Origin of the sequence: Desulfomicrobium baculatum DSM 4028 (genome assembly GCF_000023225.1) — a bacterium.
Lineage (GTDB): Bacteria > Desulfobacterota > Desulfovibrionia > Desulfovibrionales > Desulfomicrobiaceae > Desulfomicrobium > Desulfomicrobium baculatum.
The window spans coordinates 1,220,053-1,335,395 of record NC_013173.1; the positions used below are offsets into that span (position 1 = coordinate 1,220,053).

General features: G+C 54.8%; 101 protein-coding genes. 62 read left to right on the forward strand and 39 right to left on the reverse strand.

The genetic code is table 11. The features are described from left to right. Positions 1-47: 47 nt before the first annotated feature. The 3 genes from DBAC_RS05640 (at position 48) to DBAC_RS05650 (ending at position 1,927) form a co-directional block, all read left to right on the forward strand. Positions 48-587 (forward strand): hypothetical protein, encoded by a 540-nt coding sequence (locus DBAC_RS05640; RefSeq protein WP_015773310.1) that lies wholly within the window; start codon positions 48-50, stop codon positions 585-587. Between the two features lie 140 nt (positions 588-727). Continuing rightward, positions 728-1,456 carry a TVP38/TMEM64 family protein gene (locus DBAC_RS05645; protein WP_015773311.1) on the forward strand — a complete coding sequence of 243 codons (729 nt, stop codon included), beginning with the start codon at positions 728-730 and terminating at the stop codon, positions 1,454-1,456. A gap of 117 nt (positions 1,457-1,573) precedes the next feature. After that, complete coding sequence (locus DBAC_RS05650) at positions 1,574-1,927, forward strand: response regulator (RefSeq protein ID WP_015773312.1); 354 nt, start codon at positions 1,574-1,576, stop codon at positions 1,925-1,927. 28 nt (positions 1,928-1,955) lie between these two features. On the opposite strand, the gene DBAC_RS17705 is transcribed toward DBAC_RS05650, so the two are convergent. The 14 genes from DBAC_RS17705 to bioB all read right to left on the reverse strand — a co-directional run bounded on the left by DBAC_RS17705 (position 1,956) and on the right by bioB (position 12,428). Next, complete coding sequence (locus tag DBAC_RS17705) at positions 1,956-2,921, reverse strand: phosphotransferase enzyme family protein (RefSeq protein WP_015773313.1); 966 nt, start codon at positions 2,919-2,921, stop codon at positions 1,956-1,958. Beyond that, a complete protein-coding gene (locus DBAC_RS19210) occupies positions 2,915-3,088 on the reverse strand; it encodes a hypothetical protein (RefSeq protein WP_015773314.1) in 174 nt (57 codons plus the stop codon). The genes DBAC_RS17705 and DBAC_RS19210 overlap by 7 nt, the downstream gene beginning before the upstream one ends. Next, a complete protein-coding gene (locus DBAC_RS20025) occupies positions 3,085-3,462 on the reverse strand; it encodes a type II toxin-antitoxin system RelE/ParE family toxin (RefSeq protein WP_015773315.1) in 378 nt (125 codons plus the stop codon). Before DBAC_RS20025 ends, DBAC_RS19210 begins: the two co-directional genes overlap by 4 nt. After that, entirely contained in the window at positions 3,459-3,689 is a 231-nt protein-coding gene (locus DBAC_RS05660; protein WP_015773316.1) for an addiction module protein, read from the reverse strand. The genes DBAC_RS20025 and DBAC_RS05660 overlap by 4 nt, the downstream gene beginning before the upstream one ends. A 246-nt stretch (positions 3,690-3,935) precedes the next feature. Then, on the reverse strand, positions 3,936-5,237 hold the full coding sequence (gene uraA / locus DBAC_RS05665) for a uracil permease (protein WP_015773317.1): 1,302 nt from the start codon (positions 5,235-5,237) through the stop codon (positions 3,936-3,938). Positions 5,238-5,531: 294 nt separating this feature from the next. Then, entirely contained in the window at positions 5,532-6,617 is a 1,086-nt protein-coding gene (locus DBAC_RS05670) for a glycosyltransferase family 2 protein (RefSeq protein ID WP_015773318.1), read from the reverse strand. 53 nt (positions 6,618-6,670) lie between these two features. After that, positions 6,671-7,369, reverse strand: coding sequence for a dethiobiotin synthase (gene bioD / locus DBAC_RS05675; RefSeq protein WP_015773319.1), 699 nt, complete (start codon positions 7,367-7,369; stop codon positions 6,671-6,673). Further along, positions 7,366-8,520 (reverse strand): aminotransferase class I/II-fold pyridoxal phosphate-dependent enzyme, encoded by a 1,155-nt coding sequence (locus DBAC_RS05680; RefSeq protein ID WP_015773320.1) that lies wholly within the window; start codon positions 8,518-8,520, stop codon positions 7,366-7,368. The genes bioD and DBAC_RS05680 overlap by 4 nt, the downstream gene beginning before the upstream one ends. Beyond that, positions 8,490-8,897, reverse strand: a complete 408-nt coding sequence (locus DBAC_RS05685; protein WP_015773321.1) for a hypothetical protein — start codon at positions 8,895-8,897, stop codon at positions 8,490-8,492. The genes DBAC_RS05680 and DBAC_RS05685 overlap by 31 nt, the downstream gene beginning before the upstream one ends. Then, positions 8,888-10,051, reverse strand: a complete 1,164-nt coding sequence (locus DBAC_RS05690) for a beta-ketoacyl-[acyl-carrier-protein] synthase family protein (RefSeq protein ID WP_015773322.1) — start codon at positions 10,049-10,051, stop codon at positions 8,888-8,890. Before DBAC_RS05690 ends, DBAC_RS05685 begins: the two co-directional genes overlap by 10 nt. Position 10,052: 1 nt before the next feature. After that, positions 10,053-10,433 carry an acyl carrier protein gene (locus tag DBAC_RS05695; protein WP_015773323.1) on the reverse strand — a complete coding sequence of 127 codons (381 nt, stop codon included), beginning with the start codon at positions 10,431-10,433 and terminating at the stop codon, positions 10,053-10,055. Continuing rightward, on the reverse strand, positions 10,430-11,164 hold the full coding sequence (locus DBAC_RS05700; protein ID WP_015773324.1) for an SDR family NAD(P)-dependent oxidoreductase: 735 nt from the start codon (positions 11,162-11,164) through the stop codon (positions 10,430-10,432). Before DBAC_RS05700 ends, DBAC_RS05695 begins: the two co-directional genes overlap by 4 nt. Beyond that, positions 11,161-11,469 carry an ApeI family dehydratase gene (locus tag DBAC_RS18740; RefSeq protein ID WP_015773325.1) on the reverse strand — a complete coding sequence of 103 codons (309 nt, stop codon included), beginning with the start codon at positions 11,467-11,469 and terminating at the stop codon, positions 11,161-11,163. Before DBAC_RS18740 ends, DBAC_RS05700 begins: the two co-directional genes overlap by 4 nt. Then, positions 11,460-12,428, reverse strand: coding sequence for a biotin synthase BioB (gene bioB, locus DBAC_RS05710; protein WP_015773326.1), 969 nt, complete (start codon positions 12,426-12,428; stop codon positions 11,460-11,462). Before bioB ends, DBAC_RS18740 begins: the two co-directional genes overlap by 10 nt. Before the next feature lie 125 nt (positions 12,429-12,553). Between bioB and mgtE the strand changes: the two genes are divergently transcribed. Continuing rightward, positions 12,554-13,888 (forward strand): magnesium transporter, encoded by a 1,335-nt coding sequence (gene mgtE, locus DBAC_RS05715; protein WP_015773327.1) that lies wholly within the window; start codon positions 12,554-12,556, stop codon positions 13,886-13,888. Positions 13,889-13,900: 12 nt separating this feature from the next. Here the strand turns inward: mgtE and DBAC_RS05720 are convergent, their stop codons facing one another. After that, the gene (locus tag DBAC_RS05720; RefSeq protein WP_015773328.1) at positions 13,901-14,332 is read right to left on the reverse strand and encodes a CBS domain-containing protein; all 432 of its coding nucleotides are present in this window, start codon (positions 14,330-14,332) and stop codon (positions 13,901-13,903) included. A gap of 152 nt (positions 14,333-14,484) precedes the next feature. Between DBAC_RS05720 and DBAC_RS05725 the strand changes: the two genes are divergently transcribed. The 14 genes from DBAC_RS05725 (at position 14,485) to bamD (ending at position 25,532) form a co-directional block, all read left to right on the forward strand. Further along, positions 14,485-15,156, forward strand: coding sequence for a protein-L-isoaspartate(D-aspartate) O-methyltransferase (locus DBAC_RS05725; RefSeq protein ID WP_015773329.1), 672 nt, complete (start codon positions 14,485-14,487; stop codon positions 15,154-15,156). A gap of 115 nt (positions 15,157-15,271) precedes the next feature. After that, positions 15,272-16,180 carry an Mrp/NBP35 family ATP-binding protein gene (locus DBAC_RS05730; RefSeq protein WP_015773330.1) on the forward strand — a complete coding sequence of 303 codons (909 nt, stop codon included), beginning with the start codon at positions 15,272-15,274 and terminating at the stop codon, positions 16,178-16,180. 19 nt (positions 16,181-16,199) lie between these two features. Continuing rightward, the gene (locus DBAC_RS05735; protein ID WP_015773331.1) at positions 16,200-16,802 is read left to right on the forward strand and encodes a lytic transglycosylase domain-containing protein; all 603 of its coding nucleotides are present in this window, start codon (positions 16,200-16,202) and stop codon (positions 16,800-16,802) included. Positions 16,803-16,808: 6 nt separating this feature from the next. Next, positions 16,809-17,348 (forward strand): CDP-diacylglycerol--glycerol-3-phosphate 3-phosphatidyltransferase, encoded by a 540-nt coding sequence (gene pgsA, locus DBAC_RS05740; RefSeq protein WP_015773332.1) that lies wholly within the window; start codon positions 16,809-16,811, stop codon positions 17,346-17,348. Positions 17,349-17,482: 134 nt separating this feature from the next. Next, a complete protein-coding gene (locus DBAC_RS05745) occupies positions 17,483-18,565 on the forward strand; it encodes a type IV pilus twitching motility protein PilT (protein WP_015773333.1) in 1,083 nt (360 codons plus the stop codon). A gap of 1 nt (position 18,566) precedes the next feature. Beyond that, a complete protein-coding gene (locus DBAC_RS05750) occupies positions 18,567-19,742 on the forward strand; it encodes a type IV pilus twitching motility protein PilT (protein ID WP_015773334.1) in 1,176 nt (391 codons plus the stop codon). A 9-nt stretch (positions 19,743-19,751) separates the two neighbouring features. Continuing rightward, on the forward strand, positions 19,752-20,336 hold the full coding sequence (locus DBAC_RS05755) for a zinc-ribbon domain-containing protein (RefSeq protein ID WP_015773335.1): 585 nt from the start codon (positions 19,752-19,754) through the stop codon (positions 20,334-20,336). A 3-nt stretch (positions 20,337-20,339) separates the two neighbouring features. Next, positions 20,340-20,621 carry an FtsB family cell division protein gene (locus DBAC_RS20030; RefSeq protein WP_043810484.1) on the forward strand — a complete coding sequence of 94 codons (282 nt, stop codon included), beginning with the start codon at positions 20,340-20,342 and terminating at the stop codon, positions 20,619-20,621. Position 20,622: 1 nt separating this feature from the next. Continuing rightward, on the forward strand, positions 20,623-21,375 hold the full coding sequence (locus DBAC_RS05765) for a tetratricopeptide repeat protein (RefSeq protein ID WP_015773336.1): 753 nt from the start codon (positions 20,623-20,625) through the stop codon (positions 21,373-21,375). A gap of 132 nt (positions 21,376-21,507) precedes the next feature. Then, on the forward strand, positions 21,508-22,200 hold the full coding sequence (locus tag DBAC_RS05770) for a hypothetical protein (protein WP_015773337.1): 693 nt from the start codon (positions 21,508-21,510) through the stop codon (positions 22,198-22,200). 5 nt (positions 22,201-22,205) lie between these two features. Beyond that, positions 22,206-23,222, forward strand: a complete 1,017-nt coding sequence (gene fbp, locus DBAC_RS05775; RefSeq protein ID WP_015773338.1) for a class 1 fructose-bisphosphatase — start codon at positions 22,206-22,208, stop codon at positions 23,220-23,222. A 41-nt stretch (positions 23,223-23,263) separates the two neighbouring features. Continuing rightward, positions 23,264-24,334, forward strand: a complete 1,071-nt coding sequence (gene tsaD / locus DBAC_RS05780) for a tRNA (adenosine(37)-N6)-threonylcarbamoyltransferase complex transferase subunit TsaD (RefSeq protein ID WP_015773339.1) — start codon at positions 23,264-23,266, stop codon at positions 24,332-24,334. A 3-nt stretch (positions 24,335-24,337) separates the two neighbouring features. Then, a complete protein-coding gene (gene trxA / locus DBAC_RS05785; protein ID WP_015773340.1) occupies positions 24,338-24,658 on the forward strand; it encodes a thioredoxin in 321 nt (106 codons plus the stop codon). A 160-nt stretch (positions 24,659-24,818) separates the two neighbouring features. Beyond that, positions 24,819-25,532 carry an outer membrane protein assembly factor BamD gene (gene bamD / locus DBAC_RS05790; RefSeq protein WP_015773341.1) on the forward strand — a complete coding sequence of 238 codons (714 nt, stop codon included), beginning with the start codon at positions 24,819-24,821 and terminating at the stop codon, positions 25,530-25,532. Positions 25,533-25,679: 147 nt separating this feature from the next. Here bamD and DBAC_RS05795 read toward each other — a convergent pair whose 3' ends face one another. After that, positions 25,680-26,495 carry a 4Fe-4S binding protein gene (locus DBAC_RS05795; RefSeq protein WP_015773342.1) on the reverse strand — a complete coding sequence of 272 codons (816 nt, stop codon included), beginning with the start codon at positions 26,493-26,495 and terminating at the stop codon, positions 25,680-25,682. 337 nt (positions 26,496-26,832) lie between these two features. On the opposite strand from DBAC_RS05795, the gene DBAC_RS17710 reads away from it, so the two are divergent. Beyond that, positions 26,833-28,782, forward strand: coding sequence for a methyl-accepting chemotaxis protein (locus tag DBAC_RS17710; protein ID WP_167320914.1), 1,950 nt, complete (start codon positions 26,833-26,835; stop codon positions 28,780-28,782). Here the strand turns inward: DBAC_RS17710 and DBAC_RS05805 are convergent, their stop codons facing one another. Both DBAC_RS05805 and DBAC_RS05810 read right to left on the reverse strand, forming a co-directional pair. After that, positions 28,783-29,931: a PQQ-dependent sugar dehydrogenase gene (locus tag DBAC_RS05805; RefSeq protein WP_015773344.1), complete on the reverse strand. Its 1,149-nt coding sequence runs from the start codon at positions 29,929-29,931 to the stop codon at positions 28,783-28,785. Positions 29,932-30,155: 224 nt separating this feature from the next. Then, positions 30,156-30,755 carry a peroxiredoxin gene (locus DBAC_RS05810; protein ID WP_015773345.1) on the reverse strand — a complete coding sequence of 200 codons (600 nt, stop codon included), beginning with the start codon at positions 30,753-30,755 and terminating at the stop codon, positions 30,156-30,158. A gap of 207 nt (positions 30,756-30,962) precedes the next feature. On the opposite strand from DBAC_RS05810, the gene DBAC_RS05815 reads away from it, so the two are divergent. Continuing rightward, entirely contained in the window at positions 30,963-31,616 is a 654-nt protein-coding gene (locus DBAC_RS05815) for an HAD family hydrolase (RefSeq protein WP_015773346.1), read from the forward strand. A gap of 9 nt (positions 31,617-31,625) precedes the next feature. Here DBAC_RS05815 and DBAC_RS05820 read toward each other — a convergent pair whose 3' ends face one another. Genes DBAC_RS05820 through DBAC_RS05830 form a run of 3 tightly spaced genes read right to left on the reverse strand, consistent with a single transcriptional unit; the run spans position 31,626 to position 35,538 of the window. Continuing rightward, positions 31,626-33,374 carry a GNAT family N-acetyltransferase gene (locus DBAC_RS05820; protein ID WP_015773347.1) on the reverse strand — a complete coding sequence of 583 codons (1,749 nt, stop codon included), beginning with the start codon at positions 33,372-33,374 and terminating at the stop codon, positions 31,626-31,628. A gap of 34 nt (positions 33,375-33,408) precedes the next feature. After that, on the reverse strand, positions 33,409-34,368 hold the full coding sequence (locus DBAC_RS05825) for an ornithine cyclodeaminase family protein (RefSeq protein ID WP_015773348.1): 960 nt from the start codon (positions 34,366-34,368) through the stop codon (positions 33,409-33,411). A gap of 21 nt (positions 34,369-34,389) precedes the next feature. Then, positions 34,390-35,538, reverse strand: coding sequence for an alanine racemase (locus DBAC_RS05830; RefSeq protein ID WP_015773349.1), 1,149 nt, complete (start codon positions 35,536-35,538; stop codon positions 34,390-34,392). 465 nt (positions 35,539-36,003) lie between these two features. On the opposite strand from DBAC_RS05830, the gene DBAC_RS05835 reads away from it, so the two are divergent. Continuing rightward, positions 36,004-37,956: a methyl-accepting chemotaxis protein gene (locus DBAC_RS05835; RefSeq protein ID WP_015773350.1), complete on the forward strand. Its 1,953-nt coding sequence runs from the start codon at positions 36,004-36,006 to the stop codon at positions 37,954-37,956. 66 nt (positions 37,957-38,022) lie between these two features. Here DBAC_RS05835 and DBAC_RS05840 read toward each other — a convergent pair whose 3' ends face one another. The 5 genes from DBAC_RS05840 to DBAC_RS17715 all read right to left on the reverse strand — a co-directional run bounded on the left by DBAC_RS05840 (position 38,023) and on the right by DBAC_RS17715 (position 45,606). Continuing rightward, the gene (locus tag DBAC_RS05840) at positions 38,023-39,510 is read right to left on the reverse strand and encodes a sensor domain-containing diguanylate cyclase (protein WP_015773351.1); all 1,488 of its coding nucleotides are present in this window, start codon (positions 39,508-39,510) and stop codon (positions 38,023-38,025) included. 335 nt (positions 39,511-39,845) lie between these two features. Then, positions 39,846-40,424: a DJ-1/PfpI family protein gene (locus tag DBAC_RS05845; protein ID WP_015773352.1), complete on the reverse strand. Its 579-nt coding sequence runs from the start codon at positions 40,422-40,424 to the stop codon at positions 39,846-39,848. Positions 40,425-40,599: 175 nt separating this feature from the next. Continuing rightward, a complete protein-coding gene (locus DBAC_RS05850) occupies positions 40,600-41,148 on the reverse strand; it encodes an LOG family protein (protein ID WP_015773353.1) in 549 nt (182 codons plus the stop codon). A 30-nt stretch (positions 41,149-41,178) separates the two neighbouring features. Further along, a complete protein-coding gene (locus DBAC_RS05855) occupies positions 41,179-41,874 on the reverse strand; it encodes a dihydrodipicolinate reductase C-terminal domain-containing protein (protein ID WP_015773354.1) in 696 nt (231 codons plus the stop codon). Positions 41,875-42,174: 300 nt separating this feature from the next. Then, on the reverse strand, positions 42,175-45,606 hold the full coding sequence (locus DBAC_RS17715; RefSeq protein WP_015773355.1) for an ATP-binding protein: 3,432 nt from the start codon (positions 45,604-45,606) through the stop codon (positions 42,175-42,177). 979 nt (positions 45,607-46,585) lie between these two features. Here DBAC_RS17715 and DBAC_RS18275 point away from each other — a divergent pair. Continuing rightward, positions 46,586-48,280: a phosphoethanolamine transferase gene (locus DBAC_RS18275; protein ID WP_015773356.1), complete on the forward strand. Its 1,695-nt coding sequence runs from the start codon at positions 46,586-46,588 to the stop codon at positions 48,278-48,280. Between the two features lie 302 nt (positions 48,281-48,582). Here DBAC_RS18275 and DBAC_RS05870 read toward each other — a convergent pair. After that, a protein-coding gene (locus DBAC_RS05870) for an IS3-like element ISDba1 family transposase (protein WP_143890804.1) occupies positions 48,583-49,694 on the reverse strand; the annotation gives its coding sequence in 2 pieces (ribosomal slippage) (positions 48,583-49,445 and positions 49,445-49,694; 1,113 coding nt in all). Between the two features lie 431 nt (positions 49,695-50,125). Here DBAC_RS05870 and pgl point away from each other — a divergent pair. The 34 genes from pgl (at position 50,126) to DBAC_RS06045 (ending at position 91,316) form a co-directional block, all read left to right on the forward strand. Beyond that, positions 50,126-50,824, forward strand: coding sequence for a 6-phosphogluconolactonase (gene pgl, locus DBAC_RS05880; RefSeq protein WP_015773358.1), 699 nt, complete (start codon positions 50,126-50,128; stop codon positions 50,822-50,824). 82 nt (positions 50,825-50,906) lie between these two features. Then, entirely contained in the window at positions 50,907-51,530 is a 624-nt protein-coding gene (locus DBAC_RS05885; protein WP_015773359.1) for a cell wall hydrolase, read from the forward strand. Positions 51,531-51,828: 298 nt separating this feature from the next. Continuing rightward, positions 51,829-53,277 (forward strand): B12-binding domain-containing radical SAM protein, encoded by a 1,449-nt coding sequence (locus tag DBAC_RS05890; RefSeq protein WP_228644934.1) that lies wholly within the window; start codon positions 51,829-51,831, stop codon positions 53,275-53,277. A gap of 338 nt (positions 53,278-53,615) precedes the next feature. Next, complete coding sequence (locus tag DBAC_RS05895; protein ID WP_015773361.1) at positions 53,616-54,536, forward strand: DUF362 domain-containing protein; 921 nt, start codon at positions 53,616-53,618, stop codon at positions 54,534-54,536. A 10-nt stretch (positions 54,537-54,546) separates the two neighbouring features. Further along, positions 54,547-56,106 (forward strand): 4Fe-4S binding protein, encoded by a 1,560-nt coding sequence (locus DBAC_RS05900; protein ID WP_015773362.1) that lies wholly within the window; start codon positions 54,547-54,549, stop codon positions 56,104-56,106. A 503-nt stretch (positions 56,107-56,609) separates the two neighbouring features. Next, positions 56,610-57,434: an alpha/beta fold hydrolase gene (locus tag DBAC_RS05905; protein ID WP_015773363.1), complete on the forward strand. Its 825-nt coding sequence runs from the start codon at positions 56,610-56,612 to the stop codon at positions 57,432-57,434. 136 nt (positions 57,435-57,570) lie between these two features. Beyond that, a complete protein-coding gene (locus DBAC_RS05910; RefSeq protein ID WP_015773364.1) occupies positions 57,571-58,194 on the forward strand; it encodes a superoxide dismutase in 624 nt (207 codons plus the stop codon). Between the two features lie 186 nt (positions 58,195-58,380). Further along, positions 58,381-58,935 carry a hemerythrin domain-containing protein gene (locus DBAC_RS05915; RefSeq protein WP_015773365.1) on the forward strand — a complete coding sequence of 185 codons (555 nt, stop codon included), beginning with the start codon at positions 58,381-58,383 and terminating at the stop codon, positions 58,933-58,935. Positions 58,936-59,083: 148 nt separating this feature from the next. Next, on the forward strand, positions 59,084-59,848 hold the full coding sequence (locus DBAC_RS05920; RefSeq protein ID WP_015773366.1) for an ABC transporter ATP-binding protein: 765 nt from the start codon (positions 59,084-59,086) through the stop codon (positions 59,846-59,848). Then, the gene (locus tag DBAC_RS05925; RefSeq protein WP_015773367.1) at positions 59,829-60,749 is read left to right on the forward strand and encodes a SufB/SufD family protein; all 921 of its coding nucleotides are present in this window, start codon (positions 59,829-59,831) and stop codon (positions 60,747-60,749) included. The genes DBAC_RS05920 and DBAC_RS05925 overlap by 20 nt, the downstream gene beginning before the upstream one ends. Before the next feature lie 460 nt (positions 60,750-61,209). Further along, positions 61,210-62,622, forward strand: a complete 1,413-nt coding sequence (locus tag DBAC_RS05930; protein WP_015773368.1) for an MBL fold metallo-hydrolase — start codon at positions 61,210-61,212, stop codon at positions 62,620-62,622. 2 nt (positions 62,623-62,624) lie between these two features. Next, positions 62,625-63,254 (forward strand): YeeE/YedE thiosulfate transporter family protein, encoded by a 630-nt coding sequence (locus DBAC_RS05935; protein WP_218915594.1) that lies wholly within the window; start codon positions 62,625-62,627, stop codon positions 63,252-63,254. A gap of 7 nt (positions 63,255-63,261) precedes the next feature. Beyond that, a complete protein-coding gene (locus DBAC_RS05940) occupies positions 63,262-63,855 on the forward strand; it encodes a DUF6691 family protein (protein ID WP_015773370.1) in 594 nt (197 codons plus the stop codon). Positions 63,856-63,954: 99 nt separating this feature from the next. Beyond that, positions 63,955-64,401: a DUF305 domain-containing protein gene (locus DBAC_RS19760; protein WP_015773371.1), complete on the forward strand. Its 447-nt coding sequence runs from the start codon at positions 63,955-63,957 to the stop codon at positions 64,399-64,401. 93 nt (positions 64,402-64,494) lie between these two features. Next, a complete protein-coding gene (locus tag DBAC_RS05950; protein WP_015773372.1) occupies positions 64,495-65,427 on the forward strand; it encodes a sulfur oxygenase reductase family protein in 933 nt (310 codons plus the stop codon). Positions 65,428-65,472: 45 nt separating this feature from the next. Further along, positions 65,473-67,308 carry an oleate hydratase gene (locus tag DBAC_RS05955; protein WP_015773373.1) on the forward strand — a complete coding sequence of 612 codons (1,836 nt, stop codon included), beginning with the start codon at positions 65,473-65,475 and terminating at the stop codon, positions 67,306-67,308. Positions 67,309-67,368: 60 nt separating this feature from the next. Beyond that, positions 67,369-68,817: a bifunctional metallophosphatase/5'-nucleotidase gene (locus tag DBAC_RS05960; RefSeq protein WP_015773374.1), complete on the forward strand. Its 1,449-nt coding sequence runs from the start codon at positions 67,369-67,371 to the stop codon at positions 68,815-68,817. A gap of 104 nt (positions 68,818-68,921) precedes the next feature. After that, the gene (locus DBAC_RS05965) at positions 68,922-69,605 is read left to right on the forward strand and encodes a type 1 glutamine amidotransferase domain-containing protein (protein ID WP_015773375.1); all 684 of its coding nucleotides are present in this window, start codon (positions 68,922-68,924) and stop codon (positions 69,603-69,605) included. A gap of 139 nt (positions 69,606-69,744) precedes the next feature. Continuing rightward, the gene (locus DBAC_RS05970) at positions 69,745-70,518 is read left to right on the forward strand and encodes a sulfite exporter TauE/SafE family protein (RefSeq protein ID WP_015773376.1); all 774 of its coding nucleotides are present in this window, start codon (positions 69,745-69,747) and stop codon (positions 70,516-70,518) included. 22 nt (positions 70,519-70,540) lie between these two features. Next, the gene (locus DBAC_RS05975; RefSeq protein ID WP_015773377.1) at positions 70,541-72,058 is read left to right on the forward strand and encodes a bifunctional metallophosphatase/5'-nucleotidase; all 1,518 of its coding nucleotides are present in this window, start codon (positions 70,541-70,543) and stop codon (positions 72,056-72,058) included. Positions 72,059-72,103: 45 nt separating this feature from the next. Next, positions 72,104-73,918, forward strand: a complete 1,815-nt coding sequence (locus tag DBAC_RS05980; RefSeq protein ID WP_015773378.1) for an SLC13 family permease — start codon at positions 72,104-72,106, stop codon at positions 73,916-73,918. Positions 73,919-74,062: 144 nt separating this feature from the next. Beyond that, the gene (locus DBAC_RS05985; RefSeq protein WP_015773379.1) at positions 74,063-75,340 is read left to right on the forward strand and encodes a phospholipase D-like domain-containing protein; all 1,278 of its coding nucleotides are present in this window, start codon (positions 74,063-74,065) and stop codon (positions 75,338-75,340) included. Between the two features lie 372 nt (positions 75,341-75,712). Continuing rightward, positions 75,713-75,982: a hypothetical protein gene (locus tag DBAC_RS05990; protein WP_015773380.1), complete on the forward strand. Its 270-nt coding sequence runs from the start codon at positions 75,713-75,715 to the stop codon at positions 75,980-75,982. A 73-nt stretch (positions 75,983-76,055) separates the two neighbouring features. After that, positions 76,056-78,170, forward strand: a complete 2,115-nt coding sequence (locus DBAC_RS05995) for a catalase (RefSeq protein WP_015773381.1) — start codon at positions 76,056-76,058, stop codon at positions 78,168-78,170. Between the two features lie 105 nt (positions 78,171-78,275). Further along, positions 78,276-78,830 carry a quinol:electron acceptor oxidoreductase subunit ActD gene (locus DBAC_RS06000; protein ID WP_015773382.1) on the forward strand — a complete coding sequence of 185 codons (555 nt, stop codon included), beginning with the start codon at positions 78,276-78,278 and terminating at the stop codon, positions 78,828-78,830. A gap of 115 nt (positions 78,831-78,945) precedes the next feature. Then, positions 78,946-79,392, forward strand: a complete 447-nt coding sequence (locus DBAC_RS06005) for a hemerythrin domain-containing protein (RefSeq protein ID WP_015773383.1) — start codon at positions 78,946-78,948, stop codon at positions 79,390-79,392. A 70-nt stretch (positions 79,393-79,462) separates the two neighbouring features. Then, positions 79,463-79,645, forward strand: coding sequence for a hypothetical protein (locus tag DBAC_RS06010; RefSeq protein WP_015773384.1), 183 nt, complete (start codon positions 79,463-79,465; stop codon positions 79,643-79,645). Further along, positions 79,635-81,179 (forward strand): FAD-dependent oxidoreductase, encoded by a 1,545-nt coding sequence (locus tag DBAC_RS06015; protein ID WP_015773385.1) that lies wholly within the window; start codon positions 79,635-79,637, stop codon positions 81,177-81,179. Before DBAC_RS06010 ends, DBAC_RS06015 begins: the two co-directional genes overlap by 11 nt. 281 nt (positions 81,180-81,460) lie before the next feature. Continuing rightward, complete coding sequence (locus tag DBAC_RS06020) at positions 81,461-82,237, forward strand: TVP38/TMEM64 family protein (RefSeq protein WP_015773386.1); 777 nt, start codon at positions 81,461-81,463, stop codon at positions 82,235-82,237. Further along, a complete protein-coding gene (locus DBAC_RS06025) occupies positions 82,234-84,507 on the forward strand; it encodes a hypothetical protein (protein WP_015773387.1) in 2,274 nt (757 codons plus the stop codon). The genes DBAC_RS06020 and DBAC_RS06025 overlap by 4 nt, the downstream gene beginning before the upstream one ends. Next, on the forward strand, positions 84,504-85,799 hold the full coding sequence (locus tag DBAC_RS06030) for a glycosyltransferase (protein WP_015773388.1): 1,296 nt from the start codon (positions 84,504-84,506) through the stop codon (positions 85,797-85,799). Before DBAC_RS06025 ends, DBAC_RS06030 begins: the two co-directional genes overlap by 4 nt. A gap of 64 nt (positions 85,800-85,863) precedes the next feature. Next, a complete protein-coding gene (locus tag DBAC_RS19500; RefSeq protein ID WP_015773389.1) occupies positions 85,864-88,377 on the forward strand; it encodes an endonuclease/exonuclease/phosphatase family protein in 2,514 nt (837 codons plus the stop codon). Positions 88,378-88,431: 54 nt separating this feature from the next. After that, the gene (locus tag DBAC_RS06040) at positions 88,432-89,961 is read left to right on the forward strand and encodes a mechanosensitive ion channel domain-containing protein (protein ID WP_218915595.1); all 1,530 of its coding nucleotides are present in this window, start codon (positions 88,432-88,434) and stop codon (positions 89,959-89,961) included. A gap of 56 nt (positions 89,962-90,017) precedes the next feature. Then, positions 90,018-91,316: a DUF2254 domain-containing protein gene (locus DBAC_RS06045; protein ID WP_218915596.1), complete on the forward strand. Its 1,299-nt coding sequence runs from the start codon at positions 90,018-90,020 to the stop codon at positions 91,314-91,316. A 390-nt stretch (positions 91,317-91,706) separates the two neighbouring features. On the opposite strand, the gene DBAC_RS19505 is transcribed toward DBAC_RS06045, so the two are convergent. Beyond that, positions 91,707-92,330, reverse strand: a complete 624-nt coding sequence (locus DBAC_RS19505) for a BON domain-containing protein (protein WP_015773392.1) — start codon at positions 92,328-92,330, stop codon at positions 91,707-91,709. A 775-nt stretch (positions 92,331-93,105) separates the two neighbouring features. On the opposite strand from DBAC_RS19505, the gene DBAC_RS06055 reads away from it, so the two are divergent. Next, positions 93,106-93,939 (forward strand): ion transporter, encoded by an 834-nt coding sequence (locus DBAC_RS06055; RefSeq protein WP_015773393.1) that lies wholly within the window; start codon positions 93,106-93,108, stop codon positions 93,937-93,939. 750 nt (positions 93,940-94,689) lie between these two features. Then, positions 94,690-95,853 (forward strand): PAS domain-containing sensor histidine kinase, encoded by a 1,164-nt coding sequence (locus tag DBAC_RS06060; RefSeq protein WP_015773394.1) that lies wholly within the window; start codon positions 94,690-94,692, stop codon positions 95,851-95,853. Positions 95,854-96,102: 249 nt separating this feature from the next. On the opposite strand, the gene DBAC_RS06065 is transcribed toward DBAC_RS06060, so the two are convergent. Then, positions 96,103-96,420 carry an MGMT family protein gene (locus DBAC_RS06065; protein ID WP_043811889.1) on the reverse strand — a complete coding sequence of 106 codons (318 nt, stop codon included), beginning with the start codon at positions 96,418-96,420 and terminating at the stop codon, positions 96,103-96,105. Positions 96,421-96,782: 362 nt separating this feature from the next. On the opposite strand from DBAC_RS06065, the gene DBAC_RS06070 reads away from it, so the two are divergent. Further along, positions 96,783-97,079, forward strand: a complete 297-nt coding sequence (locus DBAC_RS06070; RefSeq protein WP_015773396.1) for a hypothetical protein — start codon at positions 96,783-96,785, stop codon at positions 97,077-97,079. A 150-nt stretch (positions 97,080-97,229) separates the two neighbouring features. Here DBAC_RS06070 and DBAC_RS06075 read toward each other — a convergent pair whose 3' ends face one another. The 8 genes from DBAC_RS06075 to DBAC_RS06105 form a co-directional block, all read right to left on the reverse strand. Beyond that, positions 97,230-97,778 carry a hemerythrin domain-containing protein gene (locus DBAC_RS06075; RefSeq protein WP_015773397.1) on the reverse strand — a complete coding sequence of 183 codons (549 nt, stop codon included), beginning with the start codon at positions 97,776-97,778 and terminating at the stop codon, positions 97,230-97,232. Positions 97,779-97,847: 69 nt separating this feature from the next. Continuing rightward, the gene (locus tag DBAC_RS06080; protein ID WP_015773398.1) at positions 97,848-98,198 is read right to left on the reverse strand and encodes a DUF488 domain-containing protein; all 351 of its coding nucleotides are present in this window, start codon (positions 98,196-98,198) and stop codon (positions 97,848-97,850) included. A gap of 540 nt (positions 98,199-98,738) precedes the next feature. Then, positions 98,739-99,350, reverse strand: a complete 612-nt coding sequence (locus DBAC_RS06085; RefSeq protein WP_015773399.1) for a LysE family translocator — start codon at positions 99,348-99,350, stop codon at positions 98,739-98,741. Positions 99,351-99,673: 323 nt separating this feature from the next. Beyond that, positions 99,674-101,134: a hypothetical protein gene (locus tag DBAC_RS06090; RefSeq protein ID WP_015773400.1), complete on the reverse strand. Its 1,461-nt coding sequence runs from the start codon at positions 101,132-101,134 to the stop codon at positions 99,674-99,676. 292 nt (positions 101,135-101,426) lie between these two features. Beyond that, positions 101,427-107,306 carry an anti-phage protein ProA gene (gene proA / locus DBAC_RS06095; protein WP_015773401.1) on the reverse strand — a complete coding sequence of 1,960 codons (5,880 nt, stop codon included), beginning with the start codon at positions 107,304-107,306 and terminating at the stop codon, positions 101,427-101,429. A 632-nt stretch (positions 107,307-107,938) separates the two neighbouring features. Then, on the reverse strand, positions 107,939-108,283 hold the full coding sequence (locus tag DBAC_RS18745) for a hypothetical protein (protein WP_143890806.1): 345 nt from the start codon (positions 108,281-108,283) through the stop codon (positions 107,939-107,941). A gap of 516 nt (positions 108,284-108,799) precedes the next feature. Further along, positions 108,800-109,819, reverse strand: a complete 1,020-nt coding sequence (locus tag DBAC_RS06100) for an IS110 family RNA-guided transposase (protein WP_012805434.1) — start codon at positions 109,817-109,819, stop codon at positions 108,800-108,802. A gap of 420 nt (positions 109,820-110,239) precedes the next feature. After that, the gene (locus DBAC_RS06105) at positions 110,240-110,959 is read right to left on the reverse strand and encodes a class I SAM-dependent methyltransferase (protein WP_015773402.1); all 720 of its coding nucleotides are present in this window, start codon (positions 110,957-110,959) and stop codon (positions 110,240-110,242) included. A gap of 552 nt (positions 110,960-111,511) precedes the next feature. Here DBAC_RS06105 and DBAC_RS06110 point away from each other — a divergent pair. Further along, a complete protein-coding gene (locus DBAC_RS06110; RefSeq protein ID WP_015773403.1) occupies positions 111,512-111,847 on the forward strand; it encodes an NIPSNAP family protein in 336 nt (111 codons plus the stop codon). Positions 111,848-112,061: 214 nt separating this feature from the next. Here the strand turns inward: DBAC_RS06110 and DBAC_RS06115 are convergent, their stop codons facing one another. Further along, positions 112,062-112,979 (reverse strand): AEC family transporter, encoded by a 918-nt coding sequence (locus tag DBAC_RS06115; RefSeq protein WP_043810504.1) that lies wholly within the window; start codon positions 112,977-112,979, stop codon positions 112,062-112,064. Positions 112,980-113,254: 275 nt separating this feature from the next. On the opposite strand from DBAC_RS06115, the gene DBAC_RS06120 reads away from it, so the two are divergent. After that, positions 113,255-114,181 (forward strand): hypothetical protein, encoded by a 927-nt coding sequence (locus DBAC_RS06120; RefSeq protein WP_015773405.1) that lies wholly within the window; start codon positions 113,255-113,257, stop codon positions 114,179-114,181. 48 nt (positions 114,182-114,229) lie between these two features. Further along, on the forward strand, positions 114,230-114,733 hold the full coding sequence (locus DBAC_RS06125) for a DsrE family protein (protein WP_015773406.1): 504 nt from the start codon (positions 114,230-114,232) through the stop codon (positions 114,731-114,733). Between the two features lie 126 nt (positions 114,734-114,859). On the opposite strand, the gene DBAC_RS17725 is transcribed toward DBAC_RS06125, so the two are convergent. Then, positions 114,860-115,315 (reverse strand): DinB family protein, encoded by a 456-nt coding sequence (locus tag DBAC_RS17725; protein ID WP_015773407.1) that lies wholly within the window; start codon positions 115,313-115,315, stop codon positions 114,860-114,862. Positions 115,316-115,343 lie beyond the last annotated feature (28 nt).

Consider the following 115,343-nt stretch of genomic DNA (forward strand, 5'->3'; position numbering starts at 1 on the left):
CGTGGAAAATAGATTATGCATTGCCAATAATTTTTGCAGGAGGAACTATGAAATTGGTGCGTGTGGCCGGGTTTTTCATAATGATGTTGTTTATTTCTTCAACCGCGTGGTGTTCCGGACTAACTGCAAAGGACGTACAGGGTTTTATTGCCTCCATGCAGGAGCTCAAGCCATACTTCGACCAGTACGCTGAAGAGAGCGGAGACGATGGCGACGCGTCGAGCACCGCCCAGATCGTCACTGATTGGGCCCAGGGCCTCAAAGAGCAACGCGATGTGGAAGCCATCCTCGGCAAGCACGGGTTTGATTTGAACACCTGGGCCGCGGTTTCCCAGCAGGTGACCCAGGCTTACATGGCCGTCAGGCTCGGCAAGGATGGGCAGGATGTCATGGGGCAGATGCAGCAATCCATCGCGGAGATCGAGTCAAACAAGGAAATACCTGCGGAATACAAGTCCCAGATGATCGCGCAGATGCAGACGAGCATGGCGGAGATGGAAAAAGTGCTCGCCGCCTCGCCTGAAGATCAGGTCACGGTGAAGCCTTTCGTGTCCGAGCTGGACGCAATTTTTGAAATGCAGGAATAGAGGGGGCGGTGCATTGGTTTCTCGCATGCCGCCTCCGGGCGGCATTGTGTTTTCAAGGAACTGGCCGTTCGCAGCCTGCAGTCGCCGCCGTCGATCAAGCGTATTCTCGCCGACCTTTCAACGAACAGCAGGGGACATAAATGAATTTTTCCGACCCGGGTCAACGACGCGTCATCATCAAGACTCTCCTCGTGGTGGTCTTTGTTGTCCTGCTGGCGGCGATTCTTCTTTATTTTGACGTGCAGCAGCTCTTCCGTGACGCGCTGGCCTGGATTTCGGGCCTCGGCGTCCTGGGGCCGGTCATCTTTGTCGGGCTTTACATCCTGGCCTGTGTCCTGCTGTTGCCCGGCGCGATTCTGACCCTGGGCGCGGGGGCGATCTTCGGTTTTCTTCAGGGTGCCATCGCGGCCTCCGTCGGCGCGACCCTGGGGGCGACCTGCGCGTTTCTGGTCGGGCGTTATCTGGCCAGGGATTGGGTCGCCAGGCGCATCGCGGGCAGCGCCAGATTCAGGGCCGTGGACGAGGCCGTGGCCAAGGAGGGCTGGAAGATCGTCTTTTTGACCCGGCTCTCCCCCGTGTTTCCCTTCAATATCCTCAATTACGCCTTCGGACTGACCAGGGTCGGTCTCAGGGATTATTTTTTCGCATCCTGGCTGGGCATGATTCCGGGCATGTTCCTGTACGTTTATCTGGGCTCCCTGGCCGGCGACTTGGCCGGCCTTGGCACCGGGAATCGCGAACGCACCATGGGCGAATGGGTCATGTACGGGGTGGGCCTGCTGGCGACCGTCGCCGTGACCGTGTTCATCACCCGCCTTGCCAGGGCGGCCCTGGCCAAGCGCATTCCAGCACCAGGGCCGCAGTCGTGACCTCAGGGCGGACGGATGAGGAAATCTTGACAGATATGTTTTTCGTACAGGAGATTCTTCCCAAGGTCGGATAAAGTCTGCTATGCGGAAATAAATTTGGCGCGGGGGGAGGCAGTTATGGATCGAAAGACTGTTCTGGTGATTGACGACGAAGAACATGTGCGCATGCTCTATGCCGAGGAGCTTCGCGCCCAGGGCTATGCCGTGGTTCTTTCGGACGGGGGGGAGGATCCGCTGGCTCTGGTGGAGGAACACAAGCCCGATCTGATCATCCTGGATATCAAGCTGGAAAGCAGGTCGGGGCTGGATGTTCTGCAGATCGTGCGTTGCAAGCATGCCAGGCTGCCCATTATCCTCTGCACCGCCTACGACAGCTTCCGTCTCGACCTCAAATCCATCGCCGCCGACGCCTACGTGGTCAAATCCTATGACAGCTCGGAACTGATGCGCAAGGTTGAGGAGCTCATCTAGAAAATTTCGCAGCCCCGGAGCGCAATTTTCAGAACGCCTTGTCTCGCCCGAAGAACCGATTTTCCAGGGTCCTCATATAGAAGACCTCGAACTGGGTCATCTCTGTATCGCCTCGCCGCAACCATTCCGCCAACCAGGCCACGCGCAGGGCCAGAGTCCAGGTCGGCAGGTGCGTTTCCAGCCTGCTGTCCAGCAGGCCGCAGCCGCGCAGGGTCTTCAGAAAGGCAGTGATGAAGGGGCCGCTCAGGGCGTTTTCGTCTTCGCTGCCTACGCAGCCCAGGATCAGGGCCATGTCGTGCAGGACGCATTTGGGTCCGCAGAATTCCCAGTCGATGGCGCCCAGGATGCGGTCCGTGCCCCAGATCATGTTCAGAGGGTGGGGATCGCCGTGACAGAAAGCCACAGGCAGACTGGCGCAGGACTCAAGCTTTCGCTCGATGAGAGAAAAGACGGGGGTAAGCTCCGCGCAGACGTTCGGATGCAGCCTTCTGGCGTCATTCACGATTTTTCGGACATAGCCGTGCAGGTCAAAGACGTCTTCATGCACGGCCATATTCTGGCTCGCCTGCCGCAGATCACGCAGAAACAGAGCCAGGGCCTTGCCGCGCCATGCATCCCGCCATGAGCCCTCTGGGTTGAGTTCAATCCCCTCCAGAAAAGGCGTCAGCTGCCAGTTCCGGCTGCCGACACGTTGCGTGAAACTCCCGTCAAGTCCGGTCTGAGGCGCAGCCACGGGCAATGCCTTGGCTTCCAGATGAGCGATGCGAGCGGCGATCAGCCTTTTGCGTGGCAAGGTTCGGGAATCGAGTTCTTCCAGGAAATGGCGCGAGCCGCCGGCGTCCACTACCACTCTGTACAGGCAGCGCTCGGGGCTGCCCTGGATGGAAATGCGGGGATGAATGGCTTCGAAAGTCAGGCCCCAGCAGTTCAAAATGTCGCGCAGTAGTTCGTTAGATGGATGCAGGGCGGGCTTAGGGGAAGGGGGGTTCACCATTTGCGGTTTACGTAGCGGATGACGAAGAAGGCCAGCACGGCGATGACCACGGCCATCGCCGTCAGCAAGCCGAAGATGTCCGTTCTTTTACCGATGAAGCGCAAGGCCCCCATGGTCAGCACCCCGACCACTCCGCCGATCCACAGCAAGATGGTTTGTTTTTTCAAGGTTGCCCTGCTTCATTGCGGGACGTGAAGGTTTTTCTTCCTGTTGTCCCGGATGGCTCGGTTTCGTAAGGAGCTTTGTTTTCGCTGAGTCGATCGATCCAATACCCGGGCCGTCGGTGCGAATTAGCCACCGCCACGATTTCAAGATACCCGAATTTTATGTGGTAAATGATCGAAAATGGAAACCGCTTTATGAAACAACGACGTGTTCGTGTCGTAAAGGGACTCCAGGCTTCGGGATTTCTTGTCAGGCGGATTACGGCGGCGTGGACTTCTTCCGTGAAGGCAAGGCCCAGACCAGGTTCGCATTCTTCATAGTGTTCGACCGCGTGTACCAGTTCGGCGCGAGCCAGGGGATGGAACCTGAACTTCATCGGCCAAGACGCTGTCGAATGTCGGCAAAAACCTCTTCGCCGGGGATGGTGCGCACCGTGCCTGAATTCAGTTCATCGATGCGACGCTCCGCTTCGACCGCCCAGGCCTGCTCAATTTCTTCATCGGCGGGTGCGTTGAGACTTTCAAGGAGTTTTTCCACAATACGAATCCGGTCTTCGCAAGGCAGGGACAGGAGTTGTTCCGTCAGTTTTGTCGTAGCTGTCATCAGCGCGCCCTCCCATGACCTTTGACGTGAAACGGAAATTACAGTCGATGATTGAGTGCCTTTCAATGTAAACTTCTATCGTGGGCATGACGACAAATCAAGCCCGGTCGTTTCGGGTGGAAAGGACAACTTTGTCATAACAAAGGGCAGGTTGCGTTTCTTTCGAAACGCACCTGCCCGGGTGAGGTCGGTCGTCTTACTGTCTGAAAGTTTACGCAAATCTGCAAGAGCGAACAAGCGTACGCTTTATAAAACGGGTTCCTCATAGTCCGCCGGCTGATTGGTCAGGCCGAGGTGCTCCAGAAGATGGAAGATCATGGACAAGAGCATGCCCACCACCGTGCCCAGGGCCATGCCCTTGAGCTGTACCGTGCCGATGTGCAGAGCCGTGCCGCTCAGGCCTACGATGAGGACCACGGCGGTCAGGATCAGGTTGGCGGGCTTGGAGTAGTCGACCTTGGCTTCGACCAGCATGCGGATGCCCGAGGCGGCGATGACGCCGAAGAGCAGGATGCAGATGCCGCCCATGACCGGGGTGGGTATGGACTGGATAAAGGCCGAGAGCTTGCCGACAAAGGCCAGGCAAATGGAGATGATCGCCGCGCCGCCGATGACCCACACGGAATAGACGCGGGTGATGGCCATGACGCCGATGTTTTCGCCGTACGTGGTCACCGGCACGGAGCCCATGAAGCCCGAGAGTGTGGTGGCGATGCCGTCGCCCAGCAGCGAGCGGTGCAGTCCGGGATCCTTGACCAGATCGCGGCCGATGATGTTTCCGGTGACGACCAGGTGTCCGATGTGCTCGGAGATGACCACCAGAGAGGCCGGGATGATGACCAGGATCATGTTGATGTCGAACTTGGGCAGGTACACCGTGGGAAAGGAGACGATCGGAGCAGTGGTGATGGTCGCGAAGTCGACCATGCCCATGCCGATGGCCACCAGGTAGCCGACGATGATGCCGACCAGGACCGGGATGACGGCCATGAAGCCCCGAAAGACAATGGACCCGAAGGCGACGACCAGCAGGGTGACCATGGAGACGATAATGGCGTCGGTATTATAGGCCCCGGAATCGTCCGGCATGATGCCGGCCATGCCCGTGGCCACGCCGGCCAGTTCCAGGCCGATCAGGGCGACGATGGGGCCCATGGTGGCTGGCGGCAGCACGACTTTGATCCAGTCGGAGCCGAAGCGGCCAATGATGAGGGCCACGGTGCAGAAGATGAGGCCCGAGGCGATGAAGCCGCCCAGCGCGTAGGAGTAGTTGCCTCCCCACAGGGCCTGGTCAGCGCCGAGCACGACGAAGACCGGAGAGAGAAACGCGAAGCTCGAACCCAGGAATGCGGGCGCTTTGCCCTTGCAGATGAAGAGGTAGATGAGCGTTCCGATGCCGTTCATGAGCAGCACGATGGCCGGATCGATCTTGAACAGGGTCGGCACCAGCACCGACGCGCCGAACATGGCGAACAGATGTTGCAGGCTCAAGGGAAATCCCTGAAGTAATGGTACCTTTTCATCGACTTGAATGATTCTTCTGCTCATGGGTTTCTCCCTTCGAAAAAGATGTGTAGCAAGGCCAAATGGGCCCGTCCCGCGCACACGCCAAACGGGGTTCGCCACGCAAACCCCAAAACTGCAACGTCGTACAAGCAGGGGCTGTCGTGGTCAAGGATGTCCTTTTCGCAAGGAGGATTTCCGGCGATGCGCGGCCTCATGACGCGGGTGACGGGAGCGAGGAGGACTCGGTCTGGGCGGAAGGGGTGTCGATGCGGCCAAGGCGATGTGAACCGTCCCTCCATGCCCGGTCCATGCAGGCGTTGTGCGCCGACACGGGACTTAGAGCAGATAGTGGAAATCAAACTTTGATTCGGATTCCTCCGCGAAGGAGCGCGGCAATGTCTGCGTGTCAATGCGTTCAAGCCGGGATACGCCGACAATATCGGCCAGGTAGGTGAAGAATCCGGCATGCGTTGCAGGGGCGGAGTTGTCTGGCATCGGAATCGAGCGCAGTGCAAGGTCCTGTTCGACGGCCGACATGATGGACGGATATCGTCCGAAAACCTTGGTAAAGGACTGGACGACTTCGGCAAAAACGACGTCGTGCCCTTCGCCCTGATGCAGTTCGGCCAGCACAAGCAGGATTTTGGCCAGCTCAATATAGACCAGGATTTGCGCGTCGTAGGTGTCGGCGAGTCGAACAGCATGCAGCAGTTCGTCGGTGAAGACGCGGACGATCGCCTCGGGACCTCGGGATTCGAGAATGCTTCTGTAGGATTGGAAATAGTAGACGCCGTCGCGTCGAACCTGGGCAGCGCGTCGGATCTTGCGCGTTTGACGGACGGTGCCGGTCTGGTGAAGCGCGATATCGTGACCGGCTTGCGTGATCTTGCGGCAAAGATGCCAGTCTTCATGGGTTCGCTGCTCGTACCCTTCGAGGCCGCGCACCGCATCGTACACCTTTTTTCGCAGCAGCCATATTTCGCCGGATGCGAAGGCTGGACGCTCCGGAACAGGCTGGAACCGGGATCTGATATTGAGGGCGTGGGACAGGGTGTCGCCAAGATCGGAAGCCAGGGGCTGCGCTCCCACCAGACCGAAATTGGGGTGCTCAGCCATGAACGAGAGGGCGCTCGGTAGCCAGATCCGGTCGCAGACGATGTCGCTGTCAATGGAAAAGATGAAATCCGTGCGCGCATGGCCGATGCCCGTGCGTTTGGCTGCGGCCGGACCCAGGTTTGCCGGGTGGCGAAGAACTTCGACGCCGCCGGGGCAGTTCGGCACGGCCGGCGGCACGAAGGCTTCCTCCGATCCGTCGTCGACGACGATGACGGCCTGGACCAGGTTTCCGAAGAGACGGATTCGTTCAAGCTGCGTCCGCGCAAAGTCGTGATCGTTGTACGTGTAGGTGACGAGGGTCAGCATGGGGTTCTCCTGCGTCCGCGTTATTGGCTTCGTTGCGCCTGGCGTGCGCCCCGTCAGGTCTTGCGTATGAGAATATGATCGCTGAACGCAGTGCCGACCACGGATAGCGCCGATTGCGGCGGGGAAGACAGGTCGGTGATGCGACCGATGACACCGTGCACAGGCAGCCCGGAGAAGTTTTCGATGGCCGCGCTGTTTTCGGCCCTGTCCAGTTTTGGAGTGGCGTCCGTGGGGTCGGTCAGAACCACGCCCAGGCAGCGGGCCTTGCGGGCCCTCAGGGCTTCCAGGGTCAAGAGGGTGTGATTGATGGTGCCAAGCCCCGCGCGGCCGGCTACGAGCACAGAGGCGCCGGTCTCCAGGGCCAGATCGAGCATGGTTTTTTGCGCCGTGATCGGCACCAGCAGGCCTCCGGCGCCTTCGACCACGGTGACCTCATGGCGCTGGGCATGGGCGGCGATGAAGCGGCGCAGGGCGTCGAAGTCCACGGGCTCTCCGGCAAAAAGCGGGGCTTTGGGCAGGGGGCGGAGGGAATGGATGCAGTCCGCCGGCGCCATGCCCCGGGGCAGCCCGCCGGGCAGGTGGCGGTGCACGAACGCCGCGTCGGAGTCATGCTCCGCGTCAAGGCAGCCGGTCTGTACGGGTTTGAGGTATATTGCGTCTGTCACGGCCAAAAGCCGCATGAGGAGCAGACTGAGTACCGTCTTGCCCACGTCCGTGTCCGTGCCGGTGATGAAGAGGATCGTGCCGGTCATGTGCTCTCCTTTTGAATCAAGCTGGACAGGGCATCGCGCAGTCGGAGCACGTCGGCCACGTCATGTTCGGCGGTCAGGCAGACGCGCAAAATTGCCTGGCCCAGGGGCACCGTGGGGTAGCGGGCCGCGAAAACCACAATTCCCTCTTCCCGCAACTTCGTGGCCAGACGCTGGCAACGGTTCTCGTCGCCGACTTCCAGGCTCAGGATATGCGCGTTGCCACCGATGCACAGCCCGGTTTTGGAGAGCTCCTCCCGGGCCAGGTCTCCCAGACGGCGCAGATGCTCACGCTGCTCCCCGCACTGGCGAACGCGCTCCAGCATGGCCAGGACCATGTCTCCGTGCCAGGGCGGCAGGGCCGTGGTGTAGATGAAGCCCTGCCCGAAGTGGATCAGGTGTTCGCGCACGACGGCCGGGCAGAGGATGAAGGCGCCGAACATCCCGAATGCCTTGCCCAGCGTGCCCACGGCCACATCGGCGACCCCGCCCGCCAGGCCCCTGCCCCCCTCGCCCAGGACCCCGAAGGCGTGAGCTTCGTCCACGATGCACAGAAATCCGAACTCGTCCTTGAGGCATTTCACGGCGTTGAAATCCGGGCTGTCGCCGTCCATGCTGAACAGGGATTCGGTCAGCACAGCCTGCGCCGGATAGGTTTCAAGCAGTTTGCGCAGGTGGCCCATGCGGTTGTGGCGGAAAGTGTGGAACCCCGCCCGGCTGTGCCGCACTCCGGCCACGGTGCTGGCGTGGGCGCGCTTGTCGAGCAGCAGGGTGTCCTTCTCGGAAAAAAGGGTGGCGATGAGTGTAAGGTTGGCTAAAAATCCGCTGCCCAGGATCAGGCAGGACTCGTATCCAAAATACTCGGCCAGAGCCTGCTCCGCTTCCAGGGTGGAGCGGGTCGTGCCCGTGACCAGGCGCGATGAGCCGGAGCCGCTGCCGAAGCGGCGACAAAGCTCCGCCAGTTTTTCGGCCATATCTCTGTCCTGGGCCAGACCCAGGAAATCATTGGAGGAAAAATTGAGGTGCGGCTGGCCATCCAGAATCACGCGCGCGCCATGATGCCCGGTCATGGGTAAAAGCTCGCGACCGAGACCGGCCTGACGGCGGGCTGCGATGTCGTTCTTCAAGCGCTGGATGAAGTTTTCGTCAGGCATGTGAAACGGCTCTGAAAGAGGGTGTCCAAAGAGGTGGGCCGGGCATCGTGTCCGATGAGAATCCGGCATGTCGGGCCGTCGTTGACTGTCACGGCGTAGCTTGCGCCGGCTTTGGTTTCGGCGATCATGTTCGCCCGAATGGTCAGGGGCTCGGTTCCGAGGTCCGGATCATAGAGAAGGTCGGCCACGGATACAAGGTAGGCCTGAATCTGAAAACCGTGGCGGTGGCGCAGGTGCATGCCGCAGGTCTGGGCCATGGCTTCAAGGGCCAGATACGGCGGCAAGGAAGGGGTGCGTGTCACGATTTCGCGTTCGTCGCAGAAGAGGATGGCGTCCAGGGCCGTGGAAGGGTCGAAGCTGGAGAAATCTAGATCCAAGGCCGCACCCCCAGACAGGCGTTCTGTCCGCCAAAGCCGAAGCTCTGCACGAGCAGGTTGCGCGGACGCAGTCGCAGGGGAGCACGCAGCAGGGGCAGGTCGTCGCGGCATGGGTTTTCAAGGCCGGCGATGGGCGGGAAAGAGCCCTGTCCGGCGCAAACAAGCCCCAGGGCCAGCTCCGCGCAGCCGCAGGCCGCAGCCAGGTGGCCGATCCGGGACTTGAAGGCGGCGATGCCCATGGCCTGCGGCACGGTCCGGGCCAGAATTTCTCCTTCCACCTCGTCATTGAGGACCGTGCCGGTGCCGTGCGCCACGACGCAGAGATTTTCGTCGCCAAGGTCTTTGAGGCAGCGCCGCACCGCCGTGCAGGCCGCTTGTCCGGTGGTGTCCGGGCCGGTCAGGCTGCCGCCGTCCAGGGATGAGGAGGCGCTGACGATTTCCGCCAGAATTCCGGCTCCGCGAGCCTGGGCATGCTCCAGACACTCCAATGTAAAGACCGCCCCGCCTTCGCCGATGGCAAACCCGCTGCGACCCTGGTCAAAGGGTCTGCAGGCCAGTTCCGGGCGCTTAAAATCCGTGGCCAGGACTCCGGCTTGCTTATAGGCGCGGACAGCCTCCGGCGAGAGGCGTGAATCCCCGCCACCGGCCAGGGCCACGTCCGCAAGTCCTGCTTTCACGGCGCGAAAGGCCTGTCCCAGCGCTTGGGTCGAAGCCGCGCAGGCGGTCAGAATGGTCAGGTTTTCGCCGTGTACGCCCAGCATCTCGGCCATGACCGCGGTCACCGTGTTGGGAAGATAGTCCAGAAGCCACAGGGCCTTGTCTTCCCGTGGCCGGGCCTGCAGATTTGGGCCGAGGCCCAGGAAAAGTCCGGCCTCAGCCAGGTCGTCCGGGCCGAGCCCCGCATCGTCCACGGCCCTGACGGCGGCGGCCAGACAGAGTTGCTGGCCACGGGTCAGGTAGCGGGCGTTCTTGCAGCGGCCGACATGGGATTTGAGATCAAAATCGGATACCGGGCAGATCGCGACCTGCGAATCCGTCGAAGATCGAAGAAATGGGCCGTGGGGTTCCTGCAGCGCGGAAAACACGTCCTCCCTGCTGGAGCCAAGGGGCAGCACGAATCCGCTGCCGGTGACGACAACCCGGCGGTTGTCCATCTCAGTTTCCGGCCGGGGCGGGCGTTGCGGCCTCGGCATAGGCGACAAGATCGCGCACCTGCAGCACCGGGCCAGCGGACAGGCCATCCAGGATTTCGTGCAGCCGGGGCTCGGACAGATATGGGTATTCCGCTTTCAAGGCGGACAGAGCCTCGACGTTGTCACGCGCGGCCCGGTTCAGGACGATGCGCACATTTTTCAGAAAAAGCAGGTCGTCATCCACGGCGATGCCCAGCTTGTGCTGCATGGCTACACCGATTTCAAGCAGGTCGATGGATTCGGCTTTGAGAGTCCGTATGACGTAGGTCTCGGGCGTGATGTCGGCCGGGTCCAGGTCCAGGATTTCGGCCAGTATGGAGCAGATGGTCGGGAAAGGGTTCATGCGTATTTTTGCGCCGTCAGTCCGGCGTCCATGGTGATGGTTGTGCAGGTCAGGGCCAGGGCCTGGTCGGAGAGCAGGAACAGGAGCGTGCCCGCCGCCTGGTCCACGGTCACGATTATATTCTTCAGGTCGCGCCGCCTGTCTTCCTTGTCCAGAAAGCGTTCTCCGCGTCCCGCGTCCACAAGTCCAAGACGCAGGCTCAGACCTGAGATGCCGCGCGGGCCCAGTTCCAGGGCGAGGCTTTGGTAAAGCCCTTCGGCCGCTCTTTTGGCCGCGCCGTAAAATCCCTGGCCGGGCGCAGGCAGGGCGGCGGCGGTGGAGGAAACGTGCAGGAGTCTGCCGAAGCGGCGGGCCAGCATGGAACGGGTCACCGTTTTGAGCAGCAGCAGCCGGTTTGCGACACCAGCTTGGAAATATGCGTCCATGTCGGCTTCACCGGCCGCCGCCAGAAGGACTTCGTGATCCGCATGGGCCAGATCGACCAGATAATCCACTCCGGCTTCAAGAATGGGGGCAAGCGACGTCTGGCTGGCCTTGTCACTGAAGTCCAGCCACGGACTTTGCCCCGCAAGTTCCGGGAATTTTTGGCTTATGGCGGCTTTTCCCGCTTCCGAGGCGTGTGTCGGAATGACTGCAAGGCCCTCTTCAAGCAGCAGGGCGGTCAGGGCCAGGCCTATGGAATTGCCGCCTCCGAGGACGAGGACGGTTTTGCCGCGAAAGTCGAGCATCATGGCGTGATCCTGCCCTGGGCGAAAATCGCGCCTTCGCGGCGCAAGGTGCACAGATACGTCTCTCCCTGTTCTTCGATGCCCAGCGCGTATGTCCCGGGGGAGGCGAAACGGGAAAAGGAGAAGCGGTGAATGCGCAGCGGCCCTCGGCATCCGCGATGGTCCGCGATGACCTGCATGCAGAGGCCCGCGATGAGTGAGCCGGGCACCACCGGATTGCCGGGGAAATGCCCGTTGAAGCAGGCGTCGGCCCGGTCGAAGGATACCGATAGCCGCAGAGGATCTTTCGAGACAAGGCTTAAATCCATTTTCCCTGCTCCAGCATGCGCAGATCCGCTTCCAGGTTGCGGCCCTTGGTGGTCAGGTAGTTGCCGATCATCATGCCGTTGGCTCCGGCCAGGGGCAGCCAGGACTGGTAGTCGCCCAGAACCCGCTCCCGGCCGCCGGCGATGGTGATGCTTACCTGCGGGAGCATCAGGCGGAACAGGGCCACGGACTTGAGGGCGTCGTGCGCCGAAAGGAGCGGGCTGGCCTCAAGCGGCGTGCCCGGTATGGGGGACAGGAAATTGAGCGGCACCGTGTCGACGTCCAGTTCGGCCAGAGTGGCGGCCAACTCGATGCGCTGCGCCCATGATTCACCAAGGCCGAGAATGCCGCCCGAACATATTTTGAGTCCGTGCTCCTTGGCCAGGCGGATGGTGGCGATATCCTCGTCGTAGGAGTGCGTCGTGCAGATGGACGGAAAATGGGAGCGGGCCGTTTCCAGGTTGTGGTGGTAGCGGGTCAGCCCGGCCTGCACCAGACGGCGTGCATAGTCATTGTTCAAAAGTCCTAGGGAGGCGCTCAGTTCAAGCGTCGTGCGGGACCTCAGCGTTTCGATGCAGGCGCAGATGCGCGTGATTTCATCGCTGGAGAGCATCAGTCCGCTGGTGACCAGCGAATAGCAACTGGCTCCGGCCTTGTGCATGGCCAGCCCGTTTTCGATCAGTTCGTCCAGCGGGAGCAGCGGATGGTTCGGGCTGCCTGTAGTGTAATGTCCGCTTTGGGCGCAGAACCTGCAATCCTGGGAGCAGGTCCCGGATTTGGCATTGGTGATGGAACAGGTGAAGGGGCGGTGTCCCATGGCCCTGGTGACGGAGTTCGCCGCGAATAGCAGTTCGGTGGTGTGATCGCTTTCAAGCCCGGCCAAAAGGCGGCCCTGCTCTTCGGTCAATGGCGTGCCGTCGAGGATCTGGCTGGTAAGGCGTGTAATCAGTGGATGCAGCATGGTTTTCCTGTGAGAGGGGCATTAATCGTGGCCGATAAGCGTTGTCAAATTGCACTGTGTTTTTTCAGCGTCAATTTGAAGAGCCTTTTGACCTCGCAACCCGATTAGGCTACCGAGCAGCTGTCATGAATGCAAAGAAAAATTCCGATCCCACGCCCATGGACCACGCTTCCGTGCAGTGGTTGGCAACCTCCCTGGACAGCCAGCATCCGGCCGATACAGCCGATGAGCTGGAAAATCTGTCTCTGACGGAACAGCTCGAATATATTAAGGAAATGGACGTGGAGGACGCTTCGGAGTCCATCACCGAAATGGAGCGTCACGACCGCAACGCGCTCATGACCCAGCTTGCACCGGATTTTGCCGCAGCCATCCTGGAGGCCATGTCGCCGGATGACGCGGCCGATATTCTCGAAGATCTCGACACCGACATCCGCGCCCGCATTTTCAAGAAACTGGAGCGCGAAGACGCCAAGGAAATCTCGGACCTGCTGCAGTTCGATCCGGATTCCGCCGGCGGCGTCATGAATACGGAGATTCTGGCCCTGGATCATTCCATGAACGCGCAGCAGGCCATCAATCTGATACGCGACCGGGTCGAAGAAACCGAGATTCCCTACTATGCGTATGTCGTTGACGAGTTCCGGCATCTTCGGGGCGTCTTGTCCCTGCGGGATCTCCTTGTGAGCCCTGGCCGGACCCTGCTCAAAGAGCTTCTGCACGAGCAGAACCTGATTTACGTGTCTTTTGACGTGGACAAGGAAGAGGTTGCCCGGCTCATCAGCCGCTACAATTTTCTGGCCCTTCCCGTTGTCGACCACGAACAGCGCCTGCTGGGCATGGTCACCGTCGACGACGTCATCGACATCATCCAGGAGGAAGCCAGCGAGGACATGCAGTCCATGGTCGGTGCGGGCCGGGACGAAACCGTGGATTCCCCGTGGACGTATTCCCTGCGCGTGCGACTGCCCTGGCTGATCCTGAACGTGCTCAATTCCGCCGTGTCCGCCTTTGTGGTCCATATGTTCGAGGGGACCATCGCGCAGATGGCCATTCTGGCCGCGCTCATGCCCATCGTCGCCAATCAGGCCGGAAATACGGGACAGCAGGCCCTTGCGGTCATGATCAGACAGCTGGCCATGGAACGGTTCAACCGCAAGAAAAGTTGGGTGGCGGTGTTGCGTGAAGCCAAGATCGGAACGGCCAACGGGCTCATCGTCGGTACGCTGGTTTTTCTCGGCCTCTTCACCTGGACGCACAACCTCGGCTTGGCCGTGGTCATGGCCGTGGCCCTGGGCCTCGACATGCTTATCGGCGCTGTGGCCGGAGCGTCCATTCCCCTCGTACTCAAGGAAATCGGTCGCGATCCGGCCCAGGCCTCAAGCATCTTTCTGACGACGTTGACGGACAGTCTTGGCTTTTTCACCTTTCTGGGGCTGGCCGCCGTTTTTCTTTTCTAGAAGGGCGCGGCCTTAGTCTTCCTGCTCCACTGCATCCAAGAGATCAATGGTCAGCCGCAGGAAATCGGCTTCGGTGATGATCCCGCACAGCTTGTCCTCGCAAATCACGGGCAGGCATCCGTACTTCTCTTCCAGCAACAATCTGGCGGCCTCTTTCAAAGACAGGTCCGCGGCGACGGTGACCACATCGAGCTGCATGATCTCGCGAATGGGAATTCCGGACTCGATTTCATCCTGGGTCTGGCGATCGATGCCGGCCAGCTCGGAGATGGTGGCGGCCAGGATGTCGCGGTGCGTAAGCAGGCCCGTGAATTTGCCCTGGCTGTCGACGATGGGGATGTGGCGGATGCGGGCCAGGTCCATCAGATCCTTGGCCGCGCTCAGACTTTCGTTGTGATTCAGGGTGAAAACGTCCTTGGTCATGATATCTTTAACCTGGAACATGGCATTCTCCTTTTTGGGGTATTCTTTCCGATTCCAGCATCGTGGGCAAGAAAAAGGTTGGCGCAGGCATCGCACGCGGGTCCTTGGCGAGGTCCGAGTTGACTTGGGTGGTGAAATCTGGTTTGCAACCTTCTTTATGGTAATGATTTCCAATGAATCGCGCAGGCCGGGAGAGCTTCACGTTGAAGGGATTTCTTCGCAATCGGGAAAGGATGGTGCGGGAGCAGATCGAAGCCAGGGGGATCACCGACGAACGCGTGCTCTCCGTGATGCGTCAGGTTCCCAGGCATCTCTTTGTCGATGAAGCCCTGCAGATGCAAGCCTATGGAGATCATCCCGTGCCCATCGGTCTTGGGCAGACACTTTCTCAACCATACATAGTCGCCCTGATGACGTCGCTCCTTGTTGTGCGTCCACGCATGCGCATCCTTGAAATAGGCACCGGCTCCGGGTATCAGGCCGCCATACTTGCGGCCATGGGAGCGGAGGTCTTCACCGTGGAGCGGATCAAGCAACTGTACATGACTTCCCGCAGCCGTCTCTTGCAGATGAAATACTTCAACGTGCGGGTCAAACTCGACGACGGAACCCTGGGCTGGCCCGAGCTTGGCCCTTTTGATCGCATCATCGTCACCGCCGGAGGCCCCGAGGTGCCTGCGCCTCTGCTGGAACAACTGACGGATCCGGGCATCATGCTCATCCCCGTGGGTGGAACCAGAAGGGACCAGCGGCTCTTTAGAATTTTCAAGAAGGAAGGGCGGATCCATCAGGAAGACCACGGCTCCGTCGCCTTCGTCGACCTGGTTGGCTCGCACGGCTGGTGAGTCCCGGCGCTACGGAGAATCGAAAGGTTCTGCGCATGCTGCCTGCCGATAAATACATATCTGCCCCAAGCGGTCGATCAGACCGGCGGTGGATGCACATATCTCTGGAGGAAAAATGTCCGAAACCAATTCGTCCTGTTCCAGCTGCTCCGGCAAAAAGACCCTAGGCTCGATCCAGGACAGCCCGGAATCAAAGATCGAACGCCAGGACAAGGTCATCGCCAGCACCCTGTCCAAGATCAAATACAAACTTTTCGTCATGAGCGGCAAAGGCGGGGTGGGCAAAAGCTCCGTATCCACCAATCTGGCTGCGGCCCTGGCCATCAAGGGGTACAAGGTCGGGCTGCTTGACGTCGATATCCACGGACCCAGCGTGCCGCATCTGCTTGGGTTGACCGGCCTCCTGGACATCGATCCGCAGAAGGGCATCCAGCCCAAGCGCTACAGCGAGAATCTGGCCGTCGTGTCCATGGAGTCCCTGCTCAAGGACCCGGACCAGGCCGTGCTTTGGAAAGGTCCCATGAAGACCTCGGCCATACGCCAGTTCGTGTCGGATGTGGACTGGGGCGAGCTGGATTTTCTGGTGATTGATTCCCCGCCCGGCACGGGAGACGAACCGATGGCCGTACTGAAGACAGTCCCCGACGCCTTGTGCATCGTCATCACGACGCCTCAAGAAATTTCTTTGGCAGACGTGCGAAAATCGATTAACTTTCTGCAGTACGTGAAGGCGAACATTCTCGGTGTCGTTGAAAACATGAGCGGCCTCATCTGTCCGCATTGTTCGCAGAAGATCGATCTGTTCAAAAGAGGCGGGGGAGAGGAGCTTGCCAAGAAGTACTCGCTGCCGTTTCTTGGGTCCATTCCGCTTGATCCGGTTACCGTGGTCGCCGGGGATTTGGGCAAGCCTGTCGTCATGCTCGATGTCGAATGTCCGGCCAAGACGGCCTTGCTTGCAATGGCGGAGCGGGTCATCGTCGCTGCCGAAAACAGTCTGGAAGCCGTGTCGAGCAGTCATGTATAGGTAAGAAGGTGACGCGAATATGATACGTGTTTTTGTACTTTCTTTTCTTCTTGCCTTTCAGTTTTTGCTTTTGGCCGGGCAAAACGTTCAGGCTAAAGGCATTTACTATATGGTCAAGGAAGATGGAACTCTTTGCATAACGGACATTCCTAATTCAAGAAAGTACAAGCCATACAAGTTTGAAAAGACTATCAATTATATTCGGAATGCAATAGTCGCATTTAAGCGTGATCACAGAAGTGTAGAAGAAGTAAATGCCATAGTCTCTGGTTTGTGCTCTAAATATGCGGTTGATAAAAAACTTGTTATGGCGGTGATTGATGTTGAATCCGGATTCAATGCAGCCGCTGTTTCCACTGCAGGGGCTCAAGGCTTGATGCAGATCATGCCTGAAACCGGAAGAGACCTTGATTTAGAGGATCCTTTTGATCCGTCGGAAAATATCGATGCAGGAATCCGTTATTTGCGGTACCTGCTTGATACATTTCCAGATAGGCGTCTTGCTGTCGCGGCATATAACGCAGGGCCAAATGCCGTAAAGAAATATGGGGGGATTCCCCCCTACGCCGAAACTCAAAATTATGTCGAAAAAGTTTGGGCTCGACTTCAATATTATGAATAAAACAACATGATGAACGTACCAAACGCACTTACAGTGTTTCGAATATTGGCGGTGCCTTTCATTATCGCCTTATTGTATTTTCCCTCGCGGTCAACCTGTCTGCTCGCGACTGTCCTCTTTCTTGTCGCGATCCTTACAGATCTGGCAGACGGTTTTTGGGCCAGAAAATACAACCAAGTCACCAATTTCGGAAAATTTCTCGATCCGTTGGCGGACAAGATACTCATCGCATCGGTATTGATCATGCTTGTCGAGCTGAACTGGATTCCTGCATGGGTCGCAATTATCGTCATTATCCGGGAATTGCTTGTCACTGGACTGCGGGCCATAGCCGCGGATAAGGGCCAGGTTATCGCGGCAGACAAATATGGAAAGATGAAGACCATCATGCAGAGCGTCGCCCTGGTTCCGCTTATTTATCACTTCCCTTTGTTCGGTATTGATACTGCGAAATTGGGATTTGTATTGCTGCTTGTGGCGGTGGTGCTCACTTTGTATTCAGGGTGGAATTATCTCTACACCTTTTATCGGATTTGGGGAGACTGAAGTTTGCATTTTGTTTCTCTGAATTTTAGTGTACAGACAATGCCAACCTATTTGAACTGAAGGGTGTGACAAGAATCTGCTTGGTGATCAAAAATTTTCGATTTTGCGAAACGTTCCTGTGGAGGACGGCATAAATGGCTCAAATAGATGCCTTTTTTAAAATGATGCATGAGCTTGGGGCCTCGGATCTTCATCTGTCATCAGGTTCGCAGCCGATTATCCGTCTGCATGGTGAAATGCAGCGCATCAAATACAAATTTCTTGAGCATGAAGAACTCAAGAAAATGCTCTACGAAATAACTCCAGAAAATAAGATCAAGACATTCGAAGAAAGCGGTGATGTGGACTTCTCCTACGAAGTCACTCATTTGGCTCGGTACCGCGCCAATTTCTTTTTGCAGAAGCGTGGAATCGGGGCGGTTTTTCGAGAAATTCCGCAAAAAATCCTTACCATCGAGGAACTGGGCCTGCCGAGCATCCTGAAGAATCTGGCTTTATTGCCCAAGGGACTGGTATTGGTCACCGGCCCTACGGGTAGCGGTAAATCCACCACTCTGGCCGCCATTGTCGATTACGTGAACAAGATCCGCAAGGATCATATCCTGACCATCGAAGACCCCATCGAATTCGTACACGAACCGCAGAGCTGCCTGATCAACCAGCGTGAAGTCGGCCGGGACACCATGTCTTTCAGCGCCGCCTTGCGCGGGGCGCTACGCGAGGACCCGGACATCATTCTGGTCGGCGAAATGCGAGACCTCGAAACCATTCAGCTGGCTCTTGAGGCGGCCGAGACCGGCCATCTGGTTTTTGCGACCCTGCATACCATCTCCGCCTCGAAAACCATCGACCGCATCATCGAGGTCTTTCCCGGTGATTTACAGGGTCAGATTCGCTCCGGCCTTGCCGACTCCCTGCGGGCCATCATTGCGCAGAACCTTTTCAAGCGCATAGACAGACCCGGGCGCGTTGCCGGCATTGAAGTCCTCATCGCCACCCCTGCCGTGCGAAACCTGATCCGCGAAAACAAGATTTTTCAGATCAACTCCGTTATCGAGACCGGACGAAAGTTCGGCATGCAGAGCATCGACGACGCCATCATGAAGCTTCTCACCGCCGGTGTCATCGACGCTGAGCAAGCATACAACAAGGCTGCCACGAAGTCGAAATTCAGGGAATTTCTCACCACTCCGCCCCAAGATTTCACCGAGGTGTAATATGCAGAGAGCGCATCTTGATCATATTTTGCATCAGGTTCTCGATTTTGCACCTGATACCTCAGATATTCTTTTTACTGTGAACAAGCTTGTGCAGGCGGAAGTTCATGGCGAGCTCGTCAATGCGAAGATAGAACCAAATCCGGGGCCGCTACTGCCCATCCAGGTTGAAGCTGTGGCCATGTGCCTCATGGGCCGCAATATCCGCCTTTACGAGGACCAACTGCGCACAGGGTCTTGCGATCTTTCCTACGAGCTGCCGGGCCGTTGCCGTTTCAGGGTCAACATTCTGGGGCAGAAGGGCTCCTTGGCCATAGTCATGCGCAAATTGACCTCCGTCGTGCCCACGATCAACGATCTCTCCCTCCCGGAAGTTTTTTACGAGATGTCCAAGGAGAAGTACGGTCTCATTCTGGTCACTGGCGCCACAGGCACAGGTAAGACTACCTCCCTTGCCGCCCTCATCGACAATATAAACCAGATGCACCGCAAGCATATCGTCACTCTTGAGGATCCCATCGAATATGTCCACGAGCACAAACTCGGGACCGTGAACCAACGTGAACTCGGACTTGATTTCGACTCTTTCGCTTCAGGTCTTCGGGCCGCATTGCGCCAGGCGCCAAAGGTCATCCTGGTGGGTGAAATACGTGATCGCGAGACCATCACCATCGCTCTGGAAGCTGCGGAGACAGGTCATCTCGTACTCGGCACCCTGCACACCAGCGACACTGGTCAGACTATCAACCGTATTATCGGCATGTTTGAACTGGCTGAAGAGCGCTTGATACGTTCACGTCTGGCAGAAAGCCTCAAATATGTCGTTTCGCAACGTTTGATGCCTCGTTTGGGAGGAGGGCGCGTTCCGGCTTTTGAAGTTTTGAAGTCGAACCTGCGTGTCAAAGAAGTCATTTACAACGGTGAGAGTGAAGACAAGACCTTTTATAATATTGTTGAATCCGGTGATGCCTACGGCATGATCACTTTCGACAAATTCATAGCCAACCAATTTTACGAAAATATAATTTCCGAAGATATTGCCATGCTGCACGGGTCGGATAAATCTCGTTTGGCCCAGATGATCGACAAGATCAAAACCGCCCGTGGAGAGAAGGTTACGGATATTGAAGGCCTTGAGCTTGATCACGACTATGAGCGTAAGAGCTCCTTTTTTTGAGAGGTAAGAATGGATATCACCTGTTCTCATTGTAAATCCAGTTTTGTGATTCCGGACGACCGTATTCCTGAAACTAAAAAGTTCAAACTCAATTGCCCAAAATGCAGAGAGCCCATCGTTGTAGATCAGGAGAGCGCAGATGAGAAAATTGCCGCTCCAGAGCATTTTCCCCATGATGCGACGGTAGCGTTTTTGTTTGTCAAAAATAAGAAATTGGCAGAGAGGATTGGCCTTTTTTTGAAATCAAGAGGTATATTTGTTTCTGAGACCACACTTATTCACGAAGCGTTGGATAAAGTTCGAATTAACTACTATAATATACTTATTCTCGAAGAATCGGAGCAGGCGAAAGCCATTTTGGGTGTTGTTAGAAAATGGAACGGATTGCGCCGGCGGGATGTAAACATCATTCTGGTCGAAGCTGCTTGCAAGAGTCTGCATTCAAATGAAGCCTTTTTCAGAGGCGTCAATTCTGTTATCAGTGAAGCAGATAATGAAAGAATAGAAAACATCCTTGACTTGGCATTGGGTGAATTTAAAAGTTACAGTGAGCCATGGGCTGTCGCTGCAAAAAGATTGCACATGAAAGGGTAACTCATGATTCATGGTAAAAAGCAAATTTTTCTTTTTCTACTGTGCGTAGTAAACATTTTTCTTGTTTTCAAGATATTCGATGATGATAGCGGATTGCCTGTGTATAAAGATTTGAAAATCAAGATAGATGGCGTGCAAGAAAAGATAGATGATGTTGATCTTCGAAATAGGCAAATCAGTTCTGAAATACGTATTCTCAAAAAGAATGACCAATACGTTAATAGATTGATTAAACGAGAGCTATTTTACGTCGCTGACAACGAACTGATGTATATACTGAAATAATATGAACGATACACTACACCTTTTCGATGAACTTCTTGAGCATGATTCCGGCTCGAAGATATTTTTCCCATTGGCTCGATTGTATCGCAAGCAAGGTCATACACAAAGAGCGATCGAGATCGTACAGAAAGGAATAGAGCATCATCCCGATTATCTTGAGGCTCAGTTGTACCTGATCGAGCTTTTGAGCGAAGTCGGCGACACCTCGGCTGCGGAAAACAAGGCTTTTGGCGTGTTTTCCAAGCTGCTCTCCTACGAGAAGTTCTGGGTCAGCCTGCGCGCTCATTATGCAAAATCCCAGCGATCCGACTTGGCCCTGGCTTCTTTTCTGGTGGAACGAAACGCCCGAGGCGAAGATGTGGATCTTCTCAAGCTCTTGACCTACGGCATAGGCCACTACACAGAACTGATCTCTTCCGATTCTCCAAGCGTCGAGCCGGAGCAGGATCTGGATGCTGAAGAGGTCGCCCAGATTTGTCTCAATTCCGGAATCAAGACAAAAACCATGGCCAAACTCCTTGTGGCTCAAGGAGAATTCGCGCAGGCGATAAAGATTTATGACGGCCTGCTTGAAGGAGTGGTCAACGAGGATGAACGAAATGAGTTGAACCTGCTGCGAGCCAACGCACACAAGGAATTGGGAAGCATGCCTGATCCGGAAGCTGAAAAAAATAACAAGCTTTTTTTCGTTTTGAATACCTTGGCCGATCGCCTGGAGCAGAAAACCGACCTGCAGTCCTCAAATGCCGATTGAAAGTTCGCGATGAAATTCTCTCTTGATTCTTTTTTGGCTCAACTATAGGTCCTTATATCTTTTCTTTTTTTGCATGAGTTTTCATTTGTTCGGCTCTATTTTATTCAATTCCAATCGATTCTGAGAGACTTTATGAAATTTATTATTCCAGTTTGTGTTTTGTTTCTACTTGTTGCGTGTAAGCCTGTTAAAGTTACACAACAGTACTACAATGATTATGTCAACCCAGTAGCAAGTATTGATTACGAAGACACTGTTTCTGCAAATATCCCTGCAGAATTATTGGATGATTATTATACTGTCGACAGCAAGATCGTTCGGTTGGCAAACCAGCTTGATCTTTTCGATTCACGGATTGATAGCGACATGATTGAAAATCAAAAATCAATTCATCCGTGGATCAAACAGATGGCGATTTTTGATCAGGACCAGCTTTTTATTTCCGGTGACGACACGCTCGGGTTTGATCCGCAAATCCGTGCAGAATTAGTGGGCTTGGCTCCTGAAAAAGACAGAAATTTTTTGTTTAAAAACAATCGACAATTTTTTATTCATGTAATTTCTATGCCTGACGGACAATATAAAGCGACCGTTGTTGAAATTGACATGGACATTCTTGCTGCTGAAATTCCAAATCATAGAACCGTGATAGCCATCGATGACCAGATTTGCGGACCAGCAATTGCTAATCTTCCCGAAGCATGCATAAACTTGAGAAATTCAACCAAATATTCTGGAAGTATTGAGATTGATGGTAATAACTGGTATTGGATCAGAAGCATGGGTTCTGACAACCTTGTATATTTATATCTGACTCAAGAGTAATTCGTATGCGTCAAGTAACTGTTGTTGAACATCTGCTCCTTCGTCAAAAAGAACGGCCCATGGCTTCCGGTCGCTTCACCAGATTGCTGACCGAGCTCATTCTGTCTGCGAAAATTATCGATCGTGAAGTTTCCAAAGCCGGTCTTCTTGATGTTCTTGGCGCCACCGGGGAGGTGAACATCCAAGGAGAGGTCGTTCAAAAACTGGATGATTTCGCCAACCAGGTGATCATTCGCAGAATGGAACGGGCCGGCGTGCTTTGTGCCATGGTCTCGGAGGAAAATGCCGATTTTATCGGGATTCCCCGGCAGTATCCCGTCGGTGATTATATCCTGATTTTTGATCCTCTTGACGGTTCGGCCAACATCGACGCCAACGTGAGCATCGGAACCATATTCAGCATTTATCGGCGCACGACCTTCGACCAGCAGGCCGTCAGCGTTGGCGAACTGCTTCAGAAGGGTTCGATGCAGGTTGCGGCGGGGTATATCATCTATGGTTCCTCCACGATGATGGTCTATACCGCCGGCAACGGTGTCCACGGCTTCACCCTTGACCCTAGCGTGGGTGAATTCCTCCTTTCGCATCCGGACATCAAAATACCGGAGCGTGGAAGAATCTACTCCGTCAATGAAGGGTATTTTTCGTATTGGGATGAGCCCACGAGAAATATCGTAAATTATTTCAAATCAAATGATAGCGCCACAGGCCGCCCATACAGTTCGCGTTATATCGGGTCCCTGGTTTCCGATTTTCATAGGAATCTGATTTACGGCGGAATTTTCATGTACCCCGCCGACTCTCGTGATTTGCGCAAACCTTCGGGCAAGCTTCGTCTCATGTGTGAAGCCGCCCCCATGGCCATGATCGCCGAGCAGGCGGGGGGGCTTGCGACGGATGGAAAGCAACGCATCCTGGACATTGAGCCGCAGGAATTGCATCAGCGCGTGCCCTTGTTCATCGGATCGAAATCCGACGTCGAGGTTGTCCTCAAGTTCTATGCAGATGCCGCCAAAAGCTAGGAAATTCCTTTGCCTCCAGCATTTTTCAAAGACGTGCGCAGATGATTTGTCTTGGTATTGAAACGTCCTGTGACGAAACATCCGTAGCACTCTGGGACGACGGTCATCTCGTCACCGATCTTGTGCATACGCAGATACCTATGCATTCGGTTTTTGGCGGGGTCGTGCCGGAATTGGCATCGCGGGAACACCTGCGCCTGCTGGACGGACTTGTCTCATCCGTGCTGCAGAGCGCAGAGCGGCCTGCGGGGCAGGGGATCGACCTGATCGCCGTCACGCGCGGGCCAGGCCTGCTGGGCGCGCTTTTGGTGGGTATCTCCTATGCCAAGTCACTGTCCTTGTCGCTGGGGGTTCCCGTCATCGGGGTCAATCACCTCTATGCGCATCTGCTGGCCTGCGATTTTACCGAGCCTATCGAGTACCCGGCGCTTGGCGTCCTTGTTTCCGGAGGACACACGCATATCTACGAAATGCCCGCGCCCTGCGAGTTCAACCTGCTCGGAAAAACGCTTGATGACGCTGCGGGCGAAGCGTTCGACAAGATTGCAAAACTTTTGAATCTTCCCTATCCTGGTGGTAAGTATATAGACATTCTGGCCCGGCTCGGAACGGCAGATCCGCGTCTTTTTTCGAAGCCTTACCTGCAAAACGATAATTGCGATTTCAGCTTCAGCGGACTCAAGACCGCTGTTGCCCAATATGTGCACAAAAAATCTTTTGCCGCCATTGACTACGCCGCCTTCGACGTGGAATTGATTCCACAGGAAATAAAGGATCTTTGCGCCACGGTGAATGAGACGATTGTCGAGACCTTGCTCGAAAAGACCAGGCGGGCCGTGGCGCGCTGCCATGACGTCAAGACATTGTGCCTGGCCGGCGGGGTAGCCGCCAACAGCCATCTTCGGCATAAATTCTCCGCATTTGCCCATGCCAGGGGATTCAAATTTTTAGCTCCCGCGCAAAACTATTGTGGTGATAATGCGGCTATGATAGCGTACGCAGGAGTTCAGTGGGCAAAAAAGGGTCTCATGAGTTCCATGGATTTTGAGGCTGTCCCACGGGGAAAGATTGTTCCCAATGATTTTATTGTAAACCCTTTCTTCAAGGAGTGAATAATGGCTGCACAAGTGAACGATGCCGGATTTGAAGCGGAAGTTTTGAAAGGTGATCTTCCTGTATTGGTGGATTTTTGGGCACCGTGGTGCGGACCGTGCAGGGCTATCGCTCCTGTAATTGAAGAATTGACTCAGGAATTCGAGGGCAAGGTCAAAATCGTAAAGATGAATGTTGACGAAAACCCCGGCACTCCGAGCAAATATGGCATCCGCGCCATTCCCACCTTGATTCTCTTCAAGAATGGCGAAGTTGTTGAGCAGGTCACCGGAGCTGTCTCCAAGGCCAGTCTGAAGCAGATGCTTAGTGACAAGGTTCTGTAATTGTTGTTGATCCTTGAGCTTATTTGATGAGGGTGGCTGCGAAAGCGTAGTGGTCACCCTTACTTTTTTATGTTGAGTTTGGCGTATTTTGCAAGCGACAGGCAAAATGCTTTTTAAGCTCTTCCCATCACCTCCATTTACCGCGAGCCAGGTAATTGTAATGCGCAACTATTTGATTCTTTTTTCTTTTGTTCTGCTTTTAAACGGGTGCGGAGCCATTGATTACTATTTTTTGACTCCGCCTGACGACACTGCCCAGGAGCTTTTTGAAAACGCGCGCGGATTCATGCAAGATAAGGAATATGCGGAAGCCGCCGATTCCCTGACCAAACTCAATGACCGTTATCCGTTCAGTCCATATGCAACGGAAGCAAGACTTATGCTTGCCGATGCGTATGCCCTTGATTCGAAGTATCTGGAGGCCGTTGATGCGTATGAAGAATTTCTGAATATGCATCCGCGTCATGAATCCATTGATTACGTCCTCTTTCAGATTGGTGTGAATAAATATAACTCACATCGGTCAATTGATTTGCCGCATACTCAGCTTGGTGAAGCGGTTGAATCTTTCAGAAGGCTTGTCAGCGGATATCCGAAGAGCATTTATCGGGAGCAGGCTCTCGATTATATCGTTAAATGCAGAAAGTTGATGGCGGAACATGAAATGTTTGTTGCCGACTTTTATTTCAAGTCTGGGTCATACAACGCTGCTTGGACACGATATGTTTATATAATTGATAATTTTCCTGAATTGGAAGAAATTGTGCAAATGGCCAAGTCAAAGTCCAAGGTCGCATATTATTACGCGCAAGAGAAAGACAACGATACCGTACGGCACCCGAGCAAGCTAAAGCAATATTTAGACTGGCTTTGATACGGATCTGGTCTTTATTTGGGATTATTGGGGGCGTCTGTGACGCCCCTTTTTTTTACATCAGCCGAAAAACATCCATTACGCCCGTCTCTACGCACAGATACGTTCTGTGAGTTTTCTCCTGTCTGAAAACGATTCTTCCTTTCTTTAAAAATACAACTCGGGTTCGCGGCGTTCTGCGAATTTTTCATGCAGGGTGCGCCCCAGTTCCAGAATTTTGGGGTGTGTCATAAGCCTCGCGCCTGCCTGGCAGACTCGGATGCAGGCGCAGCAGCGCAGACATCGCATTTTGTCGGTTTCCACGGAATCGTTGACCAATTTGATGGCGCCGGAGGGACAGGATCTGACGCAATCTCCGCACAGAACGCATTTGTCAGCTTCGGTCTCAGGGGAGATCAAAGCTGGCTGGACTCCGTCGCGGTACGGAATATTTCCCGGCACAGCCAGCTTCTCGGCCTTGTCGGCACAATTCTGGATGTGGAGCATTTTTTCCCTCACGCTTTTCCCAAAGTTTTGCGCCTCTTCCAAGTCTAGGCTGTCCGGCCGCCCCTCGGCTACGGGCAGATCTGGAGAGGAAAAGGAATGTTCCCCCACGAAGGCCGCTGCCGCGACAGGTACAAAGCCGAGTTCCACTGCCATATTGTGAAGTTCAAGCAGGGCATCATCATAGGCCCTGTTGCCGTAGACAACGACAAGCACGACCCCGCGACCCCGCCCTGCCACTGAAGAGCGAAGCCTTTCCGCCGCCAAGGCGGGGATGCGTCCGGCATGGACAGGCATGCCGATGATCGCCACTTCAGTCCCTTCCTGTTGATTGCTCGCGGATTCCTGAGCGGAAGCAGAATATGTCAAGTCCAGTTCAGACCAGGATTTTGGCGAGAGGCCCAGGGTAATGGATTCAATGATTTTCCTGGTCGTGCCCGTGGGGGAAAATACTACGCGCTGCGCATGATAGCTGTGCATGCTTTGTTGCTCCTGTTGATAATGAAAAAAATCTTGCGTGTGGATCCGCTGAGTCCATTTTAGCGAAGAGTTCTTCATTTTTTGAATCATTGTTGTGGTGGAGCGAGAAAGATCGTCACACATCTGTCACACCCCTGTCATCCGATTTTGACATTTTGAACGCACAAGGCGTCAAAGACGTTGTTCGGAAATTTTCAAAATTCTCCACTCCACTTATCTTCTTATTCAAGGTGTCGATCTTATGGAAATAAATATTGGATTTCAGGTCAAGCTTGCTGTCGTCACCATCGCCATAGTTCTTGTTACAGTTTTGTGTCTATCCATATCGCAGATATACATGACCAGAAACGATGTGTTGCGTCAGGGGCGTGATGGGCTTTCGAGCATCTCTTCCACTCTGGCGGAATCAGTTGCCTTGCAGCATAGTCTCATGCAAAATAAAATCAATATAGATCGGGATATTATGAAAACCCAGTTTGAACTGGGCGGTTTTCCTATTCCTGAAGTGCTCATGGATGCAGAATTCGATCTTGTGGATCAGGATGGCGGAGAGTCACAAAAAACAATTATTCCGGCCATCAAGCACGGCTCGGTCTATCTGCATGAGGATGATGCCGTGATGCGAAAGGTAGCCCAGCTTACTGGAGGAGTGGCTTCGGTGCTGCAAGTCCACGAAGGCAAGTTGGTGCGCATTTCCACGTCCCTCGAATCACCTGTGCCGTTCTGGGGGAAAGGTTCCTTCATTGGCGAGGGTTCCCGGGTTCAAGCCGCGATCACTTCCGGGCAGAGCTGGGAAGGGCTGGTCTGGCTGGGCGGCGCGTGGCGCATGGCGGCATACGTGCCCTTCACCGACCTCAATGAGGGCAGGGTCATCGGGGCGTTGGAAATAACGCATGCTTTAATCAGCGACGCCTTTGCCGACTTTGTGCGCAATGTCCGTGTCGGCGGACACGGCGGGACGCTGGCCTTTGACGCGCTTGGGCGTGACATCATTTCCTTGCCCGGTGAGGGCGGTATATCGAAGGGCGTTCGCGAGGCCGGGGCCAAGAACGGCCATGCCGCTTTTGTCATGAAGGACGGGCGGCATCTGGAAGTTGCCCTGCAAACCTTCGAGCCCTGGAATCTGACTTTCGCGACCTGGGTCGCCACCGAGGATCTTATGGCCGGGGTCAATGCGCGGCTGATAAAAAATTCTCTGGTCAGCCTGATTCTGCCTCTGGCTTTGTCCGTGATCCTGATCTGGATCGCAGGTCGCGTCCTGTTATCCCCGGTGCGGCGCATGGCCGAACTGGCCGACGAGGTGGCGAAAGGCAACTATACGGCGACCATTACCTACCCGGCCCGGGATGAGATCGGGCAGCTCGCCGTTTCCCTGAATTCCATGGTCGCCAGGAGCAGGGAGATGCTTGCGGAGATCGTCGCGGCCACGGGTTCGCTGTCCGGCGCATCTTCTGAGCTTGGCACCATATCGCACGGACTGACTGACAATTCCGCCGGGACTGCGCGCCGGGCCGAGGCCGTGCACTGCTCGGCCAGGTCCGTGAGCGAGAATATGCACTCCGTGTCCGCCGCCATGGAACAGGCCACGGTCAACGTCGGCAGTGTTGCCGCATTCAGCGCTGAACTGGCGACGACCATTCATGGCGTGGCCCAGAGCGCCGAGTTGGCCAAACGCACGACCTCGGATGCCGTGATCAAGGCCGGGGAGACCACCCGCCACATGGACCAGCTGGGTCAGGCCGCCAAAGAGATAGGCTCCGTGACGGCAACCATTGCGGCCATCTCGTCCCAGACCAATCTCCTGGCCCTCAATGCCACCATTGAGGCTGCCAGGGCCGGGGCCGCAGGACGGGGCTTTGCCGTTGTCGCCGGAGAAATCAAGGAGCTTTCCCAGCAGACTGCGGCCGCCACGGAAAACATCCGCCGAACGGTTGCGGCCATCCAGAAGGTGACCACCGTCACCGCAAGTGAGATTGCCGAGATCATTTACGTCATTGAGGAGATGAACGAAATCGTCATCTCCATATCCGAAGCCATGGAGGAGCAGGCAGTCATGACCAGGGACATCTCCGAAAACGTGAATCAGGCTGCCCAGGGCATCGCCGAAATCAGTGCCAGCGTAGCGTCGAGTTCCGTCATGACCCGCGAGATCAGCGATGAGATCGAGGGGGTGCTGGACTCCTCAAACACCATGCAGGACGAAAGCAGGATGGTTTTGAACCGCGCCGGCGGGCTGGCCGAACTGTCAGCTCACCTGCAGGAGCTGGTCGGGCGATTCCGGTTTTGATCACTGCGCAGGTTCCAGACGCAGCAACTGGCCGGGATCGTGGTCTGTGAGCAGCCACAGGTTGCCGTCCGGTCCGGTGCGCACGTCACGGATGCGCAGTCTCAAGTCCGTAAGCAGGCGTTCTTCCTCGATCACGACTTCTCCGGCCAGTTTCAAGCGTGCGAGATGGCGATGGGAAAGGGCTCCGACGAAAAGATCACCCTTCCAAGCGGGAAAGGCATCACCCGTGTAAAAGGTCATGCCCGAGGGTGCGATGGAGGGCGTCCAGTGATGCAGTGGGTCTGCCATGCCGGGCTTGTGCTTCAGTCCGTCTCCGATGGTGAAGCCGGTGTAATCGATGCCCAAGGTCACTACGGGCCAGCCGTAATTGACGCCGGGACGGATGATGTTGATCTCGTCCCCGCCCCTGGGGCCGTGCTCGTGCGTCCAGATTTCTCCGGTTTGCGGATGCACGGCCATGCCTTGGGGATTTCGGTGCCCATAGCTGTAGATTTCCGTCCAGGCATTCTCTTGACCGACAAAGGGATTGTCCTCGGGAATGCGTCCATCCTCATGGATACGAAGAATTTTTCCGGCATGATCGTCGAGCTTCTGTGCCCGTTGCATCTGGCCGCGGTCGCCGACGCTGATGTAGAGATGCCCCTGGCGATCAAGGCTCAGTCTGGAACCGAAATGGATCCGCCCCGCCGAGGCCGGTTCCGCCCGAAAGAGCACGGTCACGTCTTTGAGCGTGTCATCCTCAAATCGTGCCCGGGCCACATGCGTGGTCACCTCGTTGCCGAGGCTTGCCGAGTAACTGAAGAACAGAATGCGGTTCTGCGCGAATTCCGGGTGGGGCAGAAGATCGAGCAAGCCGCCTTGCCCGCGGGCCCGGATTTGCGGCAGGCCGCTGACCGGCGCATCCAGCAAGGCCCCGTCGCGGATGATGCGCAGTCGTCCCGGGCGCTCGCTGACCAGGATGTCACCGTCCGGAAGAAAGGCCACGGACCAGGGATGTTCCAGGCCCGCGGCAACGGCCGTGACGCGAAAACGGTGATGCCTGGAGGAAAATTCCTCCGCTCCCGCCACATTGGCGGGCAGGATGAGCAGGACGCCGAGAAAGACTGCCACAAGCAAAGATTCGCCTTGACTGAAGATGCTTCTTCTCATGAAATCTCCCTTTGTCCACGCACGGGCGTTGGCGGCTGCGAAATCTCGCAGTGCGTTTTTTCCGTTTTTTTAAAAGGATGATCGGTATAAAACGTCCCTTCCCCGTCGTTGCGGGAACGATGGGCCGGATTCAGTGTACGACAGTAACAGGAATTTTTTACGCACGCAAAAAGGGCCGTCCGGAAAGTTTCCGGACGGCCCTTTTTGGTCAGCATGCCGAAAGTTTAGAGTTTTTCGGCATTCTTGGACAGAAAATCAGCCACTCCGTGCGCATCGGGTTTCATGCCCGTGTCGCCTTTCTGCCATCCGGCCGGGCAGACTTCGCCGTGCTTCTCCGTGAACTGCAGGGCGTCGACCAGTCGCAGCATTTCGTCCACGTTGCGCCCAAGAGGAAGATTGTTGACTACCTGGTGCTGGACAACGCCGTCGCGGTCGATGAGGAAGGACGCGCGCAGGGCCACGCCGGCTTCCGGGTGTTCGATGCCGTAGGCCTTGGCGATTTCGTGCTTGACGTCGGCAACCATGCTGAAGCCCACCGGGCCGATCCCTCCCTGGTCGACAGGGGTGGAGCGCCAGGCGAAATGGGTGAACTGGGAGTCGATGGACACGCCGACCACTTCCACGCCGCGATCGCGGAATTCCTGCAGGCGGCGGTCATGGGCGATGATTTCTGTCGGGCAGACAAAGGTAAAGTCCAGAGGCCAGAAAAAAAGGACCACATATTTGCCGCGCAGGGAAGAGAGGGTGAAGTCTTCGATGCAGCCGCCGGGGTTGACGGCGGGGGCTGTGAAATCAGGTGCCTGTTTGGTGACGAGTACGCTCATTGTATGCTCCTTTTGATTATTTTTGGTTATGATTATGCGCTCTTGATGAAATCAGTAATTATTCCTATTTGCTTGAAGCGTCAAGATAATTTAACTTGTCTCATTAAATTTTCCGAACCACCGTGCAGTGCCGTGCCGCAAGGTGCTGCAAGTGGGTACAGACAGGGTCAAGCCCCGCATGGCCGCAACTACTAAAAAGGATTACATATGAAATACAAGGCAGTGGTTTTTGACATGGACGGAACTCTGCTCGACACCCTGGCCGACCTTGGCGACGCCATGAACCGTGTGCTTGAGCAGCACGGATTCGCGCCCCATCCCATAAACGCCTACCGCCAGTTCGTAGGCAGCGGGGCGGGACAACTTGTGGCCCGCGCCCTGCCTGCGCATGAACAGCATGAGGATTTGAAAAAACGGTGCCTGCAGGCCTTTTTGCGGGAATACGAGGCCGGATGGCGGATCAAGACCTGTCTGTATGAAGGCGTGCCAGAACTGCTTGACGCTCTTGCGGCCAGAAACATCCCCATGGCCGTGCTGACCAACAAGCCGCAGGACTTTGCCGAGCTGTGCATGCGGGAATTCCTGTCGCGCTGGGATTTCGCCCTGACCGTGGGGCAGATGCCGGGCGTGCCGGTCAAGCCCGACCCGGCCGGGCCACGGCAGGTCATTCGCCATCTGGGCGTGCAGCCGGATGAGATCCTCTATCTTGGCGACACGGACGTGGACATGTTCACGGCCGTCAATGCCGGGATGCATCCCGTGGGAGTGCTGTGGGGGTTTCGACCGGAGCAGGAACTGCTTGAGTCCGGCGCGGCGGCGACGCTGGCCCACCCCATGGAACTGTTGCGCTTTCTGGATTGAGAGCGGGGCTTATCTGCTGCGCGCGAGGCGGGATCCTTCGAAAAGTCCCTGAAAGAAATTGCCCGCGTTCACGCCCAGGGAGCGGATGCGGTACCCGCCTTCCTGCACCACCACGGTGTGCTTGCCCAGCGCCCCGATCAGCTTGCCGTTCAGGAAGAAATCCTTGGCCTGAAGGCTCCAGGTGCCTGTAGGGTCGCCCTTGGCCGGGTCCAGCCCGAGGCACACCACCAGAAACGCCGGGTCGAAATCGCGGATGAAGTCCAGGGCCCGGCGCAGTACCTCGGCATAGCCGTCACCGTGCATTTCTTCGGGCAGGGCATAATTGCGGTTAAAGCCAAGGCCCGGTCCTTCTCCGGCTTCCTCATGGAATCCGCTGAAGTACGGATAGGCGAATCTGGGATGCCCGTGGATGGATACGGTCAGAACATCGCTGCGTTCATAGAAGATGTTCTGCGTCCCGTTGCCGTGGTGGTAATCGACATCGAGCACGGCCACCCGCCCCTGGGCGCTCAGGTGCTGGGCGACGACGGCGGCGGTATTGAAATAGCAGAACCCGCCGAAAGCCCGGTGTTCGGCGTGATGTCCGGGGGGGCGCACCAGGGCGTAGGCCAGGCGGCGTCCGTCGAGCACCTCCTGCGCCGCGGTCATGCCGCAGTCCACGGCCCCGCGCGCGGCGGCATAGGCGTTGCCGTTTAAGGGCGTGAAGGTGTCGATGCAGTAGTATCCGGCTCGCACCGCCAGTTCCTTGGGCGGGCGGGCCGCGTTTCTGATGGGAAAGACGTAGGGGTACACGGATTTGTTTTCCGGCAGGGTGGAGCAGACCCGCTTCAGATAGGTCACGAATTTCTTGTCGTGCACGGCTGTTATGTACTGCTCCGAAAAATGCCGGGGTTCCCGCAGCGTGAACAGCTCGGTTTTCTTGATTTCCCTGAGGATCGAATCAATGCGCACCGGCGCTTCCACATAGCCGCGTTCGCGGATGTGATGGATGCGATGATTGTGGTTGCAGATGACAGCGATCTTTCGATCGGCGCTGATGGTCTGCCTGTTCGCGGAAATCGTCTCCGTCAGGTAACGGGTTTCGCGCAGCGCCAGGGGGCTTGGCGGAATGGAATCCAGGACCATGCGCACATACTGCGGCGAACACTTCTCCTTGTATTTCCTTTCAAGAATGGCGCGGATGATGCTCCGGGCCCGTGGCCTGGACAGCTGGAACGGCTTGTCCAGCGGATCGGCCACCAGATAGGGGGCGCAGTCGTCTTCGGCCGAAAGCGGTGTTTCGTAGGCCGTGTTCACGATGGGGCGCGCTCCGTAGCGTTCGTAAAAACGCAGCCGGGCTTTGTTTTCCCGCAGCAGGATTTCATCAGGGCACAAGGATGGATCATCGGGCAGGCATTCGAAAAAAAGTGCCGTGTCGCCCAGAGCCCGGGCTTCTTCCCGCACCCTTTCGTACAGGGCCGAACCCACGCCGCCTCCGCCATGAACCAGGCTGACCGAAAGAAAATCCAGGTAGCAGAAACGCAGGTCCGAGAAGTGGCAGAGCAGGGCGAAGCCCTGCACGATTTTGCGTTGCCGTTCGGCCACGAAGAGAATGGTCCTGTAGCCTTTGGCCATGGGATTTTTGAGAGTGGCGGGCAGGTTGATCACCTCTTCCGGGGCGATGAACGGGAAGCGTTCGCTCAGAATGGTCTGAACCTGTTCCACGCACTGGCTGTCAACAGGGACCGTGGTGTCGTAGATGGGGCGGATACGGAACATGATTTTTTGTCCTGCTGATTGTTTTGGGACCGTTTCAGACCGTTCGCACCAGCCCCGCCTCATGTGCCTTGGCCAGCGCCAGGGAACAGATGGCCATGTCCTGCAGGGCCATGCCCGAGCTGTCGTACACGGTGATCTGCTGCGGGGATGTGCGTCCGGGCGCGCCGTTCAGCACCGCGCCGATGGCGGTGACGTTTTGCGCGTCCACCAGCCCGGCCTTGTGCGCCGCCTCATATTCGCCGATGCCAAGCGACTGCCGGACCACATCGGCGAACAGGGCGGCCCTGGCCACAAGGGCCGGGTCGAGTTCCTGCTTGCCCGGCGCGTCCGCGCCCATGGCCGAGACATGCGTGCCCGGTCGCACCAGGGATGCCTCGAAGAGCGCCTCGCGCGCGGCCGTGACCGTGACGATGATGTCGGCGGCCTGCACCGCTTCCCGGCTGTCCGCAAAACGGGCCTCAAGCCCCAGTTCGGCCTGGATGCGCCGGGCGAAATCCTCTCCGGCCTTGGGCGAGCGGTTGACGACCAGCACGGTCTCGATGGGCCGGACCTCGCGCACTGCCAGCAGTTCGAACCAGGCCTGATGCCCCGCGCCGAACAGGGCCAGGGTCCGGCTGTCCTGGCGCGACAGATGCCGCACGGCCACGGCGTCCGAGGCTGCCGTGCGCAGGCAGGTCAGGTGGGAGGCCGCCACCAGGGCCTGGGGATAGCCCGTGTCCGGATCGAGCAGCAGGGTGGTCGAGGCGTGGGCGGGCAGTCCATGCGTGCGGTTTTGCGGCCAGTAGCTGCCGACTTTGAGTCCCACGGTCCGGCTGGTTCGGATCAGTCCGCTCTTGATGCTGAAAGACGTCCCGGCATCGGGGCCGTGCCCCTGTGCCACCGGAAAGACTTCGGCCTCATCCCTGCCGTATTCGCGAAACATCCTTTCGATGACCCCGATGGCCTCGGCCATGGACACGACTCTGGATGCGACGTCCTCACTTACAAACTGCATGGCGATACTCCCTGAAGCTGTTTACCATCCGGTGAAGCGCGGCCAGACGGCGGTCACGTCGCTTTGGCCGGCGCCGATGACGTGATAGCGGTCGTGTTGCGTGGCCGTGGCGCAGGCATGGCTGGGCAGAATGCGCAACCGCGTGCCGATGGGAAATTCCTGATCGGACCGAGGGGTGCCCTGCCGCGCCGCCACGATGCCGTGCTCCTGGTTGACGATGGTGACGATGAGATTGGTGATCGGGCGCCCCTCCAGGTCGCAGACCAGGCCGTAGCCCTGATCCACATTCTGGGTCGCCGTGCCCCGGTCGCAGGACAGGGCGGTCCAGCCCGCGTCGACGATGGTCCAGCCCTTTTCGCGCTGATGGCCGATGACCGTGGTCAGCACCGAAAGCGCGATGTCGTCCTGCGTGCAGATGCCGATACCCGCCTGTACCAGGTCGAAGAAGACAAAGACCCCGGCGCGGACCTCTGTTACGCCCGCATAGCTTTGCGCCGAAAAGGCGGTGGGCGTGGAGCCGACGCTGACCACGGGGCAGGGCCAGCCCTTGGCCCGCAGCGTTTCGGCAGCCATGACGGCGGCGGCGCGCTCCTGCTCGGCGGCGGCCGACAGCGCCTCGCTTCCGCGAGCCTCGTAGCTTTCGCCCGCGTGCGTGAGCACGCCTTCAAGTCTGGCTCGTGGCGCCAGCGCCTGCGCAATGGCCGCCAGCAGCGTGGCATCCTGCGGTTTCACGCCGGAGCGGTGGCCATCGCAGTCCAGTTCGATGAGCACGGGAATGGGGTCTTTCGGGTCCGAGGCTTTGGCCACGGCCAGGGCCTGTTCCACGCTGTCGAGGAGAATGGTCAGGGCGATGCCGCCTGCGCGAAGCTTTTGCACCCGCGTCAGTTTGTCCGGTGAAATGCCGACGGCGTAGGTGATGTCTTTTACGCCATGCGCGGCCAATTCCTCTGCCTCGCGCAAGGTGGAGACCGTGGCCGGGCCCTGGGGAGTAGTCATCAACAACCGGGACACTTCCCATGATTTGGCGGTCTTGAGGTGCGGCCGGAAAGCGACTTCCGCCGCCCGCAGCCGGTCGCGCAGGCGGGCGATGTTGCGCTCCATGCGCTCCTCGTCAACAAGCAGGCAAGGCGTTCCCTGGCTCGCCAGGATGGGGGTGGAATGATCGTTCATGCGAGTCTGCTCCGTGAACAGTGTTGAGATGATAAAGGCGTCCGATTTCTTTTTCCGGACTGGTGGATCTGCCGTTTCCGCCACGCTAGCGTTCAACGGCCTCTTCCACGCTTCTCGCTGACCGCGGGGCTGCATAGTTCATGGTCGCATGATTGTCGATCTTACCCTATCGCCGCGCGGTCTGAAAGCTTCGGGTGTGACCGGAGCCGGATGCTGTCGGGTATGGTTCCGGCCTTTTTGGCGAGAAAGCATGGGTCGTGAAGGCATCATGTTTTTTCTTCTTCACTTCGTATCCTAATTTCCGTTTTGCTCAACGTTTTCTTTATTTTAAACAGAAACTGAGTTACTATTCAATTACGCGATTGCTGTTCACGCATCAAATTTCTGACAATCGATCAGTTGGTTTTTTCGCAAGCGCGGTTTCTTTGATTAGGCGTAGAGTAACCTCAAAGGTCGGAGAAAACGATGAAGAGCATCCCTATTCGCATGAAATTGATCGGCGGTTTTCTGGCCCTGTTGATCCTGGTCTGCACAGGTCTTGGTTTTATCGCTTATGACCGGGCCAAAAGCGCGTCATTAAGCCAGGTGCAGGAGAACATCCAGCTCATGGCCCAGGACGGGGCCCGGCTGGTCAGGAGCCGACTTGATTTTTTCCTCATGGGCCTGGAGGGGATCGCCAACCGGGACGTGATCCGTTCCATGAACTGGGACCGTCAGTTGCTCACCCTCGAACGTGAAATCGAACGGATGAAATATCTGGGGATGGGCGTCATCGATGCGGACGGCCAGGCCAAGTATCCCGACGGCTCCACCGCGGACCTGAGCGACCGGGCGTATTTCAAGGAGGCCATGGCCGGAAAGTCCGTGCTCTCCAACGTCATCATCAGCCGGGTCACCAACTCGCCGGTCATCATTCTGGCCACGCCCATCAGGGGGTTCGCGGGAGATGTCAAAGCCGTGCTGCTGGCCCGCCTCGACGCCACCATGCTCAGCGAGATCACGGACAACATCAAATACGGGGACACCGGGTACTCCTACATCATTGACGGCACGGGCGTGCTCATCGCCCACGGCAACCGTCAGTTCGTGCTCGATCAGCGCAATTTCGTCGAAGAGGGCAAGAAGGATCCTCAATATGCATCTTTGGGGGCCATGTTTCAGCGCATGATGAAGGGTGAGATCGGCTTTGACCAGTACCCCTTCATGGGCTCCGACCGTTTCTTCGGGTTCGCGCCCATCGAGAACACCGGGTGGTCCATTGCCGTGGGTGCCATGCAGGACGATGTGCTGACAGAGGTGTACAGGATGCGATGGATGATCGGGCTGGCCTCCCTGGCCTTTTTCGCCGTGGGTATCGCCATCGCGCTTTTGATCAGCCGGGCCATCCTGCTGCCGGTGAAAAACTGCGTCGATCTGCTCAGGGATATCTCCGAGGGAGAAGGCGACCTGACCAAGCGGCTTCCGGTGGAAAGCAATGATGAAATTGGTCAGTTGGCGCAGCACTTTAATACATTTGTTGAAAAACTGCAGCGCATCATCGCTGAAATCAGCGGCAACGCCCAGACCGTGGCCTCCTCCGCCACGGAGCTTTCGGCCGTGAGCAAGCAGACGACGCAGAGCGTGCAGTCCCTTTCCTCCAAGACATCCACCGTGGCCACGGCCGCAGAGGAGATGAGCGCCAATATCACCTCCGTCGCCGCAGGCATGGAAGAGACCACCACCAATCTGTCCTCGGTGGCCGCAGCCACGGAAGAAATGACTTCGACCATCGGCGAGATCTCCGGCAACACCGAACGCGCCCGGGGCACCACCGACAACGCCGCACGTCAGGTGGATAATTTCGCAGGCATTTTACGCGATCTTGGTGCTTCCGCCCAGGAAATCGGCAAGGTCACCGACACCATCTCCGCCATCTCTTCACAGACGAACCTGCTGGCTTTGAATGCCACCATCGAGGCGGCCAGGGCCGGTGAGGCAGGCCGGGGCTTTGCCGTCGTTGCCAACGAAATCAAAGAGCTGGCAACGAAGACCGCCGAGGCCACCAACGACATCCGGACCAAGATCAACGGCATCCAGAATGCCACGGGCAGCGCCGTGACCGACATCGGTCAGATCGTGAAGGTCATCGGCGATGTGAACGAAATCGTGACCACCATCGCCGCCGCCATCGAGGAGCAGTCCGCCGTGACCCGCGAAGTGGCTACCAACATCAACCAGGCCACCACCGGCGTACAGGACGCCTCGGTGCGCGCCTCGGAGATGTCCGGAGTGTCCAGGGATATCGCCCAGGACATTACGGCCGTGGACTCCATCACCGGCGACATCCGCTCCGGCGGCGAGCAGGTCCAGGCCAGCGCGGAGGAGCTCTCCAAACTGGCCGAACAGCTCAAGGGGCTGGTCGGCCAGTTCAGGATCTAGCCAAAAGCAAGGCCCGGGAATCGTTTCCCGGGCCTTCGTCATTCTTTCCGCCAAGATCTATACCTTCTAGCCCTGTTGTTGGCGCGGAGCAAGACAGACCCTGTTGCGGCCGTTCTCCTTGGCTTCGTACAGAGCCTGATCGGCAAGGGACAGGAGGGTGTCGAGGGTCGCGCATTGCGCATGGATTTCGGCAACGCCGAAGCTCGCGGTCAGGGGGAGTTTTTCATCACCGCGTTGCAGATCAAGTCCGGCCAGTCCGGCTCGAAGTTCTTCGGCCACCGTGGCGGCTCCGTTCCGGTCCGTTCCCGGCAACAGAATCACGAATTCCTCTCCGCCGTATCGGCAAAACATATCCGGCTCCCGCAGGCGCGAGGCGATATAATGCGCCGAGGATGACAGGACCAGATCCCCGGCCGCATGTCCATACGTGTCGTTTACGTTCTTGAAGTGGTCCAGGTCGATCATGATGCAGGAGAGATGTCCGCCGTAGCGGCACACGCGGGCGAACTCGCGGCTGGCGGATTCCATGAAGGCGCGCCTGTTGAGCGCGCCGGTGAGCATGTCCGTGGACGCGGCCAGGGCCAGTTCGCGGCTTTGACGGTTGAGCCGGATCTGGCCGCGCACCAGCAGAGTACTCAAACCTGCCACGACCAGAACCAAAACTATGGAAGCGCCGCCGTAGACCATGGCGTGATTTTTCCAAGGCTCCAAAACCATCTCGCGGGGAAAGCTTGCGAAGGCCAGCAGAGGATACCGGCTGATCCGCGTGTCCCCGGCGACCAGTTCCCTGTGATCAGCGGCCGATACGCTGGTGAATGGAGTGCTCTGCATGTCGCGCAAGGCACTGTTCTTGATTTCGGGCACGGTCCGGCCGACGTGCTGCTCCTGGTTGGGCGCATGGAGATATATCCGGCCCTCCAGGTCGGTCACCATAAGATGGGTGCCCTGGGGCATGTCCACACTGTCGAATATTTCCAGCAGCGGGAGCAGGGCAACGACGGCGCCGACGATATGCGTGAGCTGGCCCTGTCTGTCGCGCATCCCCAAACTGACGCCGAAGACCCATGTTTCCGGCCTCACCTTGCTGTGCATTGGCACGCCAATGAATACTCCCAGGTCGTTGCCTTGGTGCGCCACGACATAGTCCCGGTCGGAAATATCGGGCGCGATGCCCGGACCCGTCCAGCTCATGACCTGGCCCTGGGAGTCGGTGATGAACATGGTCTGGATGTACGATTTTTTGCGTTGGATGGAACCAAGGACTTCACGCAGCTGATCGTTTTGTTCCCGTGGCGGCAGGTTCTGCATCATTGCCACCAGTCTTGCAGTTTCGGTCAGGCTGTTTTCGATGTCGATGAGCACCATGCCCATCTGGGTGGCGACGAGGCTCGAAATGAAACGGGCGTTCTGACGGGCCGCATCCAGGGTGGAACGGTAGGAGGAGCAGGCCATGACCACGACCAGGGCCAGCGTCGCGAGGGTCAGCCCGCTGGCCACAAGCACCACCAGCACGGTGTGGCCCCTGGATCTATGCTCGTCGCGCAGACTGTTCATGGAATCGGCTCCTGGTTTGTTGATGACGCTGTGGATGCAGAGGTCTCTTTTATGGTGTCGCGGGCAGGGCCGCAGGCTGCGTTCTGATCGGTCTGGTTCTGAAAATCAAGTCGTCGTTGTTCCTCCACCTATGGCATCGCATGTGAAAAATCGAAGGCCAATCGCCAAGGATGGTCTTCGCCGGTTTATTTATGGATTAACGGTTGTCGTTTAACGTGAAAAATATTTCTGCGCAATCTTGATGGAGATTTGGGTCAAGGAAAGTGTCTGCGGTCGGCGGGAAAAGCTGTGGAGGAATGCGGAGCGGTGGGAGCCGCTCCGCATTTCGGCTGGAATCAGATGGTTATCTTGGCGCCGAGCAGGGCGGCGAATTTTGCGATCCAGTCGGGATGCGCGGGCCAGGCCGGGGCGGTGACGAGATTGCCGTCCACGTGGGCCTTATCGAGGGCGATGTCCGCGTACTTGCCGCCGGCGCAGGTCACATCCGGTCCGCAGGCGGGATAGGCCGCGCAACTCTTGCCTTTCAGAACTCCGGCCGTGACCAGGACAAGCGGGCCGTGGCAGATGGCCGCGATGGGTTTGCCCGCCGCGTCGAACTCGCGCACGATCTCAAGGACCCTCGCGTTGAGACGGATGTATTCCGGAGCGCGTCCGCCGGGCACGACCAGGCCGACATAGTCGGCGGTGTCCACGGCTGCGAAATCCTTGTTCAGGGTGAAGTTGTGGCCGCGCTTTTCACTGTAGGTCTGGTCGCCCTCGAAATCATGGATGGAGGTGCGTACGAAGTCTCCGGCCTTCTTGTCCGGGCAGACCGCCTCCACCGCGTAGCCGAGCATGGTCAGAGCCTGAAACGGTACCATGACTTCGTAATCCTCTACATAATCACCGACCAGCATCAGTATTTTCTTGGACATGAGTGGATCTCCTTGAATGTGCCCGGGCGCGAAACAATGCGTCGAAGGACGTATGGCGCGCTCGTTTGTTTGCAATACCCGGCGATTGTTATGCACAAAGTGGGTGCTTGTCCATCCGGCTCATGAATTCGTGGAAGCCATGCGCACCAAAGGCCGGGCGCTTCGGCTTCAATCTTCAGCAGCCCGCTTTGGCGATGAGCAGGTCGATCAGCTCTGCCGGATCTGATGATACGGATATGGCCTCGCCGTAAGGCTGCTTCATGAATCCTTCCTGGCCGGCCTTGTCAAGCATCATCTTCAGAGGCTCGAAAAAACCGTTCACATCCAGAAGGCCGCAGGGTTTGGAATGAAAGCCCAGTTGCCGCAGGGTATAGACTTCGAAGAATTCGTCGCAGGTTCCGATGCCGCCCGGTAGCACGGCAAAAGCGTCGGACAGGGCGATCATCATGGTCTTGCGCTCGTGCATGGTCGCCGCGACATGAAGACGGGTCAGCCCGTTGTGGAATTCCTCCTTGTCCTTGAGCGTCTGCACGGTGACGCCGATGATCTCGCCTCCCTCCTCAAGCACGCTCTCGGCCAACTGGTTCATGAGCCCGGTGCGGGAGCCTCCATAGACGCAGGTGATGCCGCGTTTGGCCAGTTCGCGGCCAAGTGCGGCTGTGGTTTCCATGTAGGCGGGATGGGTTCCGGGGCTTGACCCCAGAAAGACGCAAATGGATTTCATATGAATGCGGCTCCGGTAATAAGAACGATGTCAGTGCTTTTTCTGGATGCTGCCGATCACGAGATCAACAACGTCATGGCAACCAGGCGGAAGTTTTGCTGCGCAGATCATGTCGACGACCTTTGCCAGACCTGAAGCATAGGCTGATTTGCCCAACACCCGTGTTTCCAGCCGTATCTCCACTTCCGGAGCGCTGATCGCGATTTCGTGATACGCGTGACGATCCAGGAATTGGGGCGGGATTCCCAGAACCTCGTTTTGCACCTTGGGGTCCCGTTCCGAGCGGATCTTTGTCTCCGAAACGCCCAGCGACTGCGCCAAGTGGATGGCGGTGCCGGGTTTGGTGCTTTTGGATGCCTGATGGGATTCGGTGATACGGATGTCCTGGCCCTCGAAATATCCCGCCGCCTGTTTGACCATCGCCATGAAGGAAAGCATCTGCATGTTCACGTTTGGACAGATGACGACAGGGAACGTGGGCGTTGCCGGGAACTGCGAGCCTCCCGTGGACAGGTCGAGCAGAACGGAGCCGGTCGCGGAGCAGAATGCAATGACATCGTCGAGCTCTCGTCCGGAACCGGCATGCACCACCATGCACCGCTCATCCCCCAAAGCGTCCCGTTCATCCCACTTGGCCACGCGTGAAATCGTCGCGCTGCCGAGGCCGCCCACCAGCTCCGCCGCCAGTTTGCCATGACCGACGATGAGTATTGCGAATTTGTCCATGACTTTTTTCCTTGTCTTTGCGCTAGCTGCGCTTCTCGCTGAAAAATCCATTTTCAAGTCTGCTACATGAGAGGTTGCGGTCACGGCAAGCGTATATTTTGTCGTATCTTCTTGTATCCATGCGTTTTTTTTATTATGACGCAACGTTTGCAAAGCTCAAAAAAAAACCACCCGGAGTTGAGTGGCCTGTTTGTTGGAAGGTCGATAGGGATTTTGATCATGGGCCTTTAGCGCCCGTAAGCCGGACGTCCCGGTACGAAATTTCCGCAGAGATATGAAAGAAGGCCTGCGAGGCCGTCATCAGTTCCGCATGGCCTGTCCCGCGACGCGGAGCATCTCGCGGATGTCCATGGGCTTGGCTACATAGCTGTTCATGCCGGCTGCCAAAAAGCGTTCCCTGTCGCCGGCCATGGCGCAGGCCGTCAACGCGATGACGGGGATATTCCTGACCGTCTCTCCGGCTTCGCCCTCGCGGATGCGCATGGTGGCCTCGATGCCGTCCATGTCCTGCATCTGCACATCCATGACCACAAGATCGAAGGGTTGCCTGCGCAGGGCGTCCAGGGCCTCCTGGCCGCTGCGGACGTGGACCACTGCGGCTCCGTGGCGGCCCAGCAGGGCCACTCCGGCCACGGCGCTGACCTGGTCGTCCTCCACCAGCAGAACGCGCCTGTCCGCAAGATTGGCGGTTTTTCGTTCATCGGAGCCGCCGGGGCGAGCAGGGGGACAATCCGTCTCAAAGCGCAGCGAAAAGGCGAAAGTCGTGCCCTTTCCCGCCTCGCTGGTCACGGACATGCCGCCACCCATGAGCTCCACCAGACGCTTGCAAATGGAGAGGCCGAGCCCAACGCCCTTGTGACTGCGGACATATCCATCACAGAGCTGTATGAACGGGTCGAAAAGACGCCGCAAATCCTCGTCGGGGATGCCGATGCCCGTATCCGAAACCTCGAAAAAAACCCGCACGGTTCGCGGTTCAACAGCAGTCAGGTTCCAGGCCTGCACGGTTATGCGGCCGGAAGTGGTGAACTTGCAGGCGTTGTCCACCAGGTTGTTGAGGATCTGCTGCAAGCGAAATGCGTCGCCGAGGATGCGGTCGGGCAAGGCCGGGTCCAGAGTGAAGTCGAGAACGACCCCGTTGCTCCCGCTGAGAGGCGTGAACAGTTCCCGGACGTGGCTGAAAACGCTTTCCAGGCTCATCGGCGCGGACTGGATGGTGAGCTTGCCGGCCTCGATGCGCGAAAAATCCATGATGTCGGAGAGCAGGCGCACCAACCGGTCGCAGGATCGCACAGCCATGTCCACGAACGAGGCCTGATCCGCATTAAGATCCGCGGTCTGCAGCAACTGGAGCATGCCCATTATTCCGTTGATGGGCGTACGGATCTCGTGGCTCATGCTGGCCAGGAAGCCGGACTTGACCCTGCTGGCCTCCTCGGCCTGTTCCTTGGCTTTCTTGAGAGCCTCTTCGGACTTCCAGCGCTCGGTGATGTCCTCCCCCGAACAGACCACGTACTCGACCGTTCCGTCAGCACGGAGTTTGGGAGATTTGAGGATGGAGAGGAACCTTTTCTCACCCGAGAAATGCGGTAGCCACTCCTCGGTGCGCACCGGGCGACCCGAAGAAAAGACAACCTCGTTCCCCTGGCGGCAGACGTCAGCCACATCGACCGGGTAGATTTCGTAGATGTCCCGGTAGGCCATGTCCCCAATGCCGAGGCCGTTGAAGGCGGCGTGCGCCTCGTTCACGGCCCCGTAGGTTTGTTCGTCGATGAGGTACCAGATCTGCGTCTGGATATAGTCGAGCAGGATGCGCTGCTCGTCGACGGCTTTCTCCATGAGACGCTCAGCGTGCTTGCGCGCTGTGATGTCCATGGCGATGCGGATGCGGGCCGGACGCCCGTCGAGCCAGGACACAGGCCTGTCGAAATGCAGGTTCCATTTTCCGGTGGAGTGGTCGAGGGCTTCCCACGAAGCCATTTCATTGCCCTGTAGGGCTTTGCCGGGGCAAAGAGGTTCACCGCCGTCGGATTGCTGCCGGGGGTGATGAAAGCCCGTTCCGCTCTCCACTGAATTTTCCCGCATGGACGCGTTCATGAAAAGGATCTCGTCCGTGGCCACGTCCACCACGCAGATGTCGGCCGGGATGCTGTCGAGGATGGCGCGCAGGGCGACGTTGCCCGCCTCCAGTTTCTTCTCCATCCGCCTCTGCCCGGTCACGTCCCTGGCCGACCCGACGGTTCCGATGTTGACTCCGCTTTCATCGAAGAGCGGGGCCTTGCGCACGTCGAGAAACAGGAATTTTCCGCCGACGTTGCCGTATTCATCAAACTGCTGCGGGCATCCTGCGTCGATGGTGATCTGGTCGGTGTCGCGGCAGATCTCGCCGAAGCTGTGCCAATCCGGATTATCCGGATGCCTGGCACGTTCCCGCTGCGCGAAGAAGAGGTCCGTCCTGCCAATGGGTTCGTCAGTGTCGCGGGCGATAAGCAACGTTTCGCAGACAGCTTTGTTGGCGAAAATATACTTTTTTTGCATATCCTTGGCCCAGATCATGTCCGGTACGTTGTCGCAGATCAGCCGCAGCATGGTGTCCAGTTGCCGACTCTTTCGCTCTAGGGCTTTTCTGGTCTCGATCTCCCGTTTTTGCTCCGTGATGTCCGTGGCCACCCCGTGCATGACAAGACCCGCCCCCTTGTCCGTCATGACCGCCTTGTCGTGAAGCCATGTCTCTTTTCCGGTCTCGCTCAGCACGCGATACTCGACATCGAGGAAACCCGTGCGTGAGGCCAGTTTCATCGCCTCCGTGTACACGGGAGCATCTTCGGGGTGGATACGGTCGGTCCAAAAACCTTTTGCCTTGTCCGTTTCCCCCGGGCTGTATCCGAGGACATCAAGAGCCTGTGGTGAGCAGTAATGGGCCGTGGAGCCGTCGAGGCTCCGGGAATAGACGATGACCGGGATGGTTTGGATCAGCCTGCTCAGATTATTGTGGGCCTGCTGCAATGCGCGTTCCGTATCCTGACGCAGTTCCAGTTCCCGCTTGGCATCCGAGACCGCGGCGGTCAGGGCCGCTGTTCTGTCATCGATGGTTTCGCCCAGTTCCTGCTGCGTGTGGTGGAAAAGACGATGGGTTTCAAGCCAGTCCGTCATATCCCAGAAGATGATGCACCTGATGTCCGTGAGTCCGTCGCCGGCGCTCAGGATTTCCGCCTGGGCCTGCACCTTTCTGAGCACTCCGTCCCTGCGGGTCAGGTCGATGATGACGGGGTCCGGAGTTCTGCCTTCGATCACCTGCCCGAAAAAGGACTGGAATGTTCCGGCATCGTTTGCGGCGAGGTGTCTGGAGAATTTGGCGAGGGATGGAACACGTACGGACGCATAGCCGAGCATCCTGCACAGGGATCTGGACCAGAGGTTTTTGCCGACGTGGCCCGAGACTGTCCACAGGCCGCACCCGGCAAAGGGCTGGATGCGCCCGGCGTCTTCGGAACAAGTGGAGCAGCCGGAAACAGTTGGATCGTGGCTGTTGCCGAGGAAAAAATTGGCGACCTGGGTGTTCAAGGCTGCTGCGGCCTTGGACAGAAAATCAAGCGACGGATTGCACTGCCCGCGTTCGATCTGGCCCAAGTGCTGCTTCGTAACGCCGATGACTTCGGAAAGACTCTCCTGCGTCATGTCACGCAGCTGACGATACAGTCTCAATCTCCCGCCGACGCCATTATGAACCATGCAACCTCCCGAAATCCAACAATGAGGTGAAATCTTGAAAAAGAGAGCGTGAGGCCCCGCGTCGCGGACGGAGGCGAGCACTTCAATTTTTCAAAGATAATCTAGCTCATACCTGACAGGATTTAAACAAGATTCCATCTTGTTTTCGCTTCATGACATGCATCCTGGACACGACGTATCATAAAGAAAGGTGTACGCAAAAAAACGCAGCCGAAAATGTCATACACAATAAGTTTGCGCACTGTTTTTTATGAAAATGTCATACAGGGCCTTTCGTCCTCGCATATGCACAAGGTTGCGAGCCATGTTGGAAATTTGTTTAAGCCGAGATCACAAAAAATGACCTGATCTGATGCGCATAAGCGAAAATGGGCAGGAAAAAGCAAGAAGAAGGTGGCGCCGGCCATAGCAAGCGCGACTTTGACATCACTCAAGCGATTTTGATGTGCTTAAGTCTACCGAAATGGAGGGATGTTATCGCCGTCTAGATACTCTTTGGCAATCCGCAGCAGATCGCGTCATGCGTTTCAACTCCGGAGGATGTTGACGCAGATCCGAACACTTCTAGCTCGGTTGTCTCGAAGCGGGACAGACAGAGCGGGAATCAAGTTTTCCTTCACCATTTGTTCTTTGGAATATGCGTCAACTTTCCTTGCGAAGCCTCCAACTCGCCATGCTTCAGCATCGCAAATATCTGACTTGTGCGCTCAAATTCATCCATTATCAATTTGTTGGTTAAATTACCTGTCAAATATTCTTATTGATACATATTTTTGTGTATGTATTTGTACGTTTTATTTATAATAATTGTGTATGCACAAATAATAAAACATTATTATTTGTGCATATTTTAATTTATGTGTGCACGTATATGTATTTTCTAATTGAATTTATATTATTTAGTTTGAATAATATAAATTATTATTTGAAATATTGAGTAGTTAAATAAAATCATAGAACTATCGTAGGATAAGGATTGATGTATATAAAAAAATATGACTCAATGCGTTGGATTTTAAATCAAAAAAATCAAAATTTTCCAGAAAGTAGGGTTGCGTGTGAATTTTCTTCTTTATTTGAGGTTTCTCAAAATATTGTTTTTTTGTATTCATTTTCTATTTTTATATCATCTATATGCTTTATATATACAAAAAAAATTGATTTTTTGATATCTCTTGTACATATTGTTCCATCTTTTTGTATTATTATCATTGTTGGAGTTCTTGCTGGGCGATATCGCATATATTTGTATTGTTTTATTTATATACTTTGCATTTTTACCGGATTTATATATATCGCCCATGTCGTATTGTATGGATCTGAGTTTAATACTGAAAGTGCTGTGGCATTTCTATCAACAAATAGTGATGAATCTATAGAATTTATTGACTCGTTCTTAAGTTTCGAATTGTTGTCGATATATGTTTTATATATTATTATATCATATATATTTTTACGGAAAACTATTAAAATATCAAATAATTATAGATCAAATTATAAGACAAAAATATATTTAATATTGATTTTATCAATGATTTATTTGCCTTTTGCTTCATTAAGATACTTCAGAACACCTTTTGATCCGTATTTTCCAACAACGATTATAAAAAAAATCATTGCCGCTAAAAAAGAAATTCAATTGGCAAACGTGCTTCAGGCAGGATATATTAACCCAGTCGAAGCCACGTACCCGGACGCGCAAACAATAGTTCTCGTCATTGGAGAATCTGCGGGGAGAAGGAACATGCATCTGTATGGATATCCCCGAAACACAACCCCGGATATGGAGCGAATCGACGGACTGAACATCTTTACCGACGTCATTTCCTCCGCACCCACAACGCAGAAATCCATCAGCAGGATGCTGACTCTGGCTGATCTGAATGGCAATCCATACACGACAACTGTGTTTGACATGTTTAAGGCGGCAGGATTCAAGACATTTTGGATCAGTGCTCAATTTTCTTCGCACACACCAGGCTCCGGAATTATTCCCATTCTGGCGCAACGTGCCGATTCGCAGTGGTCCAGCAAGCACAGTCTGCCGTCAAATCAGCAGTATGATGAATATATATTGCCGCAATTGATTAAAACAATTGATGATCCTGCGCAGCGTAAATTGGTGGTTATCAACATTCTTGGAAGCCATTCAGCGTATACGAATCGCATTCCGGAGCACAGAAATGATTTCAGATTCACAGGTGAGCCACCAAGCACGACATTGTTCACGAATTTTCATGGCCAAGAAAAAGTCGCCGGCATCATAAACGATTATGACGCGTCGATTCGATATGCGGATTTTGTTGTGAGTGATATTTTTGCGTCTCTGGATAAGCGCAACTCCGGAGCATGGGCAGCCATATACCTGTCAGACCACGGGGAAGAAGTTTTTGACACCGAAAACCGGTTTGGTCACGCGGGTTCGTCAACAAGCAAAAACGTGTATGAAATTCCTTTTGTCCTGAAGATATCACCTGAATATGCGGAGTGGATGCGTGACTCCGGCATTCTGGCCCTGGACACCACTCGACCTTACCAGACGGATAATCTCATTCATACTCTTCTCAATCTCGCAGCGATCAGAACAGATATGTACGATCCGACAAAGAGCGTCGTGAATCCGGAATTTCGGGTGCTGCCGCGCTGGATCAAAGAATTGCCCTATACGAGATGATCACAGCACTCCTCAAATTTATTTCGCATAAATTCAGTTAAATAACTCAATATAATCATTGTCCTTTCTGCGGAAGGCAGCGTTCTCGCACTTCAAAGTCCGGACCTGGGAAGCATTTCCTGGATTTGGCCATGACCGCTATGTCCATTTCCAGGGTTCGGTGTCCTGCGTTTATGGCGCGGTCATGCTTTTCAGGTGCAGGTTTCTGCCCGCGGTTCGCGCCAGCGCAACGGGAGTGCCCTATGGTGAGTCAATGGCTGCCGTTTCAACTGGTGCTGACCTGCCGGGAAACTTCGGACCACTCAATTCTTGAGAGTTTCCCCACGGTTCAGGTTTTTCCCATACTGCCGACAGAAATGTTCTGGCGTCATGTTGTTCAGGCTTGAATGCGGACGAATGGAGTTGTAGTGCCGCCTCCATTCCTCGATCACAACCCGCGCCTCGGACCGACACCGGAACCATTCCATCGACAGACACTCATCGCGAAATTTGCCGTTAAAACTCTCGTTCAAACCGTTCTGCCATGGCTTCCCAGGCTCAATCAGCGCCAGATCCAGAGACTCCTGAGCCGCCCATCTGAGCAGCGCCTTCGACACGAACTCCGGTCCGTTGTCAGAACGCAGGCTCAGAGGGGCTCCACGTTCGCTGATCAGGCGGGACAGCACCTCGATCACCCGGCCCGATCTGATGCTGCCGGCAACGTCTATAGCCAGGCATTCCCGCGTGTATTCGTCTACCACAGTCAGGCATTTGATCTGCTGACCATTGGCGCAGGCGTCATAGACAAAGTCGTACGCCCACAGTTCGTTTGCTCCCATCGGCAGTTGCGGTCTCGGGCGGGACGCCGCCACTCGTTTCCGAGGCCGCTTCCTGGGCACCTGCAACCCGGCCTTGGACCACAGGCGGAACGCCTTGTCGGCGCCCATGACATGCCCCAGACGCTCCATGAACACGTTGATCCGGCGATATCCAAAGCGCGGATACGTCGCAGCCAGATCTGTCATAGCCGCCATCAGTGGCTTGTCCCGGGCCTCCAGCCGTGACTCGTAGTGGAGCGACGACCGGGAAGTGGATAACAGCGCACACGCCCTGCGTTGTGAAAGTCCGCGACTCCTGGCGTATGCCACCTGGAGGCGTCGGGCGGGTGCGCCTACCACTTTTTTGCGGCGATCTCCTTCATGACCTCGATTTCGAGGTCCCGTTCCGCAAGGATCTTCTTCAGTCGCGTGTTCTCTTGTTCCAGCAACCGCAGCCGCTTCACGTCATCGGCGGACATGCCGGCAAACCGCTGTCGCCACGTATAGATCGTCTGCTCGCTGATTCCATGCTTCTTGGCCACCTGGGCCACCGGACTGTGGTCAGCTTCGCGCAGGATGCCCACCATCTGCTCTTCGGAAAATCGTCCCTTTTTCATCAGTTCCCTCGTGGTTGAGGGGGAACCTATCTCAAGTTTCGACTGGTCTGAAAAGTGCCGGGCAGGTCAGTGCGCTTTGTAAAATCCATAAGCAACAGGGCGTTGGCATATAGTGAACACCGGTCTTTAAGGTCATGTTCTTTTTTGGGTATTTGTAAATTTGATTTGAAAAAAATCAGCAAATGGCGGAGGTATAAGCATCTATAAAGCCAGCACCCATGCCTGACGGTGATTCAGTATGCTGAAATAGCAGGGTACGTGTTTCAAGGTTTGCCTTTAACGGATGCCATTGCAAAAAATCGCGAAAATACCTCTGCGTCATTCCCGCGAAGGTGTGAATTCCGTCCTTTCAGGTAGTTAGAAGGATATGGATCTTCTTCAAGGGGATGACGACTTTTTGCAGCGGCACCTTTACGACAAGGATACTCGTCATGCTCGCGATCGTTCAAGAACCAAATGCGGACCTGCTCCTGCAACGCGCCGCCCATCATATCGGCGAAAAGGTCCGGGACGTTCTGGCCAGGCGCGGCCGCGCGAATATTGCGGTGCCGGGTGGGAGAAGCGTCGCCACGATTTTTCAGATGTTGCGCCAGGAAAAGATCGATTGGAACCGGGTGCATTTTTTCGTCATCGACGAGAGGCTTGTTCCCCTTGGTCATCCCGATAGCAACTACCAGTTGCTCAAGGACCATTTTATCGTCCCACTGGCGAAAGAGGGGGCGATATCGCCGGAAAATGCCCATCCCTTCATTGTGGATCCGGCCGTCCCGGACCGGGGGGCGCGGGCGTACGAGGCCGTGCTCGCGGACCATGGTTTCCGGTTTGATATAATCCTGCTGAGTTCCGGGGAGGACGGTCATGTGGGAGCCCTGTTCCCCGGTCACCACTCCGTCCGGGACGCTCATCATGGCTTCATCGTCATGGATGACTCGCCCAAGCCTCCTGCGGAGCGGATGTCTTCTTCCCTGTCCCTGATGCTGACCGCCGAGATCGGGGTTCTTCTTTTTGTCGGCGAGGCAAAGCGCGAAGCCTTCGCGAAGTTCAACGACCCCGCAATCCCGGCGAGCGACTGTCCGGCGAAACTGGTCATCGGGATGAAGAACGCCACGGTGTTCACGGATCTTAATTGATAACGGGCATGTCTGTTCAAACAAACTGAGCGGTATGCTCCAAAACGTTGAGGCACTTTTCATTCTTCCAGGAGGTTTGGCGATGATACGCAACACATGGCTCGCGATCTGCCTTGCAACAATCCTGCTCATGGGTCCTTGCCCGTTATGGGGCCAATCGCAGCAGGCGGAATCCGCGGAAGTCAAAGCGAAGGTGCTGGAGCAAAGCGCAGCGTCCGAGGGCAATGCTACGCGTCCCTCTCCGTCCGATGCCATTACTAAACCTGAAGCGCAGGCGGTGGACCCGTCCGGGGAAAATCCTCTGGACGACGCGCTGACCTGCCTTGCGCGCACCATCTATTGGGAGGCCCGGGGCGAAGAGGCTGCGGGTATCGAAGCCATAGCCAATGTCGTCATGAACCGCCTTGGCCATGAAGGCTTTCCGGAAACTATCTGCGAAGTTGTCAAGCAAGGCCTGGAACAAGGCGCCTGTCAGTTCTCATGGTGGTGCGATGGCCTCCCCGATGACGCGCAGGAGGAAGAAGCCTACTCTGCGGCCAAGGAAATAGCCCGGAAAGCCCTTAACAAACAAGTGCAGGACAGAACCGGCGGAGCCTTATATTTTCACCGGAAAGACCTTACGCCGCAATGGGCTGCAGAATACGTGAAGACGGTCGTTATCGGGGAACATGTATTCTACAAGCCTGAGGGCGGTGCGGCAAAGTAGTCGTCCTGGATGCCTTTTTTTGGGACTGCGCCCCCCAGAGCATCCGGATCGTCATATTTAACAATTATACACTATCTGACAGCCTCCACTGACGGAATCTTTCGCATTCACTTTGGAATAATTTGTATTTTGCCCGTATAATCAGCGTGTTATTTTTTGCCAGCGAACATCTTAAAGCTGCTGGCACGCTCATTGCGGTGCTCCGCATGCCTTCACACCGCATTTTTGGAGCACTATCATGAAGATTCTCCTTCTCTACCCGCACTATCCGGACACGTTCTGGAGTTTTCGGCACGCCATGAAATTCATCGGAAGAAAGGCGAGTTTTCCGCCTCTGGGCCTGTTGACCGTGGCCGCCATGCTTCCTGCCGAATGGGATAAAAAGCTCGTCGACATGAACGTCAGGTCCCTGTCCGATGATGATCTGGAATGGGCGGATTACGCCTTTATCAGCGCCATGACCATTCAGCGTGAATCGGTGCAGGAGATACTCTCCCGATGCCGTCGGATCGGAATTAAAACGGTCGCCGGAGGTCCATTGTTCACCAGCGCCCCAGACGATTTTCCGGATGTCGACCACTTGGTCTTGGGCGAGGCGGAAGTTACTCTCGCTGCGTTTCTGCAAGATCTGCAAACAGACTCGGCCCGACACCTCTACGTGAACGAGCAACACGCAAACCTGAGCACGACCCCGTTGCCGCTATGGGAGTTGATCGACGTCAAAAATTATGCGTCCATGAATATCCAGTATTCACGAGGCTGTCCCTTCGACTGCGAATTCTGTGACATCACCGCCTTGTTCGGGCGCATATCCCGCAGCAAAGACACGTCGCAGCTCCTGGCCGAGCTTGAACGGCTCCGTGTTCAGGGCTGGCGCGGGGCGGTCTTTGTGGTCGATGACAATTTCATCGGGGATCGCGCCAAATTGAAGCAAATACTCCTGCCGGCGCTGATCGAGTGGATGGAGGAGCATGCATATCCGTTCTATTTCTACACCGAGGCATCCATCAATCTTGCCGACGACGGCCACCTGATGGAACTCATGGTCAAGGCCGGCTTCAAAGAGGTCTTCATCGGCATTGAAACGCCCAATGAGGAAAGTCTGGTCGAGAGCGGCAAGGTTCAAAACAGGCACCGCGACCTGCTTGACTCGGTCCATCGGATTCAACTGGCCGGACTGCAGGTGCAGGGAGGCTTCATCGTTGGGTTCGACAGCGACCCGCCCTCAATTTTTGAAATGCAAATCAGCTTCATCGAGGAAAGCGGCATCGTAACAGCGATGGTCGGACTCCTGACCGCCTTGCGCGGCACGAGGCTCTATCAGCGTCTGAACCAGGAAGGGCGATTGGTTGGAGAGGCGAGCGGGAACAACACGGCCATCGCCCTCAATTTCACGCCCCATATGGATGCGGCAACGCTCATCAGCGGCTATCAGTCGATTCTCAATACCATATATTCACCAAAGAATTTCTATCAGCGCGCGCTTAAATTTTTTAAAATATATGATCCACTGTATTTTGGAAAATTTCACTACCAATATGGTTATCTCGGAGCATTTTTCAAATCAATTTTATATCTCGGAATACTTGGAAAAGAGCGTTATTATTACTGGAAACTTATATTGTGGACAATTTTAAAGAAACCACGACTGTTTCCACTGGCAATCACATATGCTATTTACGGATTTCACTTCAGAAAAATAGCGGAAGAAATCAATGGTCCGTCTGGAATTGCAGTAGACGATTGAAATCATTTCCGGGCAATTTTTGATCAAGACCCGCTTTGGCAAAGAAACGGTTGTCTTTGCGGCCCCCGATCTGCACCATCCTGTTTCAAAATCCAGCACCCGGCCCAAAAACGCCGGTTTCTGTCCAAGCCCTGCCGTAAATCGCCAGTTGGGCCACCAACGTGCCCGGCTCATGGGCCATGCCGGCCCTGACGGATGCAGGACATCGTGCCGGCACGGGCCGTGAAGATGTGACACCAATACGCGGCGAAAGAGTTTGGCAAGGCGCGTGTTTTTGTCGTATGCGCTGGTTGCAGGCGGCTTCACGCGTCGAAGCGGCCAGGAGCAGGGAGGGGATAATGGATCGTCGTCGTTTTCTCAAAAATGTGATCGGGGGCGGGATTGTCGCCGGATCCACCATGGCTTTCGGCAACTTCGCGCAGTTGCTGGCCGCTACTGGTTCGCCGGTGCAGGCTTACGACCTTGTGGCCGTGCGTGGCGGGGAGCCGGGGGCGATGTTCGACCAGGCCATTGCCTCCCTTGGAGGCATGCAGGCCTTCGTGCCCAGGGGGAGCAGGGTCGTGGTCAAGCCGAACATCGGCTGGGACGTGACCCCGGAACGCGGCGGTAACACCAATCCGGCGCTCGTTAAGCGCATTGTCGAGCATTGTCTGCAGGCCGGGGCCCGGGACGTGTCCGTTTTTGACCACACCTGCGACCCCTGGGCGCAGAGCTACAGATCGAGCGGCATCGAGAGGGCGGTCAAGGACGCTGGTGGGAAGATCGTACCCGGGGACAACGAGGGCTACTACCAGCAGGTTGCCGTGCCGGACGGAAAGCGGCTCTCCGAAGTCAAGGTGCACGGCGTGCTGCTTGAGGCGGACGTGCTCATCAACGTCCCGGTCCTCAAGCATCACAGCTCGACCATGCTTACGGTCGGTATGAAGAACCTCATGGGCGTGGTCTGGGATCGCGGGTATTGGCACCGTAACGATCTGCATCAGTGCATTGCGGATTTCATTTCGTACCGCAGGCCAACCCTGACCGTGGTGGACGCGTACAACGTCATGAAACAGAACGGACCGCGCGGGGTTTCCACTGCCGATATCGTGCAGATGCAGGCCCTCATCGTCTCAACCGATCCGGTCGCCGCCGACGCCGCTGCGGCAAAGCTCTTTGGCGTTGAACCCGAAGACATCCCCCATATCCGACTCGCCGCGGATATGAACCTGGGCAGCATGGACCTAAGCGGCCTGTCCATCAACCGCATCAGGCTTTGAGGCGTTTTTCGTGGTGAAGCTTGGGCACTTGAAGACGGCACGCGTCGTCCTGTCCCTTGTCTTTTTCGGGCTGACGGCGCTGCTTTTTCTTGGTCTGGCAAGCGTAATCCCCCCGGCGTTCACCGACGGGATATTGTACCTGCAGTTCGTCCCCTCCATGCTCGCCTTCATGCACGGGGCGGCCCTCGGCGCGGCAGGCTGGCTCTTTGTCGCGGCGCTGACCGTGTTCATCGGCCGCGTCTACTGCTCCACAGTCTGCCCCCTCGGGACGCTTCAGGACGCCATCGGTTTCACGGCCGGGAAAAGGCGAAGATTCCATTTCAGAACGGCCGGTAGGCTTCGCTACGCCATCGTGGCTGTCACGGCGCTGCTGCTGATCGGCGGCAGCGGCCTGCTGCTGAATCTGCTCGATCCGTTCAGCGCCTTTGGGCGGATTCTGGCCGATCTTGTCCGCCCGGCCTTGGTGCTGGTCAACAATACCGTAGCAATGGCGCTTGAGCAGTTTGGTCATTACGCAGTTTTCCGCAAGCAGTGGGCAGTTCTGACGCCTCTTGCCGTCGGGGTCGCCGCGACGACGCTGGCCATGGTCGGGTGGCTTGCCGCCAGGCGCGGCCGTCTTTACTGCAACACCGTCTGTCCTGTGGGCACGCTCCTGGGCTTGGTGTCGGGGATTTCATGGCTGCGCCTGGGGATCGACCATGACAGGTGCACGAAGTGCGGGCGCTGCGAACGCGTATGCAAGGCGGGATGCATCGACTTGGAGCGCATGAGGGTCGATACCGGGCGCTGCGTCGCCTGCTACAATTGTCTGGCAGCCTGTCCGGCAGGCGCGATGCATTTTGAAAACAGGTGGAGGCGCGCTTACGCCGTGCAGGCGGATCAGGGACGCAGGAATTTTTTCCTGCATTCGGGGGCTTCTCTGCTGGGCCTCGCCGGGCTGGTGGAGACGAACGCGACGGTCCTGCAGAGCAGGCCGACAACCATACCCGAGGCCGTGACCGGCCCCGTCTCCCCGCCGGGATCCGTCAGCATCGAGCGCTTCACATCCCTGTGCACCGCCTGCCATCTGTGCGTGAGTGTCTGCCCGTCGCGGGTCCTTTCCCCGTCGATCCTCGAATTCGGGCCATCGGGCATCATGCAGCCACGTCTCAACTACCGCGCATCCTACTGCAACTACGAGTGCACGCTCTGCACGCAGGTCTGTCCAACCGGCGCCATCCTGCCCCTGGCCCCGGAGGAGAAGAAGCGCACGCAACTGGGCGTGGCCAGGTTCATCAAGGAAAATTGCGTGGTCGTCACGGACAACACGAACTGCGGCGCGTGCTCCGAGCATTGCCCGACCAAGGCGGTACGCATGGTGCCGTACCCCAACGCGCTCAACCGGCCACTGGTCATTCCGGAAGTGCATGCGGACTACTGCGTTGGCTGCGGGGCCTGCGAGCACGCCTGTCCCACCAAACCCTTCAAGGCGATCTGCGTCGACGGCAACCCAGTGCACGCGACGTCGAAAAAGCCGGAGCCCAAAGCATTGGAACGCAGCGTCGACGACACAGAGGATTTTCCATTCTAGCACAGAAGAACTGATCCGTCTTTCCCGCTGCAAGGACATCCTTTGAGTCCCGGAGGGGATATTGCATTCAGGACGCAAACTTTCGCCTGTGCCGTGAAGGGTTTGCGTCCTGTTTTTTCATTGTTTCTCCCAGTGTTCAGGGCGCTGCGTTCTGGACGCCACAGGTAGGGCTCCAGGCTGATGCGGCCCCCACGTCTTTATTTCTCGCTGTCAGCGCTCATCTCCTGCAAAAATCCGCGATATTCCACGTAACGGCCAGATATTGAGGGCTCCGTTGGTGGTTCTTCCTCATCGTCCTCACCTTTTCCCAGGCATTTTCATCATGGAGTCGGCCTGTTGCACTCAGAATAGCTCACCGTTCCCATTCGGCACGCGCCTTGCGGTATGAACTTTTGGCATTGAGGGAAATGGATGTGCCGGTGCCGCTCGCAAACTCGGGTAATCCGTTTTGAGCGCAATGGGTTGCCCGTGGATTGAAGAACCAGGGAACAATGGAGATAGCCATGAGTATGATGACCACCAAAGACGGAACAGAAATCTACTACAAAGACTGGGGCGGCGGACAACCAGTGGTGTTTAGCCACGGTTGGCCTCTCAATTCAGACAGTTGGGAGGCGCAGATGTTGTTTCTGAGCTCTCACGGTTTCAGGTGCATTGCCCATGACCGTCGCGGTCATGGGCGATCGAGCCAGCCATGGGGTGGAAACGACATGAACACCTATGCCGACGACCTCGCGGAACTCATGGAGTCGCTTGATCTGAAGTCAGCCGCTCTTGTCGGGTTTTCAGCCGGCGGGGGTGAGATTGCCCGCTACATTGGCCGTCATGGCACGCAGCGTGTGTCCAAGGCCGCTTTGATTGCCGCCGTCCCGCCACTCATGCTGAAAACTTCGGCCAATCCAGGGGGACTGTCGATGGAGACGTTCGACGAGATTCGCAAAGGATCCATCGTCGACCGCTCACAGTTTTACAAGGATCTTGCCGGCGGTCCGTTTTTCGGAGCCAACAGGTCTGGCGCCAGCGTCTCCCAAGGCATGATCGACTCGTTCTGGCTGCAGGGGATGCTGGCTGGGCACAAGAACACTTTCGACTGCATCAAGGCGTTCTCCGAAACCGACTTCACGGAAGATCTCAAGAAATTTGATGTGCCGACGCTCATCGTTCACGGCGACGATGACCAGATTGTGCCCATCGACGCAGCGGCCAAGCACGCATCGACACTGGTCAAGAATTCTGTGCTGAAAATTTACGAGGGCGCGCCCCATGGTCTCGCCTACACGCACAAAGACAGGCTCAACGCTGACCTGCTGGCATTTTTGTCGACGTGATACCGGCCATCCAGCCATCAAATGGATTGAAATCCGTTGGGACGTATGCATGAGGCGAGGCGGATTGATGAACTGATACGGGGCGTTCGGCATGCATGAAACCGACGGCCATCGAAACATCAAGGGAGAAACAATCATGAGCAACGGCATTCTGAAATCTGAATCTTTGCAGGTATTACCTTTTCTGCCCTATGCGGAAAACGCGTTGGAACCCGTGATTTCCGCGAAGACGATCGGTTTTCATTACGACAAGCATCACAAGGGCTATGTCGACAACCTGAAAAAGCTGGTGGCGGGGACGCGGTTCGCGGACATGACCTTGGAGAAGATCATGAGCGAGACAGCCGGCAAAAGCGACAACATCGCCATCTTCAATAACGCGGCGCAAACATGGAACCACAACTTCTACTGGCAAAGCCTGAGACCAAGTGGTGGCGCTGAACTGGCCGCCGTGTTGCAGAAGAAGATCGAGGTGTCCTTCGGTTCCCTCGATGCCTGCAAGAAAGAACTGGCGGCCGCGGCCATGGCACAGTTCGGCAGCGGGTGGGCATGGCTTGTGATGGACAGCGACATGCTCAAGGTCGTCAAGACCGCAAACGCGGAGGTGCCCATGACCATGAGCATGAAGCCGCTGTTGACCATCGATGTGTGGGAGCACGCCTATTATCTGGATTACCAGAACCGTCGCGCGGATTATGTCAAGGCCGTGCTGGACACGTTGATCAATTGGGAGTTTGCGGCGGAGAATCTCGGCTGCTGAGCGTCGAAACGGTCGCGAATTGATCCAGGCAATGGTGGACAGGCACTTGCTGTCAGGAACTCCCGAGCGTCAAGCTGCCTGTCTTTCAAGTTTGCGACGCGGGCTGAGTCCGTAAGTTATTCTAAATCAACATAAAGCAACGTTGACGAGCGATGTGTCGACGCAAATTTTAAAGCGGAGATGTCAATGAAAGCAGTAGATGAACTCAGAAATGAACACCAAGGGATAGAGCTCATGCTAAGGATTCTACAGTCCATAGCGGGCAGATTTGGAAACAATGAACAGATCGTTAGTGGACAGCTTGATGGTGTCATGGAATTCTTGTCGGTTTTTGTAGACGAGTGCCACCACGGCAAGGAAGAGGAATTCCTTTTCCCGGCTCTGGAAGCCGTAGGAGTGCCGTGTGAAGGTGGTCCGATAGGGGATTTGTTGGATGATCACGAACAGGGTCGCAGACTTGTTGCAAGACTTAAGAAATCTGTAGGGCGCTTCACATCAGGGGATACGGAATCTGCAGCAGATGTTAAATTAATAATTGATGAGTATGTAAAACTGATGATTCAGCATATTGATAAAGAAAACACAAAGATTTTTTCGATTGCAGAATCAAAATTTGATATTGCTAAAGATGATGAGCTTATGGAAAATTTCGATAAACTAGAAAAAGAACGCATAGGTTTAGGCAAGCATGATGAATTTCATGCACTTCTGAATAGACTGGCAAGTGAGTATTTGAAGTAGATTTTAATATGTCTTAATAAGTAAAGATAAATAGGTATATTGTTTGCAAATGCAAGCAGTGTTATATCATATGGATAATTTTAAGCACTTAAAGATAGGGTAAAGTATTGAGCTCAGAAACAAAAAAATTAAGTGAAAGTGTGCAGCCATGTTGGAATTAAAAAACATTACGTACAGAGTTCCGGAATCAGATGTCGGCGCTCAAGGTGAGGCCGATCGGACCATTATTCACGATTTGAGTTTTACGTTTGAAGCTGGCCGATTTTACGCCGTTACCGGACCCAACGGGTCGGGCAAGACCACCTTGGCCAAGCTGATTATGGGGATCAATGAACTCACGTCCGGAAACATAATTTTCAACGGGTCGGACATCAGCAAGCTTCCCATTCATGAACGATCCAACGCCGGCATTGTTTATGGATTTCAGCATCCGGCCCGATTCAAGGGAACGACTTTTCGGGACCTGTTATCGATTGCCGCCGGGTCTGATGACGAAGAAAAACTCGTTGAGATCATTTCACGTGTGGGCGTCTGCTCTCTGGAATTTCTGGACAAGCGTGTGGACAGCAAACTGTCCGGCGGGGAAATCAAAAAAATCGAACTGGCCACGGTTATCGCGAAAAATCCAAAAGTGGCCATCTACGATGAACCGGACACCGGCATTGATCTCTGGACCATCGGCCCAATGGTGGAGTTGCTCAAACGTGAACAGAAAGAAAACAAAACCACCACCATTGTAGTGAGTCACAATAAAGCATTTCTTGAAGCCGCCGACACGCTTTTGTTGATCAGGGACGGCAGAATCGCTTATTCCGGTGATCTGGCCGGCGCCGTGCCGATACTCGAAGCTTCGAGTGCCTGTACGTTCAATGAATTATGTCAAGGAGTGGATAATGCTCAATGCTATCGATAAACAGGTATTAAAGGAAGTTGCGGACCTCGAAGGAATTCCAAAAGGCGCTTATAATATCCGGAAAAACGGTAAGCTTCTGGGTCGCGAGGTCTCCGCCAATATCAACATCGAAACCAACGAAAAAGGCAATGGCATCATCATCGATATCAAGCCGGGCACGGTGAATGAGTCAGTTCATATTCCGGTTATATTATCGCAGGCAGGTCTTCATGATACGGTCTACAATACCTTTATTGTCGGGGAAGGATCGGATGTGACCATTATTGCCGGATGCGGCATTCACTGCGGGGGCAAGGAATCCGAAGGCCACTCCGGCATTCATGAATTTCAGATCAAGGCCGACGCAAAAGTCAAATATGTGGAAAAGCATATCGCCATTGGCGACGGCACGGGCCGTCGTATTTTAAATCCCACCACAAAAGTTTTTATGGCGGAAAACGCCCAGATGGAAATGGAACTGACCCAACTCGGCGGGGTGGATGAAGCCAAGCGTTTCAATGAAGCTCACATCGGCGCGGGCAGCGTGCTGCTCATCACGGAACGGGTGATGACCGACGGCGACCAGGTGGCCGAATCCAGAAATGAAATTGAACTGGTCGGAACCGACAGCAAGACGAACATCGTTTCCCGTTCCGTTATAAAAGGCAATTCCACCCAGGATTTTTACGTCAACCTGACGGCGCTTGCCAAATCCTATGGCCATATCGAATGCGACGCCATCATCATGGACAATGGCAGTAACCAGACGATTCCGGCTCTGCGCGCGCTGCATCCGGATGCCGAGATGACGCACGAAGCATCTATCGGCAAAATTGCCAATGATCAGCTGATGAAGCTTATGACCCTCGGGCTTGACTATGATGCGGCGGTTAATCGGATCATACAGGGATTCTTAAGATAGTATCCTCTCTAATAAAAGGCGTGGCCCCTTCGCATCCGGTAACAAACCAGGATTGGAAGGAGCGGCCGCCTGCCTAAAAAGCTCTGGGAGCATCGCTTTTAAGTTCGCAGTGATGACCGGGGGAATGAAATGTTGTTCACTTTCTTCGTAGCTGTATCACGACGGGCATGATGCGCTCTTTTTCTCGCGAATGAGGCGCGCTCCTGGACCAGATTGAAGAATCCCGCTGTATCATCCGAAACCCTCACAAAGACTGCCGCAACGTGTTCTGTTATATATGGCTGCTACGTTAAATATGTCGGATGCCGCTGACGGATTTCTCCTTTCTCCTGACCGCTCTCTTTTTATTATTCCTTATAATCAACACCTTGTATCGCAGCATCCGCAGGTCTGCGATGGCACGCTAGTTGCGACATTCCCTGTTCGTTGAACCATGCGCTAACACAGGACAGGAATCCTTATGTCACTTATTTTTGAACGCATTCACACCGATGGAATTGCCGAGCTTTCCTATCTGATCGGCGATGATTCCGAGGGCGTGGCGGCAGTGTTCGATCCTCGCCCGGATGTTGATTGTTACCTGCGGCTCGCCCGCGAGAAGCAGGTATCAATTACGCATATTTTTGAAACGCACATCCATGTCGATTTCGTCAGTGGTTCGCGTGAACTTTGTGCGCGTGCCAAGTCCGCGAAAATATACCTCAGTCACGAGGGGGGGGCGCGCTACGGCTTCGAACATGAGGGGATCGCAGATGGAGATGTCTTTGAACTTGGTTCCGCCCTCATTACGGCTCGGCACACGCCCGGTCACTCGCCAGAGCACATGGCGTATCTTCTGTCAGAAAAGGATCGTCCGGGCGCCCCTTGGGGGGTGCTCACCGGGGACTCACTCTTTGTCAATTCTGCCGGGCGCTCCGACCTCCTTGGCAGTAGCCGGGCTAAAGAGCTGGCCGAACAGCTGTTCCATACGCTGCACGATTTTTACCTGACGCTTGACGATGGCGTCCTTATCTACCCGGCGCATGGTCAAGGGTCGCCATGCGGGGAGGACATCGGCGACCGGCTCAGCAGCACCATTGGTTATGAACGGCGCTTCAATGCGTTCCTTCAATTCAACAATGCCACAAGTTTCACCAAGCACACGCTCACCGACGCGGCGCCCATCCCGACCTATTATCCGCTTATGGGGACTCTGAACACCAGGGGGCCCACAGTGCTCGGCAACCTCCCGCCAGTGCCCGGACTTCCACCCAAATTCTTTCAGGAAGCCATTGAGAACAGCGACAACGTTCTCATCGATACCCGTATGATGCTGGCATTTGGCGGCGGGCATATCAAGGGCGCGCTTAGCATCGGCGGCTTGCCCGTACTTTCCATCTGGGCCGGTTGGTTGCAGGACTCCGATCAACCCATCCTGCTCGTCCTCGATTCCGATGACATGCTCGAAACAATCGTCCGCTATTTTGTCCGTACGGGATATACGAAGTTCGCCGGCTACCTCGTCGGAGGCATGGCTGCATGGAACAACGCCGGACTGCCGCTGGAATCGGTCGGACAAATGACCGTCCACAAAATCAAACGCTCGGGGGAAAAACTGCAGGTTCTCGATGTACGCGCGCCGGACGAATGGAAAGACGGTCATATCCCGAATGCCCAGCATATTTTCCTGGGCGAATTGCGCGAACAGCTCGGCAAGTTGGACAAGGACAAACCGACCGCCGTCTATTGCGACAGCGGTTATCGTGCGACCATCGCGACGAGCATTTTGCAGCAGCAAGGGTTCAGCCGCGTCTGCAACATTCCCGGAAGCTGGCAAGCATGGAAGAATGCGGGATACCCGGTCGAAAAAGAAATAGAGAAGGAGAGAAAATAAACGTGAATACGAACCTGTTTTATCCCGTTCACTTGAGTTTGAGGCGTTCTGCGTATTTCATCGGCAGTCTTGTTCTTTCGTTCGTGTGCGCCGCAGCCGACGCGGGGGCGACCGTGGATGCGCTTGATTATCCGGGACCGGCCTGGTCACCCTATCTCGTCGGCGCGGGCATTGGAGTGCTTTCCTGGCTAACATTGTACTTTTCCGACAAGACCATCGGGGCCTCCTCTTTTTACGCGTTCCTCGCGGGTTTTCTCGGTAAACGCATCGCGCCCGGCCACACGGCCTCGCTCACCTATTTCAAAGACAACCCGCCGCACGTGAGTTGGGGATTCGTCTTCGTGGGCGCAATCATAGTGGGCGGCGCGATTGCAGCCCTGACGGGCGGGGAGTTCGCCAACGAATGGCTTTCGCCCATGTGGGTCGCACGCTTTGGCGACGACATTGCGTTGCGTGCGGCCGTCGCCTTTTCCGGCGGCATGCTGATGGCATTTGGGGCGCGCCTGGCCGGAGGTTGCACCAGCGGCCACGGCATCAGCGGAACCCTGCAGCTCAATCTGGCATCGTGGATTACTGTGCTGTGCATTTTCGTCGGTGGTGTCGCCGTGGCCCTGCCGCTTTTCAAACTGTGAGGTGCGTATGATTGATCCAGGCAAAGCCGTTAATGAATCGACGAAAAATTCCGCGCCGGCTGTGACCGCAGTTCCCACACTGATTGCCGGCGCGGTTTTTGGTCTGGTGTTTGGTTTCCTGCTGCAAAAAGGGGGCGTTGGAAAATACAACGTTCTCATCGGCCAACTGCTTCTTCAGGATTGGACCGTCGCGAAGATCATGCTCACCGCAATTGTGGTCGGCATGATCGGCGTATTCCCGTTACATCACTTCGCCAAGGTGAAGCTGCATATTAAGCCGACCAGGATCGGTGCCAACATCATCGGTGGGCTTGTGTTCGGCGCTGGTTTTGCCTTGGCTGGCTATTGTCCTGGAACTGTTGCCGCAGCACTGGGGCAGGGAAGCTGGGACGCGCTCTTCGGCATGGCCGGACTTATCGCCGGCTCGTGGCTGTTTGCCGAACTTTCGGGATGGACCAAACGAACCATCGAGAAATGGGGCAACCTCGGCAAAGTGCAGCTGTCCGATCTGCTGTCAGTGCCGCGCGGCCATTTTGTGGTCACCTTTGCATTGGCACTCACCGTCATTCTTTTGCTGTTACAACAATTCACCACCCGGTGACGACAAAAAGCGCTTCGAAAAGATCGTAATGAATGCACTTCGTACGCAAGTTATATTAGGAACACAAAAGAGATAAATTTATACGTCATAGGAGGTATCATGCATCCGTACAGAAATTTTATTTTGATGATCACTGTGTCTGCAACTCTGATGTTTGGATTGATGTACCTCAATACATATCAGTTTAGCCATGTGTGGTTTAGCCAAACTCGCTTGTTCATGACCTTCATCATGGCTGGTTCCATGGCGCTCGTCATGCTCTTCTTCATGCGCCACATGTACAAAGACAAGAAGGCCAATATTGCCATTGTTGTTGGAAGCGTGGCCCTTATGGGCTTAGGCTTCTTGTTGGTTCGCAGCCAGGCAACGGTAGGAGATGTCGCGTGGATGAAGGCGATGATCCCGCATCACTCGATTGCAATACTCACAAGTGAACGCGCCAATATTAGCGACCCTCGTGTAAGAAAACTTGCAGGTGAAATCATTGAAGCCCAGCGCCGAGAGATTGGGGAGATGGAAGTCCTGATCAGAGATATCGATGATTAGTCATCGAAAAAAGCAGGTCTTAACCGGCTACATTGTGAGAAGAGCGCAAAGAATGAAATTGGCGTGCACGATAAATTACAAAGGAGGTGTAGCATGACGCCGAAAAATATGACGGATTCTCCCATTTACGTTGCCTTGAATATGTCCAAAGTTGTGAACAATGAAGAAAGCTTCGATCTGATGCACAAAGTGGGTCCACGTGTATGTATCACCACTGCCACACATCCGGGTTTTCTTGGTTTTATGGCTAACATTCAAACAGGAATTTTACCTCTTGCAGGCAGATATGGGGGAGGTAGCACTCACATGGAAAATGCACTGAATCCTGTCCGCAACTATCAGTATACCATGTGGAAACATTGGAAAGATCATGACGAATTCCATGAAAAACAATTCAGCAGGATTTTTGAGCTCTGTACCAGCTGCCTGGAGATGGTTGTAGAAGGCCCATGGGAGCCTGTTTACAGCGTTATTCACGCCAAAATGCCGACTGTTCGATCTATGGGGCAAATCGCCGATCTCGGTAAAGATTTTGTGCAGCAAAAAGATTTTATCCGCTTTGCCACCCCTCAGCGCTGCGTTGCCATCGGGGAACATACGGTGGCTCCGGGGAAGGAAAAGGCATTTGAAAAAGGTGCCATCGAAACGATGGAAGCCTTGTCGGACGCAACCGGTTTTCTCGGGTATATGATTCTGAAGCAAATTGGGGTCTGTGCATTAGGAAGCTTCATGCTCGACCCGACGTCAATGGCAGAAACCCTGCAGACACTCGGAGCCAACCCGCCGAAAAAACCAAGACCGCTCTTTAAAACATTGGATGCCATGCCACGTCCGCCCGAATACCTGATTCACAGCGAGTGGGACGCGACGGAAATGGCTCAGATGGGTTTCGCAAAAGTTCTGGTGAACCATGCCATCAGAAAAATACACGATGATGGCGTTATGGCCCATCTTATCCGCGGTCCATACATCATGTTTTTCCAACCAATGATGGAAGAACCTGGCTGGAGGTCCTTTTTGTCATGATAGTCGTGGCTGTCGTTCTGTTGAGCGGTGAGAGGCCCTTAGACCATGACCTGGCAAAAAACCGACCGGCCGGTCATGTCCACCCCGTTAGGCAAACAAAAAGAGAGCGTTATGTATTACAGTAGTGGCAACTACGAAGCCTTCGCCCGCCCGCGCAAACCCAAGGGCGTAGAGAACAAGACGGCCTGGTTTGTCGGCGCGGGCCTGGCGGCATTGGCGGGCGCGGCCTTCCTGATCCGCGACGGCCAGATGCCGGGCAACCGGATCACCATCCTGGAGCAGCAACAGTTGCCCGGTGGCGCGCTGGACGGCATCAAGGAGCCGAACAAGGGCTTCGTGATCCGCGGCGGGCGCGAGATGGAAGAGCACTTCGAGTGCTTGTGGGACCTGTACCGCTCGATCCCGTCGCTGGAGATCGAGGGCGCCAGCGTGCTCGACGAGTTCTATTGGCTCGACAAGGACGATCCGAACTCCTCTTTGCAGCGCGCCACTGTGAAGCGAGGCGAGGACGCGCATACCGACGGCCTGTTCACCCTCAGTGAGCAGGCGCAGAAGGAGATCGTCAAGCTCTTCCTCGCCACCGGCGAGGAGATGGAGAACAAGCGCATAAGCGAGGTATTCGGCAAGGAATTCCTGGACAGCAATTTCTGGCTGTATTGGCGCACGATGTTTGCTTTCGAGGAGTGGCATTCGGCGCTGGAGATGAAGCGGTACCTGCACCGTTTCATCCACCAGATCAAAGGCATGCCGGATTTCTCCACGCTGAAGTTCACCAAATTCAACCAGTACGAATCGCTGGTGCTGCCGCTGGTGAAGTGGCTGCAGGAACATGGTGTGGTGTTCGAGTACGGTACCGAGGTCACCGATGTCGATTTTGACATTGCACCCGGACGTAAACAGGCGACCCGCATCCACTGGCGCAAGGACGCAGGCGAAGGCGGCGTCGATCTCGGCCCCGACGACCTGGTCTTCATGACCATCGGTTCGCTGACCGAGAACTCCGACAACGGCGACCACCATACGCCGGCCAAGCTCAATGAGGGGCCTGCGCCGGCCTGGGATCTGTGGCGTCGCATCGCCGCCAAGGATCCGGCGTTCGGACGCCCGGACGTGTTCGGCGCGCACATCCCCGAGACCAAATGGGAGTCGGCCACCGTCACTACGCTCGACCAGCGCATCCCGAAGTACATCCAGAAGATCGCCAAGCGTGATCCGTTCAGCGGCAAGGTGGTGACAGGCGGCATCGTGACCGCGAAGGACTCATCCTGGCTGCTCAGTTGGACGGTGAACCGGCAGCCGCACTTCAAAGAGCAGCCCAAGGACCAGATCGTGGTTTGGGTCTACGCGCTGTTCGTCGAGCAACCCGGCGATTACGTGAAGAAGCCCATGCAGGACTGCAGCGGCGAGGAGATCACCCAGGAATGGCTCTACCACCTGGGCGTGCCGGTCGAGGACATTCCCGAACTGGCGGCAACCGGTGCGATAACCGTGCCGGTGATGATGCCGTACGTGACCGCCTTCTTCATGCCGCGCCAGGCCGGTGATCGCCCGGACGTGGTGCCCGAGGGCGCTGTCAACTTCGCCTTCATTGGGCAGTTCGCGGAATCCAGGGAGCGCGACTGCATCTTCACCACCGAGTATTCCGTACGAACGCCGATGGAGGCTGTCTACACACTGCTCGACGTCGAGCGCGGCGTGCCGGAGGTATTCAACTCCACCTACGACATTCGTACGCTCCTGTCCGCGACCGGCCGCCTGCGCGACGGCAAGGAGATCGACATCCCGGGTCCTGCGTTCGTGCGCAATCTGCTGATGAAGAAGCTCGACAAAACCCAGATCGGCGCACTGTTGCGCGAGTTCGGTATTGTCGGGGACGATTGAACAGACTTCTTCGCATGGCCTATTTCGGAGATCCGCCTAGCGGCAATGAGGGTTTAGATAATGGCAAATAGAACGTCTCTCACTGTCATTCAACTCAACGACAGCCATGCCTATTTTGATCTGCACCAGGAGATGTTCTGGCAGGGAGGTCAGGCAGTCTATCGTCTCGCGGGAGGATATGCCCGCATTGCCACCATCGTTAAGCAGATCCGGGCCGCGAACCAGGAGCGTGTCCTCTTTTGCGACTGCGGCGATACTCTCCACGGCACGTATCCGGCCCAGAGTACGCAGGGCCAGGCAATGATCCCTGTATTGAATGCATTGGGTATCGACGCGATGACGGCCCATTGGGAATTTGCATACGGACCCGTGGCTTTCAAGCAGCTCGCAGCGGAGCTCAGCTACCCGATGCTGGCGATCAATGTTTACGATCAGGCGACAAAAGAGCGGTTTTTCCCACCGTACAGCGTGAAGGAAATGGGCGGGTTACGGATTGGTCTGGTGGGCATTGCCTGCAACATTATCGACAAAACCATGCCGCCTTCCTTCAGCGAAGGACTTGGATTCACCCTTGGGCGAGAAGAGCTCCCTGGCATCATCAATGAGCTGCGCACCAAGGAGAAGGTGGACCTGATCGTCCTCATCTCCCATCTTGGGTTTGCCCAGGACATGAAGCTGCTCTCCGAGGTGGGGGGAATCGATGTCTGCCTGAGCGGGCATACCCATAACCGCCTCTATAAACCGGCTGTGCAGGGGAAAACGCTCGTCATCCAATCGGGCTGCCACGGTTCCTTCCTGGGGCGTCTGGATCTGGAAATTGATGGCGGACGCGTCGTTGATTACCGGCACCAACTGATCGAGGTGGAAGCCAAAATAAGCCCCGATCCCGCAGTGGATGATCTCGTTCGCCAAGCCCTCGCCCCGCATCAGGAAGGATTGTCCATGATTGTGGGTGAAACGGCTACGGCCCTCAACCGAGGGGCCACGCTGGAAACGACGATGGACAATTTCCTGCTGCAGGCGTTGCTGGAAAGCACAGGGGCGCAATTGGCATTTTCCAACGGCTGGCGCTACGGCGCACCGATAATTCCGGGGGTGGTTACCCTGAATGACCTCTACAATATCATGCCCATGAACCCGCCGATCTCAACGGTCGAGTTGCTGGGCGAAGAAATTGTCGCGATGCTGGAGGAAAATCTGGAACGGACGTTTGCCCGCGATCCGTACGACCAGATGGGTGGTTACGTGAAACGCAGCCTTGGTCTGACCGCCTACATCAAGATCGAGAACCCTTTCGAACAGCGCGTGCAGCAAGTTTTTATCGGCGATGAAGAACTGCAACCCGGGCGCTATTACCCCACAGCCTTTGTCACCGAACAAGGCGTCGCGGGCAAATACGGTCACAATCGCCAACAGCACACCGAGCGGAGCATAGATGCACTGAAGGCATATCTGGCAAGGCACCGTCCGTTGCACGCAGAACTTCGAGGCACGTTCGTCGCGGTGTAAGGCAGTCGCGCGATCGCACAATGAATAATAGTGCGGGATAGGCCCTACGAGCATGGGGGCGCTTCTCGATGGATTCTAAATCAATAATCAAGAGGTGGTTAGCTATGAAAATTCTTATTGTTCTTACTTCTCATGACCAACTTGGCAACACCGGAAAGAAGACTGGTTTCTGGCTGGAAGAGTTCGTGTCTCCCTATTACGTGTTCAAGGATGCCGGAGCAAAGATCACGCTGGCCTCGCCCAAGGGGGGCCGACCGCCGCTTGATCCGACCAGCGAACTTCCCGAATATCTGACCGAATCAACCAAACGCTACAGCAAAGACAAGGCTGCGCAGGCTGAACTTGCTGACACGAAAAAGCTAGCCGATGTGTCCGCGGACGATTTCGACGCAGTCTTCTACCCCGGCGGTCATGGTCCGATGTGGGACCTTACCGATGACAGGGTCTCCATTGCGCTGATCGAAGCCTTCCTACAGGCCAACAAGCCGGTCGGTGCGGTGTGTCACGCGCCGGTCTCGTTAGTCAATGTACGCGGGAAAGACGGCGAATATCTGGTCAAAAGTAAACGCGTAACCGGTTTCACCAATACAGAAGAAGAAGCAGCAGGCTTGACCGAGGTCGTACCTTTTCTGTTGGAAGACCGACTTAAAGAACGCGGTGCTCTCTACAGCAAGGGTGCCGACTGGGCGCCGTACGTACAGGTGGATGGCAAGCTTGTGACCGGCCAGAACCCGGCCTCCTCGAGACCCGCTGCGGAAGAGGTGCTGAAGCTGCTTCGTTCTGCTTGAACTGATTTGTTACAACTGGCCGAGAAGATTAATGCACGAATCCTGAATTGAAACCGCGAGTATCCCGATTCAGGCAAGGTTAAGTTTATCGAGTACAGAATTTCGAAGCACGTTCATCGCGGTATAGGAAGGAAATCAAATGGACATCGATTGGATCATAACCTTGTGGTCGGCTCTTGTTGTTCTTGTTGCCACTACAGTGCACGGCATTACCGGTTTCGGCACAGGCCAAATCACGATGGGAGTGCTTCCGTTCTTCCGCGATGCGGGTTCAGCTTCCATTGTTGTGTCCATTATCGTTTTTATCACGAATGTGCGTGTCTTTTGGAGCGTACGGGACGAGTTTAATTGGAAGGACTGGCTTATTCCAGTAGCAGGACTGGCAGCTGGCCTTCCCATAGGAATTTATCTGTTTGGAGCCTGGGATGAAGCTCAACTCCGAATGGCGATAGGGGTCGTAATGATCATTAGCGCGGTGGTACTTTTGCTGCTGCGTCAGATCAAGTCGATTCGAGAATGGATAAAGGGCACTGGATGGCAGCCCGGATGGATCAGCGGTGTGCTTGCTGGATTTCTGTCGGGCATCTTTGGTGGTGCCGTATCGATTCCCGGGCCTCCGATGATCATATACGGGGCGTTTTTAATGGAGACCGAGTACTGGACTGCGAAGCAGATGAAAGCCATTTTTACTTCGTTCTTTGCGGCCAACCTACTTTACCGTATAGTTGTATTGACCTCCATGGGAAAGATGACGACAGCGATTGCGGTCGAAGCACTCGCAATTGTTCCGGCAGCTTTTTTTGGAGCTTGGCTTGGCATCAAGCTTTTCACTATCATGCCGCGAGAGTTATTCCGCTGGTTCATTATCGCCTTTATATTCGTGCTTGGAGTGTTACTGAGCATCGGAATGTAGAATAGCTAAGAGGAGAAGTGAAATGGGCGATAAAACAAAAACCAGCTTAACGATCTTGCACACCAACGATATGCACGGGCGTTACCGGCCCATCACAATCATTAAAGGCAGTGCCACTTCCCAGACCGGCGATCCGGGGCGGACCTGGGATGAGTTTGAACGGGAAGGCACGGCCGGTGGTTTTGCCGCCCTGGCCACGGCTGTAAAGCGTATTCGCCTGGAGCGTGGGCCGGACAATGTCCTGCTCGTGGACGGTGGGGATACCTTCAGCGATGATCTACTGGGAAATTTGACCCGCGGCGAGGCCGTGATCAGGCTCATGAATTCCGTTGGCTACCAGTTAATGGCTTTGGGCAACCATGACTATGACTTTGGAAGCGAGCGGACTCGCGAACTCGATGAGATCGCGAATTTCCCCATGCGGGCCTCAAACGTGATTGATGTCAAGACGGGCCAGCCATTTCTGGGAGATCCTACCATTGTCTTCCAGGCGGCAGGCATCCGGGTCGGCTTTCTCACGCTCACGTATCACAATACCGGGTTTACAGGGAATCCGAAGAACTACGAAGGATTGGAGTTCAAGGACGGGGTTGAAGCGGTCCGCCAGTACCTGCCTGAACTGCGCGAGCGCTCTGACCTGGTGGTTGTGCTTTCCCACCTCGGTTCAGCAATGGATCGTGTCCTGGCGCGTGAAGTACCTGAGATGGACATCATCATCGGCGCGCACTCTCACGACCGCATCTCTAACGAGCGGATCGGGGATGTTACCATCGTGCAGGCCGTTTCAGACAACTCGGTCCTGGGGGAGATCGAGGTCAGCCTCCATGGAACGCAGATTACCAAGGTGGAAAGTCGCCTGCATACCCTATGGCTCGAGGAGTTCCCGGAAGATGAAGAGATCGTCCGGCAGGTCGCTGCGTTGCGCGCGCCATATCAAGATACCCTGGAAGAGGTCATCGCAATCGCCGCAGAGCCGATTGGCCGACATTACCGTTCGGAAAGCCCCTTTGATAAGCTGGTAGGAGAGATCATATGCGCCGAGACCGGGGCTGAAATCGCCTTTATGCCGGGCGTGGGCTACGGGGTGACGCTGCATCCCGGAGCGATCACGCGCGAAGCACTCTACACCCTTATTCCTCATCCTGCCAAGTTGGTGACGATGCAATTGACCGGTGATCGTGTCCTTGAAATCCTTGAGCAGTGCGCCACCAATCAGGCTCCCGGCGATCCCCGCCTCATCGTGGGCGGCCTGGTTCAAACTGCCGGTTTACGCTGGATCGTGGATTTTGCTCAACCTTCCGGCAGCCGGGTGTCGGCTGTTTACGTGCGAAACGAGGCTCTCCTAAAAGACAAAAGTTATATCATCGGCACCAATACCGGTATGGCAGGCGGGCTGCACCGGTATACGGCCTTTACAAAAGGCCAGGATGAGGTGGTTCACGATCTGCAGGTCAACGAATTGGTTGAAAAGGCTTTTGCCAAAATGGGTACGGTCAGGTCGCCCGCGTTGGGAGATATCACTTTGCGCGGAAAAGATTAACTCCTGCTTGATTTTTGCCCATGGAAGGTCCGGAGAAGAGATACTATGACCCTCGAAATCGGGCTGGTTTTTGCCATACTGGGAATCTCCATGCTGTTGTTTATAACCGGCTGGATTCGTGCGGATATCGTCGCGGTATTGGTGCTTGTTTCGCTGGCAGCTACCGGTCTGTTGGAGGTGGAGGAGGTTCTGAAAGGCTTCAGCAGTGAAGCCGTCATCGCTATCGCCGGTTTGTTGATTCTAAGCGCCGGATTGGTACGCAGCGGGGTGGTCCGCTGGATTGCGGAGCGTCTGAACGTCATTGCCGGAGGCAGCCGCAAACGGCTGACCGTGATGAGTTCCCTGGTCCCAGGCTTCCTGTCAGGTTTTGTGAGCGATATTGCCACGGTTTCGTTATTCATTCCGGTGGTCCTGCGGCTGGCACGCAAGAACGATATGCACCGCTCAAAGCTGCTCCTGCCCATCGCCATGGGCGCCCTGGCCGGTGGAAACCTGACCATTATCGGGGCCTCGCATAACCTTGTGGTCAACGATTTGCTTCAATCCTCGGGGCAACCCGCACTTGGATTCTTCGAAATCGCGCCGGTAGGTATTGCCCTGATCATTTCTTTCGCCGTCTACACCCTGGTCCTGGGGCAACGCCTGTTGCCGGGCGACAATGGAAAGAGTGCCGTGGAAAGCCGCGAAGATCGCTCCGGTTTAATGCGCACATACCATCTGGAAGATCGTCTCTGGGAGGTCCTGCTCCTGGACGATTCTTCCTGGGTGGGGAAAACGTTGCAAGAAATCGCGCTCGGTGGTGGGCACGGACTTACGGTCCTGTCTGTTGTGCGCCATGATGAACCGCAGCTTCATAATCGACTGGATTTTGTCCTGCAGAAGCAGGATGTGCTGCTGGTGAGCGGACGCAGGACAAGGGTCGATAAAATGATACAGGAATATCCCGGACTCAAAGTACTGGGGCATCCCAGCCAACCTGAAAAATTTCCGTCATCCAGTGGGGAACTGATCGAAGTGGTTGTTCCACCACGCTCAGCGATGGTCGGCAAGACCATGACTGATTTGAATTTTCGCACTGAAACCTGCCTCACGGGCGTAGCGATCTGGCGTGCGGATACCCCCATTCGAACCGATGTGGGAACCATTCCCCTGCAAGAAGGAGACGCGCTGCTGCTCTATGGCGCGGGCGATCAGACGCGCAGTTACGATCCTAGGCCGGGTTTCTTGTGGCTGCATAAGCCTCGCCCGGAGGAAGCGCCCCTTAGGCTGCGCCACCTGGGCAAGTGGGCCGCCTTGATTATGGCCGGGGTGGTTGCGTTGGCAGGTTTCGGTCTGCTTCCTATTGCCATTGCGGCGCTGGGAGGCGCAGCTTTGATGGTCCTCATCGGCATTCTGCCTTTGCGGCAGTTATATGAGCATGTGGAGTGGCGTACGGTTGTACTGGTCGGGGGTATGTACCCGTTGGGGTTGGCGATGGAGAAAAGCGGCGCGGCTGGACTGGTTTCCAGCCTAATAGCAGATACTTTGGGTACACTTGGCCCTCATATCACCATGATGGGGATCACGTTGATCGCGCTCCTCCTGACGCAGGCCCTGCACGGGGCAGCCGTAGCGGTGATCATGACCCCGGTGGCACTCGATACAGCCGGCCTGCTGGGGATCGAACCACAAGCGTTTGCAGTCGCCGTCATTGTGGGGGCGGCGGCCACGTACCTGCTGCCGGAAGGCCATCCGGCGCCTCTGATGGTACAGAGTCCCGGGGCATATGAAACCTGGGATTATCTCAAGTTCGGGGCCGGACTCGTGGTGATTACCCTGGCAATTGTGGCGGCGCTCATTCCTTTGATGTGGCCTTTTTGAAGGTGAACAGCTGCAACCGGGGCTCAATAGCTTTTTAGGTAATGTTTTTTGGGAAGATAGCGGGGAGGGATAGCTTTTGTCGGCCATCCCCGACCGTTAACGCAGTCAAAATCTTTATCGTAAAGGCTATAGAAGGAGTCCGAAATGGCTGCATTCCGATCGATTCGCTTGTGGCATTCGTGCATATATCTGCTCGTTTTGATTACAGCGGGATGCGGCATGTCGTACCGTGAAAAGGTTGTTGAACACCCGATTCCTCGTCTTTACGGGACGGAAGACCCGCAATTTTCCCGTACGATGGGGACATTGCTCGGCTCGGACATCCTCGATGGCAATCTAGTTGAGGTGCTGTTGAACGGTGACGAGATCTTTCCCGCCATGCTGCAAGCAATCCGTAGCGCCGAAAAAACCATCACCTTCGAAACCTTCAACTATTGGTCCGGCTCGATCGGCAGCGATTTTTCGAACGCCTTGGCCGAACGTGCTCGCGCAGGCGTCAAGGTTCATGTCCTGCTGGATTGGATCGGCAGTTACAAGATGGACGCATCTCAGCTCGAATTGATGGAGCAGGCCGGTGTCGAGGTGAAGAAATTTAATAAACCGCACTGGTATCAGTTAGGCCGATTGAACAATCGCACACACCGCAAGCTGCTGGTTGTCGACGGACAGATCGGTTTTACGGGCGGTGTTGGAATCGGAGATCAATGGTCTGGGCATGCGCAAGACCCTGAACATTGGCGCGATTCGCACTATCGGTTCCAAGGCCCCGTGGTGGGGCAGATGCAAGCTGTCTTTATGGACAACTGGATCAAAGTCAGCGGTGATGTACTGCATGGCCCCGCGTACTTCCCTGCGTTGCAGCCCGTCGGCTCCGGCAAGGCGCACGTGTTCAGCAGCTCTCCGTCAGGGGGAAGCGAAAGCATGCGCCTCATGTACCTGCTTGCAATCACCGCCGCGAGCCGCACCATTCACCTTTCCACTCCGTACTTCATTCCCGACGCATTGACGATCCAAACACTCACCGATGCCGCAAAGCGCGGCGTGACCGTCCAGATCATAACAGTCGGCGACCACGCAGACAGTGAGACGGTAAGGCGTGCATCCCGGGCACGCTGGGGCGACTTACTCGAAGCGGGGATTGAAATACATGAATATCAGCCGACCCTGTACCACTGCAAGGTGATGATCGTCGATGGGCTGTGGACATCGGTGGGCTCGACGAATTTTGACCCCCGTTCCTTCAGCCTGAATCACGAGGCGAATGTGAACTATTACGACCGCGATTTTGCCCTGCGTCTGATCGAAATTTTTCAAGAAGACCTGGCCCGTTCGCGACAGGTAACATTCCAGGAGTGGAAGGACCGGCCGCTTGTCGAAAAAATCTGGGAACATGCAGCATCGCTTCTCGGTTCGCAGTTGTGACCCACAAAACTTCCGGTTCGCCAATTTCGACTCCGACTCCGTGACGGCGACACCTCGCGATCTCTTCGTCGGCCGTGACGCGCTCACAAATATCGTCACAACGTGTTTCCGTTATATATGGCTACTTCGTTAAATATGTCGGATGCCGCTGACGGCTTTCTCCTTTCCCCTGCCTGCTAGATTTTTATTATTATTTAAAATCAATATGTTGAATAAAAAATTCGGCAAGCCTGCACTGGCACGCTAGTTGCGACATCGCTTGTTCGTTGAACATGCACTAACACTTTCACGCTTTCTGAGAAATTGACAATGGTCTTTTCCAGCCATTGGGCAGGGAAAAAAATCAGTCATCATCACCGACTGGAGGAAGTCATGAAATCTAGCATCAGGGGCAAGACGGAAGGAATGCTGCACGAGGGAGAGGGCAGTATTAATGATGTGACCGGAAAGATCACCGGTCAAAAGCTGGAGGCCAATGATAGCTCCGAAATTCCAGCATGCATTTGGGCAGCGCCACCAGAGAAAAAGATGATCGGTATGCGTCATTCGGAAGAAGGGAAGATCGGGTGGATTTTACTTTGGGTCCTGGGGATCCCGCTTCCGATCCTTGTGGTGCTGTATCTCCTGCGCGGGTGCACTTGAGAAGGATTTTTTGCGGGAAATACCCGCTGACGACAATGGTCGGCAGTCCGGCATTACACACTGGAGACAGATCATGAGCAAAGAAATGACCATGGATTACTCTGAAAAAAACAATCGGAAAAAGGGTTCGGCTCCCGGCACAGACTCACTCTTGGCCGCCGGCGGCGAACTGCACCAGATTGCAGGAGGAGAGCACTCCTCGCTCACCACCAACCAGGGAGTTGCGCTGTCTGATAATCAAAATTCCCTCAGAGCCAATCCACGTGGCCCGACGCTTTTGGAGGATTTCATCCTCCGTGAAAAAATCACCCATTTTGATCACGAGCGGATTCCCGAGCGTATCGTGCACGCGCGAGCGACGGGAGTGCATGGATTCTTCGAACTGACCGCCTCATTGAAGCAGTACACCACCGCCAGAATACTCACCGAGGTAGGTGAGAAAACCCCCCTCTTTACCCGCATATCGACTGTGGCAGGCGGCGCGGGTTCGGTCGACACCCCGCGTGACGTGCGCGGGTTTGCCGTCAAATTTTATACCAAGGAAGGCAACTGGGACCTGGTCGGAAACAACGTCCCTGTGTTTTTCATCCAGGATGCCATCAAATTTCCCGACCTCATCCACGCCGTCAAAATGGAACCCGATCGCGGCTTTCCACAAGCAGCCAGCGCCCACGACACCTTTTGGGATTACATTTCGCTCACGCCCGAATCCATGCATATGGTGATGTGGATCATGTCCGATCGCACCCTGCCGCGTTCGTTGCGGATGATCGAGGGCTTCGGTGTCCACAGTTTCCGGCTCATTAACGACGCCGGTGAATCGACCTTTGTCAAGTTCCACTGGCGTCCCAAGCTCGGCTTGCAGTCCACCATCTGGGACGAGACCGTCAAGATTGCCGGCGCTGATCCGGACTTCCACCGCCGCGACATGTTCGAGGCCATCGCCGCTGGCAGTTTCCCGGAGTGGGAATTCGCGGTTCAACTGTTCACCCAGGAGGAAGCGGACACGTTTCCGTTCGATCATCTGGACCCGACCAAGCTGATCCCCGAAGAGCTGGTACCCTTGAAAGTGATTGGCCGCATGGTGCTGGATCGTTGGCCGGACAATTTTTTCGCTGAAACCGAACAGGTTGCTTACTGCCCCGGCAATATCGTGCCGGGCATCGATTTCTCCAATGATCCGCTGCTGCAAGGCCGCTTGTTTTCCTATATCGACACGCAGTTGTCGCGCCTGGGTTCGCCCAATTTCCATCAGATCCCGATCAACGCGCCCAAATGCCCGTTCGGCAACCATCAACGCGATGGACACATGCAGATGGCGCCACAGGCGGGCCGTGTCGCCTATGAACCCAATTCCCTGACTGCAAGCTCCCCGCGCGAAAATCCGGCCAAAGGCTTTCACAGCGCTGGGGTAAATGAAAACGGCGTCAAAGGCCGCGTCCGCGCCGAGAGCTTCGCCGATCATTACAGCCAGGCGCGGCAGTTCTATCTCAGCCAAACTGCGTATGAGCAGGCGCATATCGCTTCGGCGCTCGTGTTCGAGCTGTCCAAGGTCGAACATCTGCACGTGCGCGAGGCCATGGTCGGTCACCTGCGACATATCGACGAAGACCTCGCCAAGCGGGTCGCAGCAGGTCTTGCGCTCGACAAAATGCCCGTTGCCCCGCCGGCCGCAGTGCCCGCGCGGGAAATGAAGCTGTCGCCCGCGCTGCAGATCATCGGCAAGATGAAAAACACGCTCATGGGGCGCGCGATCGGCATACTGATCGCGGATGGTTCTGACGGCGCAGTCATCACTACTCTCAAAAAGGCCGCAATAGATGCGGGTGCCGCCGTGAAGATCGTAGCCCCGAAGGTGGGGGGCGCGAAGCTTGCCGATGGCTCGATGCTGGCGGCCGACGGGCAACTGGCCGGTACTCCTTCCGTGATGTTCGACGCAGTGGCCGTGATCCTCTCTGACGAAGGCGCACAGGCACTGTCGAAGGAAAGCGCGGCGATCGATTTCGTGCGCGATGCTTTTGGTCATCTCAAGGCAATCGCCGTCGACAAGGGCGGTCGCGCGCTCCTGAAAACAGCGAATGTCGGCCACGACGCTGGCGTGGTGGATGCCGGCGACAAAAACGCGTTCATTACCGCGGCCAAGACTCGCCAATGGGACCGGGAAAAGTCTGTACGTACATTGGCCTGACCATCATTGAGGAGAAAGCGGTTCAACTCGCTGGAAAGAGTAAAATTAAGAGCTGAATCGAGATCGCGCAGTAAAAACCACGGTAACTATAAAGGAGACTACGTCATGGCTAAAAACATTGCAGTATATGGAATCTATCCGAATCGTTCGATGGTTGAAAATGCGGTTGCAGAATTAAAAGACGCAGGTTTTCGGCACTCGGACATATCCGTGCTGTTTCCTGCAGGTGGTGACACCAAGGAATTCGCGGTCGAGAAGGAAACCAAGGCGCCCGAAGGGGCGGCAACAGGAGCAGGGACCGGTGCGGTGCTTGGCGGCTCTTTGGGCTGGCTGGTGGGGATTGGCACATTAGCCATTCCGGGGCTTGGGCCGTTCATCGCGGCTGGTCCCATCATGGCTGCCCTTGCCGGAGCCGGTGCCGGCGGATTGGTCGGCGGGATAGCCGGAGCGCTGGTCGGCATGGGTATCCCCGAGTATGAAGCCAACCGTTATGAAGGGCGTATTAATGATGGAGGAATACTCCTTTCTGTCCACGCCGACGATTCAGAGTGGAAAAATAAAGGCAAGGACATCCTGGAACGTACAGAGGCGGAAGATATAGGTACTAAAGGAGAATCCAGCGCAGACCAGGACGAAAGCGAAAGGATTTACCCTAAATGATCTAGAAGTGGGGCCGGATTTTTCATTCATGCGGCCCCGTTTTTGTTCGAGTCACATTTTCTTGTGCGAACACCGACTCAATATACATTCACACAACAACGAAGAAGAAGATATTATGAACGAATTTTTTCAGATGCTCAAGAAAGATCATGTTGAAATCAAGGGTATTCTAGGTAAGCTGGTAGAGACTAAAGAGTCGAAGAAGCGTGAAGAGTTGTTTCAAAAGCTCAGAGCAGAATTGGTGCCTCACATGAAGGCCGAAGAAATCACATTCTATCCGCCCTTGATGGAAAATAAAGATGCGCGCGAAGATGCTATGGAAGGGATAGAGGAGCATCATGTTTCCGATCTCGTTCTTAAAGAACTGGAGAAGATGCCGAAGGGTGAGGAAAAATGGGGTGCCAAGATGGGCGTGTTCAAAGAACTCGTGGAGCACCATATCAAGGACGAGGAGAGCAAGGTGTTCAAGAGCGCGCAAAAGGCATTGGACCCCGAAGAGTTCCAAGCCATCATGAAAAAGTTTGACCAGGAAAAGCAGAAACTCAAAAAATCCTTGAAGTAACCGGGAAGATAGGGGGAGAGAAAGCGGCCCGACGAGGTTGACGCGTCGGATATCGACGCGATTTGCCTCGATGAAAGCCTATAATCTGCTCCCCTGCGAAGCGGGAAAGATGCCGTATTCGCTGCTGCCGGAGGCGCCGATTCGCGCGAAGGCCGAGGGCGCCGAGTATCAGCATGTAAAGGCAAAGCTTTTGCCGACCATCGTTATTGACAAGGTCAAAGCGGATGAGAGGATGATAAACCATGGACAGTAATTCCGGACAAACCAGATCGATCTGGATGGCAATAGAAGAAGAGCTTGAATCAGCCCCGCTTGGCGAGAATATGCATGCGGACGTGTGTATTGTCGGCGCCGGGATCGCGGGCATGACAACCGCATATCTCCTGACGCGCGCGGGCAAGGCAGTGATTGTCCTGGATGACGGACACATTGGGGGAGGGATGACGGAGCGCACGACGGCGCATCTGTGCACTGCGATTGACGACCGCTATTTCAAGATCGAGCATCTCCACGGCGAAAAGGGGGCGATGCTCGCGGCCCAGAGTCACACGGCGGCCATTGATCGCATTGAGGCCATTGTAGGTGAAGAAGGAATTGCCTGTGAATTCGAGCGCCTTGACGGCTACCTCTTTGTCCCGCCGAATGACTCTCAGGATGTGCTCGAACGTGAGGTCAAAGCAGCCCATCGCGCCGGACTCACGGATGTTGAACACGTCGAAAGGGCGCCAATCGATGGCTTCGACACCGGTATGTGTTTGCGCTTTCCGCGGCAGGCCCAGTTTCATCCCATGAAGTATTTGGCCGGACTAAAACGCGCTATTGAACGGAACGGCGGGCGCATCTTCACGGGAACACATGCCGGCAAAATAGAAGGCGGCACCAATGGGCGGGTCGAAACAGACAGTGGCTTCCTGGTGACTGCCGATGCGATTGTGATAGCTACAAACACACCAGTCAACGATATCGTTACCATTCACACCAAGCAGTCTTCTTATACGACCTACGTCATTGGCGCACGGATTCCTCGCGGTTCCGTCGCAAGAGCGCTCTACTGGGATACGGAAGAGCCGTATCACTACGTCAGAGTGCAGAGCGTTTCCGCCAGAGATGGGGACGATTACGATCTTCTGATCGTCGGCGGTGAAGATCACAAATCGGGACAGGCAGACGACGGTGACCAGCGCTACGCAAATCTTGAAGCGTGGGCACGGGAACGATTCCCGATGATCGCGAGTACAGAGATGCGTTGGTCTGGTCAGGTTCTGGAGCCTGTCGACGGCCTCGCTTTCATCGGGCGCAACCCCGGAGACCAACAAAACGTCTATATCATCACGGGGGATTCGGGGATGGGGATGACGCATGGCACCATTGGCGGAATTCTTATCACGGAATTAATTGTTGGACGTTCGTGTCCTTGGGAGCCGCTTTACGATCCTTCACGAATAACCCTCCGAGCATCTCTCCAATATGCCCGGGAGAACATCAATGTCGCCGTGGAGTATTTTGAGGGTTATTTGAGCGGTGGTGACGTCGACTCGCCCGAAGACATTGCACCAGGCGAAGGTGCTATCGTTCGTCGCGGGCTTTCGAAGGTCGCTGTTTACCGTGATGAAGATGGAATCGTGCATGAACGTTCAGCCGTGTGCCCACACCTCGGGGGGATCATCGGTTGGAATAAATCGGAGAAGACCTGGGATTGTCCGTGTCACGGTTCAAGATTCGACTGCTATGGCCGGGTCATTACCGGACCAGCGAACAGTGACCTTGAGAGCGTGAAAGAAGACTAGGAGGATGAACGTAAAGAGCACTGCAAAGGCGCGAGCCGCAAGGTCGTGTTCAGCCACGGCTGCCCGTGTTGATGAGGAACAGACTTTTTGGACACGGCTTCTCAATCATGATATGGATGAACTTCATGGTATCTTTTTCGGTTTGCGAAAAAAGAGTATTTGAAATCGCCATTTGATTGATTTGATTAATATATTGAGACGAAATCCGGCTTCAAAATCTCCTTCACATGTAAGCTGGTTTGGTCTTTTTGCAACAGGCTTACAACGCAGACAAAACGAAAATGATCAACTCCGACACCAATGCTTCCGCGCCTTCCTCCTTTACAGGCTTGAAAAGACCCTTGCTGGGGATCGCGGCAGGTATTGTGTTCGTCGGCCTCGTCCTCGTAGTGCTCGTTTATTTCGATCTTCACGAGCAGTTGGTCGTCTTGCTGGAATGGATAGACACGCAGGGTGCCATGGCGGCAGTCTACTTCATCCTGCTGATGGCGGCGGTGGTGGTGCTGTTGTTGCCGGGGATATTCCTGACCACAGGCGCCGGCTTTGTGTTCGGTCTCATCGAGGGAACCGTGCTGGTCGTGGCGGGTACTGTCCTCGGTGCGTCCCTGGCCTTCCTGATCGCGCGCCACCTGTTTGGCGAGCGCGCCTCGCGGTTCATCCTCAGGCGCAGCAATCTGCAGGTCGTCAGCGACGAGATGGCGCGGCACGACTTCAAAGTCGTCATGCTCACAAGGCTGATTCCGTTCTTTCCGGGCAAGATTTCCAATTATTTCTTCGGTCTGACAAAGTTCACCTTCAAGGGCTTCGTGCTGGGCTCGCTCATCGGTTTCATTCCGTTTTCGCTGCACAATGTCTACCTGGGCTCGATCGCCGCCGACCTGGCAAGCCTGAGCCGGGGCGAGGTGGAGCGTTCGCCGCTACAGTGGGCTTTTTATGGCCTGGGGTTCGTCGCGACGATCGTTGCGCTGCTCTATTTTAACAATCTGGCGCGGCGGGCTCTGGCGGCGTATTCGCAGGAAAGCGGCAAAGCGGGGACAGAAACCAAGGACAGCTCATGAAATTTTCGAAATGGACCTTTTGGCAATACCTCATCACGCGCGCCGCTCGCCGCCAGGGATTCCTGGATCCGATCGAACTGCTCGCGCGATTGCGCAGTTTCGCGCAGCCCTCCGAAGTGGGCGAGCCGGTCGAGCTCTTGCGTGCCGGCGTCGTGTTCCATGCGCGCGGCCTGATCAACAGCCGCGTGATCCAGTACAACCTGGACTGGGTGTGGCCTTACTGGGTCGAGCGCCAGTTCAATCCGAAAGACGAATCATTCATTCCACGCGCATTTTCGGTTTCGCATATCAATCTTACCCATCGCAACTGGACCGCGCTCGGTTATCCCGACTGTGAGGAATTTCCGCTGGTCGATCCGTGCGGCCTCCTGACGCCTTGCCTGGATGGCTGGTCGCTCGATGGCTGGGTCTGTACGGAAGAGGGGGGCAACCTGTTTCCATCGCGAACCCTGGACGCCACCCAGCGGCAGGACCTGTCCAGCGGCCTGACGATCACGACACGGGTCCGGCAGGGGGGGCTGCTGCTTATCAGTACGGCGAGCGTCGAACTCGAGGACGGCAGGCCGGTGTGCGTGCTGACGCTGATGGGCCGGGCCGACACGCCGGCCTGGCTGGTGCTCGCCTTGCGCCCGGCCAATACGGAAGGGATCAGCTTCATCAATGATGTGGTTCTTTCCCCCGATCGCCAGGCCTGGGTCGTGAACGACGAACAGAGCGTCGCGTTCAGTGCTCCGGCGGAGCGCCATCTGGTCTCCGACTATGGCAATGGCGATGTCGCGCTCCATTTGAAGCAGGCCTATGCCGGCGCGGAACTCGATGAGCGAGGCGAGGGCAGCTGCGACCGCGGCATGGTTACGGCGGCCGCGCTGTTCGCGATACCCGAAGGCGGCGAAAGGGTTGTGACTGCCCGTATTCCACTCTCGCACACGTCAACGGCATCCGTACTGGCGGAGAATGCCTGGCCGGACCTGCGTGCAAGCGCGTGCACGCTGCAGTGCCCTGATCGCACGTATCAGGAGCTCTATGACGCGGCGATCACGTCGCTCATTCTGCATTCACCGGGCGATGTGTATCCGGGTCCATCGACCTACAGGCGTTTCTGGTTTCGCGATGCCGTCTACATCATTCATGCCCTGCTCTGTGTAGGTCTGGAAACGCGTGCAACACGCGCGCTGAGCCGCTTTCCCGAGCGGCAAACCCCACTCGGCTATTTTCGTTCGCAGGAAGGCGAGTGGGATTCCAACGGCGAGGTCCTGTGGATCCTGCACCGCTATCAGCAACTCACGGGCAAGAAACTGACCGCCGACTGGCACAACGTGATCGCACGCGGCGCGCGCTGGATCATGCGCAAGCGGCTTTCCGGCACGCTCGATGCGCCACATGCGGGCCTGCTGCCGGCCGGTTTCAGTGCCGAGCACCTCGGTCCGAACGATTATTACTACTGGGACGACTTCTGGGGCATCGCCGGGCTGCAGTGCGCCGGTGAATTGGTCCGCAGCCAGGATGCAGGCATGGCCGCCGAGTTCGCGCACGCCGCCGACGATTTCGCCGCGGCGGTGGACCGCAGCCTGGCTTCCTGCGCGCAGCGGCTGGGACGGCCGGGCATGCCGGCTTCGCCGTACCGGCGACTTGATTCCGGCGCCATCGGTTCGATCGTGTCCGGCTACCCCTTGCAGCTCCATGCGGCGGATGATCCACGACTGCTCGACTGCGCCGATTATCTGCTGAACGCCTGTTTCATCGATGGCGCTTTTTTTCAGGACATGATCCATTCCGGTCTGAACGCCTATCTGACCTTGCATGTGGCGCAGGTGTTGCTGCGCGCGGGCGACCCCCGGTACCAAGATCTGATGGACTCGGTGGCGGACCTGGCGACGTCGACGGGCCAATGGCCTGAAGCGATTCATCCGCAGACACGGGGTGGGTGCATGGGCGATGGCCATCATGTCTGGGCAGCGGCCGAATGGGTCCTCATGGTGCGCAATTGCTTTGTGCGCGAAGAGGGCGACCGTCTGATCCTGTGCTCGGGTATTGGCAAACGCTGGCTGCAGGAGGGCGGTCCCGTCGTGTTCGGCCCGGCTCCCACCTGCTTCGGACCGGTGTCCATTACCCTGCGTCCGCTCTCGGATGGCAGCGTCGAAATCGTCCTTAAGACGGCGTGGCACGCCCAGGAACCGGCCATCGATGTGCGCCTTCCCGGCCATAAGCCTGTCACGCTGGAACGCAATGCCGCCAACGTCATCCTGACAAGAGAGGAATCCTCTGCATGAACATAGCGTTACTCACCAATACCTTCACCCCGCACGTAGGGGGCGTGGCGCGTTCGGTGGAAGCGTTTGCGAAGGCGTACCGGGAGCTTGGTCATCGTGTGCTGGTCGTGGCGCCGGAATTCGAGGATGCGCCGGAGTACGAAACCGATGTCTTCCGCATTCCCGCGATCCAGCATTTCAACGGCAGCGACTTTTCGGTGGTGCTGCCGGTACCGAGCGGGCTGTCCGACAAAATGGAAGAATTCAGCCCCGACATCATCCACTCCCAGCATCCCTTCCTGCTTGGCATGACCGCGGTACGCATTGCGCGAACGCTCGATCTGCCGCTGGTGTTCACCCATCACACGCTTTACGAGCAGTATACGCACTATGTACCGGGCGATTCGCCGGCAATGAAGCGTTTCATCATCGAGCTGTCCACCCGCTATGCCAATCTTGCCGACCAGGTCTTTGCGCCCAGCGAGAGTATTCGCGACATCCTGATCGAGCGGGGCGTCACCTCGCCGGTGCTGGTGGTGCCGACAGGCGTCAATGTTGAGCGCTTTGCATATGGCAAGGGCCCAGACTTTCTGATGAAAAAACGCATCCCCGAAGATGCGTTCGTGGTGGGGCATATGGGACGCCTGGCCCCTGAAAAGAACCTGGAATTTCTCGCACGATCGGTCGTGGCCTTCATGAAGGAGCATGGCCAGGCGGTGTTCCTGCTGGTCGGTGCCGGACCGTCGCAGGAGGAGATCGAGCAGATATTTGCCGAGGCAGGCATGAGCGACCGGCTCTGCATGTGCGGCGTGCTGGTCAAGGACGACCTCGCCGATGCGCTCAATGCGATGAGCGTGTTCGCGTTTGCGTCGAAAAGCGAAACCCAGGGCATGGTCCTGACCGAAGCCATGGCTGCCGGCCTGCCGGTGGTTGCGCTCGATGCGCCAGGCGTCAGGGAAGTTGTGGTGGACGCGAGCAACGGGCGGTTGATCCGGGAGGAAACGGAGGAGGCCTTTGCCGCAGCGCTCCGGTGGGTGCATGCACGTTCGCGCGACGAGATGGACATTTTGATCGCTGCCGCGCGCGCCACGGCCGAAGCATTTTCCATGGCCGCTTCCGCGCGCAAGGCGCTTGCGGCGTATGAAAACCTGCGTCCCGATCCCGCCATCCGGCAGCATGAGGATGAGCTTGGCTGGGATCATGTCAGAGGGCGCATCAAGGCCGAGTGGGATATTCTGAAGACGCTTGCGCAGTCCGGCGATGAAGCCCTGAGCGAGAGCTTCTTCACCCCGGACAAGGAGATGAAGCGATGAGGCCGGACAAGCGCTGCACTGCCTTTTCAGGGCGTGGTGTCTGTGCCGGCGCGAGAACCGTTGCATGATCGGCAGGATCGAGGCGCGTCTGCGCCTGCTGCGTCGCAAGCTCAGCCGTACGCATTGGCTGCTGCGCTTCCTGCATCTCTCGACCTCCGAGGGGCCCGCGAACCGGCCCGGCCTGGTGATGGTGCAGATCGATGGTCTGTCTCTCGAACAGTTCAACCATGCCCTCAACAAGGGGAAGCTGCCCTTCCTGAAGCGCCTGATCAAGCGTGAACAGTACCAGGTGCATACCCAGTATTCAGGCTTGCCGTCTTCGACACCCGCCGTGCAGGGGGAAATTTTCTACGGGATAAAAACCGTCGTGCCGGCCTTTTCGTTCCTGGACCGGGAGAAGGGTGAAATGGTCCGCATGTTCGAGCCGGCGACGGCGCAACAGGTGGAACACGAGCTGCGCGAACAGCTGGCCAGGGACGGCGGCGATGCGCTGTGCACGGGCGGCAGTTCCTACTCGAACGTTTTCGGTGGCGGCGCGGACCAGGATGAAGCGCATTTCTGCGCCTCGTCGCTGGGCTGGGGCTCGGCGCTGCGGGCCGCCAACCCCTTCGCGCTGCTGTTCATGCTGGTCGCCAACATCAACAGCGTGATCCGGATCCTGATTCTGCTGGTCGTGGAACTGCTGATCGCGCCGGTCGATGTGGTCCGCGGCCTCTACAACGGCCACAATTACATCAACGAACTGAAATTCATCCCGGCCCGGGTTGCAATCTGCGTCCTGCTGCGCGAGCTGTGCGTGATCGGCGGCAAGATGGACATACAGCGCGGCCTGCCCATCGTGCACATCAATTTCCTGGGCTATGACGAACAGTCCCACCGCCGTGGTCCAGGCTCCTTGTTTGCCCACTGGACCCTCAAGGGCATCGACAACGCCGTGGAACGGCTGTGGCGCGAGGCAGCCCATGCGCCCAGACGGCATTATGAAGTGTGGGTCTATTCCGATCACGGCCAGAGCCGGACCACATCCTATTTCAAGCAGCAGGGCTACACTATCCTGAAGGCGGTCAATGCGGCGTATGCCGGCCTCGATGAAGGAGTGCCGATTGCCGCAGGCAGGAAACGCGCGCCCAGTGTGGAGGCACAGCGGGCCAGGTTGCTCGGAGGCGGCAAGGCCCGGCATCTGATCCCGGTAAAGACCACCGGCGGCGACGAGAGCAACGGCAAGGTGCAGGTCGCCGGACTTGGTCCCGTCGCTTTTGCCTATTTTCCCAAAGCGCTGGAACCGGCCGAGCTGGCCCATGCGGCGCGAGCCCTGGTCACCCGGCACAAAGTGCCCGCGGTCGTGACCGGCCGAGGCGAAGAGCACGTGCGCGTCTGGACCGCGGACGGGGAATTCCTGCTGCCGCAACAGTCTGCGGAACTGTTTGGCGAGGATCATCCGTTCATCGATGTCATCGGTGAAGATCTGGAAAGACTGTGCCGGCATCGGCATGCGGGAGACCTGACCCTGCTCGGCTGGCGCAAGGGGGTGGCGCCGATCACCTTCGCCGACGAAAACGGTTCGCATGCGGGGCTGACACATGAGGAAACGCGGGCTTTCAGCCTGTTGCCCATGGATGCGCCGCTGCCGGACAGCACGCGTGGCTATCACCGGCCATGCGATCTGCGTGAAGCGGCGTTGCAGCACCTTGGCCGCCCGACACCGGCGACCCTCCCGAGACGGGCGCAGGCCAGGCGCGAGCGCAGTCAGGCCCCCCATTCGGAACAAGTGCGCGTGATGACGTACAACGTGCATAGCTGCGTCGGTATCGACGGCAAGCTTGCGGCGGAACGCATCGCGCGCGTGATCGCCCAGGCCAATCCGGACGTGGTGGCCCTGCAGGAGCTCGATGCCGGCCGTGCGCGCACGGGCGGCGAGGATCAGGCGCAGCGGATCGCGCATTATCTGGAGATGCAGCATCACTTTCATCCCCACATTCATGTCGAGAATGAAAAATACGGCGATGCGATCCTCACGCACCTGCCCATGCGCATCATCAAGAGCGGGCCATTGCCCGGACATCTGCCGGGCGGCAAGCTGGAACCGCGCGGCGCGATCTGGGTCGCCATCGATTTGCACGGCACCGAGGTGAATATCGTCAACACCCATCTGGGACTGACCTCGCGTGAGCGCGTGCTCCAGATCGAGGCCTTGCTGGGCGATGACTGGCTGGGCCGACTGAACGCAGACCAGCCGGTCATCCTGTGCGGCGACTTCAACTGCGTGCCGTCATCGAAGGGCTACAAGCTCATGCGCAGCCGATTTCTCGACGCGCAGGCGGAACTCAAAGAGTATCGGCCGGTCTGCACGTTCTACAGCCGCCTGCCGAGCTTCCGGATAGACCATGTGTTCATCCAGCCCGGCATCCAGGTGACCGGCATCACGGTGCCATGCTCGGAACTGGCCAAAGTCGCCTCCGACCATCTCCCGCTGATCGCCGATCTCACGATTCCTTGCCCGGATGCTGCGTTTTTCGATGAACAACAAGGCACGGACGATACACGGGATATGACCGCGCGATCTCGGGTCGCATCTTGAATCTAGAATTTTCCGGGCCGTCATCAAACCCTTAAGACGGATGGGCAAGCGCTAATGGACGATACAGGCCGAATGATCCAAGACAGCAGAGAGGACAGGTCGAGCGATCATGGAAGAACTCTTGAACATTGGTGGCCGTTCTGGGTTCGAACGTGGGGCTTTGCCTGGTCTCGATTGGCCCGGCTCATTTTCGCCGCCTTACTGTGCTGCGCCGTCCTAACATGCACCTCAGTTGCTGCTCAAGAGATGGACGGTAGCGAGGATGCGCAGGTGCCGGCGAAAGTTTCTGACGGTAAACCTGAGCCCGCAGGTAAAGTCGAAGTCCAACCCGTCGCCAAGGATGACCAGATCAGGCAACGAATCGCAAGTATTCTTAAAACGACAAGTTGGTTCGGTGAACCCAAGGTCACTGTCCAGGATGGCATCGTATTCCTGAAAGGAACCACGGAAAACGATGAATCCAAACAGTGGGCCGGAGATTTGGCGAAGAATACAGAGGGTGTGGTTGCCATCGTCAACCAAATCGAGGTGACCCCCACCACGGTTTGGAATTTTGACCCAACCTTTCAAGTACTGGATGAACTTACTCGTAGTTTCCTTCGCCTACTGCCTTTGATCGTGGTGGCGCTGGTCGTAATCGCTCTTTCATGGATCTTCGCCAGGTTAACGGTGTCCGTACTGCGTCGCGGACTTGTGAGGCGATCTCTCAGCCACCTTTTGCGCGAAGTAATGGCCCGGGCCGGCGGAATGCTTGTCATGCTTGTGGGCGTCTACCTTGTGCTCCGTATCGCCGGGCTCACACAACTTGCGCTTACATTGGTTGGCGGCACAGGCCTGATTGGTTTGGTGCTGGGCATCGCCTTTCGCGACATCACCGAAAATTTTCTCGCCAGTGTCTTTCTGAGCTTACAACAGCCGTTTCGTGAGGGCGATCTGGTAGAAGTAGCAAACGTCACGGGTTACGTTCAGCGGCTGACTTCTCGCACGACGGTGCTGATGACGCTCGACGGCAATCAAGTGCAAATTCCCAATTCGACCGTCTTCAAAAGCACGATCCGGAACTTCACAAGCAATCCCAATCGCCGCGAGGATTTCATGGTGGGTATCGGCTACGACGATTCCATCACTTTTGCCCAGGAAGTCACCTTGAAGGTGCTCGCTGAACATCCGGCCATTTTGAATGAACCAGAACCGTTAGTGCTCGTGGAAAATCTTGGACCGTCCACGGTAAACCTGCGTGTTTATTTTTGGCTCGATGGCGGACGACACAGCTGGGCGAAAGTCAAATCGTCCGTCATTCGGCACATCAAACGGGCCTTCCAGGATTCGGGAATCTCGCTGCCGGACGAGGCTCGCGAAGTTACCTTTCCTCACGGGGTGCCTGTACGCATGATAGAAAGGGAAGGGGCTGCGGAACCAGCCGAACCAGCCCTGGTGAAACCGACCGCCGAGCCTGAAACAGTCGCGACCAAGGCGGAAGCCGGCCTGCAAAGCGAAGCCAGCGAAATCAAAGAACAGGCGCGCAGTTCTTGGACCACAGGGGAGAATCTCTTAACTCCATCGTCGTCTGCGGACTCCAGCTGAAGGCTGGGAGTCGATCAAAGCGGGTGTGAAATCGGTATGGGAAAAGGTGAGTCTACTTGCAGCGACGCAGCGGCTACTATGCAGGAGAATTGAAGATGTGGGATCGCTTGAGTTTCGTCGTCCGGCATTTCCGCGAGCGGTTGTGGGTCAAGCCGCTCATCGTTTGTGTCCTGTCCATTGGCGCAGTTTTCCTTGCCAATCTCGTGGACATGGCCGAACTTGGCCGGTTGCTGCCGAAGATCACGCAGGAATCGATCGAAACCTTGCTCAAGATCATGGCGTCGAGCATGTTGATGATGGCCACCTTCGCCGTGGCCTCGATGGTGGCCGCTTATGCGTCGGCCAGCAGCGCCGCGACGCCCCGTTCTTTTCCGCTGATGATCGCCGATGATGTTTCGCAGAATGCGCTCTCGGTGTTTGTCGGCGCGTTTATCTACAGTGTGGTCGCGCTGGTTGCGCTGATGAACGGGTTTTATGTTGGAAGGGGCAGTCAGTTCATCCTGTTCTCCCTGACCATAGTTGTGTTTGTAATCATCATTATCACCTTCATCAGGTGGGTCGATAACATCGCCCGGCTCGGCCGGCTGGGACATACGATCACCAAGGTGGAGCAGGCGGCCGCTAAGGCGATTCGGAAGCGACATTCAGCGCCACGCCTTGGGGGCGTCGCGGCGTTCAGCCCTCCGGATGGCAGCCGGGCGGTCTTCGGAGCCATCGGTTACGTCCAGCATGTCGACACCGCCGCGTTGCAAAAACGGGCGGAGGCGTCGCGGCTGAGAATTGTCGTGGCAGCGTTGCCCGGCACCTTTTGCGCGCCAAACCGCCCTATCGCCTGGGTCATGCGGGAGGAGCCGGGCAATGTGTCCGACGAGGACGCCGAAGCAACCGCGGCCGCGTTCGTGATTGGCGACTCCAGGGTCTTTGAGCAGGATCCGCGGTTCGGACTGCTGGTCCTGTCGGAAATCGCCAGCCGCGCGCTTTCGCCTGCGGTCAATGATCCGGGGACCGCCATCTGCGTCACGGGCACATTTGTCCGCCTGTTCGTAATGTGGAACGAGCGCGGCGAGGCGGATGACGATTCCACGGTGCTGTTCGACCGCGTCGCGGTGCCGGAATTGTCCATGGCGGACATGTTCGACGACGCTTTTACCGGGATCGCCCGAGACGGAGCGGGCAATGTCGAAGTGGTCGTGCGGCTGCTCAAGGCCCTCGATTCGCTTGCCGTTGTCGGGGACGCGGCGATGCGCGACAACGCGCTGCGGCACGCCCGTCTCGCGGTGGTCCGCGCCGAGAATGCAATGCAGATTCCCGACGATCTCAGAGTCATACGGGAGGTGGCCAGGTTTGCAGCGTGAAGGGAAAGGCCGAACCAAGCGGTGAACGGGGGCTGACGAGAGTGCGGCTATGGAGATCATGGCCTCGGGGTGGCGGCCCGGTTGTGGCAGCCGGCAAACTCACCATGACCAGAAACCGCATCATCTAACAAAAGCCACTCGCGGCGGATGGCTTTGCGTCTTCCAATTGCATAGCGGGGTCACTGAAGGCGCATAACCCCACAGGAATCCACAAAAAAAAGGGCTTAAAACTTTTTAAGCCCTTGATTTTTTTTGGCGAAGCCTAAGTGGCTTGTTTCCGTCTATTTGAGGGAGGTTGCGCCACTATTCAGAATGATTCTTTTTCGGTTTGATCAGCGTTGTTTTTGCCGCAGCAATAAACGCCTCGTGTTCGTCTTTTGTCACGAAGGACTAAGGAACGATATTAATTTCGCTCTTGACGTTGTCCTTCCCCGCGATCTCAGCTGCCAATTCTTCTACGGCCATTTTTTCTTGCTCGGAAGCCACGGGGCCTTTTAAAGTAACCACTCCGTCAATCGTAATAATTTTTACATTGTGAGCGTTCATCGAGAGAGCTTTGTCCTTCATGACGCCTTGACGGATTTTTTGAGTCAGTTCACGATCCTGTTCGCTCTCTCCTTGCTGGTCAGCGGTGACTCCGCCGGGCGACATGTATCCCTTACCATGCTTGGTGCTGTTCTGCTGGTCAGCTTTGACTCCACCCATGTATTGTTTATTATGCATGGTATTATTTTTCTGATCAGCATCGACTGCGCCGGGCGACATGCCTTGTTGATTATGCATGTTATTGTTTTTCTGATCAGCATTCATTCCGCCGGACGACATGCCTTGTTGATTATGCATGTTATTGTTATTCTGCTCAGCATTCATTCCGCCGTGCGACATGCCTTGTTTGTTGGTTTTCGTATTATTATTGTCAGGGGACTGTGCGAAACCGGTTCCTGAAATAGTCATCCCGCCGATAAATACGACCGATACGAGCAGGGCCATAAAAACTAATGCTTTGTTAAACATACACATCTCCTTTCCTTATAGATTTATTCAGTTGAAAGATTGTCGTGGGAGGGTTTATTGCTGCGGCAAAAACACGTCGATCGGGTCGGCGAAAATGAGTACGAATAGTGGTCTACCGTGTTACGGGGCTTTTCAAGTTACCACTCCGGCAATCGTACTAATTTTCGCATTGTATGAGTTTGTTCAGCAATCCTTGTCTTGATGACGGTTTGATTTTATTTTTTGAGTAATTTACGCTACTGTTTGGTTCCGCTTTGCTGCTTAGCAATGACTACGCGGTGCAACATGTAACCTGTTACACAGGTATATTTTGCAACGTAATTGCGTAAATTTTCATTCATCAGTTTCAAATCATGAGGCAAGGCGCGTGCCAGATCGAAATTGTGAGCACGTTCTTCTGCAACAGTTCGTCTTTATGATTAAAACGGGCGTGGGTAAGCGAATACAACAAGGGGTAATTGCCAGCAGAATCCGCGATATCTAACGTTTATGCGGAATCTTGAGGGTTTTTAAAAGCGACAACAGCACATATTCAACCCGGCCATGCCGACGGTTGAGCGCTTGCGTGTAGACGCTGTTGAGTTGGCTACGGAAGTCAACGAGCAGCTCTTTAAAATGGGCCAAATCCTCATTCGCGTCACACAAGATATTGACAAATTTAAAGCTGGATGAATAATAATTTTCATAAAAATCAGCGGACTGTCATGTTGACGAAGTCCGGATACAAACACTGTTCGGAGGCGGAAGGGCCGTAGGCCGGACACGGGGGAACCCGATGAGCGAAGTGAACACCAGCGAGAATCCTGACCCGAAGACCACGGCCAAGGAGGATCTGAGAGCGCAGCGATACGAACTGCTCCAGCAGCTGGAGGACTGGCTCGAAACGCCGATGCTGGTTCTTGCATTCGTATGGCTGGCGCTGCTGATCGTGGAGTTGATCTGGGGCGAGAGCCATTTATTCTACACGATCGGCACGGTCATCTGGGTCGTCTTCATCCTCGACTTCGCGGTGAAATTCGCCCTGGCTCCGCAGAAGGGTGCATTCCTCAGGCGGCACTGGCTGACCGCCATTTCGCTGCTGCTCCCGGCTCTGCGTATCTTTCGCATATTCCGGATGTTTCGGCTGCTTCGCCTGGCTCGCGCGGGGCGGGGTCTGCGTTTGCTGCGCGTCGTCAGTTCGCTGAACCGCAGCATGAAGGCCCTGAGCGCGAGCCTCAGCCGACGGGGTTTTGGCTATGTGATCTCCCTCACGGTGCTGGTCACGCTCGCCGGGGCGGCCGGGATATACACTTTCGAGAAAGAGGCGCTTGGCGGCCCAGACACCTACGGCGAGGCGCTGTGGTGGACCTCCATGATCATGACGACGATGGGTTCGCAGTACTGGCCGCTGACGGCCGAGGGGCGAGTGCTGTGCGTTTTTCTGGCGCTGTACGCTTTTGGCGTCTTCGGCTATGTGACAGCGGCCCTGGCCACCTTCTTCGTCGGTCGCGACGCGGAGAATGACGAGGCCGAGTTGGCCGGGGGCAAACAATTGGCCGCGCTCCGGGATGAGGTTATCGCCCTGCGTGATGAGATTCGCGCCCTGTCGCGGCGTTCGCCAGGGTCATGAAGTGTTATGGAGAAGAACACAGGAATTTGGGACACAGGGAAGGTGTCTCATGATTCGGAGTCCTTCCGTGTCGATGCGGTTCACGTCCGGGCTTACCTGCGGCGCATGTGGGTCCGTATTGCTCCAGGCCGCGTACATATCCGTCTTACCACCGTCCATACCCTAGCCCGTGACCGCTTCAGTCGCTGCCAAACGGCCTCAACTCCCTTGCCGCGCAAAAACTACGACGAGACACACAAAAACTGCGCACGGAAGCAAAAACGTGTTCCAGTGCTCCCTCCAATGGTGATATAGAAAAAAGAATATGATTCATTAATCACTATAGTTGAGTAGCTCAAAACGTCACATACACCGCAATCTGAAATATTGGGCATAAAGGTTGCTAATTTTTTGACATAATATAAAATTTAGCTGCAAAATCTAGGCTGTCAGTCGACAAACTCAAGATCGATGCTTATTTTAACTCGAATAGGCACACAATGAAATCAAATTTTTCTATAAGCGTATTTAGAAATATTGCTTGTGAATAGATCTGGTTATAAAAAGAGCCACGCGGGTCACTTTCTCTTGTGATAAAATCTGACGCGCGACTAAATGTATTTAAAAGCTTGATAGTTATCACAGGCGTTGAGTCTGTGAATGTCGAACAATTCAAAGACCTTTCGTGTAGTTTCGTAGCATTAATTGCTCAGCATCCAAATATGGACAACGTTTTTAATCAAGACGCAAGCTCTGATAATGGAGTTGTCGATGGTCGAAAAAATAATATCAACGCGGAGAAATTTTGGACGCATTCCATCTTTTGATTATTTTGAACTCATTGAAAACGCCCCTATTGGTTTTTACGCCTCAACAGTAGATGGAAAAATTCTCTCAGTAAATTATGCATTCATGAAAATACTTGGATATAATTTAGATGATGAATTAAAAAAATCAATTTCGACATTTTCGGATCAATTTTATATAAACACAGAAGATAAAAATATAATACAAAAAATTATAGAAAAAGATGATTCAGTCAACAATTATGAATGTAGTTTTCTACGCAAGGATGGAATGGTCGCGTGGGTGTCTATAAGCGCACGTGCTGTAAGAGATATAAGCGAAAATATAATATTGATTTTGGCATTTGTAACAGACATTTCTGATCGCAAAACGACAGAAATGGAGATAAAACGAACCAGCGATCAACTTCGACAGGTTTTGGTTGAAAAAGACAAGTTCTTTTCGATTATTGCGCACGACCTACGATCTCCAATTTCCGGGTTGCTCAGCCTCACCAAGCTATTATCTGAAAATCATGTAAATTTTTCAGTCGATGAAATACAAAAAATCTACGAGAGCATGTATTCCTCCGTGCAAAGACTGTTTGCCTTGCTGGAGAATCTTCTGGAATGGGCATCAATGCAGCGCGGGATGGCCACATTTAAACCACGCGAACTTGAGTTGGACAACCTGATCAATCGCGCACTGATACTGTTACGAAGCACGATTGATCAAAAAAAAATATCTATGAAATGCATGGTGCCGTTTGGGTTGAAAGTTTTTGCAGATGAGCAAATGATCAATTCAGTATTGCGCAATCTATTCTCAAATGCATTCAAATTTTGCAATATAGGAGGATCGGTGACAATTTCTGCAACCCAAGATTGCGGTGATGTCACTATTTCTGTTGAAGATGATGGCGTAGGGATGGATCAAATGACTAAATCTAAGATATTTTCTATTGATTTCAAAACATCACAGTCTGGTACAAAAGGGGAAAAAGGCTCCGGGCTTGGATTGATCTTATGCAAAGAGTTCATGGAAAAGCATGGCGGCCGGATTTGGGTTGAAAGTCAACTAAATTCCGGGTGCAAAATTTCTATTTTTTTCCCAAGAGAAGACAAAGAAATTCGAGATGTTATCCAGTAGTTTTTTTCCGAGGCGAGAAAAACTAATTTCCCGGCCCGCAGGAGTGCTTTATCTTGACCTCGGTCCTTTTGATGAGTGAACCTCACCTTTGCGCTTTGGCGTCTTCGGCTACGTGACAGCGGCCCTGGCCACCTTCACGCCGAGCCAACGCTGCGGCAGTCCGGGGTTGCGCGGCTGTTGGGAAGTGATCGCTTACGGACGGCGATCCTGGCTGCTGAGCTTGTTCGGTGGATGTCTCAGAGAATTGATTCATTCGTTAGGAACGCAGGGATAGCGGCATGGAACCTGAATGCAGAGGTAGCGCTCCAGATCGATGCTGCCAGTATCGTCGAACTCTACGCCTTCATTTTCGAGCAACCGCTTCTGGTCTTCATAACCATTGGCGGCCCCAAGGGCGATGCGTCCTTCCCGGTTGACCACGCGGTGCCAAGGGAGTCCGTGCGTGTGGGAGCATGTGTGGAGAATCCGCGCGACTTGCCGGGCGGCCCGCCGGTTTCCGGCCATGCCCGCGATCTGCCCGTACGTGGCGACCCTGCCGGCGGGAATGCTGCGGATGGCTTCGATCACACGGGTGGTGAACGATTGGTGCGATTGGCGCGCTTGATGCGATTGCCGCGTCATGAATAGTCTGCCGTTGCTCTCTCGTGTTGATGCGGCCTTCGTCCGGGCTTTCCTGCCCGGCGCATGAGGACCCGTGCGGGACTCGTGTGCCAGTATATTTCAGAAAAATTCAAGATTCAAGATTTGACACTCGCCTTTAACAGATCAAACCCCACCCCGGAGAAGCGTGCTCAAAGAGAGCACGCTTTAGTGTGTCGTAATGAATAGATCTTGCGCGTTGATTCAAAAAGGAGTTATAGTGAAGGAAAATCATTGTTTATCCTTTTATTACGGAATGTTTCGTTAATTCAACCTTAGGAGGTGTTGATATGAGTTGGCATGCGAAGGCGATGGCGAGCTACGACCACGGTTGGAGCGATTATGTGGCTGGACTGAAACAGGCGCTCATCGAACTGGAACAGGATATCACCGAAGCCGAGAAGATGAGCGATAGCTGCACGTTGGAGTGGTGTGAGGCGATTGAACATGTCGTGGATGAACTTTCCAACGCGATATACACCATTCACGAGCCGGTGTTCTCCACCGATGAACAATCCCAATCAATCAAGGACATGCGCAAGCGGATTCATGACATCTATCATCGCTACAAAATGGTTAAACCGTAATCAGTCCCGATTTGGTCTTGTTTTAGCCATCCTTTGGCTCAATACGACGACTGAATCTGAAATCAGACCCTACAAACAGAAATAGGGATTTCAGGCTAAACTGAAATCCCTTGTCTTCTTTTGTCGGGACCGATGGGACTCGAACAGCCATCACTTCAGATACACGTCCTGCAGCGTTTCCAGAAGCGTATGGAACTCTTCGTGTTTTCCTTCTCCAATCCACTCTCGCTCGTGCTTCTTGAAGTTTTCGCAAAGCTTGCCGACCGAGCCTGCATCCAGGATCTTGTCAGCCATGGGAAAAACATCCGTGTTTTCCGTGGTGATATGCTGGACCATCAGCTCCACATAATCCGCCGCGGCAGCCCGCACTTCTGTCATGTCCGGCACGCCCAAGGTCCCCGCCAGTCCATTTTTGATCCGGGCGATATGGATGCGGCCCTGTTCGTGCTCATAGATCAAGACTCCGATGTGCCCGGTAATATGGTCCACTCCGGCGGCTTCCATGGCCCGAAACAGGTATTTCTCTTCTTTGCCGTGATGGCACTTGTCGACGAAAACCGTCAAAAATTCGAGGATGCCTTCAAGATGTTCGGGGGGGACCGCACCTCCGTCGAGCAGTCGCGTTGACACGGTTTTCAGGATTTCCAGCATGAGCTCGATGTCCTGGTGTTCCAAGATGAGTTCTTTTGTCGCATGCATGTCGATCTCCTTTTACGAGAGGTGCTGGCCCCGGCGTCGTTGCGGCGGATTTCAACCGGCGGATGCATCTCATCGCAGTTGTGTTTCCAGATATTCCTTCAAGGCGACCGCTTGATTGCAGTCCCGGTCGCGCGCGGAAAAAAGCAGCGTCAGCGTGCCGTGGTTGCCCAGTTGAAGCAGTCGCGCGACTGCGTCGGGCCGGGAATCCAATTCGGAAAAGTAACGTCTTTTGAATTCCTCCCACAGCGCGGGCGCGTGCCCGAACCATCGGCGCAGGGCCGTACTCGGGGCGACATCCTTGAGCCACGCGTCCGCACGCACGCGCTCCGTGCTCATGCCGCGCGGCCAGACCCGGTCCACAAGAACGCGGACGCCATCGTCTTCCACGGGATCGTAGATTCGTTTAATGATGATTTTCATCGTATTTTTTAATCAGACCGCAGCAAAACGATCATCCGCCGGGTCCCGAAGTGACGGTCGGTTGATAACGCATATCACGATACCATGTCAGGAGAACAGAAAAAATATCCTCAAGCCGTTACCCCGAGCAAGGGAGCGGAAGGTTTCTTTTGGCGGGACCGATGGGACTCGAATCCCGCGGCCTTGGTGAGAAAATACGGGAGTCCCTTCATTTTCCTCAAGCGGGGAGGAGGGGCTTGGCTCTTGAATTATTCCAATTTTCGAATAATTTTTACTTACCGTTGAATAATGCAAACCTGTCGCGGCGGCGACGTGCGCCTGGGTATAGCCAAATTCATGGCAGGCCTTGCCGATGGCTGCGTCTCGGAGTGAACGGCTCTCTGCGCCAGCTAGCCTCTTCCAAGGACGGGCGGTCGGCAACGAGCTGGGCGCGAGGGTTTTCCTTGAAGGCGCTTTTGTCCTTGAGCAGAGGGAGAGCTTTTCCAGAAATGTATTCTTTCCGAGCAAGTATTGCTGGGGTTGCCCCATAATTAGCTTCTATTAATCTGTGAGCGCAAGCTCCGCCCCGAGGCTGGCAAATGCAGAGGCAAATCCACGCCGCAGCCAGGTTTGCACTCGTGGAGACTCGATAACGGTCTTGCGGAATACATGTGCGAGAAAACCATAGATAACGAATATTATGAACGTCATCGCCATGAAAGTAGCGCTGAGTAGAAGAAGCTGGAAAAGAGGCTCGTCCGTGCCTAGTTGAATAAATTGCGGAAGGAAAGCCAAGAAGAAGATGGTCAGTTTGGGGTTGAGAATGTTGAGCAGGAACGCTTTTACGACCAAGCCAACGGCCGTTTTTGTGGAAGGGGTTGCGTCAATGGCGAAAGCCGCCTTGTCACGCCATGTCGCATAAGCGACGTAGAACAAGTAAACAACACCAGCGTACTTCAGAGTCTGGAAAGCAAGCGCGCTTGTATGCATGATGGTGGCAAGACCCAAAACTGTAGCCATGAGGTGGGGGAGTATCCCGGCCGTGCACCCTAACGCGGCGAACACACTTGCCTTTCGACCTTGGATAAGCCCGGTAGAGACTGTGTAGATTACCCCGGTTCCAGGAATAAGCACCACGATTAACGATGTGATGAAGAACTCAATGCTGATCATTTGATATATCCCCTTTGTCCTCTCATGCCCCTATTTTGAACAATTGGGGAGGAGGGCAGATCTTGAAATTAACAATCATTCGGCTTTTTATCCGAACAGGAACGTATTGCGAGGCCGATGGGACTCGAACCCACGGCCTCCGGCGTGACAGGACGATGAAGGACGCTTTACTCTACTGAATTTATCTAGTTACGTAGTTTCATGTAGTCTTGTGTGGGTTCCTGTGGGTTCAAAAACCCACAAAAAGCCCACACACGAATCATTTCAAAAAAACTATAACGCAGCGCTCTGCGGAAATTTCCGTAGCAGCGCCATGTTATATTTCATTTCCCTTTCGCTCTCGAGATCACACCCATCATGGAGTGAGAAAATTGTCCAACTTCTGCTTTTTCATCGAGCTTATCAGAAATATACTTACCTGCTGCAGCAGCCCCACCTAGCGGAAGTAATGCACCTAAGAAAGGGGCAAGAACTGGAAACATCGTGACAGCCAGTGTGCCGCTAGCAATTAAAGCTGTGTATTTATGTTTAGCTTGATATTTATCATTAAGTGAGGAAATCTGCTTCTCGTGTCTCGATATAGCTCTTTCAATATGAGAGCATACTTCGGCAGCAACATACCCTAAATCTTCAATATTGGCATTAGGCAAACTGTTAACTAAATCTCTTAATACTCTCCTAAATTCAACATTCTCATCGGTTTTCCTCAATGCCGCGAGCTGCGCGTCTTTGATATTGGCCAAATAATCAAGCCTTTTAGACGTAAGAGACTGTAGAATTGCTGATGTAGATGGATCAAATGAAGCAAATTCACCAGCAGATGCATTTTTCATATTTGCGATAAGTTGGTAATAATGCGCCTGTGCGTTTACACACAGAAATGGATGGCTTCTTAGCTCATCGGAATTTTCCAGTAAATGATAGTTTGGCATAATACGCTCAAAAATCGCGTTGGTTACAACACTAGCATCACCTTTCGAAAACAGCTCATTACACCAATCTTCTGACCTCCATTGCCTCATTTCAACCTTGTAATTTTCTAACTCAACTTTTAGAGGCTCCCCAGGCTCAGACCCGGGTGAGACAAAGAGCCTCGCTTCTTCAATTTTTTCAAAGTACAGGTCAGGGTATTTTGCAGCAAACTCCATAATATCTTGAGGGTGCACTATGCCTGAGTCTACATAATGTGAAAATACATCGGTGATAAGCTGAATGCTATTTTCTTGCGTTTGCTGATCATATTCTTCAAGTGACTTCTCAAAACTTGGAAACACAAAAAATGGTGGGAGATCAAAATTATATCCTTTAAGATCAGACAAATGCAAGATGAAAAATGCCATCTGAAGCGGGATAACATGTCTGAACTTTTCTTCGTCTCGTTTTTTCTCTAGCCATGGCATTACAGGGTCTGGAATTAAAACCGTATCGGTATATAGAAGTGATTTGCGTGTAGCATTTAACTGTGTTTTAAAGAAACGACTGCTTCCACCAAGATTCAATTTACATGCATCTAGTTTCTTAGCTGCGCTAAAGGCTTTACCACCGTCTTCCGAATATAGTTTCTTAAGTTCTGTTTCGAGAGTTGAAAATGCCACCATAGCACCTTCAACTCTGCTAGGGTTTGCTCTTAAAGTAATAGCCATTCTTTGGATAGATTCCGAAAAGTTATCCAATGGTGAAAAGTCACGTGGTAGGCACCCTGTCACGCTGAGGAAAAAATCGGTCAATATCTCAAAGTATCTATCTTGATAAATAATTAAGTCGTGTAATTCCTGCTGACTCACTTAAGTACTCCGATTGAAATATAACGCCGAGCTAAAATATAAAAAACGTTAAGCTTTTTTTTGTCATTCTTAAGGGATTTGTTATATCAAAACTGGTAACGATGAAGTTTTGTTTTAGAGTAAAGATATTTTATATGGTAAGTAAGTGCATCATAGCTTTTTAAATACTGTACCTTTACAACGGAGACTTCTTGCTCTTGACCTGCCGGGAAACTTCGGACCACTCAATTCTTGAGGGTTTCACCACAGTTCAAGTTTCATGATCGACTTCCGGGCATCGCTCACCGTTGTTTTAACTGTCACGCATGAAATACATAATAAGACAATTTTCAAGATAGCTTTTCACCGTTGCTGACAGTCGTTTGATCTCTAACATTCCCGCTAAATCGCGAACTTGGTCCTCACTCATCTTGAGTTCCGGGTGAGCCGCAATGAGCCCGAATAATTCGTGACGTGAAATTTCCATGGTGCTGCGATCTTCGATTGCTCTGTAGGGAACTTCTTCCCGGTATGTTCCGGGGGCCCATACAAACGTCACTTCATCTTCCTGGTGAGATTCGTTATCGCCCATACAATCATCGATTTGCTGTCGAATTTTGGCACCGGTTCTTTGCCAGCCATGGGCCTTGCAGATAGTGCGGGCCAGCCGATTGGCCTCGATGGGGCCTTCCTTTTCAACGAGATGGTCAATCATTCTAGCAAGGACTGCCCGATACTCCGGATCGAAAAAAAGCTCTGCGTTCGGCTGGACAGGCCAATCTAAGTCGACTCCTTCCCCTGTAACGCCTTTCGAAGGTATCTGGGCATCCCTAGCATAGAGGGAACTGGAATCCTTCATAACTGGATTTAAGGGGATCGACGTAGCTGGACTAATCTCTAATAGAAGCTGGAGTTGTGGAGCGGCCATCGAGTCTTCCAGTCCTGCTATCTCGGCGACGAGCGCTTCTGGGGCTTCGCGCCACTCCTTCTGTTTTTCAGGACGGTTTTGGGCTTTTGCCGCTTCTTCTTTTTCCCTTACTCGAGAGGCATCAAGCAGTTCTTCCAGTTCGTCATGGACCCGCTTGAGTGCATCCGTCGGATTCATGAACCAGTCCGTTGACCAGATACGGATGATGCTCCAACCGAGGTTGCGCAACACTCCCTCCCGGATTTTGTCTCGGTCTCTAGCGCTTGCTGAGCTATGGTAGCTGGCTCCGTCGCATTCGATACCGGCAAGGTAGGCTCCGGCGTGATCGGGATGGACTACGCCGAGATCGATGCGATAGCCGGAGACGCCGATTTGAGGCCTCACTTCCCATCCTTTGTTCTGAAGCGCTGCCATCACAGCTTCTTCAAATGGGCTTTCGGCATCTCCTACCGAATCTGAATTCATTGCTGGCAAGGCAATTGATCCCTTTTTTGCGTAATCCAGAAAATTCTTGAGGTGAGCAACGCCAAGGGATTTTGTCCTTGCTGTGTCGATATCATCGCCATCAATAGATGAAAAAACATGCATCTCGGACCGGGCTCGCGTCACGGCAACATTGAGTCGCTTTTCACCGCCATCCAAGTTGAGAGCGCCGAAACTCATCGAAATTTTACCCGCACTGTCCTTCCCGAACGTGATGGAAAAGCACATGATGTCGCGTTCGTCTCCCTGAATATTCTCCAGGTTTTTAACGATTAGCGGTTCCTCCCGATCATCGCTGAAATACCACTCCAGATTCGGATTGGCAGTCCTGGCCTCGTCGAACAGATTGAGGATCAACTCCTGTTGTTGGATGTTGAATGTGATGACTCCGAGAGTTGGGCGATTTTCTTCGGGGTATTCGAGCCAGTCTTCCAGGCGAGATTTAGCGAACTGCACAATCTCCCGTGCTTCTTCGATATTGGTTCGACCAGTTCCTCTGGCATAGACGCCATTGTTCTTGTGGAAAACGAGAGCGTCCGATTCCGTTTTGGGCGACGGGAAGGTGATGAGTCTGCCCCCATAATAATGGTGGTTAGAAAAGGATATCAGCGACTCGTCGCGACTGCGGTAGTGCCAGTTCAATTGGATCGGCGGAAGGCCCGCCGCTTCGGCTTCTTCAAGGATGCTGGGGAGGTCCTTTTCGTATTCAGCTAAGTCATCCAAGTCTTCGTCGTCGGTACGCCCGAAGAAATTTGTGGGGGGCAACTGTTTCGGGTCACCCACGATGATGGACTGCTTCGCCCTGGCGATGGCGCCAACCGCATCCCAGGTCGTGATCTGGGATGCCTCGTCGAAGATGACCACATCGAACTGCGTCTGGTCAGCAGGCAGGTATTGCGCCACGGACAGAGGGGACATCAACATGCATGGCGCCAGTTTGGTGAATGCAGTTGGCATCCCCTCGATGAGTTTACGGATGGAGAGGCTGGGGCGTTGCAGGCCAAGTTGGTGCCGCAGAGTTCCCAGCTCAGATCGACGTGGAACGGTGTCCTTGTTCGGCAGTCCATGAGTGGCCTTCCTCAAAATTTGATCGGAAGCCAGTTCTTGCACTTTCTTGTCGCGTATCCTGAATTCCTTGATCAAGTCTTCGTGGGACCAATGACGGAAGCCTCGAAGTTCGGAACTGTCGTCCAGGGCAAGCGGTATCCACCAATTGAAGTAGGCTACACGGAAGTCGACGTTAGCGTTATCGATTTCTCCCGACTTGAGGGCATCAAGAAAAGGGGCAAGCCCCAAAGCCTGAGCTTGCTCTCTGACGACCACCCACGGGACCCAATTCACGAGTTGCGTTTTATTGTCGATAATGTGGCGAAGATCTTTTGCGAGCGATTCAATGGAAGTAAAATGCAGTTTTCCCCCGGCGTGAATCAAGTATGCATCGCAGGCGTCTTTGAATGTTTTCAAGGCCGACTGGAATTCTTCAGCCAAGAGAGCCACTTCCGGTTTACCTTGTTGTTTTTTCAGCAAGGCTTCCAAGGTGGCGCTGAAATGATCCACATCCGCAGCATGCCGGCGTACTTCATTGAGCGCCTGCTGCAACCTGCCAGCCTGTTCTAGGTATTCGGAAACTGCCTTCCCGTCGGTTGACTCATCCCGAAATACAGGAAGTTCCACCAATTCACTTTGAGAGACGACTTCAAGATTGTTTTGAAGCTGACGTAACGGAGCAATTTCTTTGGCGACATCCACTTTGCCGTTTGCGGCGTAACTCTGGAGAAGCTTGGTTACCCGCCGACGGCCAAAGGCGGAAAAAGGCCACATCTTGGCATTGGCCTCCCGCCACTGCCGGTCTATATCATCTATGGGAATTCGTTTTAATTCAGTATTATCATAACTGGCCGACAAGTTGGAACGCGCTTGCTGGATGGTTGTAATTGCCGTGCCCAAAGAGGCGGCGGCCTTTTCCAACTGGTCTAATTCCTTGTCGATGACGTTGCGATAGTCCTGCTCTGCAGTGATTTGGCAAACTTCGTAGAATTGATGTAATTTTTTAATACGTTCGAGATCGATTTCCTCGACCTTGGGGAGACCGATTATTTCTGCAAGTGCATCTGCCGTGTCCTTGAGTGGAGGAATGGCGACAAGAACAGATTCGGCACGTTCAACCAGATCGGTTTCCCATTTGTAAGACCAATCCTTCGTCTCGACGCTGTCGAATCCTCCACAATTGCAAACAATGGAGTAAATTCGGGCTGCCTGGCTGACAGTGTCTTCGAGTCGATCAAACATTGCCGGGTCATGCGACCGAAGGTTGTCAAATTTCAGTGAAAACTTCTGACGACGTCCCACAACCATGCCGATTGCTTGGAATATGCTGAAACCATGGCTCCCTGGGGCATGCAGTTGTTCGACATAGTGGTTGAGGCGGTCTCGGGTATCCTTGAGTCGATCTGTTTCAATTTGCCAGGCACTTGCGGAATAAATTTCGCTTCGCTCCCATGCGGCTCCCAACTGTGCCAATACCTCTTTTCGGTTTGTCTTGTTGGAATGAAGTTCAAGGCAGACATCGCCCAGACCGTATGCCTTAAGCCTTCGGTAAACGACATTGAGCGCGGCTGATTTCTCAGCAACAAAGAGGACTCGTTTGCCGACGGACAGGCATTGGGCGATCATGTTCGCGATAGTTTGGCTTTTTCCTGTGCCGGGGGGACCTATCACGATGAAGTCATACCCCTTCATTGCCGCGACAACGGCGGCAAGTTGCGAACTGTCGGCCGGGAGAGGCGTCAGTAATTCCCGGGGAGAAATCGTTTTGTCGATTTCGCTTGGGAGGGGGAGGCATGCTTGACCACAAGCCTGCTCGAAAGGCGTTTCGGGCGAATCGATGAGATGTTTGACCAACCGATTGTTTTTCAGATCGTCGGTCCGATCGACCAAATCCTTCCACATCAAGTATTTTGCAAAAGAGAATGTAGAGAGTGCCGCGTCCTCGACCACTTCGAATCCTGGGACGTCTCTCACCGCCTGACGCATGTGGGCGAATATCAGTGGGACATCAATGCCAGCGTCATCGGTGGGGAGTTCCCCCTCAAGCTTGTGCACTTTGAGCCCGAGATCGCGCTGTAGAAATTGCAGGAGAGTGGCGTTAATCCGAATGTCATCTTCGTGGTGAGTCAGACAAAAGTGGGATTGCGCCGAGCGACGGTTGAGTGAAACCGGAAGCAGCAGAATGGGTGCCCGATAAATGGTGGGATCACTTTCCGCCTTTTTCCACCTGAGAAAGCCGACAGCGAGGTACAGAGTATTAGCCCCTCCCTCGAGCATTTCACTGTTGGCCTTGCGAAAAAGGGTGATTAGCCTGTTGCGCATCTCATTTCCAGGAAGCGGAATGCAAAGTTGCTTACGTTCCATGGCGTCCTTGGCGAACGCTTCATGGATATCCTTCCCATGCTGTTGACGGTAAAGTTCCGGGTCGCGAGCACCAATTGGATTCTCGTCCTTCAGCGAGATGATGCGCAGGGAATTTCCCTCCGCCAACATGTCTTCAAGTTTTGGCAGGTCCGGGCACAAGACAGGAATGGTCTGCCTAGTTTCCTTGAAGTTGAGTAAACGGTTGCGCAGGGTGAGGTCGAGCAGTTTCCGTTGCCAGCGGTCGATTCTTCCTTGGGGCGTTTGCGGTGTCTCGTCGACGACTTCGCCAGGCAGTAAGCCGAAATCCGGTTCAGGGGGTAGAGAGGCAGGAGCTACCTCCTCGTTCCCTCCTTCCGAAGTCCCTCCCGTTTGATGCGCAGCCAGAGGCGTGATTCCAGCAAAGCGTGCTCGTCGTATGTCGATGGCTCGTTCGAAATTGTTTTCGTTTTCTTCGGCGAGTTGGCCCTGGGCGTTCTTTACGGCTTGGTTGAAGTCTGCAACGGGCCGCATCGTAACAAGTGTTGTTTCAAAAACGATGAATTCCCTTGCGGCAATGGCTTTGCGCAGTTCAATGACATCAGGTTCTTCAATAGCGGGAAGAGTCTTGTCTGCAAGCCATACACCTGCGAAGGCGTGCCCTTTGGTAAAGACAATGGCCGGGTTGAGCCCCGCAGCCTCTAAAGCACCTGCGAAGAGAAGTGCTCCGTCAAGGCATGTAACAAGCCCCTCTTCCAAGATCCGTTTGGAGTTTCGGATCTTCTGTCCCTTGGTCTCGAACGAAGCCGGAGGCTCTGCATAGCTCAACGCCATCCCTGTAATGGCGGACCAGATTGAGGCCGCAAGCATGTATGCTCTTTTTGGGTCTGTGCTTTGATAGCCGTCCAACGCCCCTTGTCGGCCGCTTTTCTCCAGCAGCATGCTTGCCTGCTTGCAAACTCGGGCGATGACGGGATCGTTGGGAGAGGCAAATGCCGCAAGAATACTCGCCATCCCCACACCGCCCCATTCATCGCGAGCAAGAAGTCGCAGTGGCAAAATTTGCTCTTCAAGGACTTTCTCGGACTGTTTAAGCCGGAAGTTGAGTTGTCCTTGTTCAGCTTCATTGAGGCCATCGAAAAATGCAAAATCATAATTCAGGCGCAAATCGGAAAACGATACTTCGCTTTGGGCGCCGATCCTGTCGACAGCCCATGACCTATTTCGGCAAAATTGAGGGTATGGAATGAGTTCCAACGTTAGATTTTCTAACGGGGTATCTGACGTATTTTGAATCTCTATACTCTGGAGGATCGGCACCGAATTCTGAGCGGAGGCGAAGTTGACGCATTCGGCAGAGGATATTTTTAGGTTCAGGATCGTGGCTGTGTCCATGATTCTCTCAATGATCAATCTGGTCTAGGAAGAAAAAATGGAGCCAGGTCTGCTTTTGACGACAATTTGACCCGACACCCCTTCAGCCTTGGAGCACGAATTCTTTTCGGAATGTCGCTACAAGAGAACTTGCACTAACGGCAACCACTTATTTTGTCATACATAATTCCAGTAATTCTATCTCGCAATACGTACCTATAAATGGGCTAGAAGGCGGGTTATTCCACCGTCTCCATACTCCAATGTGCATACGATTCCGAACATGGTCATCCATGTAACACATTAAAGGTTAAGATGATGACCATCAATATCCGCAAAAACCAAACAAGTATGTTTGCGTATGACCAGCGATTACCATCTCATCAAATAACAAAAGCGACCCGCCACCGGATGGCTTTGTGCTTTTAAATCAGGATTTATTTTCGCCAAATAAAATAAAAATAAAAATCTTTATTGTTCATTTTGCGAATAATTATGCTTGCCATCTCAAATTTCAGAATAATTTAATAATCACAATATGACTATATTTTAACTAGATCATCGACACATTCTGCAATAGACACAGAAAAAAAATGAATAACGTCAGTCTCAAGATCGTCCAGCTCAAGCTTTTATTCAAAAATGTTGAATAATTATTCAATATTTTTTGCACTAACACCTATATTGCTAGGTATTTGTAATGTAATATTATGATTGTGAACAATATTTGTTTCGTCAATTTTTCGAAAAAATATAACTCTAATAAAAAATCCAAGCAATTCTGTTATAACAATAATAGTTAAACCGCATGCAATAAATAGAAATATTGCTTCACTTTTAGATTCAAATGCTGGTTTCATTGCTTCTTTTGCTACATCTATTACAGACATCATTTCCATTCTTCCAATATCACTCAATGCTTCATCGTAAGCAAAACAACCAAATACTCCTGCCAGTAATACAACTGCTATAACTTTTGCGACTAAATCTTTTTTCATAAACGTCCTTGCATGTTAACTTTTCTAACACTAAATTTACTGGTATTTACGGTGATTAGTGGAGTACAAACCAGCACAGGGTCTAGAGTAAAATATTAAAATCGCATAAAATCGGGGTCACCCATCAAAAGGACCGAGGTCAAGAGAAAGTGCTCCAGCGGGCCAGAAAATTAGGTTTTCTCGCCTCGGACAAAACTACTTGATAATACCTCGAATTTCTTTGTTTTTGCCTTTCTCGAAATATCAGCTTTGCGATGTCAGCGTATTTCGCCGCACCAGTCACCCATCAGGATCTAGGCTGCCGGAGCAGCCCCACCGTCTTGCGACGGCCAGATAATCTTCGATCCCACGCCATGTCCAAAGTGTTTTTACAGATCTCATGGTTGTGAACCAACCCGTTGCTGGCTCATGTCGTGGTCGGCGAAACAAAGTCATCCGAAAAGCTGGAAGCGATGGCTACCAATCAGATCTGGTGGTTATTCCAACCCTAATGCTGGTTCCCCACCGCCTCCAAATTTATGCAAAACATTTCTCGTGATCAAAGTTCACGCCCTCCCGCATGATGAAATACGCGGCCCGCGCAAGTTTGTGGGCCAAGGCGCTATGTGCGACCATTCTGTTGCTTCTGGCCATCTTGCGGTCATACCATGAACGGCTTGCGTCGTCGTAACGCCTTGCGAGTTCTGCGACCTCTGAGAAAGCCCACGCCAAGTACTTGTTTCCGTTCTTGGTGTTGCCTCGCCCCTTACGCTTACCGTTGCTAATCCAAGTGGACGGCACTTTCCGGCAATATGAGCTAAAATTGCCCGCCTTGGGGAAACGATCAATTGGACCGGTTTCCAACATGATCGTCAGACCGAGAATCACGCCTACTCCTGGCATGGAAAGCAGGGCCTTGTACGTCGGACGCAGTTCGATTCTCTCCTCGGCCTGCTTCTCGATCTTCTTTATCTGCCGCCCCAGGTAGTCGATGGTGTCTTTGCTGACTTCTCCGCAAAGCGCCAGATCCTCATTGGCGACGCAAAGTGGTGCTACGTGATTTGTCTTAAGCTGTTTGATCTTGTTCACCGAAATCGAATGCCCGTTGTTTCTGGAGACAATACCTTTCAAACTGGTGATCAATGAAGTTCTTAAACGTACCAAGTGGCCGCGTTTACGCAATAAATCTCGGATCGGGCGTTCCGCTTTGGGATAGATGTACCCTTCAGGCAGGACGCCGAGGCGAAGCATCTCGGCCAGCCAAGCCGCATCACTGGCGTCGTCGCTGTGCTTGAGCCCAGAATACTTCTGGATGGCCGCCGGATTGGCCAAATGCACCCGATACCCTTCGTCCATCAAAGCATCGACGATCCAATACCAGTTAAAAGTCGACTCGATAGCAATTCCTTGGACCTGCTCTCGATAGGCAGCAAGCGGATGCAAAATTGCCTGGACATCGTTAGCAAGTTTTCGTTTTTCAATGATCTTTCCTGCACTATCGACCACAGACAAGAAATTTGAATTTGAATGCAAATCGATTCCTGCGTATATAGCCATTGGACACCTCCGATACGAGTGTTTGCCAACTCCTATATAGCAGAGGAATCGGTCACCTGCTATTTTCGGAGGTGTCCTTTTGTATGGTTATCAGATCTTGAATCTTGAATTTTTTCGGAATACCTTCTTTCCACGGCTAGGCCACTTCGCATTGAATTATGGTAATAAAATTTTTCGGATGTTTTAATACGTTGTTCTGTCGAAGATTTTGCAGACAGGTCTGAATATTCACATATTCGTGGCTTTCATTTTCGCCCAGGCTCCATTCGCCTGGGCTTTTTTGTGTGCTCCGTCATTCTGGTTCAAAGCAAAATATCCGCACCAGCGCAGGAAACAGAGTCAGCTCTTGTATCTTGAATTTATTTGTATGTAGCTTCTTTCCATGGTCACACTGCGATTTGCACGCAAGTGCTCTCAGAACTATTTGACCGCGCCAAAGGTGGCGAAGCAGGCGTTTTTGTGCAGAACGTCGATCTGGCGGAAACCGCATTTTCTCAGGAGTTCGAGCTGATAGGTTAGGGGCTTTGGCGTGTCTTCGACCTCGATTTCCTTGAAGCAGCGATCTCTGGCTTCTTCACCCGCCGTCTGAACGAGGTAATCGCCGTAGCGATTCCACATGATGCTTTGAACTTCGTCGTTTTCATGCTCGATGAGGTCGGTGATCCATAGCGAACCGCCTGGCGCCAGAAGATCGTACAACGTCGCAAAGCCTTCTTGCCACTCATTATCTTCACGCAAATGGTGGAGCACTGTCGCTGCGAGTACGACATCGTAGTGGTTGCGCGGCAGGTCCGCCGAGCGAAAGTCCGCCTGGATGATCCTGACGACACCCGTGGTCTCGGCGCTGACGCGCTGTTGTGCGCGATGCAACATTTTGTTGCTGAGATCGAGCAGGTCGCAGTCGAGCGGGTTTATCCGGCGCAGCAGACTCAAGGTGGCGTTGCCTGCGCCACAGCCAATATCAAGGACTCGGCGCGCTTTTGGCGTGCACCTGGCCGCCGCTTCGGCAAGCAGCGCAAGGTTGGTCGTAGCATCGACCGTCGTTGTCTGGCCCACAGCAAGATTCGAAAAGCGCTCGACTTCTCCGTCGAAACGTCGACGAATTTCTTCAACAGTCATCTTTGAAGTCGATGTCTTCATGGATGCCTCGTAGTGTTTGGCGTTGTGTCTAAAGATCTCGTTCGACATCTTCTTTACCAGATTGAAACCAAGATTCGCGACCGAATCCGTTCTCCTCGGAAAAACAGCATTGGCATTTCCTTCGGTACCCACAAAAATATTTCTCTCGCCACGTTATAAGTCCTGCAGCGCACTGCCAAGTTATGTCTGGCATTAGGATGTGTGAAAATTTCCTAAAGTAAGTACCCTTCGGTGGCTGATGACATTATTATTACTGAGTACATTATGGGATGTTGTTGTGCGTCGTAATACTTATAATGTACGAATAGACTGTTTTTATTTCTTATTTTACTATAGATTTATTTTTCTTGTGGATGATTATTTGATTAATGATCATGATATGATAAGATTTTATGCTTAAATTTTATTGAATTTAAAAGTGAATTTTGTTTGTCATGGATTGGTCATTTATATGCAACAAATTATTTTTAAGGAAATTATTTCCATCGTTTTAGAATTATTTGTGAATACATTCATTAGTAAATCATGTAACAATTTATATTGAGGAAAAATATGATCACATGTTATTTGAAATTCAATAATGAAAATTTTAATATGAATAATTTAAAGAATAATTTGAAGAATAATTTCATGATGCTGATTTCTTTGATTGAAAATTGCGGAGGGGAGCACCATGGGTATTTTTTTTCTTCTGAGCATAAAGAAAAAGTTGTTTTGCATATGTTCACATTTCCTACACTTGTTGAATACGAAGAATATAGATTGAATTCATTGACCAATATTGAGCGAATTGTTGCTCCGTCCAGAAAGCAGGCTGTTTGCAGGCCTGGCGACTGGGAGCGGCAGGATTTGGTGATATTCGAAAATTTGCAGTGTATCGTTAATTGATAGCTTCTTCATAAGTTCCTTGGCAAATGATGAGTCGTGCGGAGATAGTGGAAAAGGGTAGGGCAGGAAGCTGGCTCCATCGTTTCCCCGTTACTTCGCTTGACGCCTCGCCGCACGCGGCTACTGCGTGTCGAACAGGTCATCCGTGTCGCCAGTTGCCTATTCTTCCCAGATTTGAGTTCCGCAAGCCGTTGTCCCGTGCGTGGCCATGATTCTAGATGAGCATGCCCAGCACCAGCGGCAACGTCACCAGCGCCGCCAGCGTCTGCACGGTAATGATGGCCGCCATGCGTTCGTGGTCTCCGCCGAGCACCCGGGCCAGGATGTATGAGGAGACCGAGACCGGAACGGCCGTGAAGATCAGGCAGATGCCAAGTGGCGTCCCGCCCAGTCCCAGCGTCCGGCCCACCGCAAAGGCCAGTAGCGGCAGGGCCAGGAGCTTGAAGAGGGCGCTTGATCCCATGTCCTTCCAACCCGCCAGCGCTGCGGAGAAGGAGAGTCCCGCGCCCACGGCCAAAAGGCCGAGCGGCAACGACGCGCTGCCCATGATGTGCAGGCCCTCCCGCACTGTCGCCGGCAGCGTGATGCCTGCGGCCTGCAAGGCGAAGCCCGCCGCGCAGGAGAGGATGAGCGGATTGCGTCCGAGCTGTGTCACAGTTCCCCGCACTCCGTGCGTCGTGGTGTCCCGGCCATGTCTGGCCAGCACCAGGACGCAGAGCACGTTGACCAGGGGGATGATCGTCATCAGGGCCACGGCGGAAAGCGAGAGCCCCGCATCGCCGAAAAGCCCGCCGGCGGCGGACAGGCCCACATAGGTGTTGGGCCGGATGGCCCCCTGGAATATGGAGGTGAAAGCCGGTCCGTCGCTTTGCAGCCAGGGCCGCACAACCAGAAGCATCCCGGCCAGCAGGCAGATGCTCGCGGCCAGGGTCGCCGCCATGAGCAGCACCGGTTGTTCTCCGACATGCATGGAGGTCAGCTTGTCGATGAGCAGGGCCGGAAAGAGCGCGTAGTAGGTCAGGCGCTCGGCCTGAGGCCAGAATCCCGCGCTTGGAAATTCCGCCCTTCGCAGCACGAACCCGATCAGAATAAGCAGGAAAATAGGCAGGATAGCCTGAAGGATGTTCACCATGCACCTCCGCAAAGGCGCACCCTAGGCTGACGGGGCGGAGGAGTAAAGATGGCGGCTGGAAGCTGCCCGGGAGTCCAAGAGTCTGATGCCTTTTTCCTCTTGTCATATTTTCGATAAGAATTAATTTTTTTGATCGGCTCCATTTTCGAAATTCATTCTGCTCGATAGCCACCGCCCTCTCGCCTTCATTCTCCTCCTCTGCCGGCAATAGACAATGTCGGATCGAAATACGGTTCGGTGCTCAATTCACCACAACCAACGAAAGGAGGTCACCCATGGAACCATCGCCAGAGCTCAACATCGAACGATATGCCAAATGCATCGAGGTCTCGAAACGGGTCCGGTGGGACATCGACAAGGATGTGCTGCGCGGTCGGCCGTTTGATTATTCGCAGAAATTTCTGCCGGACGGGCTGACCAGAATCGATCAGTTCGATTTCATGTCCGACCACGACAAACGCTTTGCCAGCCAGATCCAGGGCCGCACCTACGCCAACATGTTCGGATTCGTGGAACGATTCATCACCGCGAAGATACTCGACTGCACCCGCGATCATTGGCTTGGCAGCCAGGTCGCCCTGGAATCGCTGGTCCGTTTTTGCGACGAGGAGCTGAAACACCAGATGCTGTTCCGCAAAATCGAACCGATGATGGCGGCGGGCATGCCGGACGGGTACACCTTTATGCCCGACCCCGACGCGGTGGCGGAAGCCGTCTTGAGGAATTCCACCTGGGCGGTGATGGGGCTGATTCTGGAGATCGAGCTGTTCACGCAGGAGCACTACAAGCAAAGCATCGCCCCGCAGGACAATCTGTCCGAACTGTACAAGGATATTTTCCTGTTTCACTGGAAGGAGGAGACCAGCCACGCCATTGTGGATGAGCTGGAGTGGGCGCGTGTGAACGCCAAGATTTCGGATCGGGAACGCGACCAGGCGGTGGATGAACTCATCGCTATGGTTGCGGATGTGGATGGCATTCTTCAGGCCCAAAGTGCAGCCGACGTCGATTATTTTCTCAAAATATCAGGTTCGGCCATGGCGGATAAGGCACGGGATCTCAACGCGGGGTTTCTGGACGCCTACCGCTGGCAATACATCTTCTCCGGGGTTGAACATCCGAGGTATCAGTCCATGCTGGGGGTGGTGACCACCGCGGAACAGCGGCAGCGACTGGGCGAAGCATTGGCGACGCTCAGGTAGGCGCGTCAACAGACGTCAATCATGAATCAACAACAAAGGAGGTATGTCATGAAAAATTATGTCAGATCAGCGCTTGCAGCTTTTTTTATCCTCTGCCTGCTTGGATTTCTTGGAGTTTCGGCTTCGGCCCAAGGATATGAGGCGCTTAAGGGGATTAAATCGGTCAATACGATCTTCGATTTCAGGGACGGGAACACGGAAAGCGCATTGATTCATCTGAAGTTGGTGCACGATACGTTCAAGGATCCGGCCATACGGGCCGTATCCGAGAAACCGGAATTCGTGGTGGTCTTCATGGATGTGTCGGTGCTGCTGCTGTCAAACGAACGGGAGAAATTTTCTTCCGAAGAAAAGAAGCGGCTCGAAGAGTTCGATCGGACCATCGCGGCTATGGCCAAGGACGGGATTCGACTCGAAGTCTGCATGTTCGCCGCAAACCTCATGGGGGTGAAACCGGAATCGATCGCGCCGCAGATCCATCCGGTGGAAAACGGCTGGATCGCGTCACTGGGATATCAGCAAAAAGGCTATTCGCTGGTGCCGGCCTATTGAACTGCGCCGGATTGATTTGAAAAAGAGGTCGGTCCCTCGATTCTTCACTGCGGAGCAATCCGGTGCGTTTGAACGAGAGGCTGACCTTTTTATATGCGCAAGGGCATGTGCGGCACCGTGCCGTCCTTACCGCTTGATTTCTTCCACCCTGTCCTCGAACAGTTTGCGGTGCAGCTCCATGTGCGCGAAGTAGTCGTGGATCAGCGCTTCCAGGGAGATGTCCTTGTCCTCGCGTCTCCAGACGTGGCCCAAGGCGGCCGGATTCATGTTTTCGATCAGGTGCATGAGCAGGGCGTTGTAGGTTTTCCAGAGGGTGACCAGCGTCGAATAGTCGAACGATGCGATTTTGGTCGCGTTTTTCCATTCTTCGGCGTCATATTTCGGGAAAACGAGCACCGGTTCAAGCTGCAGGCGGATGAAGCGCTGGTGGTTGTTGGAGGCGGAGTCGATGAGGTGACTGATCATTTCCTTCAAGGTCCACTTGTCCGGGGCCAGACGGATGTCGGCCAGATTCCCGTTTTCGGTCATGAGGGCCTCGAAGGAATCAATTCGGGTTTTGCAGTCTACGCAGTCTAAATTCACGGGCGCTCCTGGATGTTGCATTAACCGC

What these genes read in the sequence shown, in the direction of transcription:
- DBAC_RS05970 (WP_015773376.1), top strand. Translation starts at nt 69,745, where the DNA reads ATGGACATCGATTGGATCATAACCTTGTGGTCGGCTCTTGTTGTTCTT.
- DBAC_RS05750 (WP_015773334.1), top strand. Translation starts at nt 18,567, where the DNA reads ATGCAGAGAGCGCATCTTGATCATATTTTGCATCAGGTTCTCGATTTT.
- tsaD (WP_015773339.1), top strand. Translation starts at nt 23,264, where the DNA reads ATGATTTGTCTTGGTATTGAAACGTCCTGTGACGAAACATCCGTAGCA.
- DBAC_RS20030 (WP_043810484.1), top strand. Translation starts at nt 20,340, where the DNA reads ATGATTCATGGTAAAAAGCAAATTTTTCTTTTTCTACTGTGCGTAGTA.
- DBAC_RS05835 (WP_015773350.1), top strand. Translation starts at nt 36,004, where the DNA reads ATGAAGAGCATCCCTATTCGCATGAAATTGATCGGCGGTTTTCTGGCC.
- DBAC_RS05670 (WP_015773318.1), bottom strand. Translation starts at nt 6,617, where the DNA reads ATGCTGACCCTCGTCACCTACACGTACAACGATCACGACTTTGCGCGG.
- DBAC_RS05690 (WP_015773322.1), bottom strand. Translation starts at nt 10,051, where the DNA reads ATGGACAACCGCCGGGTTGTCGTCACCGGCAGCGGATTCGTGCTGCCC.
- DBAC_RS17710 (WP_167320914.1), top strand. Translation starts at nt 26,833, where the DNA reads ATGACCAGAAACGATGTGTTGCGTCAGGGGCGTGATGGGCTTTCGAGC.
- DBAC_RS06010 (WP_015773384.1), top strand. Translation starts at nt 79,463, where the DNA reads ATGAAAGCCTATAATCTGCTCCCCTGCGAAGCGGGAAAGATGCCGTAT.
- bioD (WP_015773319.1), bottom strand. Translation starts at nt 7,369, where the DNA reads ATGACCGGCACGATCCTCTTCATCACCGGCACGGACACGGACGTGGGC.
- DBAC_RS05765 (WP_015773336.1), top strand. Translation starts at nt 20,623, where the DNA reads ATGAACGATACACTACACCTTTTCGATGAACTTCTTGAGCATGATTCC.
- DBAC_RS06015 (WP_015773385.1), top strand. Translation starts at nt 79,635, where the DNA reads ATGGACAGTAATTCCGGACAAACCAGATCGATCTGGATGGCAATAGAA.
- fbp (WP_015773338.1), top strand. Translation starts at nt 22,206, where the DNA reads ATGCGTCAAGTAACTGTTGTTGAACATCTGCTCCTTCGTCAAAAAGAA.
- DBAC_RS06000 (WP_015773382.1), top strand. Translation starts at nt 78,276, where the DNA reads ATGGCTAAAAACATTGCAGTATATGGAATCTATCCGAATCGTTCGATG.
- DBAC_RS06075 (WP_015773397.1), bottom strand. Translation starts at nt 97,778, where the DNA reads ATGCATGCGACAAAAGAACTCATCTTGGAACACCAGGACATCGAGCTC.
- DBAC_RS05855 (WP_015773354.1), bottom strand. Translation starts at nt 41,874, where the DNA reads ATGGACAAATTCGCAATACTCATCGTCGGTCATGGCAAACTGGCGGCG.
- bioB (WP_015773326.1), bottom strand. Translation starts at nt 12,428, where the DNA reads ATGCTGCATCCACTGATTACACGCCTTACCAGCCAGATCCTCGACGGC.
- DBAC_RS05965 (WP_015773375.1), top strand. Translation starts at nt 68,922, where the DNA reads ATGAAAATTCTTATTGTTCTTACTTCTCATGACCAACTTGGCAACACC.
- DBAC_RS06060 (WP_015773394.1), top strand. Translation starts at nt 94,690, where the DNA reads ATGGTCGAAAAAATAATATCAACGCGGAGAAATTTTGGACGCATTCCA.
- DBAC_RS05995 (WP_015773381.1), top strand. Translation starts at nt 76,056, where the DNA reads ATGAGCAAAGAAATGACCATGGATTACTCTGAAAAAAACAATCGGAAA.
- DBAC_RS05825 (WP_015773348.1), bottom strand. Translation starts at nt 34,368, where the DNA reads ATGCAGTTTGTAAGTGAGGACGTCGCATCCAGAGTCGTGTCCATGGCC.
- DBAC_RS06085 (WP_015773399.1), bottom strand. Translation starts at nt 99,350, where the DNA reads ATGATCAGCATTGAGTTCTTCATCACATCGTTAATCGTGGTGCTTATT.
- DBAC_RS17715 (WP_015773355.1), bottom strand. Translation starts at nt 45,606, where the DNA reads ATGGTTCATAATGGCGTCGGCGGGAGATTGAGACTGTATCGTCAGCTG.
- DBAC_RS05695 (WP_015773323.1), bottom strand. Translation starts at nt 10,433, where the DNA reads ATGAACCCTTTCCCGACCATCTGCTCCATACTGGCCGAAATCCTGGAC.
- DBAC_RS06020 (WP_015773386.1), top strand. Translation starts at nt 81,461, where the DNA reads ATGATCAACTCCGACACCAATGCTTCCGCGCCTTCCTCCTTTACAGGC.
- DBAC_RS06110 (WP_015773403.1), top strand. Translation starts at nt 111,512, where the DNA reads ATGATCACATGTTATTTGAAATTCAATAATGAAAATTTTAATATGAAT.
- DBAC_RS05745 (WP_015773333.1), top strand. Translation starts at nt 17,483, where the DNA reads ATGGCTCAAATAGATGCCTTTTTTAAAATGATGCATGAGCTTGGGGCC.
- DBAC_RS05845 (WP_015773352.1), bottom strand. Translation starts at nt 40,424, where the DNA reads ATGTCCAAGAAAATACTGATGCTGGTCGGTGATTATGTAGAGGATTAC.
- DBAC_RS19505 (WP_015773392.1), bottom strand. Translation starts at nt 92,330, where the DNA reads ATGTTTAACAAAGCATTAGTTTTTATGGCCCTGCTCGTATCGGTCGTA.
- DBAC_RS06100 (WP_012805434.1), bottom strand. Translation starts at nt 109,819, where the DNA reads ATGGCTATATACGCAGGAATCGATTTGCATTCAAATTCAAATTTCTTG.
- DBAC_RS06070 (WP_015773396.1), top strand. Translation starts at nt 96,783, where the DNA reads ATGAGTTGGCATGCGAAGGCGATGGCGAGCTACGACCACGGTTGGAGC.
- DBAC_RS05815 (WP_015773346.1), top strand. Translation starts at nt 30,963, where the DNA reads ATGAAATACAAGGCAGTGGTTTTTGACATGGACGGAACTCTGCTCGAC.
- DBAC_RS20025 (WP_015773315.1), bottom strand. Translation starts at nt 3,462, where the DNA reads ATGAAGTTCAGGTTCCATCCCCTGGCTCGCGCCGAACTGGTACACGCG.
- DBAC_RS05925 (WP_015773367.1), top strand. Translation starts at nt 59,829, where the DNA reads ATGCTCAATGCTATCGATAAACAGGTATTAAAGGAAGTTGCGGACCTC.
- DBAC_RS19500 (WP_015773389.1), top strand. Translation starts at nt 85,864, where the DNA reads ATGATCGGCAGGATCGAGGCGCGTCTGCGCCTGCTGCGTCGCAAGCTC.
- DBAC_RS05820 (WP_015773347.1), bottom strand. Translation starts at nt 33,374, where the DNA reads ATGTTCCGTATCCGCCCCATCTACGACACCACGGTCCCTGTTGACAGC.
- DBAC_RS06080 (WP_015773398.1), bottom strand. Translation starts at nt 98,198, where the DNA reads ATGAAAATCATCATTAAACGAATCTACGATCCCGTGGAAGACGATGGC.
- DBAC_RS05985 (WP_015773379.1), top strand. Translation starts at nt 74,063, where the DNA reads ATGGCTGCATTCCGATCGATTCGCTTGTGGCATTCGTGCATATATCTG.
- DBAC_RS05890 (WP_228644934.1), top strand. Translation starts at nt 51,829, where the DNA reads ATGAAATTCATCGGAAGAAAGGCGAGTTTTCCGCCTCTGGGCCTGTTG.
- DBAC_RS06040 (WP_218915595.1), top strand. Translation starts at nt 88,432, where the DNA reads ATGGACGATACAGGCCGAATGATCCAAGACAGCAGAGAGGACAGGTCG.
- DBAC_RS05725 (WP_015773329.1), top strand. Translation starts at nt 14,485, where the DNA reads ATGAATCGCGCAGGCCGGGAGAGCTTCACGTTGAAGGGATTTCTTCGC.
- DBAC_RS18745 (WP_143890806.1), bottom strand. Translation starts at nt 108,283, where the DNA reads ATGAAAAAAGATTTAGTCGCAAAAGTTATAGCAGTTGTATTACTGGCA.
- pgl (WP_015773358.1), top strand. Translation starts at nt 50,126, where the DNA reads ATGCTCGCGATCGTTCAAGAACCAAATGCGGACCTGCTCCTGCAACGC.
- DBAC_RS05700 (WP_015773324.1), bottom strand. Translation starts at nt 11,164, where the DNA reads ATGATGCTCGACTTTCGCGGCAAAACCGTCCTCGTCCTCGGAGGCGGC.
- DBAC_RS05810 (WP_015773345.1), bottom strand. Translation starts at nt 30,755, where the DNA reads ATGAGCGTACTCGTCACCAAACAGGCACCTGATTTCACAGCCCCCGCC.
- DBAC_RS05950 (WP_015773372.1), top strand. Translation starts at nt 64,495, where the DNA reads ATGACGCCGAAAAATATGACGGATTCTCCCATTTACGTTGCCTTGAAT.
- DBAC_RS05680 (WP_015773320.1), bottom strand. Translation starts at nt 8,520, where the DNA reads ATGCCTGACGAAAACTTCATCCAGCGCTTGAAGAACGACATCGCAGCC.
- DBAC_RS05895 (WP_015773361.1), top strand. Translation starts at nt 53,616, where the DNA reads ATGGATCGTCGTCGTTTTCTCAAAAATGTGATCGGGGGCGGGATTGTC.
- DBAC_RS06030 (WP_015773388.1), top strand. Translation starts at nt 84,504, where the DNA reads ATGAACATAGCGTTACTCACCAATACCTTCACCCCGCACGTAGGGGGC.
- DBAC_RS05640 (WP_015773310.1), top strand. Translation starts at nt 48, where the DNA reads ATGAAATTGGTGCGTGTGGCCGGGTTTTTCATAATGATGTTGTTTATT.
- DBAC_RS05990 (WP_015773380.1), top strand. Translation starts at nt 75,713, where the DNA reads ATGAAATCTAGCATCAGGGGCAAGACGGAAGGAATGCTGCACGAGGGA.
- mgtE (WP_015773327.1), top strand. Translation starts at nt 12,554, where the DNA reads ATGAATGCAAAGAAAAATTCCGATCCCACGCCCATGGACCACGCTTCC.
- DBAC_RS05805 (WP_015773344.1), bottom strand. Translation starts at nt 29,931, where the DNA reads ATGAGAAGAAGCATCTTCAGTCAAGGCGAATCTTTGCTTGTGGCAGTC.
- DBAC_RS05660 (WP_015773316.1), bottom strand. Translation starts at nt 3,689, where the DNA reads ATGACAGCTACGACAAAACTGACGGAACAACTCCTGTCCCTGCCTTGC.
- DBAC_RS05840 (WP_015773351.1), bottom strand. Translation starts at nt 39,510, where the DNA reads ATGAACAGTCTGCGCGACGAGCATAGATCCAGGGGCCACACCGTGCTG.
- DBAC_RS18275 (WP_015773356.1), top strand. Translation starts at nt 46,586, where the DNA reads ATGTATATAAAAAAATATGACTCAATGCGTTGGATTTTAAATCAAAAA.
- DBAC_RS05850 (WP_015773353.1), bottom strand. Translation starts at nt 41,148, where the DNA reads ATGAAATCCATTTGCGTCTTTCTGGGGTCAAGCCCCGGAACCCATCCC.
- DBAC_RS06105 (WP_015773402.1), bottom strand. Translation starts at nt 110,959, where the DNA reads ATGAAGACATCGACTTCAAAGATGACTGTTGAAGAAATTCGTCGACGT.
- DBAC_RS05910 (WP_015773364.1), top strand. Translation starts at nt 57,571, where the DNA reads ATGAGCAACGGCATTCTGAAATCTGAATCTTTGCAGGTATTACCTTTT.
- DBAC_RS05755 (WP_015773335.1), top strand. Translation starts at nt 19,752, where the DNA reads ATGGATATCACCTGTTCTCATTGTAAATCCAGTTTTGTGATTCCGGAC.
- DBAC_RS19760 (WP_015773371.1), top strand. Translation starts at nt 63,955, where the DNA reads ATGCATCCGTACAGAAATTTTATTTTGATGATCACTGTGTCTGCAACT.
- DBAC_RS05885 (WP_015773359.1), top strand. Translation starts at nt 50,907, where the DNA reads ATGATACGCAACACATGGCTCGCGATCTGCCTTGCAACAATCCTGCTC.
- trxA (WP_015773340.1), top strand. Translation starts at nt 24,338, where the DNA reads ATGGCTGCACAAGTGAACGATGCCGGATTTGAAGCGGAAGTTTTGAAA.
- DBAC_RS05720 (WP_015773328.1), bottom strand. Translation starts at nt 14,332, where the DNA reads ATGTTCCAGGTTAAAGATATCATGACCAAGGACGTTTTCACCCTGAAT.
- DBAC_RS05795 (WP_015773342.1), bottom strand. Translation starts at nt 26,495, where the DNA reads ATGCACAGCTATCATGCGCAGCGCGTAGTATTTTCCCCCACGGGCACG.
- DBAC_RS06115 (WP_043810504.1), bottom strand. Translation starts at nt 112,979, where the DNA reads ATGGTGAACATCCTTCAGGCTATCCTGCCTATTTTCCTGCTTATTCTG.
- DBAC_RS05980 (WP_015773378.1), top strand. Translation starts at nt 72,104, where the DNA reads ATGACCCTCGAAATCGGGCTGGTTTTTGCCATACTGGGAATCTCCATG.
- DBAC_RS05940 (WP_015773370.1), top strand. Translation starts at nt 63,262, where the DNA reads ATGATTGATCCAGGCAAAGCCGTTAATGAATCGACGAAAAATTCCGCG.
- DBAC_RS05915 (WP_015773365.1), top strand. Translation starts at nt 58,381, where the DNA reads ATGAAAGCAGTAGATGAACTCAGAAATGAACACCAAGGGATAGAGCTC.
- DBAC_RS06125 (WP_015773406.1), top strand. Translation starts at nt 114,230, where the DNA reads ATGAAAAATTATGTCAGATCAGCGCTTGCAGCTTTTTTTATCCTCTGC.
- DBAC_RS06005 (WP_015773383.1), top strand. Translation starts at nt 78,946, where the DNA reads ATGAACGAATTTTTTCAGATGCTCAAGAAAGATCATGTTGAAATCAAG.
- DBAC_RS06025 (WP_015773387.1), top strand. Translation starts at nt 82,234, where the DNA reads ATGAAATTTTCGAAATGGACCTTTTGGCAATACCTCATCACGCGCGCC.
- DBAC_RS05645 (WP_015773311.1), top strand. Translation starts at nt 728, where the DNA reads ATGAATTTTTCCGACCCGGGTCAACGACGCGTCATCATCAAGACTCTC.
- DBAC_RS05975 (WP_015773377.1), top strand. Translation starts at nt 70,541, where the DNA reads ATGGGCGATAAAACAAAAACCAGCTTAACGATCTTGCACACCAACGAT.
- DBAC_RS05735 (WP_015773331.1), top strand. Translation starts at nt 16,200, where the DNA reads ATGATACGTGTTTTTGTACTTTCTTTTCTTCTTGCCTTTCAGTTTTTG.
- DBAC_RS17705 (WP_015773313.1), bottom strand. Translation starts at nt 2,921, where the DNA reads ATGGTGAACCCCCCTTCCCCTAAGCCCGCCCTGCATCCATCTAACGAA.
- proA (WP_015773401.1), bottom strand. Translation starts at nt 107,306, where the DNA reads ATGGACACAGCCACGATCCTGAACCTAAAAATATCCTCTGCCGAATGC.
- DBAC_RS18740 (WP_015773325.1), bottom strand. Translation starts at nt 11,469, where the DNA reads ATGGATTTAAGCCTTGTCTCGAAAGATCCTCTGCGGCTATCGGTATCC.
- DBAC_RS05905 (WP_015773363.1), top strand. Translation starts at nt 56,610, where the DNA reads ATGAGTATGATGACCACCAAAGACGGAACAGAAATCTACTACAAAGAC.
- bamD (WP_015773341.1), top strand. Translation starts at nt 24,819, where the DNA reads ATGCGCAACTATTTGATTCTTTTTTCTTTTGTTCTGCTTTTAAACGGG.
- DBAC_RS05930 (WP_015773368.1), top strand. Translation starts at nt 61,210, where the DNA reads ATGTCACTTATTTTTGAACGCATTCACACCGATGGAATTGCCGAGCTT.
- DBAC_RS06120 (WP_015773405.1), top strand. Translation starts at nt 113,255, where the DNA reads ATGGAACCATCGCCAGAGCTCAACATCGAACGATATGCCAAATGCATC.
- DBAC_RS05650 (WP_015773312.1), top strand. Translation starts at nt 1,574, where the DNA reads ATGGATCGAAAGACTGTTCTGGTGATTGACGACGAAGAACATGTGCGC.
- pgsA (WP_015773332.1), top strand. Translation starts at nt 16,809, where the DNA reads ATGATGAACGTACCAAACGCACTTACAGTGTTTCGAATATTGGCGGTG.
- uraA (WP_015773317.1), bottom strand. Translation starts at nt 5,237, where the DNA reads ATGAGCAGAAGAATCATTCAAGTCGATGAAAAGGTACCATTACTTCAG.
- DBAC_RS05830 (WP_015773349.1), bottom strand. Translation starts at nt 35,538, where the DNA reads ATGAACGATCATTCCACCCCCATCCTGGCGAGCCAGGGAACGCCTTGC.
- DBAC_RS05730 (WP_015773330.1), top strand. Translation starts at nt 15,272, where the DNA reads ATGTCCGAAACCAATTCGTCCTGTTCCAGCTGCTCCGGCAAAAAGACC.
- DBAC_RS05770 (WP_015773337.1), top strand. Translation starts at nt 21,508, where the DNA reads ATGAAATTTATTATTCCAGTTTGTGTTTTGTTTCTACTTGTTGCGTGT.
- DBAC_RS06055 (WP_015773393.1), top strand. Translation starts at nt 93,106, where the DNA reads ATGAGCGAAGTGAACACCAGCGAGAATCCTGACCCGAAGACCACGGCC.
- DBAC_RS05960 (WP_015773374.1), top strand. Translation starts at nt 67,369, where the DNA reads ATGGCAAATAGAACGTCTCTCACTGTCATTCAACTCAACGACAGCCAT.
- DBAC_RS05955 (WP_015773373.1), top strand. Translation starts at nt 65,473, where the DNA reads ATGACCTGGCAAAAAACCGACCGGCCGGTCATGTCCACCCCGTTAGGC.
- DBAC_RS05920 (WP_015773366.1), top strand. Translation starts at nt 59,084, where the DNA reads ATGTTGGAATTAAAAAACATTACGTACAGAGTTCCGGAATCAGATGTC.